Annotated in this window: 91 protein-coding genes, 1 pseudogene and 1 riboswitch (1 of these 93 running past the window's edge); of the genes and pseudogenes, 45 read left to right on the top strand and 47 right to left on the bottom strand. The window is 72.5% G+C overall.

The window, feature by feature from the left end:
* The 6 genes from dnaG to AVL61_RS06060 form a co-directional block, all read right to left on the bottom strand.
* A protein-coding gene (gene dnaG, locus AVL61_RS06085) for a DNA primase (RefSeq protein ID WP_058873468.1) crosses the window boundary here: on the bottom strand, positions 1–1,088 show its 5' portion. The gene continues 793 nt to the left of window position 1, outside the view; the window shows 1,088 of its 1,881 coding nt (coding positions 1–1,088); its start codon is at positions 1,086–1,088; its stop codon lies beyond the left edge, outside the window.
* 106 nt (positions 1,089–1,194) lie between these two features.
* A complete protein-coding gene (locus AVL61_RS06080; protein WP_197412650.1) occupies positions 1,195–2,523 on the bottom strand; it encodes an MFS transporter in 1,329 nt (442 codons plus the stop codon).
* A 115-nt stretch (positions 2,524–2,638) separates the two neighbouring features.
* Complete coding sequence (locus AVL61_RS06075) at positions 2,639–3,970, bottom strand: deoxyguanosinetriphosphate triphosphohydrolase (protein WP_058873467.1); 1,332 nt, start codon at positions 3,968–3,970, stop codon at positions 2,639–2,641.
* 31 nt (positions 3,971–4,001) lie between these two features.
* The gene (gene dusB / locus AVL61_RS06070) at positions 4,002–5,180 is read right to left on the bottom strand and encodes a tRNA dihydrouridine synthase DusB (RefSeq protein ID WP_058873466.1); all 1,179 of its coding nucleotides are present in this window, start codon (positions 5,178–5,180) and stop codon (positions 4,002–4,004) included.
* A gap of 106 nt (positions 5,181–5,286) precedes the next feature.
* Positions 5,287–6,267, bottom strand: a complete 981-nt coding sequence (locus tag AVL61_RS06065) for a GNAT family N-acetyltransferase (RefSeq protein WP_058873465.1) — start codon at positions 6,265–6,267, stop codon at positions 5,287–5,289.
* Entirely contained in the window at positions 6,267–7,649 is a 1,383-nt protein-coding gene (locus AVL61_RS06060; RefSeq protein ID WP_058873464.1) for a glycine--tRNA ligase, read from the bottom strand. Before AVL61_RS06060 ends, AVL61_RS06065 begins: the two co-directional genes overlap by 1 nt.
* Before the next feature lie 196 nt (positions 7,650–7,845).
* On the opposite strand from AVL61_RS06060, the gene AVL61_RS06055 reads away from it, so the two are divergent.
* Complete coding sequence (locus AVL61_RS06055; protein ID WP_058873463.1) at positions 7,846–8,088, top strand: RNA-binding S4 domain-containing protein; 243 nt, start codon at positions 7,846–7,848, stop codon at positions 8,086–8,088.
* Here AVL61_RS06055 and AVL61_RS06050 read toward each other — a convergent pair.
* On the bottom strand, positions 8,072–8,758 hold the full coding sequence (locus AVL61_RS06050; RefSeq protein ID WP_058873462.1) for an alpha/beta hydrolase: 687 nt from the start codon (positions 8,756–8,758) through the stop codon (positions 8,072–8,074). The genes AVL61_RS06055 and AVL61_RS06050 overlap by 17 nt on opposite strands.
* Positions 8,759–8,850: 92 nt before the next feature.
* Between AVL61_RS06050 and AVL61_RS06045 the strand changes: the two genes are divergently transcribed.
* A complete protein-coding gene (locus AVL61_RS06045) occupies positions 8,851–9,702 on the top strand; it encodes an SGNH/GDSL hydrolase family protein (protein ID WP_058873461.1) in 852 nt (283 codons plus the stop codon).
* Between the two features lie 32 nt (positions 9,703–9,734).
* Here AVL61_RS06045 and metX read toward each other — a convergent pair whose 3' ends face one another.
* A complete protein-coding gene (metX, locus tag AVL61_RS06040) occupies positions 9,735–10,919 on the bottom strand; it encodes a homoserine O-acetyltransferase MetX (protein ID WP_058873460.1) in 1,185 nt (394 codons plus the stop codon).
* Entirely contained in the window at positions 10,916–12,301 is a 1,386-nt protein-coding gene (locus tag AVL61_RS06035) for a bifunctional o-acetylhomoserine/o-acetylserine sulfhydrylase (RefSeq protein WP_231738290.1), read from the bottom strand. The genes metX and AVL61_RS06035 overlap by 4 nt, the downstream gene beginning before the upstream one ends.
* 76 nt (positions 12,302–12,377) lie before the next feature.
* A riboswitch (SAM riboswitch) is annotated at positions 12,378–12,493 on the bottom strand.
* A 142-nt stretch (positions 12,494–12,635) separates the two neighbouring features.
* On the opposite strand from AVL61_RS06035, the gene AVL61_RS06030 reads away from it, so the two are divergent.
* Positions 12,636–13,274: a VOC family protein gene (locus AVL61_RS06030; RefSeq protein ID WP_058873459.1), complete on the top strand. Its 639-nt coding sequence runs from the start codon at positions 12,636–12,638 to the stop codon at positions 13,272–13,274.
* Between the two features lie 36 nt (positions 13,275–13,310).
* On the opposite strand, the gene AVL61_RS06025 is transcribed toward AVL61_RS06030, so the two are convergent.
* Positions 13,311–14,090, bottom strand: coding sequence for a CPBP family intramembrane glutamic endopeptidase (locus AVL61_RS06025; RefSeq protein ID WP_058873458.1), 780 nt, complete (start codon positions 14,088–14,090; stop codon positions 13,311–13,313).
* 114 nt (positions 14,091–14,204) lie between these two features.
* Here AVL61_RS06025 and AVL61_RS06020 point away from each other — a divergent pair, with 114 nt between their 5' ends.
* The gene (locus AVL61_RS06020; protein WP_058873457.1) at positions 14,205–16,376 is read left to right on the top strand and encodes a S9 family peptidase; all 2,172 of its coding nucleotides are present in this window, start codon (positions 14,205–14,207) and stop codon (positions 16,374–16,376) included.
* A gap of 96 nt (positions 16,377–16,472) precedes the next feature.
* Positions 16,473–17,279 carry an alpha/beta fold hydrolase gene (locus tag AVL61_RS06015; RefSeq protein WP_058873456.1) on the top strand — a complete coding sequence of 269 codons (807 nt, stop codon included), beginning with the start codon at positions 16,473–16,475 and terminating at the stop codon, positions 17,277–17,279.
* 82 nt (positions 17,280–17,361) lie between these two features.
* On the opposite strand, the gene AVL61_RS06010 is transcribed toward AVL61_RS06015, so the two are convergent.
* From AVL61_RS06010 to gatC, 4 genes are all read right to left on the bottom strand, one after another.
* The gene (locus AVL61_RS06010) at positions 17,362–18,474 is read right to left on the bottom strand and encodes an NAD(P)/FAD-dependent oxidoreductase (protein WP_058873455.1); all 1,113 of its coding nucleotides are present in this window, start codon (positions 18,472–18,474) and stop codon (positions 17,362–17,364) included.
* Positions 18,475–18,577: 103 nt separating this feature from the next.
* The gene (gene gatB / locus AVL61_RS06005) at positions 18,578–20,092 is read right to left on the bottom strand and encodes an Asp-tRNA(Asn)/Glu-tRNA(Gln) amidotransferase subunit GatB (protein ID WP_058873454.1); all 1,515 of its coding nucleotides are present in this window, start codon (positions 20,090–20,092) and stop codon (positions 18,578–18,580) included.
* On the bottom strand, positions 20,092–21,738 hold the full coding sequence (gene gatA / locus AVL61_RS06000) for an Asp-tRNA(Asn)/Glu-tRNA(Gln) amidotransferase subunit GatA (RefSeq protein WP_058873453.1): 1,647 nt from the start codon (positions 21,736–21,738) through the stop codon (positions 20,092–20,094). Before gatA ends, gatB begins: the two co-directional genes overlap by 1 nt.
* Before the next feature lie 4 nt (positions 21,739–21,742).
* On the bottom strand, positions 21,743–22,039 hold the full coding sequence (gatC, locus tag AVL61_RS05995; RefSeq protein ID WP_058873452.1) for an Asp-tRNA(Asn)/Glu-tRNA(Gln) amidotransferase subunit GatC: 297 nt from the start codon (positions 22,037–22,039) through the stop codon (positions 21,743–21,745).
* A 136-nt stretch (positions 22,040–22,175) separates the two neighbouring features.
* Here gatC and AVL61_RS05990 point away from each other — a divergent pair, with 136 nt between their 5' ends.
* Entirely contained in the window at positions 22,176–22,724 is a 549-nt protein-coding gene (locus AVL61_RS05990) for a hypothetical protein (protein ID WP_197412649.1), read from the top strand.
* Between the two features lie 120 nt (positions 22,725–22,844).
* Here the strand turns inward: AVL61_RS05990 and AVL61_RS05985 are convergent, their stop codons facing one another.
* The 6 genes from AVL61_RS05985 to AVL61_RS05960 form a co-directional block, all read right to left on the bottom strand.
* Entirely contained in the window at positions 22,845–23,567 is a 723-nt protein-coding gene (locus tag AVL61_RS05985) for a LysM peptidoglycan-binding domain-containing protein (protein ID WP_058873451.1), read from the bottom strand.
* Positions 23,568–24,023: 456 nt separating this feature from the next.
* Positions 24,024–24,863 (bottom strand): inositol monophosphatase family protein, encoded by an 840-nt coding sequence (locus AVL61_RS05980; RefSeq protein ID WP_058873450.1) that lies wholly within the window; start codon positions 24,861–24,863, stop codon positions 24,024–24,026.
* A 2-nt stretch (positions 24,864–24,865) separates the two neighbouring features.
* On the bottom strand, positions 24,866–27,205 hold the full coding sequence (gene ligA, locus AVL61_RS05975) for an NAD-dependent DNA ligase LigA (protein ID WP_082697002.1): 2,340 nt from the start codon (positions 27,203–27,205) through the stop codon (positions 24,866–24,868).
* Positions 27,206–27,262: 57 nt separating this feature from the next.
* Positions 27,263–28,237: a MaoC/PaaZ C-terminal domain-containing protein gene (locus tag AVL61_RS05970; protein ID WP_058873449.1), complete on the bottom strand. Its 975-nt coding sequence runs from the start codon at positions 28,235–28,237 to the stop codon at positions 27,263–27,265.
* Positions 28,238–28,239: 2 nt separating this feature from the next.
* Complete coding sequence (locus AVL61_RS05965; RefSeq protein WP_058873448.1) at positions 28,240–29,622, bottom strand: 3-oxoacyl-ACP reductase; 1,383 nt, start codon at positions 29,620–29,622, stop codon at positions 28,240–28,242.
* Positions 29,623–29,672: 50 nt separating this feature from the next.
* Positions 29,673–31,046, bottom strand: a complete 1,374-nt coding sequence (locus AVL61_RS05960; RefSeq protein WP_058873447.1) for an acetyl-CoA C-acetyltransferase — start codon at positions 31,044–31,046, stop codon at positions 29,673–29,675.
* A 69-nt stretch (positions 31,047–31,115) separates the two neighbouring features.
* Between AVL61_RS05960 and AVL61_RS05955 the strand changes: the two genes are divergently transcribed.
* Both AVL61_RS05955 and AVL61_RS05950 read left to right on the top strand, forming a co-directional pair.
* A complete protein-coding gene (locus AVL61_RS05955; protein WP_058873446.1) occupies positions 31,116–31,889 on the top strand; it encodes a TetR/AcrR family transcriptional regulator in 774 nt (257 codons plus the stop codon).
* A gap of 89 nt (positions 31,890–31,978) precedes the next feature.
* Positions 31,979–34,360 (top strand): acyl-CoA dehydrogenase family protein, encoded by a 2,382-nt coding sequence (locus AVL61_RS05950; protein ID WP_058873445.1) that lies wholly within the window; start codon positions 31,979–31,981, stop codon positions 34,358–34,360.
* A 111-nt stretch (positions 34,361–34,471) separates the two neighbouring features.
* On the opposite strand, the gene AVL61_RS05945 is transcribed toward AVL61_RS05950, so the two are convergent.
* From AVL61_RS05945 to AVL61_RS05915, 7 genes are all read right to left on the bottom strand, one after another.
* Positions 34,472–34,969 (bottom strand): SRPBCC family protein, encoded by a 498-nt coding sequence (locus tag AVL61_RS05945; protein ID WP_058873444.1) that lies wholly within the window; start codon positions 34,967–34,969, stop codon positions 34,472–34,474.
* Positions 34,930–35,346 carry an ArsR/SmtB family transcription factor gene (locus AVL61_RS05940; protein ID WP_058873443.1) on the bottom strand — a complete coding sequence of 139 codons (417 nt, stop codon included), beginning with the start codon at positions 35,344–35,346 and terminating at the stop codon, positions 34,930–34,932. The genes AVL61_RS05945 and AVL61_RS05940 overlap by 40 nt, the downstream gene beginning before the upstream one ends.
* A gap of 88 nt (positions 35,347–35,434) precedes the next feature.
* Positions 35,435–36,409 (bottom strand): hypothetical protein, encoded by a 975-nt coding sequence (locus tag AVL61_RS05935; RefSeq protein WP_058873442.1) that lies wholly within the window; start codon positions 36,407–36,409, stop codon positions 35,435–35,437.
* A gap of 97 nt (positions 36,410–36,506) precedes the next feature.
* Complete coding sequence (locus AVL61_RS05930) at positions 36,507–37,397, bottom strand: PP2C family protein-serine/threonine phosphatase (RefSeq protein ID WP_058873441.1); 891 nt, start codon at positions 37,395–37,397, stop codon at positions 36,507–36,509.
* The gene (locus AVL61_RS05925) at positions 37,394–38,551 is read right to left on the bottom strand and encodes an adenylate/guanylate cyclase domain-containing protein (RefSeq protein WP_058873440.1); all 1,158 of its coding nucleotides are present in this window, start codon (positions 38,549–38,551) and stop codon (positions 37,394–37,396) included. The genes AVL61_RS05930 and AVL61_RS05925 overlap by 4 nt, the downstream gene beginning before the upstream one ends.
* Before the next feature lie 3 nt (positions 38,552–38,554).
* On the bottom strand, positions 38,555–39,211 hold the full coding sequence (locus tag AVL61_RS05920; RefSeq protein WP_058873439.1) for a hypothetical protein: 657 nt from the start codon (positions 39,209–39,211) through the stop codon (positions 38,555–38,557).
* A gap of 2 nt (positions 39,212–39,213) precedes the next feature.
* A complete protein-coding gene (locus AVL61_RS05915) occupies positions 39,214–40,098 on the bottom strand; it encodes a biotin--[acetyl-CoA-carboxylase] ligase (RefSeq protein WP_058873438.1) in 885 nt (294 codons plus the stop codon).
* Positions 40,099–40,273: 175 nt separating this feature from the next.
* On the opposite strand from AVL61_RS05915, the gene AVL61_RS05910 reads away from it, so the two are divergent.
* The 3 genes from AVL61_RS05910 to AVL61_RS05900 all read left to right on the top strand — a co-directional run bounded on the left by AVL61_RS05910 (position 40,274) and on the right by AVL61_RS05900 (position 42,545).
* Positions 40,274–40,576: a YciI family protein gene (locus tag AVL61_RS05910; RefSeq protein ID WP_058873437.1), complete on the top strand. Its 303-nt coding sequence runs from the start codon at positions 40,274–40,276 to the stop codon at positions 40,574–40,576.
* 158 nt (positions 40,577–40,734) lie between these two features.
* Positions 40,735–42,318 carry an acyl-CoA carboxylase subunit beta gene (locus tag AVL61_RS05905; RefSeq protein ID WP_058873436.1) on the top strand — a complete coding sequence of 528 codons (1,584 nt, stop codon included), beginning with the start codon at positions 40,735–40,737 and terminating at the stop codon, positions 42,316–42,318.
* Positions 42,315–42,545, top strand: a complete 231-nt coding sequence (locus AVL61_RS05900) for an acyl-CoA carboxylase subunit epsilon (RefSeq protein WP_058873435.1) — start codon at positions 42,315–42,317, stop codon at positions 42,543–42,545. The genes AVL61_RS05905 and AVL61_RS05900 overlap by 4 nt, the downstream gene beginning before the upstream one ends.
* 136 nt (positions 42,546–42,681) lie before the next feature.
* Here the strand turns inward: AVL61_RS05900 and AVL61_RS05895 are convergent, their stop codons facing one another.
* Entirely contained in the window at positions 42,682–43,935 is a 1,254-nt protein-coding gene (locus tag AVL61_RS05895) for an MFS transporter (RefSeq protein WP_082697000.1), read from the bottom strand.
* A 41-nt stretch (positions 43,936–43,976) separates the two neighbouring features.
* Here AVL61_RS05895 and AVL61_RS05890 point away from each other — a divergent pair, with 41 nt between their 5' ends.
* The 10 genes from AVL61_RS05890 (at position 43,977) to AVL61_RS05845 (ending at position 57,258) form a co-directional block, all read left to right on the top strand.
* Positions 43,977–45,719, top strand: coding sequence for a DUF885 domain-containing protein (locus tag AVL61_RS05890; RefSeq protein ID WP_082696999.1), 1,743 nt, complete (start codon positions 43,977–43,979; stop codon positions 45,717–45,719).
* Positions 45,720–45,792: 73 nt separating this feature from the next.
* The gene (locus AVL61_RS05885; RefSeq protein ID WP_082696998.1) at positions 45,793–47,271 is read left to right on the top strand and encodes a dicarboxylate/amino acid:cation symporter; all 1,479 of its coding nucleotides are present in this window, start codon (positions 45,793–45,795) and stop codon (positions 47,269–47,271) included.
* 167 nt (positions 47,272–47,438) lie between these two features.
* Entirely contained in the window at positions 47,439–48,647 is a 1,209-nt protein-coding gene (locus AVL61_RS05880) for a sigma-54-dependent transcriptional regulator family protein (RefSeq protein ID WP_058873434.1), read from the top strand.
* A 132-nt stretch (positions 48,648–48,779) separates the two neighbouring features.
* On the top strand, positions 48,780–50,327 hold the full coding sequence (gene exaC / locus AVL61_RS05875) for an acetaldehyde dehydrogenase ExaC (RefSeq protein ID WP_058873433.1): 1,548 nt from the start codon (positions 48,780–48,782) through the stop codon (positions 50,325–50,327).
* A gap of 48 nt (positions 50,328–50,375) precedes the next feature.
* Positions 50,376–51,449, top strand: coding sequence for an alcohol dehydrogenase AdhP (gene adhP / locus AVL61_RS05870; RefSeq protein ID WP_058873432.1), 1,074 nt, complete (start codon positions 50,376–50,378; stop codon positions 51,447–51,449).
* Positions 51,450–51,603: 154 nt separating this feature from the next.
* Positions 51,604–52,239 (top strand): Maf family protein, encoded by a 636-nt coding sequence (locus tag AVL61_RS05865; RefSeq protein WP_058873431.1) that lies wholly within the window; start codon positions 51,604–51,606, stop codon positions 52,237–52,239.
* A 143-nt stretch (positions 52,240–52,382) separates the two neighbouring features.
* The gene (locus AVL61_RS05860) at positions 52,383–54,176 is read left to right on the top strand and encodes an acetyl/propionyl/methylcrotonyl-CoA carboxylase subunit alpha (RefSeq protein ID WP_058873430.1); all 1,794 of its coding nucleotides are present in this window, start codon (positions 52,383–52,385) and stop codon (positions 54,174–54,176) included.
* A gap of 20 nt (positions 54,177–54,196) precedes the next feature.
* The gene (locus AVL61_RS05855) at positions 54,197–55,030 is read left to right on the top strand and encodes a thioesterase II family protein (protein WP_058873429.1); all 834 of its coding nucleotides are present in this window, start codon (positions 54,197–54,199) and stop codon (positions 55,028–55,030) included.
* A gap of 24 nt (positions 55,031–55,054) precedes the next feature.
* Positions 55,055–55,765, top strand: coding sequence for a 4'-phosphopantetheinyl transferase family protein (locus tag AVL61_RS05850; protein WP_082696997.1), 711 nt, complete (start codon positions 55,055–55,057; stop codon positions 55,763–55,765).
* 80 nt (positions 55,766–55,845) lie between these two features.
* Positions 55,846–57,258, top strand: a complete 1,413-nt coding sequence (locus tag AVL61_RS05845; RefSeq protein ID WP_058873427.1) for an MFS transporter — start codon at positions 55,846–55,848, stop codon at positions 57,256–57,258.
* A gap of 67 nt (positions 57,259–57,325) precedes the next feature.
* On the opposite strand, the gene AVL61_RS05840 is transcribed toward AVL61_RS05845, so the two are convergent.
* Complete coding sequence (locus AVL61_RS05840) at positions 57,326–58,750, bottom strand: NAD(P)H-quinone dehydrogenase (protein WP_058873426.1); 1,425 nt, start codon at positions 58,748–58,750, stop codon at positions 57,326–57,328.
* A gap of 87 nt (positions 58,751–58,837) precedes the next feature.
* On the opposite strand from AVL61_RS05840, the gene AVL61_RS05835 reads away from it, so the two are divergent.
* Together AVL61_RS05835 and AVL61_RS05830 are read left to right on the top strand one after the other, a co-directional pair.
* Positions 58,838–59,659: a purine-nucleoside phosphorylase gene (locus AVL61_RS05835; RefSeq protein ID WP_058873425.1), complete on the top strand. Its 822-nt coding sequence runs from the start codon at positions 58,838–58,840 to the stop codon at positions 59,657–59,659.
* Between the two features lie 62 nt (positions 59,660–59,721).
* Positions 59,722–61,473: a phospho-sugar mutase gene (locus AVL61_RS05830; RefSeq protein WP_058873424.1), complete on the top strand. Its 1,752-nt coding sequence runs from the start codon at positions 59,722–59,724 to the stop codon at positions 61,471–61,473.
* A gap of 73 nt (positions 61,474–61,546) precedes the next feature.
* Here the strand turns inward: AVL61_RS05830 and AVL61_RS05825 are convergent, their stop codons facing one another.
* The 3 genes from AVL61_RS05825 to nirD all read right to left on the bottom strand — a co-directional run bounded on the left by AVL61_RS05825 (position 61,547) and on the right by nirD (position 64,470).
* Complete coding sequence (locus AVL61_RS05825) at positions 61,547–62,839, bottom strand: heparan-alpha-glucosaminide N-acetyltransferase domain-containing protein (protein WP_058873423.1); 1,293 nt, start codon at positions 62,837–62,839, stop codon at positions 61,547–61,549.
* Positions 62,840–62,976: 137 nt separating this feature from the next.
* The gene (locus tag AVL61_RS05820) at positions 62,977–64,011 is read right to left on the bottom strand and encodes an alpha/beta hydrolase family protein (protein ID WP_058873422.1); all 1,035 of its coding nucleotides are present in this window, start codon (positions 64,009–64,011) and stop codon (positions 62,977–62,979) included.
* Positions 64,012–64,059: 48 nt separating this feature from the next.
* The gene (gene nirD / locus AVL61_RS05815; RefSeq protein ID WP_058873421.1) at positions 64,060–64,470 is read right to left on the bottom strand and encodes a nitrite reductase small subunit NirD; all 411 of its coding nucleotides are present in this window, start codon (positions 64,468–64,470) and stop codon (positions 64,060–64,062) included.
* 245 nt (positions 64,471–64,715) lie between these two features.
* On the opposite strand from nirD, the gene nirB reads away from it, so the two are divergent.
* From nirB to AVL61_RS05800, 3 genes are all read left to right on the top strand, one after another.
* Positions 64,716–67,334, top strand: coding sequence for a nitrite reductase large subunit NirB (gene nirB, locus AVL61_RS05810; RefSeq protein ID WP_058873420.1), 2,619 nt, complete (start codon positions 64,716–64,718; stop codon positions 67,332–67,334).
* 262 nt (positions 67,335–67,596) lie between these two features.
* Complete coding sequence (gnd, locus tag AVL61_RS05805; protein ID WP_058873419.1) at positions 67,597–68,535, top strand: phosphogluconate dehydrogenase (NAD(+)-dependent, decarboxylating); 939 nt, start codon at positions 67,597–67,599, stop codon at positions 68,533–68,535.
* Between the two features lie 94 nt (positions 68,536–68,629).
* Entirely contained in the window at positions 68,630–69,772 is a 1,143-nt protein-coding gene (locus AVL61_RS05800) for a uroporphyrinogen-III synthase (RefSeq protein WP_058873418.1), read from the top strand.
* On the opposite strand, the gene AVL61_RS05795 is transcribed toward AVL61_RS05800, so the two are convergent.
* The 7 genes from AVL61_RS05795 to AVL61_RS05765 form a co-directional block, all read right to left on the bottom strand.
* Positions 69,754–70,977, bottom strand: a complete 1,224-nt coding sequence (locus AVL61_RS05795; protein WP_058873417.1) for a heparan-alpha-glucosaminide N-acetyltransferase domain-containing protein — start codon at positions 70,975–70,977, stop codon at positions 69,754–69,756. The genes AVL61_RS05800 and AVL61_RS05795 overlap by 19 nt on opposite strands.
* A 313-nt stretch (positions 70,978–71,290) precedes the next feature.
* A complete protein-coding gene (locus AVL61_RS05790) occupies positions 71,291–72,892 on the bottom strand; it encodes an FAD-dependent oxidoreductase (protein WP_231738289.1) in 1,602 nt (533 codons plus the stop codon).
* Positions 72,889–75,039: a molybdopterin oxidoreductase family protein gene (locus AVL61_RS05785; protein ID WP_058873416.1), complete on the bottom strand. Its 2,151-nt coding sequence runs from the start codon at positions 75,037–75,039 to the stop codon at positions 72,889–72,891. The genes AVL61_RS05790 and AVL61_RS05785 overlap by 4 nt, the downstream gene beginning before the upstream one ends.
* Positions 75,040–75,079: 40 nt before the next feature.
* Positions 75,080–76,483 carry an MFS transporter gene (locus AVL61_RS05780; protein WP_058873415.1) on the bottom strand — a complete coding sequence of 468 codons (1,404 nt, stop codon included), beginning with the start codon at positions 76,481–76,483 and terminating at the stop codon, positions 75,080–75,082.
* Positions 76,484–76,878: 395 nt separating this feature from the next.
* The gene (locus AVL61_RS05775) at positions 76,879–78,099 is read right to left on the bottom strand and encodes a heparan-alpha-glucosaminide N-acetyltransferase domain-containing protein (RefSeq protein ID WP_058873414.1); all 1,221 of its coding nucleotides are present in this window, start codon (positions 78,097–78,099) and stop codon (positions 76,879–76,881) included.
* Positions 78,089–82,228, bottom strand: a complete 4,140-nt coding sequence (locus AVL61_RS05770) for a Pls/PosA family non-ribosomal peptide synthetase (protein ID WP_331457103.1) — start codon at positions 82,226–82,228, stop codon at positions 78,089–78,091. The genes AVL61_RS05775 and AVL61_RS05770 overlap by 11 nt, the downstream gene beginning before the upstream one ends.
* Before the next feature lie 339 nt (positions 82,229–82,567).
* Complete coding sequence (locus AVL61_RS05765) at positions 82,568–83,608, bottom strand: alpha/beta hydrolase family protein (protein WP_231738288.1); 1,041 nt, start codon at positions 83,606–83,608, stop codon at positions 82,568–82,570.
* A 200-nt stretch (positions 83,609–83,808) separates the two neighbouring features.
* Here AVL61_RS05765 and AVL61_RS05760 point away from each other — a divergent pair, with 200 nt between their 5' ends.
* Positions 83,809–85,263, top strand: a complete 1,455-nt coding sequence (locus AVL61_RS05760) for an amino acid permease (protein WP_058873548.1) — start codon at positions 83,809–83,811, stop codon at positions 85,261–85,263.
* 175 nt (positions 85,264–85,438) lie between these two features.
* Here AVL61_RS05760 and AVL61_RS05755 read toward each other — a convergent pair whose 3' ends face one another.
* Positions 85,439–86,161: a sirohydrochlorin chelatase gene (locus tag AVL61_RS05755; protein WP_058873412.1), complete on the bottom strand. Its 723-nt coding sequence runs from the start codon at positions 86,159–86,161 to the stop codon at positions 85,439–85,441.
* A gap of 134 nt (positions 86,162–86,295) precedes the next feature.
* Between AVL61_RS05755 and cobA the strand changes: the two genes are divergently transcribed.
* The 11 genes from cobA to AVL61_RS05700 all read left to right on the top strand — a co-directional run bounded on the left by cobA (position 86,296) and on the right by AVL61_RS05700 (position 98,237).
* The gene (cobA, locus tag AVL61_RS05750; protein WP_058873411.1) at positions 86,296–87,318 is read left to right on the top strand and encodes a uroporphyrinogen-III C-methyltransferase; all 1,023 of its coding nucleotides are present in this window, start codon (positions 86,296–86,298) and stop codon (positions 87,316–87,318) included.
* Positions 87,308–88,156: a uroporphyrinogen-III synthase gene (locus AVL61_RS05745; RefSeq protein ID WP_058873410.1), complete on the top strand. Its 849-nt coding sequence runs from the start codon at positions 87,308–87,310 to the stop codon at positions 88,154–88,156. Before cobA ends, AVL61_RS05745 begins: the two co-directional genes overlap by 11 nt.
* 1,238 nt (positions 88,157–89,394) lie before the next feature.
* Positions 89,395–89,682, top strand: coding sequence for a hypothetical protein (locus AVL61_RS05740; RefSeq protein ID WP_157571309.1), 288 nt, complete (start codon positions 89,395–89,397; stop codon positions 89,680–89,682).
* Positions 89,683–89,684: 2 nt separating this feature from the next.
* The gene (locus tag AVL61_RS05735) at positions 89,685–91,025 is read left to right on the top strand and encodes a glycosyltransferase family 2 protein (RefSeq protein ID WP_058873408.1); all 1,341 of its coding nucleotides are present in this window, start codon (positions 89,685–89,687) and stop codon (positions 91,023–91,025) included.
* Between the two features lie 19 nt (positions 91,026–91,044).
* On the top strand, positions 91,045–92,817 hold the full coding sequence (locus AVL61_RS05730) for a polysaccharide deacetylase family protein (protein WP_058873407.1): 1,773 nt from the start codon (positions 91,045–91,047) through the stop codon (positions 92,815–92,817).
* A gap of 62 nt (positions 92,818–92,879) precedes the next feature.
* Complete coding sequence (locus tag AVL61_RS05725) at positions 92,880–94,277, top strand: polysaccharide deacetylase family protein (protein ID WP_197412648.1); 1,398 nt, start codon at positions 92,880–92,882, stop codon at positions 94,275–94,277.
* Between the two features lie 5 nt (positions 94,278–94,282).
* Positions 94,283–94,480: a hypothetical protein gene (locus AVL61_RS05720; RefSeq protein WP_157571308.1), complete on the top strand. Its 198-nt coding sequence runs from the start codon at positions 94,283–94,285 to the stop codon at positions 94,478–94,480.
* A complete protein-coding gene (locus tag AVL61_RS05715) occupies positions 94,468–96,171 on the top strand; it encodes an endo-1,4-beta-xylanase (RefSeq protein WP_231738287.1) in 1,704 nt (567 codons plus the stop codon). Before AVL61_RS05720 ends, AVL61_RS05715 begins: the two co-directional genes overlap by 13 nt.
* A 209-nt stretch (positions 96,172–96,380) precedes the next feature.
* Entirely contained in the window at positions 96,381–97,034 is a 654-nt protein-coding gene (gene deoC / locus AVL61_RS05710; protein WP_058873404.1) for a deoxyribose-phosphate aldolase, read from the top strand.
* A 121-nt stretch (positions 97,035–97,155) separates the two neighbouring features.
* Complete coding sequence (locus AVL61_RS05705) at positions 97,156–97,596, top strand: hypothetical protein (protein WP_058873403.1); 441 nt, start codon at positions 97,156–97,158, stop codon at positions 97,594–97,596.
* A gap of 194 nt (positions 97,597–97,790) precedes the next feature.
* Positions 97,791–98,237 carry a hypothetical protein gene (locus AVL61_RS05700; RefSeq protein WP_058873402.1) on the top strand — a complete coding sequence of 149 codons (447 nt, stop codon included), beginning with the start codon at positions 97,791–97,793 and terminating at the stop codon, positions 98,235–98,237.
* Between the two features lie 109 nt (positions 98,238–98,346).
* On the opposite strand, the gene mfd is transcribed toward AVL61_RS05700, so the two are convergent.
* The 5 genes from mfd to AVL61_RS17335 all read right to left on the bottom strand — a co-directional run bounded on the left by mfd (position 98,347) and on the right by AVL61_RS17335 (position 106,081).
* The gene (gene mfd / locus AVL61_RS05695; protein WP_058873401.1) at positions 98,347–102,066 is read right to left on the bottom strand and encodes a transcription-repair coupling factor; all 3,720 of its coding nucleotides are present in this window, start codon (positions 102,064–102,066) and stop codon (positions 98,347–98,349) included.
* A 122-nt stretch (positions 102,067–102,188) separates the two neighbouring features.
* Positions 102,189–102,956, bottom strand: coding sequence for an SGNH/GDSL hydrolase family protein (locus tag AVL61_RS17345; RefSeq protein ID WP_082696994.1), 768 nt, complete (start codon positions 102,954–102,956; stop codon positions 102,189–102,191).
* Entirely contained in the window at positions 102,937–104,244 is a 1,308-nt protein-coding gene (locus AVL61_RS05685) for a lipopolysaccharide biosynthesis protein (protein ID WP_082696993.1), read from the bottom strand. Before AVL61_RS05685 ends, AVL61_RS17345 begins: the two co-directional genes overlap by 20 nt.
* Entirely contained in the window at positions 104,225–105,361 is a 1,137-nt protein-coding gene (locus AVL61_RS17340; RefSeq protein ID WP_269433309.1) for a glycosyltransferase, read from the bottom strand. The genes AVL61_RS05685 and AVL61_RS17340 overlap by 20 nt, the downstream gene beginning before the upstream one ends.
* Before the next feature lie 105 nt (positions 105,362–105,466).
* Positions 105,467–106,081 carry an LbetaH domain-containing protein gene (locus AVL61_RS17335; RefSeq protein ID WP_331457102.1) on the bottom strand — a complete coding sequence of 205 codons (615 nt, stop codon included), beginning with the start codon at positions 106,079–106,081 and terminating at the stop codon, positions 105,467–105,469.
* Between the two features lie 128 nt (positions 106,082–106,209).
* Between AVL61_RS17335 and AVL61_RS05675 the strand changes: the two genes are divergently transcribed.
* The 4 genes and pseudogenes from AVL61_RS05675 to AVL61_RS18765 all read left to right on the top strand — a co-directional run.
* The gene (locus tag AVL61_RS05675; protein WP_058873397.1) at positions 106,210–107,436 is read left to right on the top strand and encodes a glycosyltransferase family 4 protein; all 1,227 of its coding nucleotides are present in this window, start codon (positions 106,210–106,212) and stop codon (positions 107,434–107,436) included.
* A gap of 94 nt (positions 107,437–107,530) precedes the next feature.
* The gene (gene gmd, locus AVL61_RS05670; RefSeq protein ID WP_058873396.1) at positions 107,531–108,562 is read left to right on the top strand and encodes a GDP-mannose 4,6-dehydratase; all 1,032 of its coding nucleotides are present in this window, start codon (positions 107,531–107,533) and stop codon (positions 108,560–108,562) included.
* Positions 108,563–108,588: 26 nt separating this feature from the next.
* Positions 108,589–109,617 (top strand): GDP-L-fucose synthase family protein, encoded by a 1,029-nt coding sequence (locus tag AVL61_RS05665; RefSeq protein ID WP_082696991.1) that lies wholly within the window; start codon positions 108,589–108,591, stop codon positions 109,615–109,617.
* A 309-nt stretch (positions 109,618–109,926) separates the two neighbouring features.
* A pseudogene (locus AVL61_RS18765) lies at positions 109,927–110,139 on the top strand (IS1634 family transposase); the annotation flags it as partial.
* A gap of 148 nt (positions 110,140–110,287) precedes the next feature.
* Here AVL61_RS18765 and AVL61_RS17795 read toward each other — a convergent pair.
* Positions 110,288–111,784, bottom strand: coding sequence for an O-antigen polysaccharide polymerase Wzy (locus tag AVL61_RS17795; protein WP_157571307.1), 1,497 nt, complete (start codon positions 111,782–111,784; stop codon positions 110,288–110,290).
* On the bottom strand, positions 111,777–112,400 hold the full coding sequence (locus AVL61_RS05655) for a YveK family protein (protein WP_058873394.1): 624 nt from the start codon (positions 112,398–112,400) through the stop codon (positions 111,777–111,779). The genes AVL61_RS17795 and AVL61_RS05655 overlap by 8 nt, the downstream gene beginning before the upstream one ends.
* A gap of 403 nt (positions 112,401–112,803) precedes the next feature.
* Between AVL61_RS05655 and AVL61_RS05650 the strand changes: the two genes are divergently transcribed.
* From AVL61_RS05650 to AVL61_RS05640, 3 genes are all read left to right on the top strand, one after another.
* Positions 112,804–113,301 (top strand): DUF2505 domain-containing protein, encoded by a 498-nt coding sequence (locus tag AVL61_RS05650; protein ID WP_058873393.1) that lies wholly within the window; start codon positions 112,804–112,806, stop codon positions 113,299–113,301.
* Positions 113,302–113,415: 114 nt separating this feature from the next.
* Positions 113,416–114,708: a Na+/H+ antiporter NhaA gene (gene nhaA, locus AVL61_RS05645; protein WP_058873392.1), complete on the top strand. Its 1,293-nt coding sequence runs from the start codon at positions 113,416–113,418 to the stop codon at positions 114,706–114,708.
* Positions 114,709–115,067: 359 nt separating this feature from the next.
* The coding region (locus AVL61_RS05640; RefSeq protein WP_157571306.1) for a hypothetical protein at positions 115,068–115,343 on the top strand (276 nt) is incomplete at its 3' end.

The raw sequence follows: 115,343 nt of genomic DNA, 5'->3' as shown, positions 1-115,343 counted from the left end.
ACGGCGGCGTCCCCGCGGGCGAGCCGGAGGTCGCACGGGTCCATCCCGTGGGGCTCGACCGCCACGTAGGTCTGCGCCACGAACTTCTGGTCCTCCTCGAACGCGCGCAGGGCGGCCTTCTGCCCGGCGGCGTCGCCGTCGAAGGTGAAGACCACCTCTCCCCCGCCGCCGTCGTCGGAGAGGAATCGCCGGACGATCTTGATGTGCTCGGCCCCGAAGGCGGTCCCGCACGTGGCCACCGCCGTGGTCACGCCGGCGAGGTGGCAGGCCATGACGTCGGTGTAGCCCTCGACGACGACGAGGCGCCGCTGCTTGGCGATCTCCCGCTTCGCGAGGTCGATGCCGTAGAGCACCTGGGACTTCTTGTACAGGGCGGTCTCGGGGGTGTTGAGGTACTTGGGGCCCGGGTCGTCGTCGTGGAGCTTCCGGGCGCCGAAGCCGATGACCTCGCCGGCGACCGCCCGGATGGGCCACACGAGCCGGCCGCGGAACCGGTCGTAGAGGCCGCGGTTGCCCTCGGAGAACATGCCGGTGAGCTTGAGCTCCTGGTCCGTGAAGCCGCGGTCCCGCAGGTGCTTGAGCAGGTGGTCCCAGCCTCGGGGCGCGTAGCCCACGCCGTAGCGCCGGGCCGCCTCGCCGTCGAAGCCCCGCTCGCCCAGGAACTGCTGGGCGGGGGCCGCCTGGCGGGTGTAGAGGTTGCGCTGGAAGAACTCCGCGGCGACCTTGTGCGCGTCGAGCAGGCGCTGGCGGCGCCCGACCTCCTCCTTGTTCGGCCCGGAGCCCTGCTCGTAGTGCAGCTCGTAGCCCACCCGCGCCGCGAGCTTCTCCACGGTCTCCGAGAACGTGGTGTGGTCCATGGTCATGAGGAAGGAGATGACGTCCCCGGACTCGTCGCAGCCGAAGCAGTGGTAGGTGCCCATCTGGGGCCGCACGTGGAAGGACGGGGTGCGCTCGTCGTGGAACGGGCAGAGGCCCTTCCAGGAGCCGATGCCGGCGCTCTTGAGGGTGACGTAGCCGTCGACGATCTCCTTGATGTCGGTGCGCGCCCGCACCTCGTCGATGTCCTCGCGTCTGATCAGTCCTGCCACAGGGACAGTCTAGGGGCGCCGCCCGACGCCCGAGGGCCGGCCGGCCCGGGCGGTGGAGCACCGCGCGGACCGGCCGGCCCCCGGAGCGGGCACCGCGTGCGGGTGCTCAGCGGGAGCTCTCCCGCAGGTCCTGACGGGTCCTGCTGCCGGTCAGGGCGAGCCCGCCCAGGGCGCCCACCGCGGCGAAGGCGAAGAAGCCCCACGGATAGGCCAGGCCGGCCGTGAGCAGGGTGCCGCCGACGACCGGGCCCGAGATCGCCCCGAGCCGGCCCACCCCGGCGGACATGCCCAGCGCCGTGGCCCGCACCCGCGGCGGGTGGTTGGCGGCGGTGAACGCGTAGACGAGCACCTGGGAGGAGAACACGAAGCAGCCGGTGACGAGGATCAGCACGTAGATGCCGAGCAGCGGCAGCCTGATCGCCAGGGACGCGAGCAGCACGGCCGAGCCGAGGAACCAGATGATGCCCGCCACGCGCGGGGTGATCCGGTCGGCCACCCGCCCGGCGACGGCCAGCCCGGCGATGGCGCCCACGTTGAGGATCAGCAGGAAGCCGAGGGAGTTGCCGAGGTCGTAGTCGGCGGCGCGCATGATCTGCGGCAGCCACGTGTTGAGCCCGTACACCAGCAGCAGCCCCATGAAGGAGGCGACCCAGATCGCGATCGAGTTCCGGCGCCAGCCGGCGGAGAGCAGCATCGTGGCGCCGACCTGCTCGGCCTGCTCCTCGGCGGTGTGGTGCTCGAGGCGCACCCCGTAGTGCTCGGCCACGGCCCGGGCCTCCGCCAGGCGCCCCTTGGACGCGAGGAAGGAGGGGGACTCCGGGAGGAACACGAGCATGAGGGGCACGAGCACGAGGGCCGGCAGGGAGCCCAGGACGAACATCTCCTGCCAGCCGAACTGGCGGACGACGACGATGGCGATCGCCGCGGTGAGCACCGCGCCGACGTGGTAGCCGGTCATCACGAGCGTCGTGGCGTTGGAGCCCCGGCCGAGGCGGGCGAACTCGGTGACCATTGCGATGGCGGTGGGCAGGCACCCGCCCAGGCCCAGACCCGCGAGGAAGCGCAGGAGGCCGAAGACGAACACGCTCGGCGAGAACGCCGCGGCGAAGGTCAGCAGCGAGAACAGGACCACGGCCCCGATGAGCATCTTGCGGCGCCCGAGCCGGTCGGTCAGGTAGCCCATGGTCAGGGCGCCGATCATCATGCCCACGAGGCCGGCGGTGGCCACGGCCGTGCCCTGGGCGGTGGTCATGCCCAGCTCGTCGTTCTCGAGCATGGACGGCAGGACCGCCCCGAGCACCACGGCGTCGAAGCCGTCGAGCAGCACGGCGATCCAGCACAGCGGTGCCACCCACGCCCGGGAGCGCAGGATCGGCCGGGCGCCCGGGGTCGAGGCGGACGCCGGCGGCGGGGTGGATCCGGTGGAGTTTCCCATGGCAGTCATCCCTTGGTGAGGTGGAGCACAAACGCGCCGAGTCTAGGGAGCGGCACCGTGTGCGGCCCAGTTCACAGTCATTGAACGGGATCCGGTGCTGCTCCGGGCCGGCGGGTCACCAGAGCGGCTTGTCCCCCACGCGCCAGTGGGTGCCCCGGATCCGGTCGTGCAGGGACACCGCGGAGAGGTCGGTGAGGGACGCGATCTGGTCCACGACGAGCCGCAGCCGGGCGGCCTCGGTGCCGGGTCCCTCGCCGAGCTCGTGCCAGTCCGCAGCGAACGCGGGCGAGAGGTGCCGGCCGTCCGAGTCCATCAGCGCGCCCACCAGGATCGAGAGCACCTCCTGCTGGTTGTCGTAGATCGGCTGGGCGTCGCGCACCGTGATGACGTAGGTCGTGGCGATGCCCTTGAGCACGCCGATCTCCTCCGTGGTCTCCTCCGGCACCACGAGCTGGGCGTCGTAGCGGGTCAGCGGGTCCTCGCCGTAGATGTCCCGGGTGGCGCCCACCGCCGACATCGCGAAGCGGCCGATGAGCTGGCTGGTCATGTTCTTCAGCCGGGCGAGGTCCTTGCGGGACCCGTCCATCTCCCGGACCCACAGGGACGAGTCCTCGAGGCGGGTCAGCGCGGCGTCGAGGGACTCGGGCGCGGCCTCGGGCAGGTACCAGCGCCGGGTGAGCTCGAGCACCCGGTCCCGCTGAGTGGTGTCGGCGAGCCAGCCCAGCTGCACGAGCCCCGAGGCGATCGCGTCCTCGACGTCGTGCACGGAGTAGGAGATGTCGTCCGAGAGGTCCATGACCTGGGCCTCGAGGCACTTGGTGCGCGCCGGGGCGCCGTCGCGCAGCCACGCGAACACCGGCAGGTCGTCCGTGTAGACCCCGAACTTCGGGGACCGGGTCCCGTCAGCGCGCAGCGGCGCCTCGTGGGCCTCCCACGGGTACTTGCACACCGCGTCCAGCACGGCACGGGTGAGGTTCAGGCCGGCGGGCCCGCCGTCGTCGTCGAGCACCTTGGGCTCGAGCCGGGTCAGCAGGCGCAGGGTCTGCGCGTTGCCCTCGAAGCCGCCGATGTGCTGGGTCAGCCGGTGCAGGGCGGACTCCCCGTTGTGCCCGAACGGCGGGTGGCCGAGGTCGTGGGAGAGGCAGGCTGCGTCGACGACGTCGGGGTCGCAGCCGAGCATCCGGCCCAGCTCCCGGCCGATCTGGGCGACCTCGAGGGAGTGGGTCAGGCGGTTGCGCACGAAGTCGTCGGTGTCCGGGGAGACGACCTGCGTCTTGGCGGCCAGCCGGCGCAGCCCCGAGGAGTGCAGGATCCGGGCGCGGTCCCGCTCGAAGTCGGAGCGGTACTTGTTGTGGTGGTCCTCCGCCACCCAGCGCGCGACGTCGCGGGCCTCGTAGCCCGGGGCGGGTGCGCCGGTGCGGTCGATCTCGATGGACGTGTGGGACATGCCCGGTCCTTTCCGTGTCGTGGGGGCCGGCTCAGCCGCCGGAGACGTCGAGCTCCGCCGCGACCAGCCCGAGGCGCTCGGCGTCCCCCAGCTCGCGGGAGTCGAGCCAGCCGTGCGGGAGCTGGGCCCGCTTCGGCGTTCCGGCCCGGCCCCGGGGACCCTCGACGGCGTCCCCGGGGTAGCCCTGGTCGAGGTCGAGCTCGGCGAGCAGCTCACGCAGGGTCGCGAGGTCGGGCACCTGGGCCATCCGGGCGCGCAGGGCCCCGCCCACGGGGTAGCCCTTGAAGTACCAGGCGACGTGCTTGCGGATCTCGCGCAGGCCCTTGGCCTCGTCGCCGAAGGTCTCGACGAGCAGCTCCGCGTGGCGGTGGATCGTGCGGGCGACGTCGGCCACCCCGGGGCGGAAGCGGTCGGGGCGGCCCTCGAACGCGGCCTGCAGGTCCCCGAAGAGCCAGGGCCGGCCCTGGCAGCCGCGGCCGATCACGACGCCGTCCACACCGGTCTGCTCGACCATCCGCACGGCGTCCTCGGCGCTCCAGATGTCCCCGTTGCCGAGCACGGGCACGTCCGGCAGGGCCTCGCGCAGCTGCGCGATCGCGTCCCAGTCGGCGGTGCCGGAGTAGTGCTGCTCGAGGGTGCGCCCGTGCAGGGAGACCGCCGCCACGCCGCTGTCGCGGGCGATCCGGCCGGCCTCCAGGAAGGTCAGGTGCTCGTCGTCGATGCCCTTGCGCATCTTGATCGTCACGGGGACGTCCCCCCGGGAGGCCTCCTCGACGGCCGTGCGCACGATGGCGGTGAACAGATCGGTCTTCCAGGGCAGGGCGGAGCCGCCGCCGCGCTTGGTGACCTTGGGCACGGGGCAGCCGAAGTTCAGGTCGATGTGGTCGGCCCGGTCCTCCTCCACGACCATCCGCACGGCCTGGCCGACGTGCACGGCGTCGACGCCGTAGATCTGGATCGAGCGGGGCGTCTCGTCCGGGTCGTGGTCGATGATCCGCATCGACTCGGGCCGCCGCTCCACGAGGGCGCGGGCGGTGACCATCTCCGTGACGTAGAGGCCGCCGCCGTACTCGCGGCACAGCCGGCGGAAGGCCTTGTTGGTCACCCCGGCCATGGGGGCCAGCACCACGGGGACGTCGATCGTGAGGTCGCCCAGGTGCAGCGGCGGCAGGTCGAGCCGGGCGGGCTGGTTCTCGGTAGAGGTGTCCATCACCGGGGAATTCTCTCACGGACGGGGACAGGGACGGGGACGGGTCCCGGGGCGCACCCCGGGACCCTGCGCACGCCGGACGCCGTCCGGCACTCCGCCGGGCTGCTCAGTCCCCGGGCTCGGCGAGGACCACGGAGGTCTCCACGACCGAGGCGGCACCGGCCGCCAGGAGGTTCTCGACGACGGCGGTCAGCGGCTCCATGGACCCGTCCGCCTGGAACTGCACGGGGTGGTGGTGGGCCAGCAGCGCGAGCAGCTGCTCGAGCGCGGGACCCGCCGCGGCGTCCCCCGGCGTCCAGCCGAGCATGACGTGGGCGGGCTCGTCCGGGGCCTCCTCCGGGGCCCGGGCGCCGGGGGTCGCGTCGAGCTCGACGGGCCGGTAGCTCACGGCGAACGCGGAGATCCTCCCGCGCTCACCGGGGCCCACGCCGTTGCGCAGCACGAGCGCGCCGTAGGCGTGCGCGGCGTCGGAAAGGAACAGCTGGTTGACCCGCCCCACCGGCAGGTCCGCCGGCTCGTCCCAGGCGTGCACGGAGCGGTAGAACGCCCACAGGGCCCGGGTGAGCTCCACCGAGCCGGTGGCCAGGTCCTCGACGGCCTGCGCCGGCGTCCCGTCGGGCTGCTCCCGCAGGGGCTGGAGGGGCAGCGCCCCGGCCGCCACGCGGACCACCCGCGACTCCTGGACGGGCTCCAGCCCGGCGGCGCGGGCGAAGCCCTCGCCGGCCGAGCCCGGCGCCGCCTTCGTGCGCAGGGCCTGCACGCCCGAGGGCGCGCCCGCCGCCTCGGTGCGCAGCCGCTCCAGCAGCGCCCGCCCGAGTCCTTCGCCGCGGCGGTCGGGGGCGACCTCGACGTAGGCCCACAGCCGGGACGGGTGCAGCGCCGACTCGTAGACCGTGCCGGCGCCGATCGGCACGCCGGAGTCCTCGGCCACGACGGTGCGGGACCACGGGGCGTCGTCGTCGGGGCGCAGGGTCGCGCGGAAGGCCGCGGCCTGGGGCGTCTCCGGGTCGGGCCAGACCTCGAGCAGCCGCAGGTCGTCCCCGTCCCGCCAGGGCCGCAGCCCCGGACCGGTGAGTGCGCCGCTCATCAGCGGACGAGCTTCCCGGCGAGGTAGGACTTCACCTGGTCGAGGGCCACGCGCTCCTGGGTCATCGCGTCCCGCTCGCGGATGGTCACGGCCTGGTCCTCGAGGGTGTCGAAGTCCACCGTGATGCAGAACGGGGTGCCGATCTCGTCCTGGCGGCGGTAGCGGCGCCCGATCGCCCCGGAGTCGTCGAAGTCGATGTTCCAGCTCCGGCGCAGCTCCGCGGCCAGGTCCTTCGCCTTGGGCGAGAGGTCCTCGTTGCGGGACAGCGGCAGCACCGCCGCCTTGACCGGGGCCAGGCGCGGGTCCAGCTTCAGGACCGTGCGCTTGTCCACCCCGCCCTTGGAGTTGGGGGCCTCGTCCTCGGTGTAGGCATCCACGAGGAAGGCCATCATCGACCGGGTCAGGCCGAAGGACGGCTCGATCACGTACGGGACGTAGCGCTCGTTGGTCTGCTGGTCGAAGTAGCTGAGGTCCGTGTTCGAGTGCTCGTTGTGCACGCCGAGGTCGTAGTCGGTCCGGTTCGCCACGCCCATGAGCTCGCCCCACGGGTTGCCCTGGAAGCCGAACCGGTACTCGATGTCGATGGTGCCGGCGGAGTAGTGCGCCCGGTCCTCCTCGGGGACGTCGTAGCGGCGCATGTGGTCCGGGTCGATGCCCAGGTCGGTGAACCAGTTCCAGCAGGCCTCGACCCACTCGTCGAACCAGTGCCCGGCCTCGGACGGGTGGGTGAAGTACTCGATCTCCATCTGCTCGAACTCGCGCGTGCGGAAGATGAAGTTGCCGGGGGTGATCTCGTTGCGGAAGGCCTTGCCGATCTGGCCGATGCCGAACGGCGGCTTCTTGCGGGCCGCCGTGACCACGTTGTTGAAGTTCACGAAGATGCCCTGGGCGGTCTCGGGCCGCAGGTAGTGCAGGCCCTCCTGGTTGTCGACCGGGCCGAGGAAGGTCTTGAGCAGCCCGGAGAACTGCTGCGGGTCGGTCCACTGGCCCTTGGTGCCGCAGTTGGGGCACGGGATCTCGGCCATGCCGTTCTCGGGGGCGCGGCCCTTCTTCTCCTCGAAGGCCTCGATCAAGTGGTCCTGGCGGGCGCGCTTGTGGCAGGAGGTGCACTCCACGAGCGGGTCGGTGAAGGTCGCCACGTGCCCCGAGGCCTCCCACACGGCCTTCGGGAGGATGATGGAGGAGTCGAGGCCCACCATGTCCTCGCGCCCGCGCACGAAGGTCTGCCACCACTCGTGCTTGATGTTCTCCTTGAGCTCCGCGCCGAGGGGCCCGTAGTCCCAGGCCGAGCGGGAACCGCCGTAGATCTCACCCGCCTGGAACACGAATCCGCGGCGCTTGGCCAGCGAGATGACGTTGTCCAGCGTGGACTTGGGGGCCATGTGGGTCTCCTCCAGGGTCTCGCCCGACCGCCGGCTGCGGACGCGCGTGGTGGGTGGTCCGGCCCGGCGGCGCGCCGGGCGGGAACGGGCCGTCGACGGCCCGCACGAACGAGGACGCCGCAGGCGACGTCCTGCGACCAGCGTAGCCAATTCCCGCGGTGCCCGCCGACCGCCCGGGAACGGGGACAATGGGGCCATGACGACTTCCGAGCAGCCCAGCGGCCCCGACGAACTGCCCATCCGCAACGACATGATCCGGCTGGGCCAGGCGCTCAAGCTGGCGAACCTCGCCGAGGACGGGGCGCACGCCCGGGGCCTCGTGGAGGACGGTCAGGTCTCGGTCAACGGCGAGGTCGAGACGCGGCGCGGCCGGCAGCTGCACCCGGGGGACGTCGTCACCGCCGGCGGCGCCTCGGTGCGGATCACCGCGGGGGGCTGACCCGGCGGTCCGGTCCGCGCAGCACCACCTGGGTGAGGTACTCGCGCACGTGCCCGACCTCCTGCGGGCTGATCCCGTGGCCCACCCCGGTGTAGTGCACCTTCATGACGTCGGCGTGGTCCAGCGCCCACTCGGCCGTGGAGTCCACGAGCTCCTGCGGGATCACCGGGTCCTGCGGGTCCCGGCCCCAGAACATCCGCAGCGGCTGCTCCCGCAGGCGGTCGTCGGCGAAGAGGGGGTGCTCCCCGGGCACCACGAACCCGGAGAGCCCGACCACCGCGGCGATCTCTCCGGGCATGTGGCGGGCGAGGGACGTGGCCATGGCCATGCCCTGCGAGAACCCGAGCAGCGTGATGCTGGGGTGGTCGGCGGCCAGTGACCGCAGCCACGCCGCGACCGGCTCGACGGCCTCGGCCACGCGGTCGAGGGAGAAGCTGAGGTCCGCGGCGAGGGGGAACCACTGGTAGCCGAACTGGAGGGGCTGAGGGGCGCGCAGGGACGCCACGCTGAACTCGTCCGGCAGCGCCGGGACGAGGCCCATGAGGTCCTGCTCGTGCGAGCCGTAGCCGTGCAGGAGGACCAGCAGCGGGGTGCCGGGGCGGGCGTCGGCGTCCTTGCTCCAGACGGCGAAGGGGGTGTCGGTCCCGGTGGGGACGGTGGCGTCGGTCATGCCCCCAGTGTGCCATCCGTGCCCGGGCGGGACGGGCGCGGGCCCGGCGCGGTCCCGTGGACCCGCGCCGGGCCCGGTGGTAGACCGGGGGCATGACCGACACGACCGCAGGACCCCCGGACACCGGCGCGCGCGCCCACCCGTGGCGGCGCATGGTGGCGATCGGCGACTCCTTCACGGAGGGCATCGGGGACCCGGACCCCGGGTCCCCGGGCGGGCACCGCGGCTGGGCGGACCGTGTCGCGGAGGAGCTCGACCACCTCTCCCCCGGCCTGTCCTACGCCAACCTGGCGATCCGCGGCCGGCTCTTCCGCCAGATCGTCGACGAACAGGTGGCGCCCGCCCTGGAGCTGTCCCCGGACCTCGTGACGATCTGCGCGGGCGGCAACGACATGCTGCGCCCGGGCGGTGACCCGGACGCGATCGCCGAGGAGATGGACGACGTCGTCGGCCGGCTCGGGGCGGACGGGGCCACGGTCGTGCTGATCGACGGCCCGGACATCGGCGCCACGCCCGTGCTGCGGGGGATCCGGGGCCGGATCGCGGTCTACAACGAGAACGTGCGGGTAGTCGCGTCCCGGCACGACGCCGTGCTGGTGGACCTGTGGGGGCTGCGGGAGCTCGCGGACCCCGCGATGTGGGACCCGGACCGGCTGCACTTCTCGCCCCTGGGCCACCACCGGATCGCGGTCGAGGTCCTCGACACCCTGGGCCTCGAGCACGGCCTGGTGCCCGAGGTCGTGCCCGACCGCCCGCCCTCGTCCTGGCGGCAGGCCCGGGGCGAGGACCTCGTCTGGGCCCACCGCTACCTGCGGCCGTGGGTGGCCCGCCGCATCCGGCGCACGAGCTCCGGGGCCCAGGTCCGGCCCAAGCGCCCGCACTTCGGCACCGCCACCGTGCCCGGGGGCGGGCTCGCGCCCGGCGACGGGACCGCGGAGGGCTGAGGACCCGGTCCGGCCGAGGTCCCTGCCCCGGCTCAGGGCTCGCGCAGCACGGTCTCCAGGAGCAGCTTCCCCAGCTGGGGCGTCTCGATGAGGAAGCCGTCGTGGCCGGAGGGCGAGGTCAGGGTGTGCCGCCGGACGTCCCCGGGCAGCGCGGCGGCCAGGACGTCCGACTCGCGGGGCAGGTAGAGCCGGTCGGAGTCCACGGCCGCCACGAGCCACTCGCACGAGGTCACCGACAGCGCCTCCTCGAGCGTGCCGCGACCCCGGGCCACGTCGTGCGACATGAGCGTCTCGTTGACCGCCAGGTAGCTGTTGGCGTCGAAGCGCCCGGCGAGCTTGGACGCCTGGTGGTCGAGGTAGCTCTCCACCTGGTAGCGCCCCCGGCCTCCGGGGTGGGTGCCGATGACGTGCTCGTCGGCCTGCGGCGAGCGCCCGAACCGGTGGTGCAGCTCGTCGGCGGAGCGGTACGTGATGTGGGCGATCCGCCGGGCCAGGCCCAGGCCCGTGACGGGCAGCGGACCGTCGTAGTAGTCCCCGCCGCGGAAGTGGGGGTCCTGGCGGATCGCGAGGTTCTGCGCCTGGCCCCAGGCGAGCTGCTCGGCGCTGGACTGGGCGCACGCGGCGACCACCGCGCACGCCCGGACCCGGTCGGGGTAGGTCACGGCCCACTCCAGGGCCCGGGCACCGCCCATGGAGCCGCCGATGACCAGGCGCCAGGAGCCGATCCCGAGGGCGTCGGCCAGCGCCGCCTCGGCGTGCACGGAGTCCCGGACCGTGACGAGCGGGAAGCGGGAGCCCCACGGGCGGCCCTCCGGGTCCACGTCCGGCGGCGCGGGGGCCGCCGGACCCGTGGACCCGTAGCAGCCGCCCACGATGTTGGTGCAGACCACGAACCAGCGGTCCGTGTCGATGGCAGCGCCGGGGCCGACCAGGCCCTCCCACCAGCCGCCGCTCTGCGCGGCGCGCCGCTCCGCCTCGGAGGCGCCGGGGCGGGCCCGGCCGGCCGCCACGTGGGTGTCCCCGGTGAGCGCGTGCTCGACGAGCACCGCGTTGGACCCGTCCGGGGCCAGGGTCCCCCAGGTCTCGTAGGCGATCCGGACCTCGGGCAGCCGGAAGCCCGACTCGAGCTCCAGCTCGCCGATCGCGGCCACGCGCGGCACCCCGTCCTCGCGGACGGCGGTCCCGGCGCCGGCACCCCCCACGACGGTCACGGTCACTCCTGCCCTCCGTGCGCGGCCGCGGCGAAGCCCTGCTCCAGGTCCGCCAGGATGTCCTCGATGTGCTCCAGGCCCACGGACAGGCGCACGAAGCCGGGCTCCACCCCGGCGGCCAGCTGCTCCTCGGGCAGGAGCTGGCTGTGCGTGGTGGACGCCGGGTGGATGACGAGGGAGCGGACGTCGCCGATGTTCGCGACGTTCGAGTGCAGGGTCAGGGCGTCCACGAAGGCGGCCCCGGCCTCGCGGCCGCCCTCGAGCACGAAGCCCAGGATCGACCCGGCGCCCCGGGGCGCGTACTTCTGCGCCCGCCCGTGCCACGGGGAGGACTCCAGCCCGGCCCAGGACACCGAGCGCACGTCCTCGCGCGCCTCGAGCCAGCGGGCCACCTCCCCGGCGTTGGCCACGTGCCGCTCCATCCGCAGGGACAGCGTCTCGATGCCCTGCTCGATGAGGAACGCGTTGAACGGGGAGATCGCGGAGCCGAGGTCGCGCAGCAGCTGCACCCGAGCCTTGAGGATGTAGGACAGGTTGACGCCGAAGGGTCCCTCCGCCCCCAGGTCCCGGGCGTAGACGAGCCCCGCGTAGGACTCGTCCGGCTGGTTGAAGCCGGGGAAGCGCTCCGGGTAGCGGCCGAAGTCGAAGGCCCCGGAGTCCACGATCACCCCGCCGATCGCCGTGCCGTGCCCTCCGAGGAACTTCGTGGCCGAGTGCACCACGACGTCCGCGCCCCAGCGGAAGGGCTGGACCAGGTACGGGGTCGCCACGGTGTTGTCCACGATGAGCGGCACCTCGGAGTCGTGCGCGATCCCGGAGACCGTCTCGATGTCGAGGACGTCGTTGCGCGGGTTCGGGATGGTCTCCGCGAAGAAGGCCTTGGTGTTCGGCCGCACCGCCCGCCGCCACTCCTCGGGGTCGTCCGGGTCGGTCACGAAGGTGGTCTCGACGCCGAGCTTGGGCAGCGTGTACTTGAACAGGTTGTAGGTCCCGCCGTAGAGGCTGGGGCTGGCCACGATGTGGTCGCCGGCGCCGGCCACGTTGAGCACCGCGAACGTCGTGGCCGACTGCCCCGCGCTGAGCATCAGGGCGCCCACGCCGCCCTCCAGGGCGGCGATCCGGTTCTCCACGACCTCCGTGGTCGGGTTGCCGATCCGCGTGTAGATCGGCCCGAGCTCGGCGAGGGCGAAGCGGTCGGCCGCGGCCTGGGCGTCCGGGAAGACGAAGGACGTGGTCTGGTGGATGGGCAGGGCCCGGGAGCCGGTGACCGGGTCGGGGCTCTGCCCCGCGTGGATCTGCCGGGTCTCGAACGCCCAGCCCCCCGGGTTCTCGGGAGTGGGCCGCTCGGCGATGGAGCGGTCGGTGCTGGAAGCGGTGGTCTCGGACATGCCGTGGGACTCCTTGCGGGTGTCAGGGGTCCCGTCCCGGCCGAGGCGGTGCGGCCGGGAGCGGCCGGGCACCGGGGACCCGCGCTTGCTCGCTCGCCGGTCGCGAGGAGCCTGGTCTTCACCCAGGGCACCCCACCGCGGTGGAGGGTTGCCGGCCAGCTAGCTGGGGCTTGGACGCTGGCGCTCATGACCTGGACAGCATTCTCCGGATCCGGACGACACGGCGTCAAGCCGGGCCCGGGCGTGACACCCGGCGGCGGGCGCCGGGCGCACCGCACCGGGTGCCCCGCGGACCGATTTGGAGACGAAACTCACACGGTGCCACGATGAGCCCATGAGAGTCGACCACGTGTCCTACGCCTGCCGCCCGGAGGGCCTGGCGGCCACCACCGAGCGCATCGCCGACCAGCTCGGGATCGAGCCGGTCAAGGGCGGGGTGCACCCCCGTTTCGGCACCCGCAACATGATCCTCCCCCTCACGAACCACCAGTACGTCGAGGTCGTCGAGGTCCTCGAGCACCCGGCCGCGGTGAAGGCGCCGTTCGGCCAGGCCGTGCGCGCCCGCTCCGAGGCGGGCGGGGGCTGGCTGGGCTGGGTCGTGGAGGTCGACGACCTCGCCCCCTTCGAGCAGCGCCTGGGCCGGTCCTCCGTCCCCGGCTGCCGGGTGTTCCCGGACGGCCGGTGCCTCGAGTGGCGTCAGATCGGCGTGAAGGGCCTCATCGCCGACCCCCAGCTGCCGTTCATGGTGCACTTCGAGTCCGACCCCGAGATGCACCCCTCGCAGGCGCGGATCACGGACGTCGGGCTCGCGGGGATGTGCATCGCCGGGGCCCCGGACCGGGTCACCGAGTGGCTGGGCGCCCCCGTGGAGACCGCGCTCGAGGACCTGGAGGTCGACTGGCGCTATCCGGAGGGCACCCCCGGGGTGCTCTCCGTCACCTTCAGCACCCCGGACGGCCCCGTCACCATCTGAGCCCCGGGGCCACCGGACGGGCCCGGCCCCCGGGCGTCAGCCCAGCAGCCGGGCGGCGCCGAGGAAGCCCACGGCGTCCAGCAGGAAGTGCGCGACGACGAGGGGCATCACCCGGCCGGTGCGCCGGTAGAGCTCCGCGAAGACCAGGCCCATGACCACGTTGCCGAGGAACGGCCCGATCCCCTGGTAGAGGTGGTAGCTGCCGCGGAACAGGGCCGTGACCACCAGCACCACCGGCCAGTTCCACCCGATGCGGGTGAGCCGGTCGGTCAGGAACGCGACCACCACGACCTCCTCGACCAGGGCGTGGCGCACGGCCGAGAGCAGCAGCACGGGAACCGTCCACCAGTGCTCAGCGAGCCCGGACGTGCTGACCTGCGCCGTGACGCCCAGGGCCCGGCCCGCGCCGTAGAGCACCAGCGTCCCCAGCCCCATGAGCACGAAGAGCACGGTGCCCAGGCCGAGGTCCGGGACGGGCATGCGGGCGTCGAGGCCGATCCGCCGGCGGACCGTGCCCAGCGCTCCGGCGGAGCCGGCCAGCAGGTACAGGGCCAGCAGCACCGGCACCAGGTCCAGGCCGATGCCGGTGAGCTGGCGCAGCAGGTCGAAGAGAGGCTGCCGGCTCAGCGGCGGGTTCATCGTGGCCTGCGCCTCGGACAGCGGTCCGCGGGCGAGGTCCTCGGCGAGGGAGAGCACCGCGTAGAGGGCCGAGGCGCCCAGGGACACCCCGAGCACGAGGAGCACCTGCAGCCACAGGTCGGCGCGGGTGGACCCGAAGGCCGGCGGGCGGGGGTGCAGGTGGGCGGGGGTGCTCATCCGGCCATTGTGGCACCGGGCCGGGCGGGCACCCGGGACGGGCGGCTCCCGAGCCGCGCGGCCCGCACCACCCGCCCCGTCCGCTGCCGGGACGTCTTCCCTAGGATGGGGACCATGACTGTCCTTCCCCCGCAGATCCGTCAGCAGCCCGTCGAGCGAGCCTTCCACGGCCACGTGTTCTCCGACCCGTACGAGTGGATGCGGGACAAGGACTCCCCCGAGGTGCTGACCCACCTCGCCGCGGAGAACGAGTACGCGGAGTCCGCCACCGCCCACCTCACGGGGCTGCGGGAGACGATCTTCGGGGAGATCAGGGACCGCACCCAGGAGACCGACCTGTCCGTGCCCAGCCGGCGCGGCGCCTGGTGGTACTTCGCCCGCACGGTGGAGGGCGGCGCGCACCAGGTGTTCTGCCGGGTCCCGGCGGTGAGCACCGGGGACGTGATCGCCGACTGGACCCCGCCCGTCGTCGAGCCCGGCACCCCCATGACCGGGGAGCAGATCCTCCTCGACGCCAACGCGGAGGCCGCCGAGCACGAGTTCTACTCCCTCGGCAGCTTCGACGTCTCCGAGGACGGGGAGCTGCTGGCCTGGGCCGAGGACGTCACCGGCGACGAGCGCTTCACCCTGCGGGTCCGGGACCTCACCACGGGCGCGCTGCTCGCCGACGAGATCCCCGGGACCTTCTACGGCTCCTTCCTCACCCCGGACGCCCGCGCCGTGTACTACACGGTGGTGGACGAGTCCTGGCGCCCGCACCAGCTGCGCCGGCACGAGCTGGGCACCCCGGTGGCCGAGGACGTCGTCGTCCACGAGGAGGCCGACCCCGGTCTGTGGCTCGGGGCGGGCCTGTCCGCGGACCGCCGCTGGATCGTGGTCGAGGCGATGTGCTCCGAGTTCTCCGAGCAGCTCGTCCAGCCGGTCGCGGACCCGGCGGCGCCGCTGCAGGTGGTGCTGCCCCGCACCGACCGCGTGCTCTACGAGGCGGAGCCCCTGCTGCTGGACGGGCGGGAGCAGATCCTGCTGACCCACGACCACGACGCCCCGAACTCCCGGATCTCCCTCATGGACCCGGCCGACCTCGGCCGCCCGATCGCGGAGATCGCCCTGCGCGACGTCGTGCCGGCCTCGGAGACCGTCCGGGTCAACGGCTGCGCCGTGACGGCCACCCACCTGGTGGTCTCCGTCCGGGCGGACACCACGCTGCGGGTCCGGCTGCTCCCGCTCGCCGGCCTGGGCACGGCCGCCCAGGCCGACCCCGTGGAGCCGGCCTTCGCCGAGGAGCTCTACACCGCGAGCGTCTCCGCCGCCGAGCACGACGCCCCCGTGGTGCGACTCTCCTACACGTCCTTCACGACGCCCCCGCGCGTCTACGACGTCTTCGTGGCGGGCGCCACGGGGGACGACGACGCCCTGCCCGCCGAGCCGCTGCTGCGCCGCGAGGCCACGGTGCTCGGCGGCTACGACCCCGCCGACTACACGGTCGAGCGGGACTGGGCCGCCGCGGCGGACGGCACCCGCATCCCCGTCTCCCTGATCCGCCGGGCGGACCTCGACCGCGACGTGCCGGCGCCGGTGCTGCAGTACGCCTACGGCTCCTACGAGCACAGCACCGACCCCGCGTTCTCGGTCTCTCGGCTGTCCCTGCTGGACCGCGGCGTGGTGTGGGCCGTGGCGCACGTGCGCGGCGGCGGGGAGCTCGGCCGGACCTGGTACGAGCACGGCAAGAAGCTGCACAAGACGAACACGTTCACCGACTACGTGGCGGTCACCGACCACCTCGCCGCCCGCCCGGACATCGACGAGCGGCGGATCCTGGTGATGGGGGGCTCCGCCGGCGGCCTGCTGGTGGGCGCGGTGCTCAACCTCGCCCCCGAGAAGTACTGCGGCGCCCTGGCCGCGGTGCCGTTCGTGGACCCGCTGACGTCCATCCTCGACCCGAGCCTGCCGCTCACGGCGCTCGAGTGGGAGGAGTGGGGCAACCCCATCGAGGACGCGCACGTCTACCGCTACATGCGCGACTACTCCCCCTACGAGAACGTCCGCGCCCTGCCCTATCCCCCGATCCTCGCCGTGACGAGCCTCAACGACACCCGGGTGCTCTACGTGGAGCCCGCCAAGTGGGTGGCCGCGCTGCGCGGTGCCTCGACCTCCGGCGAACCGGTGCTGCTGCGCTGCGAGATGGCCGGGGGCCACGGCGGAGCCTCCGGCCGGTACTCCCAGTGGAAGGACACGGCCTGGGAGTACGCCTGGGTGCTGGACCGGATGGGGCTCGCCGGGGTCTGACCGCGCCGTTCCGCCCCGCCCGCGGGAGCGGCGGCCGGGGCACGGACCGCCCGCTCCGCCGGGAGGGATGGCTCGTGGCGGCATAGACTGCGGGGCATGGGGAACGACCTGCCCGTCCAGCACTCCCTCCTCGCCACGGGCGTGACCGTGTCCTGGGTCGCCACGGGCCCGGCCGGAGCGACACCGGTCGTCCTGCTCCACGGCTGGGGCGAGTCCCACCGGGAGTTCTCCCGGCTGCTCCCCCTGCTGCCCGCCACCGTGCGTGCCGTCGCCCCGGACCAGCGCGGCCACGGGGAGGCCGACCGGCCGCAGGACGGCTACGGGCTGCCGGACCTCGCCGCGGACGTGGTGGCGCTGCTGGACGCCCTGGGCCTGACGTCGGCCGTCCTGCTGGGCTCGTCCAGCGGCGGGTACGTCGCCCAGCAGGTCGCTCTCCACCATCCGCACCGGGTGCTCGGCCTCGTCCTGGTGGGCTCGCCCCGCTCCCTGCAGGGCCCTGCGCCGTTCGCCGACGAGGTGGAGGGGCTCAGCGACCCCGTCGACCCCGCCTGGGTCCGGGAGTTCCTGGGCTGGTTCCCGACCGTCCAGCCGGTTCCGCAGTGGTACGTCGAGGAGAGCATCAGGCACGGCGCGGCCGTCCCCGCCCGCGTGCGGCAGCGCTCCCTCGAGGGCCTGACCACCGCCCGTCCTCCGACCGACGCCGGGACGATCGCCGTCCCCACCCTGGTCCTCTGGGGAGCGTGCGACGGTCTGCTCTCCCGGGAGCACACGGATGCGCTGGTCACGGCGATCCCGGGCGCTCGGCTGGTCGTCTACGAGGACACCGGTCACCTGGTGATGTGGGAGCGGCCGGAGCGGGTCGCCGCCGACCTCGTGGCGTTCCTGGACGACCTCGGCCGCTGACGGAGACGCCCGGCAGAACCGTGCCCGGCGTGCACGTGCAGCTGCGGTTCCCGCGCCGCTGCCGGAGGGACCCCCGCTCGGCTCAGCGACGAAGTCGGAGCGGGTCCAGGGCGGCGGCGGTCTCCCTGGAGCACCACGGGCCCACCGTCCCGTCGAGGAGCAGGTCCGCGGCGGCCCGGGCCATGGCGTCGCTGGTCTGGAAGCCGTAGCCGCCCTGGCCCGCGAGCCACAGCAGCCCGGGCACGGCGACGTCGAAGCCGCACACGGGCACGCCGTCCGGGGCCTCGGTGCGCAGCCCGGTCCAGGCCCGCTCGATCCCGGTGACGCCCAGGGAGGTCGTGGCGTTGAGCCGCGCCACGAGGTCCTCGACGTCCTCGAGCACCGGCTGGGCGTCGCAGGGCTCGCTGGGCACGGCCTCGGACGGGGAGACGAGCGCGCCCTCCCCCGCCCGCCGGTAGTACCAGCCGTGGTCCGCGGCCACGACCATGGGGTGGTCCGCGGGGAGCGGCTTCGCCAGCCGCACGAGGGCCGCGGTGCGCCGCAGCGGGCGCAGGCCCAGCGGGGCGGCGCCGAACAGGCCCGCCACCTCGTCCGCCCAGGCGCCCGCCGCGACCACGACCTGCCGGGCCCGCAGCCGGTGGGCACCGGCCGTGACCTGCCAGCCGGTGCCGTCGGGCTCCGCCGCGGTCATCGGGGCGCCGGTGAGCAGCCGCGCGCCCGCCGCCGCGGCGCGGTCGCGGTGCCACGCAACGAGGGCCCAGGCGTCGGTGCGCACGGAGGTGCTGTCGAGGCGCCCGGCCTCGACCGCGTCCGCCGGGGAGCAGGCCAGCTCAGGGCACAGCTCCACGAGCTCCGCGCGGGACAGCGCCCGGGTCCCCGGGGCCGCCTCGGCCTGCAGCCGCTCCTCGGTGCCCACGAGGACCATCCGGCTGGGCCAGGCCAGGGGCCGGGGCGGGGTGGGGTGCGGGTCGAGCAGCCGGGCCACGGTGGCCCCGGTCAGCTCCCGGACGGGCGCCGGTCCGTAGCTGGGGATCAGCTGCTCGGCCGAGCGCCCGGAGGTGTGGTGGGCCAGGTCGGGCTCGGCCTCCACGAGGGCGATCCCCTCCCCGCTCCCCCGCCGGTCCGCCAGCTCCGAGGCCAGGGACAGTCCGGCGATGCCGCCGCCGATGATGAGCACGTCGCATGCACGGTCCATGTGCCCATGCTCGCACGCCGTGCGGCGGGGCCGCCTCCGCGGCCCCGGCCGCACGGCGAGAGGCGGCCCCTGGCGGTGTGCGGGCGCGCGGGCCCGCCGCGGGTCAGCCCTGCACGCCGAGCTTCTCCAGGATCAGCTCCCGCACCCGGCCGGCGTCGGCCTGGCCGCGGGTGGCCTTCATGACCGGGCCGATGAGGGCCCCGACGGCCTGGACCTTGCCGGCCCGGACCTTCGCCACGACGTCGGGCATCTGCGCCATGGCGTCGTCGATCGCCGCGGTCAGCACGGAGTCGTCGGAGACCACCGCCAGCCCGCGCTGCTCGACGACCTCCGCGGGCGATCCCTCGCCGTCCAGGACGTGGCCGAGGACCTTCTTGGCGAGCTTGTCGTTGATCTTCCCGGCCTCGATGAGCCCGTTGAGCTCGACGACGTGCTGCGGGGTGACCCCGAGCTCGGCGATCTCCACCTCCCGCTGCTTGGCCAGGCGGGCGATCTCGCCCATCCACCACTTGCGGGCCGCGGCCGGAGCGGCGCCGGCGGCGACGGTCTGCTCGATCTCGTCGAGGACCCCGGCGTTAACGACGTCCCGGAACTCCTCGTCGGAGAACCCCCAGTCGGTCTTCAGCCGCTTCCGGCGCTCGGCCGGGGGCTCCGGCAGCTCCGCCCGCAGCCGCTCGATCCACTCGTGGTCGGTCACGACCGGCACGAGGTCGGGCTCCGGGAAGTAGCGGTAGTCGTCGGCGTCGGACTTCGGGCGCCCGCTGGTGGTGGAGCGGGTGTCCTCGTGCCAGTGCCGGGTCTCCTGCACGATCGTGCCGCCGGAGTCGAGGACCGTCGCGTGGCGCTGGATCTCGAAGCGCACCGCGCGCTCCACGGCGCGCAGGGAGTTCACGTTCTTGGTCTCCGAACGGGTGCCGAACGTGGCCCCGCCCTTGGGCATGAGGGACACGTTGGCGTCGCAGCGGACGTTGCCGCGCTCCATCCTCGCGTCCGAGATGCCGAGGTTCTTCACGATCTCCCGGATCAGGGTCACGTACACCCGGGCCAGCTCGGGTGCCCGGGAGCCGGCGCCCACGATGGGCTTCGTGACGATCTCGATGAGCGGGACCCCGGCGCGGTTGTAGTCGACCAGGGAGAAGTCGGCGCCCTGGATGCGCCCGGCGGCGCCGCCCATGTGCGTGAGCTTGCCGGCGTCCTCCTCCATGTGGGCGCGCTCGATCTCGACCGTGAACACGGTCCCGTCCTCCAGCTCGACGTCGACGGAGCCGTTCTCGGCGATCGGCTCGTCGTACTGGGAGGTCTGGAAGTTCTTGGGGGTGTCCGGGTAGAAGTAGTTCTTCCGGGCGAAGTGCGAGACCGGGCGGATCTCGCAGCCCAGGGCGAGGCCGAGCTTGATCGCCGACTCCACGGCCACCCGGTTCACCACGGGGAGCACGCCGGGCAGGCCGAGCGAGACCGGGGTGACGTTGGTGTTGGGCTCGTCCCCGAAGACGTTGGGGGCGGCGTCGAACATCTTGGTCCGGGTGTTGAGCTCCACGTGGACCTCGAAGCCCAGGACGGGGTCGTACTTCTCCATGGCCTCGTCGAAGGACAGGACCTCTTCGGTGCTCCGGTTCATCAGCGGGCTCCTCCCCGGACGGGTGCGGACAGATCGGACGCGGCGGGGGCGCCGGCCAGGTCCCGGACCAGGGCGGCGGTGTCCGGCAGGTCCTGCCAGAGCGGCCCGCCCCAGCGCTGCTCGAGCAGGGCCTCCAGGCCGGCGCCGGCGCGGTAGAGCCGGGCGTCCTGGCGGGCGGGGGCCATGAACTGGATGCCCACCGGCAGCCCGTCCTCGGGCGCGAGGCCGCCGGGGACGGAGATGGCGGGGACCCCCGCCAGGTTGGTGGGGATGGTGGCGATGTCGTTGAGGTACATCTGCATGGGGTCGGCGGACTCGTCCACGGCGCCGCGCTCGAACGCGGTGGTCGGGGCCGTCGGGGAGACGAGCACGTCCACCTGCTCGAACGCGGCCGCGAAGTCCCGCTGCACGAGGGTGCGGACCTTCTGCGCCGAGCCGTAGTAGGCGTCGTAGTAGCCCGCGGACAGGGCGTAGGTGCCCAGGATGATGCGGCGCTTGACCTCCGCGCCGAAGCCCGCGGCCCGCGTGGTGCCCATCACGCGCTCGATGGTCAGGGGCCCGTCCTCGGGCAGCACGCGGTGGCCGAAGCGCACGCCGTCGTACTTGGCGAGGTTCGAGGAGACCTCCGAGGACATGATGAGGTAGTAGGCGCCCAGGGCGTACTTGAAGTGGGGGGTCTCGACCTCCACGACCTCGGCGCCCGCGGAGCGCAGCAGCTCCACGGCCTCCTGGAAGCGCTGCTGGACGCCGGGCTGGAAGCCCTCGCCCGTGAGCTCCTTGACGACGCCCACGCGCAGGCCGGCCAGCCCGCCCTCGGCGGCGCCGGCCCGTGCCTGGGCGGCGAGGTCGCCGACCGGGCCGGGCAGGGACGTCGAGTCCCGCGGGTCGTGCCCGCCGATCACCTCGTGCAGCAGCGCGGCGTCCAGCACCGTGCGCGCCACGGGGCCCACCTGGTCGAGCGAGGAGGCCATGGCGATCACGCCGTAGCGCGAGACCCCTCCGTAGGTCGGCTTGACCCCGACCGAACCGGTCAGGGCCGCCGGCTGGCGGATGGACCCGCCGGTGTCGGTGCCCAGGGCCAGCGGCGCCTGGAACGCGGTCACGGCCGCGGCGGACCCGCCGCCGGAGCCGCCCGGGATCCGGGACAGGTCCCACGGGTTGGCCGTGTCGCCGAAGGCGGAGTGCTCGTTGGAGGAGCCCATGGCGAACTCGTCGAGGTTCGTCTTGCCCAGCATCGGCATCCGGGCGGCGCGCAGCTTTCGGGTCACGGTGGCGTCGTACGGGCTCATCCAGCCCTCGAGCATCCGCGAGGCGGCGGTGGTGGGCTGGCCCTCGGTGACGATGAGGTCCTTGACCGCGATCGGCACGCCGGCGAGCTCGGGCAGCTCCTCGCCGCGGGCCCGGGCGGCGTCCACCTCGGCGGCCACGGACAGGGCCTCCTCGGCGTTGACGTGCAGGAAGGCGTTGAGCCCGGTCTTCCCGCGGCTGCGGTCGGCGGGGTCGGCGGGGGCGCCGTCGGTCTCCCGGATGCGGTCCAGGTGGGCCCGGACGGCGTCCACGGAGGTGATCTCCCCGGCGGCGAGCTGCCGGGCGAGCTCGGCGGCCGAGAGGCCGACGACGCCCTGGGGGGTTCCAGTGCTGGTCATGCGACTACTCCTCGTCCAGGATGGCGGGCACCTTGAACTTGCCCTCGGCGGCGTCGGGCGCGTTGCGCAGCGACTCCTCGGCGGTGAGGGTCTCCCCCACGACGTCCTCGCGGAAGACGTTCTGCAGCGGGATGGGGTGGCTCGTGGCCGGGACGTCCGGTCCGGCGGCCTCGCTGACGGACGCCACCGAGTCGACGACGAGGTCCAGCTCCGTCGCCATGGACCGCAGCTCCTCCTCGGTCATCTCGATGTGCGCGAGCTTCGCCAGGTGGGCGACCTGCTCGCGGGTGATCGCAGACATGCGCGCTCCTGCTCGTGATCGGGGGTGGTTTCCGGTCCAGTCTAGCCGCGCGGCGCCGCCCGCCCGTGCGGGTGGGAGCCTCCTCGAGGGGCATACCCTGGAAGCACGCACGCCCACCACACAGGAGCACCCGGACATGGCCAAGAGCACCCCCGCCCGCACGAAGAAGGACCGCGGCGCCAAGACCCGGCGCCCCGGCGCCCGGCCCGGCCGGGCCGCGCGCGCGACGTCCGCCACGGACGCCGCCAACGCGTGGCGCCAGCGGGTCAGCAAGGACGCCGCCGCGACGATCGACACGGTCGTGGCCCACGTCCAGGCCGTGGCCGAGCAGCAGCTGGGCCGGCACGGGGCGTTCCCCGCCTTCCTCGTGACCGCCCGCAAGGACGGCGAGTACGAGCTCGACAGCCTGCCGGCCGAGCAGGCCGAGGAGCTGAGCCCCGAGGCCGCCCTCGAGGCCCTGCGGGCGAGGGCGGTGGAGCTGCGCGACGACGTCCTCTGCGCCGCGGTCGCCTTCCCGGTAACCCTGCCGGACCGGTCCGGGCAGACCGCCGTGGCCATGGAGACGCAGCACCGGGAGGGCGAGTCCCTGCTGGTCATCCAGCCCTACCGGGTCAAGGGCGCGGAGCGCTCCGTGAGCTTCGGCGACGCCGCGGTCGAGCCCGCCGACCCGTGGCTGTGGACCTGAGCGCACCCGCCGCGCCTCCCCCGGCGCTCGCCGGGCACGCGAAAGGGCCCCTCCGGTCGGAGGGGCCCTTTCGGGTGCCCGCTGCGCGGCACGGCCGCGCGGGAGAGATCCGGGTGGGGATCAGACGGCGGGGACGGTGAGCACCTGGCCCGGGAAGATCAGGTTCGGGTCGGCGATGACGTCCGCGTTGGCCTCGTAGAGGTCCTCCCAGTTCTCGATGCCGAGCTTGTCGGCGATCGAGCCGAGGGTGTCGCCGGCGACGACGGTGTAGGTCTCCCCGGACACGGCGGCCGGGGCCACGGGGGCGGCCGGGGCCACGTACTCGACGACGGGGGCCTGGGCGGCGGCCGGGGCGGGAGCCGGAGCCGGAGCGGCGGCCGGCGCGGGGGCGGCCACCGCAGCGGGGGCCGGGGCCGGAGCCTCGATCGGGGCCGGGGCCTCGACGGACTGCGGGGTCACGGAGGCGGTGCCCATCGGGTTGGCGGACGGGTTGGCCGAGCCGGTGAGGCCCAGCTTCGCGGAGCAGGCGGGCCACGCGCCCCAGCCCTGGCCGTCGAGGACGTTCTCGGCCACGGCGATCTGCTGCTCACGGGAGGCGTCCTGCGGGGCGCCCTGGCCGCCGAAGGCGGCCCAGGTGGAGGGGGTGAACTGCAGGCCACCGGAGAAGCCGTTGCCGGTGCTGGTGCTCCAGTCGCCACCGGACTCGCACTGGGCGAGGGCGTCCCAGGTGGAGGCGGGGGCGGCGTTGACCGGGAGGGCCATGGCACCCACGGCGGTTCCGCCGAGGATCAGGGCGGCGGCACCGCGACGGACGTTGCGACGAACAGCGAAAGCGTTGGTCATGATGCTCCCTGAGGCCACCTGCGCTCGTTTCCGTCCCCGGATGTCTTCGCGCCGTCGTCTACCCGTGAAGGTGTTGTGGGTAAGTGCTTACAGGTGTCTGCCCTATAGACGACGTGCGGTGTTACGGCAGCACCTAGCATGATCTGGTGGCGTGCCGGACATCGGAGCCCAGGCACACCGGATCCCCGGAGGAATCCTCGGGGAAGCTGTTTATCACGATAGCGTAACGATTTTCGTTGCGCTACCCCTTCCGGGCCGCCGTGAGGTATCACACACGATCGGCCGGTACGGGGTGCCGGTCCGTGATCGGGACCGGCGAACGGAACTCGCGTTCCGGAAGCGGAGGACATGCCTCGGGAAGAACGCTTCGAATATCACGCTATGGCAACTTTTTGATCTCGGTCAAGTTACGAGAGGCATCTCACACCGGGGCGGGGCCGCGCCCGGTCCCCGGTCTCAACCGGGGATGCCGCGCTCGCGGGCCGTGATCCAGGCCGCGAGCCGCTCGGCCGCCGGCACCTCGCCCGCCGCCGGGGAGGGCAGCTCCGGCCGGCCCACCAGCGCCCCGGCCTCCTCGGCGATGAGCGCACCGGCGGCCCAGTCGTGCTCGTGCAGGCCCTGCTCGCCGTACCCGTCCAGCGTCCCGTCCGCGACCATGCACAGGTCCAGGGCCGCCGAGCCCAGGCGCCGCAGGTCCGCGTACTGCCGCATGGTGGTCAGGAACCCCGGGATCTGGCGCTCGCGCCGATCGGCGTCGAAGGAGAAGCCCGTGCCGTAGATCCGGCCCGCCCGGCCCGGCACGGGCCCCTCCAGCCGGCGGGACGTCCCGTCCGCCTCCACCCAGGCCCCGGCGCCGCGCACCGCGAAGTAGGTCCGACCCAGGGCCGGGGCGTTGACGGCGCCCACGAGCCAGTTGCCCTCGGCGTCGGCGGCGGCCACGGACGTGCAGTAGTAGACGATGCCGCGGATGAAGTTGGTGGTGCCGTCGAGCGGGTCCACCGACCAGCGGATCCCGGAGGGGTGCTCCGGCCGGTGCGTGCCGGACTCCTCCCCGGTGACCGTGTCGTGCGGACGCCGGTCCAGGATCGTGCGCAGCACGGCCTGCTCGGCGGCCACGTCGAAGCGGGTGACCCAGTCGCCCTCGCCGGACTTGCCGGTGACGCCCAGCCGCTCGGCGTCGCGGCCCCGCAGGACCTCCGCCCCGGCCTCGGCCGCCGCCAGGGCCAGCTCGAGCAGCTCCTCCAGGTGGGCGCCGGTGGGGCCGAGGCCCTCCAGCGCGTCGTCGTGCCGTCCCATGCTCAGGCCCCGTCCTCGTCGTCCGTGCTGTTTCCCGTGCTGTCGGCGGTGCTGTTCACCGTGCCGCCGGCAGTGCTGTCCACCGCGCCGCCGTCGCCCGCCGCGGCGCTCTCCGGCGTGCCCCCGGCCGCGCCGGCGAACGCCTCCGGCCCCTCGGCGAGGAGCCGTTCGAAGCCGGCCTCGTCGAGCACGGGCACGCCGAGCTGCTCGGCCTTGTCCAGCTTGGTGCCGGCGCTCTCGCCCGCCACCAGGAAGTGCGTCTTCTTCGACACGGAGCCCGAGGCCTTCCCCCCGCGCACCAGCACCGCCTCCTTCGCGGAGTCGCGGCTGAAGCGCTCGAGGGTGCCGGTGATGACCACGGTGGTGCCCTCGAGGGTCCGGGGCACGGACTCGTCCACCTCGTCCTCCATGCGCACGCCCGCTACCGCCCAGCGCTCCACGATCTCGCAGCGCCACGGCTCGGCGAACCACTCGGTCAGGGCCGCGGCGATGACGGGTCCCACGCCGTCGGCCTGGGCCAGCGTCTCCTCGTCGGCGTCGCGGATGGCCGGCAGCGAGCCGAACGCGGTGGCCAGGGACCGGGCCGCGGTCGGGCCCACGTGCCGGACGGACAGGGCCACGAGCACGCGCCACAGCGGCTGCGCCTTGGCCTTCTCGAGCTCCTCGAACAGCTTGCGGGTGGTGGCCGTGGGCTCGGACGGCTTCTTGGCCGTGCCCTTCGTCCAGAAGTACGGCACCAGCTCGGTCTCGCCCGTGGGCGTGCCGCGCGACCGCTTCTCCCGCCGGATCCGGACCTCGCGCAGGTCCTCGGGCGTGAGGTCGAAGAGGAACGCCTCGCTGGTCAGCGGCGGGTCCTCCGGCTCGTCGGGCCGGGTCAGGGCGAGGGCGGCCTCGTAGCCGAGCGCCTCGATGTCGAACGCGCCGCGGCCGGCGGCGTGGAAGACCCGCTCCCGCAGCTGGGACGGGCAGCTGCGGGCGTTGGGGCAGCGGATGTCGACGTCGCCCTCCTTCGCCGGGCGCAGCTCCGTGCCGCAGGACGGGCAGCGGGTGGGCATCACGAACTCCCGCTCCGTGCCGTCCCGCAGCGCCACCACGGGGCCCACGATCTCGGGGATCACGTCCCCGGCCTTGCGCAGCACCACGGTGTCGCCGATGAGCACGCCCTTGGCCTTCACCACGTCCTGGTTGTGCAGCGTGGCCATCTCCACCGTGGACCCGGCGACCCGCACCGGCTCCATGAGCCCGTACGGGGTGACCCGACCGGTGCGGCCCACGTTGACCAGGATGTCCTTGAGCTTCGCGTGCACCTCCTCCGGCGGGTACTTGTAGGCCACGGACCAGCGGGGCACCCGGGAGGTGTGCCCCAGCCGGAACTGGGTGCGGCGGTCGTCGACCTTGACCACGATGCCGTCGATCTCGTGGATGAGGTCGTGGCGGCGGCGGCCGAACTCCTCGATGAACGCGAGGACGTCCTCCGTGGACGGCAGCACCTTGTAGTACGGGCTGACCGGCAGGCCCCAGCGCTCGAGCAGCCCGTAGACCTCGGACTGGGTGTCGGCGTGCAGGCCCGTGGCGGCGCCCACCCCGTGCACGTACATGGACAGCCGGCGCCGGGCCGTGACCTCCGGGTCCTTCTGCCGCAGCGAGCCCGCCGCGGCGTTGCGGGGGTTGGCGAAGGGCGCGCGCCCCTCGGCCACGATCGCCTCGTTGAGCGAGCGGAAGTCGCTGGAGGAGATGAACACCTCGCCGCGGATCTCGACCTCCTCGGGGACGTCCTCGCCGGTGAGCGTGCCGGGGATGCTCGCGATGGTGCGCACGTTGTGCGTGACGTCCTCGCCCGTGGTGCCGTCGCCCCGGGTCGCGGCGCGCACGAGCTCGCCGTCGCGGTAGAGCAGGTTCACGGCCAGGCCGTCGATCTTCAGCTCGGTGAGCCACGCCGAGCCGGGGGCGTCCGGCAGCGCCTCGATCGAGGCGGTGGTCTTCTCCAGCCAGGCGGTCAGCTCGTCGATCGAGAAGACGTCCTCGAGGGAGTACATCCGCGCGAGGTGGGTCACCGGCGTGAACGCCGCGGAGACCTCGCCGCCGACCTCCTGCGTGGGCGAGTCGTTGGCCACGAGCTCCGGGTTCAGCGCCTCGATCTCCTCGAGCCGCCGGTAGAGCTCGTCGTACTCGGCGTCCGAGACGGTCGGCGCGTCCTCGACGTAGTAGGCGGTCCGGGCCGCGCGCACCCGGTCCACGAGCTCCGCGTACTGCTCCTTGAGGTCCTCGCTGGGCGGGGCGGGGTTGAGGTCCTGGCCGGTGGCGTCGACGGGTCGGGCGTCTGTCCTCTGCTGTGGGCTCACCCGACCATTGTGGCCCACGCGCCGGACGTGGTCCGCGCTCCGCCCCGCCGCGGCGGGTCAGCCGTCCAGCCGGGCCACCGTGCCCGTGAAGTGCGGGCGCCGGCGCCGCGGGTCCCAGCCGGCGCAGCGCGAGCCCCGCCAGCCGGCGCCCCGCCCGTCGTCGGCGATCGCGACCGCGACCGTGCCGGGGAGCAGGACCGGGGCCGCGAACTCCACCGTCCAGCGGAAGGGCGTCCCGGGCGGCACCCCGACCTCCGCCAGGGCGCGCGAGGCCGAGTACATGCCGTGGGCGATGGCCCCCTTCAGGCCCAGCGCCCGGGCGGTGGGCCCGGAGAGGTGGATCGGGTTCCAGTCCCCGCTGACCGCGGCGTAGTCCCGCCCGGTGCCGGCCGTCAGCCGCCAGTGCCCGGTCGGGGCCGGCGGCACGAACTCCTCGCGCGCAGCGTCGTCGGCCGTCCCGGGCACGTGCACGCCCTTGGCGAGGTAGCTCGAGCGGCCCGTCCACACGGGCTCGCCGTCCGCCCGCGCCAGACGGGCGACGACGTCGACCTGCGCGCCGGAGCGGTGCGGGCGCAGCCGCTCGGCGGAGGCGGTGATCGTGAGGTCCTCCCCCACCGTCACGGCCCCGCGGTGCTCGACCTCGTTGGCCAGGTGCACCATGCCGAGGACCGGCAGCGGGAAGTCGGGGCGGGTCAGCACGCTCATCGCCACGGGGAACGCCAGGGCGTGCAGGTACCCGGAGAAGGCCTGCGTCCCGCCGGGGCCCTCGCGCGGCGGCGCGCCGACCGTGCGGCAGAACGCCTCGTGCCCGGCCGCGTCCACCACCACGGCCTCGACCACGTGCGCCACCGCGGGCAGGGCACCCGGGGCGGCGCCGGCGCCGCCGGGGCGTGCGGGCCGTCGGCCCGGCAGCCGGCCGGTGAGCCCGCGCGGCAACAGGCCGCCGGCCGCGGCCGCCGCGGCGCGGGCGTAGAGCCCGCCGAGGGAGGGGACCTCGTCCAGGACCACGGTCTCGTACCGGTCGCCGGCCATGCTCACGCCCCCACCAGGTTCTGGCCGCACACGCGCAGCGTCTGCCCGTTGATGCCGCCGGCGGCGTCCGAGGCCAGGAAGAGCACGGCGTGGGCCACGTCCTCCGGCAGCCCGCCCTGCTGCAGGGAGTTCAGCCGGCGGGCGACCTGGCGGCGGGCCGCCGGGATCCGGGCGGTCATCTCCGTCTCGATGAACCCGGGGGCCACCGCGTTGATGCTGCCGCCGCGCCGCGCCAGCAGGGGCGCGGCGGCGGCGACCATCCCGATCACCCCGGCCTTGGAGGCGGCGTAGTTGGTCTGCCCGCGGTTGCCGGCCACGCCGCTCGTGGAGGCCAGGGAGACGATCCGAGGCGCCGGGCCCAGGCCCTCCCCGGCCAGGAGCTGCTCGTTCATCCGCAGCTGCGACTCGAGGTTCACGGCGAGCACCGAGGACCAGCGGGACTCGTCCATGTTGGCCAGCAGCTTGTCCCGGGTGATCCCGGCGTTGTGCACCACCACGTCCAGGCGGCCGAAGCGCTCCCGGGCGAGCCCGAGGATCCGCTCCCCGGCGTGCTCGTCCGTGACGTCGAGCTGCAGGGCCACGGCGTGGATCCCGTTGGCGAGCGCGGCCAGCGGCTCGCCCGCGGCGGGGACGTCGACGACGACGACGTGGGCGCCGGCGTCGGCGAGCGTGCGGGCGATCTGCGCGCCGATGCCGCGGGCCGCGCCGGTGACGGCGGCGACCCGGCCCCGCAGGGGGGCCTCCCAGTCGGCGGGCAGGGCCCCGGCGTCGTCGCCGACCGTCACGAACTGTCCCGAGACGAAGGCGCTGCGCCCGGAGAGCAGGAACCGCAGGGCGCCCAGCACGCTCGGGGCCCCGGGGTCGACGCCCTCGGCGAGCAGGACGCCGTTGGCGGTGGCCCCGCCGCGCATCTCCTGGGCGGTGGAGCGCAGGAGGCCGACGACCGCCTGGCGGGCCGCGGCGACGGCCGGGTCGAGCGGCTCCGCGGCCGCGGGCGTCGCCGAGGCCGCGCCCGTGCCGATGCCGGGCGCGGGCCGGGACACGGTGACCACCCGGCCGCCGGGAGCCAGCGAGCGCAGCACCGCGCCCAGGCCGAGCGCGGGCTCGGCCAGGTCCGCGGGCCGGGTGAGCTCGGTCAGGGCGAGCACCACGGCCCCGAACCGGTGGACGTCGTCGGGGTGGCGCCGGACGTCCAGGTCCCAGCCGAGCAGGGCCGTGGCGATCCGGTCGGCCTCCTCCCCCCGTCCCAGCACGAGGACGGGGCCGGGCACGAGCGGGTCCCCGGGACGGTGGCGGCGCAGCCGGGCGGGGGCTGGCAGCCCGAGCTGCCGGGCGAGCCTGCCGCCGGGGCCGGAGCTGACGAGGTCGAGATAGGTGTCTGCCATGGAAGAGGTCCTTGCTGTGGGGGTCGGCGGGGACGTCGGCGGGCGGGGGCTCAGCGGGCCTCGAGGACGGCGGTGACGCCCAGGCCGCCGGCGGCGCAGACCGAGATGAGCCCGCGGGCCGGGCGCCCGGTCTCGTCGGCGCGCTCGCGCAGCAGCTTGGCGAGGGTGCCGACGATGCGCCCGCCGGTCGCGGCGAAGGGGTGCCCGGCCGCGAGCGAGGAGCCCGTGACGTTGAGCCGGCTCCGGTCCACGGTGCCGAAGGCGCCGTCCAGGCCCAGCCGCTCGCGGCCGAACTGCTCGTCCTCCCACGCGGCGAGGGTCGAGAGCACGGTCGCGGCGAAGGCCTCGTGGATCTCGACGAAGTCGAAGTCGTCGAGGGCCAGGCCCTGGCGCGCCAGCAGGCGGGGCACGGCGTAGGCGCCGGCCATCAGCAGGCCCTCGTCGCCGTGCACGAAGTCCACGGCGGCCGCCTCGACGTCCACGACGTCGGCGAGCACGGGCAGGGAGTGCTCCGCGGCCCAGTCCTCGGAGGCGAGCAGCACGGTCGAGGCGCCGTCGGTGAGGGGCGTGGAGTTGCCCGCCGTCATCGTGGCCTCGGCGTCGAGGGACTTCCCGAACACCGGCTTGAGCCCGGCGAGCTTCTCCACGGAGCTGTCCGGGCGGAGGTTGTTGTCCCGGGACAGCCCGCGGAAGGGGGTGACGAGGTCGTCGAAGAACCCGCGCTCGTAGGCGGCGGCCAGGTTCTGGTGGCTCACGGCGGCGAACTCGTCCTGGGCCTCGCGGGGAATGCCCCAGCGGGCGGTGGTGAGGGCCTGGTGCTCGCCCATGGACAGCCCCGTGCGCGGTTCCCCCGTGCCGGGTGCCACCGGCTTGAGGTCGGCCGGGCGCAGGCGCGCGAGGGCCTTGAGCTTCTGCGGGGTGCTCTTGGCCCGGTTGAGCTCGAGCAGGCCGCGGCGCAGCCGCTCGCTCACCACCACGGGCGCGTCCGAGGCGGAGTCGACGCCGCCGGCCACGGCCGAGTCGATCTGGCCGAGCCGGATCTTGTTGACCAGCGTGGAGACGGCCTCCATGCCCGTGGCGCAGGCCTGCTGCACGTCGAAGGCGGGGGTGCGGGGGTCGAGGACCGAGCCGAGCACGGACTCGCGCGTGAGATTGAAGTCCTTGGGGTGCTTGAGCACGGCGCCGGCGGCGACCTCGCCGATCCGCTCCCCGGCGAGGCCGTAGCGGGCGGCCAGGCCGTCGAGGGCGGCGGTCAGCATGTCCTGGTTGCCGGCGTTGGCGTAGGCGCCGTGCGCGCGGGCGAAGGGGATGCGGTTGGCGCCGACCACGACGGCGCGGCGGGCCACGCCGGTGCGCCCGGCGCCGCTGGGGGTCGTGTGCTCCGCGGTGGGCTCGACGGTCTGCTCGGGGGTGGACTCGCTCACAGGAAACTCCTCGGTGGTGTTGTGATGCTGCTCACGTCACGAACGACAATACCTGATACCGTGGGTATCGTGAAACAGGTCGACGACACAGACTCCGCCGCCCCGGACGGCCCGTCCGCCCCGGACGGCCGCTCCTCCCGCTGGGCCCGGCACCGCGCCCAGCGGCGGACCGAGCTCATCCGCACGGCGCGCAGCGCCGTGGACGAGCTCGGCGCGCAGGCTTCCATGGAGGAGATCGCCACCGCGTGCCGGACGTCCAAGTCCGTCTACTACCGGTACTTCGGGGACAAGGCGGGACTGCAGCGCGCGGTCGGCGAGTACACCGTGACGCGGATGCGCGACCGGCTCGAGGAGGCGGCCCGCGCGGCCGGCTCCTTCGAGGACTCGGTCGAGGCAATGGTCGCGGAGTACCTGCTCAGCATCGAGCGCTCGGCGTCGGTGTACCGCTTCGTCGTGGCCCTCTCCCCCGACCCCGGGCGCTCCCGGCACGAGCGGCACCGGGCCGAGCGCACCCGCGGGGAGCGCTCCGGCAAGGAGGACGCCCCGGCCCCGGACGGCGGCGAGCGCTGGCTGATCCAGGAGTTCACCGAGTCCGTCAGCGGGCTGCTCGCGGAGGCGCACGTGCGCCACACCCCCGCCGAGCGCCGGCTGGAGGAGCCGGTGCTCAGCTACTGGGCCGCGTCCACGATCGGCATGGTCCGCGGTGCCGGCGAGGCCTGGATGAACACCCCGGACGGCACCCGGCGACCGTCCCGCGCGCGGATGACGGAGCTGATCGTGGGCTGGGCCGTCGACGGCCTGCGCCCGCCCGGCGCGCCCGTGCCGGACCAGCCGTCCACCTGACCACCACCCGGGCCGGCGCGGACCGCGGCCGGCCCCGACCACCCCGTGACCGCACCGGCCACCGCCGGTCACCCACGACAGGAGCGAACATGACCACCACCGTCGACCGACCGACCACCGCCCGGACCACCGGCGGATCCACCGCCGCGGACGACGCCGCGATCCCGGCGCCCGCCGTGGACGTCGCCGCCCTCGGCGAGGTGCTGCTCGGGCGCTGGGCCGAGGTCCGGCGCGAGACCCGCCGGATGCTGCTCGACGAGCGGCTGCACCAGCAGCCGGAGCTCGGCCACCACGAGCACCGCGAGCGCGTGCTGGGCCAGCTGCACCTGCTGGTGGAGCACGGCGCGATGAGCCGGGGACTGCCCGGGGAGTACGGCGGACACGACGACCCGGGCGGCAACGTCTCCGGGTTCGAGGAGCTGCTGCTCGGGGACCCGTCGATGCAGATCAAGGCCGGCGTGCAGTGGGGCCTGTTCGGCTCGGCCGTGCTCAACCTCGGCACCGAGGAGCACCACCGCCGCTGGCTCGCCGACATCCGGGACCTGCGGATCCCGGGCGTGTTCGCGATGACCGAGATCGGCCACGGCTCCGACGTCGCCTCGATCGGCACCACCGCGACCTACGACCCCGCCGCGGAGGAGTTCGAGATCCACACCCCCTTCAAGGCCGCGTGGAAGGACTACCTCGGCAACGCCGCCGTGCACGGGCGCGCGGCGGTGGTCTTCGCCCAGCTCGTCACCCTCGGCGTGAACCACGGGGTGCACGCCTTCTGGGTGGACCTGCGGGACGAGGACGGGAACTTCCTGCCCGGCGTGGGCGGGGAGGACGACGGCCACAAGGGCGGGCTCAACGGCATCGACAACGGGCGCCTGCACTTCACCCGGGTGCGGGTCCCGCGCACGCACCTGCTGGACAAGTACGGGTCCGTGGCCGCGGACGGCGCCTACAGCTCGCCCATCGCGAGCCCGGGCCGCCGCTTCTTCACGATGATCGGCACCCTGGTGCAGGGCCGGGTCTCCCTCGACGGCGCGGCCGTCCTGGCGAACAAGGCCGCCCTGACCATCGCGATCCGCTACGGCAGCGAGCGCCGCCAGTTCAACGCGTCCTCCGACATCCAGGAGGAGGTGCTGATGGACTACCAGCAGCACCAGCGGCGGCTGCTGCCCCGGCTGGCCGAGACCTACGCCATGCACTTCGCCCACCAGGAGCTGCTGCACAAGTACGACGACGTCTTCTCGGGCCGCGAGGACACCGACGAGAACCGGCAGGACCTCGAGACCCTCGCCGCCGCGCTCAAGGCGCTGTCCACCTGGAGCGCCCTCGACACGGTCCAGGAGTGCCGCGAGTCCTGCGGCGGCGCGGGCTTCCTGACGAAGAACCGGCTCACGTCCCTGCGCCACGACCTGGACGTCTACGCGACCTTCGAGGGCGACAACACGGTGCTGCTGCAGCTCGTGGCCAAGCGGCTGCTGTCCGACTGGGCGGAGGAGTTCAAGCAGGTCGACATGGGGGTGATGGCCCGCTACGTGGCGGGCCGGGCCACCGAGGCCACGTACCACCGGTCCGGGCTGCGCAAGCTCGGCCAGGCGTTCCGGGACACCGGGGACGTGCGCCGCTCCGTCAACGCCCTGCGCGAGGAGTCCGCGCAGCGCTCGCTGCTCACGGACCGGGTGCAGACCATGGTCGCCGAGGTCGCGGAGAACCTGCGGCCCAGCGCCAAGCTCCCGCGCGCGGAGGCCGCCGCGCTGTTCAACGAGAACCAGCACAAGCTCATCGCCGCGGCCCGCGCCCACGCGGAGCTGCTGCAGTGGGAGGCCTTCACCCGGGGCCTGGAGCAGGTCGAGGACCCGGGGACCCGCCGGGTGCTCACCTGGCTGCGCGACGTGTTCGGGCTGCGGCTCATCGAGAAGAACCTCGCGTGGTACCTCTCCTACGGCCGGCTGTCGATGCGGCGCGGGCGCAGCCTCGACGAGTACATCGACCGGCTGCTCGCCCGCCTGCGCCCGCACGCGCTCGACCTCGTGGCCGCGTTCGAGCTCGAGCCGGAGCACCTGCGGGCCGAGATCGCCACGGGGATCGAGGCGCGGCGCCAGGAGGAGGCCGCCGAGCACTACCGGCGGCTGCGCGCCTCGGGCGGCGCCCCGGTCAAGGAGAAGGCCCCCCGCCGGGAGTCCGCCACCCGTGCCGCCGGCGCCCCGGGCGAGAAGGCCGCGGAGGAGAAGAAGGAGGAGAAGCGCAAGGAGCGCCGGGCCGAGAAGCAGGCGGAGCAGCGCACGGAGCGCCGGGCGGAGCGCAAGCACGAGCGCCGGCTCGAGCTCAAGCCGCGGAAGCTCGCGGCGCAGCGGGCTGCGGCGTCCGGGGAGCCGGCCGCGGACACCGCAGCGGAGCCGGCCGAGGGCGGTGCGGGGACCGCGGCCCGGCCGGCGGGCACCGGGCCCGGCACGGACACCGCCGTGCGCCAGGACGCCTGACCCGCGCACCCCGTCCGGACCGCACCGGCCGGGCGCACCGGCGACGCCGCCCCGGGAGTCCCGGGGCGGCGTCGTCGTCCGTCCCGCGTCCGCGGACGGGAGCGGACGCGGTCAGCGGGAGACGGCCCCGGCCAGGACGTCGTCGATCTGGCCCATGGCCTGGCGCATGCCCTCCTCCATGCCCATCGCGGACATCTGCTCGAGCTGCTCCGCGCTCTCGAAGGTCGAGACCGTGGTCATCCGCGTCCGGCCGTCGACGGCCTCGAAGGTGACCACGCCGTGGGTGGCGCCCAGGGCCGGGTCCGGCTCGCCGTCCTCCCCCGCGAAGCCGTCGTCGAACTCCAGCCGGTGCGGCGGGTCCACCGCGGTGACCGTCCACCAGCCCCGGGCCTTCTCCCCGTCCGGGCCGGTCATGTGGTAGCGGCACCGCCCGCCCTCGGCGAGCTCGTGCTCCTCGAAGGTGGCGGGCCAGCCGGGAGGGCCCCACCAGCGCTCGAGCTGGCGCGGGTCCGCCCAGACCTGCCAGACCCGTTCGACGTCCGCGGCGAACTCCGCGACGAACGTCAGGGTCAGCGCCTCCGTGTCCTTGTGCACGTCGATGACCGGCATGTCTCGCTCCCTTCCTGCTGGTCCCCCCGGCCCCCGGGGGGCGTCTCCTCGGCGAGGAGGTCCTCGATGGCGCGGGACCGCCCGCGCCAGATCTGCTCGTAGTCCGCCAGCAGCCCGGCCGCCCGGCGCAGCGTGGCCGCGTTGCCGTGCACCACCTGCTCCCGGCCGCGCCGCCGCTTGGTGACCAGCGCGGCCCGCTCGAGCACGGCCACGTGCTTCTGCACGGCCGCGAAGCTCATCCGGTAGTGCCCCGCCAGCGCGGAGACCGACTGCTCCTGCCGCAGCACCCGAGTCACGATGTCCCGTCGGGTCATGTCCGCCAGGGCCCGGAAGATGCGGTCGACCTCGTCGTCCGTCAGCTCATTTTCTACAACCATTTGGTTGTATGTTAGGCCGTCCCGGCGCCCGGCACAAGAGGTCCGCGCCCCGGGGCCGCGGGGTGCGCCGGGGCCCCCGGCGAGCCGCTCAGTAGAGCCCGGCCGGGCCGGTCAGGTGGCGGTGCAGGCCGTGGGCCACGATCGTGTTGCCCAGGGCGTTGAGGTGCCGGCGGTCGCCGGCGACGACCGATCGCGGCGGCAGTCCCAGGCCCAGCCAGCGGCGGTCCGCGGCCGAGGCGCCGATCCGGTGGGGCCGCAGGCCCGGCAGGGACCACAGCCCGGGATCGCGCAGGTCGGCCATCGTGTCGTAGAACCGCTCGCCGTACTCCTGGCGGTGGACCGCGTTCACGCCGCGCACCTGCTCCCACCCCGCCGTGCCGCGCCGGTCGGCCACGGTGTGCCACTGGCCCATCACCACGGACGTGCCGGGCTCGACCTGCCAGGCCGCGCGGGTGTCGGCGAGGACCTGGTCCGGGTCCTCGATGTTGTTCTTGCCCGTCCACAGCAGGTGCACGTGGCCACGGTGGCGCTCCTCCAGCGCGGTGCGCCACCGCGCCGCCGACGCGGGCGCCACGTCGACCTCGGCCCCGGGCACCTCGCGGCGCAGCACCACGGTGTCCCCGTCCCGCGCCACGGCCCGGATCGTGCACGGGACCCCCGAGACGGTGCCCGGGACCGGCACGAGCACGCTCGGCACCCGGCCGTCCACGGTGGGCACCACCAGCTCCCCGTGGGCGGGGAGCCGGCCGACCCCGTAGCCGGAGCCCAGCCGGGGCAGGTAGGGGTGGGCGCCGCTGCGCATCGCCAGGGTCTGCCAGGACCGGTCGCCGCTGACCGCGCGCGAGGCCCCCGGCGCCTCCAGCAGCTGCGACAGCAGGTCCTCGATGCGCACCGCGGGGAAGCCCCGCGGGCGGTCCCGGTGGAGCGCGCTGGCCGCCGAGGAGGAGCCCCACAGCACGAACGGGCGCCGGCCGCCGGACGGCTCCGGCAGCGTGCCCCCGAGGGCCCCCGACACGGCGAGCACCAGGCCGGAGAGGACGAAGGAGCGGCGCGAGACGACCATGTTTTCAAAGGTAAACAGCGTCGCCGGGGGCGGTCCCGATGTGACGGCCGATGATGTCCCCCACTTCTGGGGACGCCGTGCCCCGCGGGGCCCGGGCTCAGAAGCCGGGGGCGTACTCCCCCGGCCGCACGGCGTCGGCCACGATCACGGTGACGTTGTCCCGCCCCCCGGTGCGCAGCGCGGCCTGCAGCAGCACGTCGGCCGCCTCCTTGGGGTGGGGCACCGAGGCGAGCACCCGGGCCATGTGGGCGGGGCTCAGCTCGTTGGTCAGCCCGTCCGAGCACAGCATCAGCCGGTCCCCGTGCCGGGCCGGGAGCACCCACACGTCCGGCTCCCAGACCTGGCCGGTGCCCAGGGCCCGGGTGATCACGTTGCGGCGCGGGTGCACGAGCGCCTGCGCCGAGGTGAGCTGCCCGATCGACACGAGGTACTGCACCTCGGAGTGGTCCACCGTCAGCTGCTCGATCACCGGCCCGCCGCCGTCCGCGCCCGCCCCGGCCTCGGGACCGGCCAGCCGGTAGGTCCGGGAGTCGCCCGTGTTGAACACGATCCACAGCATGCGCCCGTCGATCCGGTGCAGCCACACGCCCGTGACGGTGGTGCCCGCCCGGCCCTCGACGGCGTCCTGGATGTGCTGGTCCGCCTGCCACAGCACCGAGCGGACCCGGCGGACCGCCTCGATCGCGTCGTCGGGGATCTCCGGGTCCAGGCGCAGCTCGCGCTCCACGGTGGCGCGGAACCGGGCGATGTCCCGGGGCGGCTCCGGCTCGAGGACCTCGAAGGACCGGGAGTCCTCCAGCTGGAACAGGGGGGACGCCCCGAGCGTGCGCACGCACAGGGCGCTGGCCACCTCGCCGGCCTCGTGCCCGCCCATGCCGTCCGCCACGGCGCACATCGTGGCCGTGACCACCAGGGCGTCCTCGTTGGACTCCCGGCGCAGGCCGCGGTCCGTGGCCGCACCGGCGCGGATGACGAGGGGTGCGCTCATTCGAAGTCGACCTCCAGCCCGGGACCGGCGCCCTGGGAGAGCGCGACGGGCTGGACGTCGCCGAAGCCCCGCACGTTGCGGGTGGGCTGCGGCAGGAGGATGAAGCGGTCGTCGCCGGAGAGCACCGCCGCGGTCGAGGCGTCCACGAGCACGGAGCCCGGGTCGGTCAGCGACACGAGCCGGGAGGCGAGGTTCACCGTGGGCCCGTAGATGTCCCCGAGCCGCGGCAGCACCCGTCCCCACACGAAGGCCACGCGGGCCTGCGGGAGCTCGGGGTCGTCGCGGATCGCGCGGGCCAGGGCCAGGGAGATCTGCGCCCCGCCCTCGGGGGTCTCGGCGAGGAACATGACCTCGTCCCCGATGGTCTTGATGAGCCGGCCGCCGCCCACGGCGATCACCTCGGCGCAGCGGTTCTCGAAGCGCTGCACGAGGTTGGCCAGGGTCCGCTCGTTCATCTGCCGGGAGAGCGAGGTGTAGGAGACCAGGTCGGCGAAGCCCACCCCGCGCGCGAGCGGGAGGATGGAGGACGCCCCGTCGTCGGCCGTGGGGCCGGTGGCGGTCGAGCCGTCCGGGCGCTCCACGCGCATCGCCAGGCGCTGCACGGCGGCGTTCATCTGGCGCCGCCACGAGTAGACCAGGAGGTTCTCGATCGCGTCGATGAGGTCCGGCAGCAGGTGCAGCAGCTGCCGGCGCGCGGCGGCGTCGGTCATCCCCCGGTGGACGACCATGTCCTCGACGAGCGCCTCGACCTGCCACACCACCATGCGGTCGGTCATCTGCCCGATCGAGCGCACCAGGGACAGGGCCGCCTCCTCGGTGACCTTCTCCTCGAGGACCATCGTGGACAGCACCCGCAGGGCCTCGGAGTCCTGCTCGGTGAACCACAGGTCGTCGTCGGTGAGGTTCGGGAAGCCCAGGGCGCGCCAGACCTTGCGCGCGGACAGCAGGGACAGCCCGCCCCGGCGCGCGGCCTCCCGGCGGCGCAGGACGCGCTCCGAGCCCAGGAGGGTCTGCTCGAGGGCCTGCACGGCGGCCTTGGACTCGTCCGAGCGGTAGAGGTTCGCCTGGACGGGGTTGTGCAGGTTCAGGTTCAGCTGTGCCGTCTGGGGGCCGAGCGCGGGCTCGCCCTGGGTCTCCGAGTCCTCACTCGCCACACGTCACTCCTCTTCCTGGTGGACGGCCCGCCGGCTCCACGCTCGGCGCGGGGCGACGGACGGGCCCGGGCGTGGTGCCACGACCGCGTCGCGGTCCACTCTAGTGGTCGGGAGCCCCGGCGCACCCCCGCGGGAGCCGTCGTCCGCGGCCCACAGGTCCTCGGCGGCCCGGCGGATCAGCCCGGCCAGGCGCTGCGCCTCCGGGGCGTGCTCGAGCCGCAGCCCGCCGAGCGGCCCGAAGTCGGCCACCACGCGCCCGTCGCGCCGGCCGAGGGCGGGGCTGCGCCGGCGCTCCACGGAGACCCGGCGCAGCTGGTGCAGGGGAAGCGACACGGTCCGCCGGGCCCCGCCGGGGCGCAGCAGCACGAGGTGCCGGGTGGTGAGCACGTAGCGGGTGCGCCACCAGCGCAGGAGCGGGCGCAGGCAGCTGCGGAGCACCACCCAGCCGGCAGCCACGAGCAGGGTGAGCTCCACCCCGGCGTGCACCGTGGTCCACGGCTCCGCCACGGGGCGCCAGCGCAGCTCGAGGGCCCGCTGGGCGGTGGAGAGCGCGAACACCGTGAGCAGCAGCACCAGGAAGGGCCGGGTCAGCCGCGCGCCGTGCGCGCGGGTGGACACGAGCACGCGCTCCCCCGGCTGCAGGGCGGGACGGGCGGGCACGCTCAGTCCGTCCCGAGGGCGTCCGGGGCCGGGCGCAGGTGCACCACGTCGCCGGCCGTCACCTCGCGCAGGGCACCGCCGGCCTCGCGCACCAGCAGCCCCCCGTGCTCGCCGAGGCCCGTCGCGGTGCCTGTGACGGGGGCGGCGCCGCCGGGCAGCTCGGCGCGCACCGTGCGGCCGAGGGTCTCCATCCGCTCGCCGATCCGGGCGCGCAGCGGTCCACCGGGCCGCACGGCAGCGGCCGGGTCCGCGCAGAACTGCCGGTAGAGGGGGACGAACGCGCCCAGCACGGCCGGCAGGACGGCGGCGCGCCCGACCTCGCGGCCGGTGGCACGACGGACGGACGTGGCCGTGGCCACGGGCAGCTCCTCCTGGGCCACGTTGACGCCCGTGCCCAGCACCACCGCCGGCGGGCGCTGCTCGTCCAGGACGAGGCCCGCGAGCAGGCCGGCGACCTTGCGCCCGTCCACCAGGACGTCGTTGGGCCACTTGATCCGGGCGCCCGCCGCCGCGAGCTCCTCCAGGGCGTCCACGACCGCTGAGGCCATCAGCAGGGTCAGCCACGGGAAGTGCTGGGTGGGCAGCGGCCGGCCGCCGCCGTCGGCCGGGCGCAGCAGGACGCTGAACGTCAGGGCGGTGCCGGGCTCGGTGGTCCACACCCGGTCCAGCCGGCCGCGCCCCGCGCTCTGGTGCCCGGTGAGCACGAGGGACAGGTCGGTCCACGGACGGTCCGGGCGGGGCCCGCGCGCCTGCCGGGTGACGGCGGCCGTGAGGTGCTCGTTCGTGGAGCCGACCTCGTCGAGGACGTCGATCCGTCCCAGGCCGAGGTCCGCCAGGGCGGCGAGCACGGCGGGGGCGCGCAGGTCGGCGGCGCGGGGGTCGGGCACGGTTCTCCTCGGGGCGGTGGGCGGCGGCCGGTCGGCACGGCGCAGGCGTCGCGGTGCCGGGGGCCGTCCGCGTAGTCTTCGGACCACATCCACAGTAGTAGCCCGGTTCCCCGGGAACGGGCTGGACGGTCCCGTCCGGCCGCCGGGACCGCGGCTCGAGACCGAAGGAGCCATCGTGAGCGCAGCCGAGCACCCCACGACGTTCGCCGTCACCTACGTCTACGGGGGGCCCGCCGACGTCCTGGCCGCCCGCCGCCCCGAGCACCGGGAGTACCTCGGCGGCCTCGTGGCGCAGGGCCGCCTGCTCGCGTCCGGGCCGTTCGACGACGACGGCGCACCGGGCGCGCTGCTGGTCTTCGCCGCCGAGGACGCCGCGGCGGTCGAGCGGCTCACCGACGAGGACCCGCTGGTGCGCCACGGGGTGGTCACCGAGCGGACCGTCCGGCCCTGGAAGGTGGTCCTCGGCCGCGTCGGCTGAGCGCCGTCCGGGCGCCCCCGGCCCCGGCCCCGGAATTTGTAGGAGTTCTACAACGGAGGCCCCCGCGGCCGCGGACTAGAGTGGGCAGGTCCCCAGACCACCCCGGACCGGACCGCTCGGCCCGCCGGGCCGGCCGCGTACCAGACCACGAGGTGCTTGTGACCCACGACCTGACGACCACCGCCGGCAAGATCGCCGACTTCCACGACCGCAGGGCCCGCTCCGAGGCGCCCGCGGGGCAGGCCGCGATCGAGAAGCAGCACGCCCGCGGGAAGAACACCGCCCGCGAGCGCGTGGAGATGCTCCTGGACGAGGACTCGTTCGTGGAGTTCGACGCGCTCGCGACCCACCGCTCGACCGCCTTCGGGATGGCCGCGAAGAAGCTGCCCGGCGACGGCGTGGTCAGCGGCTACGGCACGGTGGACGGGCGCCTGGTGGCGGTCTACTCCCAGGACTTCGCGGTGTTCGGCGGGTCCCTGTCCCAGGTCAACGGCGAGAAGATCGTCAAGGTGCAGAAGTTCGCCCTGCGCAACGGCTGCCCGGTGGTCGGGATCAACGACGGCGGCGGGGCGCGGATCCAGGAGGGCGTGGCCTCCCTGGCCATGTTCGCGGACATCTTCAACATGAACGTGCGCTCCTCCGGGGTGGTCCCGCAGATCTCGCTGATCATGGGCCCGTGCGCGGGCGGGGCGGCCTACTCCCCGGCCCTGACCGACTACATCGTGATGGTCGACAAGACCTCGCACATGTTCATCACCGGCCCCGACGTCATCAAGACGGTCACGGGCGAGTCGGTGGACATGGAGACCCTGGGCGGGGCGCGCCAGCACAACGCGACCACGGGCACGGCCACGTACCTCGCCGAGGACGAGCAGGACGCGTTCGACTTCGTGCACGAGCTGCTCGAGTTCCTCCCGGCCAACAACCTGCAGGAGGCGCCCCTGCTGGACCACGACCAGGAGGACGAGGTCACGGACGTGGACCTCGCCCTCGACACGCTGGTCCCGGACTCCGCCAACCAGCCCTACGACATGCGCGCGGTGGTCGAGGCGGTCGTCGACGACGGGCACTTCCTGGAGATGCAGGCCCTCTACGCCCCCAACGTGATGATCGGCTACGCCCGGGTCGAGGGGCACACCGTGGGCATCGTGGCGAACCAGCCCCTGCAGTTCGCCGGCACGCTGGACATCGCGGCCTCCGAGAAGGCGGCCCGGTTCGTGCGCCACTGCGACGCGTTCAACGTCCCGATCCTGACCCTCGTGGACGTGCCCGGGTTCCTGCCCGGCACCGACCAGGAGTTCAACGGCATCATCCGGCGCGGCGCCAAGCTGCTCTACGCCTACGCCGAGGCGACCGTCCCGCTGGTCACCCTGATCACCCGCAAGGCCTACGGCGGGGCCTACATCGTGATGGGCTCGAAGAAGCTCGGCGCGGACATCAACCTGGCCTGGCCCACCGCGCAGATCGGCGTGATGGGCGCCCAGGGCGCCGTGGAGATCCTCTACCGCCGGGACCTCAAGGCCGCCGCCGACAACGACGAGGACGTGGACGCGCTGCGCGCCGAGCTGGTGCGCAAGTACGAGGAGAGCCTGCTCAACCCGTACCAGGCCGCCGAGCTGGGCTACGTGGACGCGGTGATCTCCCCGTCCGAGACCCGGGTGCAGGTGCTCAAGGCCCTGCGGGCCCTGCGCGACAAGCGCGCCACGACGCCCGCCAAGAAGCACGGGAACATCCCGCTGTGACGGCCCGCGAGCCCGTCGAGGGCGTCCCGTCCCTGCGCTTCACGGCCGGCAGTCCCACGCCGGAGGAGATCGCCGCCGTCACCGCCGTCCTGCTCGCGCGCCCGGGCGGGGGCGACGCCGACGCGCAGGCCACCCCGGGGCGCCGCGACCAGTTCCGCAGGATGCGGCTGGGCCTGCGGCTGCGCCCGGGCCGCGGCGCGTGGCGGCGGAGCCGGCCGGAGGAGTGAGCCCACGGCGGTGAGCCCGCGGCGGTGGTCCGCGGGCTCGGCCCGCACGGACAGGCGCCACGGTCCGGTGCCGAGGGCCGGTGCCGGGGCGACCGGCGCGTGCCGGCCGGCCCGGGGCCGGCCGACGGGCCGGTGCTCACGGCCCCCGGGGGATCCAGCGGGACACGACGAGCGCCACCGCGATGCCCGTGAGCGCGAGCACCGCCGTCACGGCCCACGTCAGGTCCCAGGTGCCCGCGGCCTGTGCGACCGACGCGACCGCGGGCGGGCCGGCGAACTGGCCCAGGGCGTTGAACTGCTGGCCCAGCCCCAGTGAGGTGGCCACCGTGGTCGGCGTGGGGGCCAGCCGCATGAGGCTCGCGATCGCCGTGGTCGGCACCACTCCCCCCACGGCGGAGAAGACCAGGACCGCGCCGTACCGGGCTCCGAAGCGCGCACCCTCGTCCAGCAGCGGGGCGAGCCCGAACGCGACCACGGCGGCCAGGCCCAGCACGGTGAAGCCCGTGCACCACAGCACCACGGGACGCACCCCGCGGTGCAGGGCCCGGCCCGCGCCGAGGTTGCCCAGCACGTTGACGCCCGCGGCGAGCGCGCTGAGCCCCGCCGCGGCGCCCGCCGCGATCCCGGCCTCGGCGTACATGGAGGGCAGGAACTGCACCACCCCGTTCCACTGGGCGGTGTAGAGCCCGAAGATCGCGGCGACCAGCCACGGCCCGGGGGCGCGCAGGGTCAGTCCGAGGCGCTGCCGCACCCCGTGCACCACCACGTGGGCCGGGTCCGGCGGGAGCACGGCGAGCACCAGCAGGCCCAGCAGGGCGGAGCCGGCCGCGGCGGCCGCCCACCAGGTGCGCCAGCCGAGGGCCTCGCTGAGCAGCCCGCCGAGCAGCAGGGACAGCGCCGCGGCCACCGGGATGTGGCAGCCCCACAGCCCCACCAGCAGCGACACCCGGGCCGGGGCCACGGTGCGCCGGATCAGGGCCGGGGCGCAGATCGACACGAGCATGAACCCCACGCCCTCCAGCACGCGGGAGCCCAGCAGCGGGGCGTACCCCGTGGAGAGCAGCCCGGTCAGGGAGCCCGCGGTGAGCAGGCCCAGCCCGAGCAGCAGGCCCCGGCGCAACCCGATCCGGTCCCCGAAGAAACCCACCACCACGCCGAGCAGCATCCCCGCCACCTGGACGGTGGAGAGCAGGAACCCGCCCTGCACCAGGCTCAGGCCGAGCTCGGCGGAGAGCACGGGCAGGGCCGGGGCGAGCTTCCAGACGTGCAGGGCGCCCACCACGCCCGCGAGCACCACGAGCAGGGCGGGCCCGGTCCCGGCGGTGCCCGAGGGACCGTCCGGAACGGTGGCGGAAGGCGCGGAGCTCGCGCGCGGCGCAGGGGCTGGCATGCTCCGCATTCTAGGGAGCGCCCGGCGCTAGGGTGACGTGCATGACCGATGAACGGCCCGACCATCCGTCCACCGCCGGTCCCGGGCCGGCGCCCCTCGGCACCGGGCGGCGCGAGCCCACCGCCGTCGACGCCGTGGCCGAGCGCTGGTTCGAGCGCACCCTGGAGCTGGACCCGGCCCAGGCGACCGTGCACGGCTTCCCCGGGCACGAGAGCGGGTACCGCGACTTCGGGCCCGAGGGCCTCGAGGCGCGGGCCGAGGCCGCCCGCCGGACGCTCGCGGAGCTCGGGCGCGCGGCCCCGGCCGACGACGTCGACCGGATCACCGGCCACGCCCTGCGCGAGCGCCTCGGCCTGGAGCTGCTGCTGCACGAGGAGGGGCTGCGGGGCTGGGAGGTCAACAACATCTCCTCCCCGGTGCAGGAGATCCGGGAGGTCTTCGACCACCTGCCGCGGCGCACCGCCGAGGACTGGGCGCACCTCGCCGGGCAGCTGCGCGCCGTGCCCGCCGCCGTGGACTCCTGGGTCCTGGGCCTGCGGCACGCCCGCTCCCTCGGCCGCTCGGCCTCGGCGGCGCAGCTGCGCAACGCGGCCCGCCAGTGCACCGGCTACGCGGCACGGCACGGTTTCTTCGACCGGCTGGCGCGCAGCCCGCACGTCCCGGACGGGCTGCGGCAGGAGGTCGCGGAGGCCGCCGGGACGGCGCGGCGCGCCTACCGGGGCCTCGCCGCCGTGCTGGGCCAGGAGCTCGCCGCGGACGCGCCCCGCCGGGACGCGGTGGGCCCGGACGTGTATCCGCTGCGCCTGCAGGAGTTCCTGGGCGCCGTCCTGGACCCGGCCACGGTCTACGCCTGGGGCGTGGAGCAGCTGCGCACCATCGTGGCGGAGCAGGAGCAGCTCGCCCACCGCATCGCCCCCGGCGCCACGGTCGCCCAGGCCATGGCGGCCCTGGACGCGGACCCGGCGCGGCAGCTGCACGGCACCGACGCGCTGCAGGCGTGGATGCAGGACCTCTCCGACGCCGCCGTGGACGCCCTGGCGGACACGCACTTCGAGCTGACGGAGCCCATGCGCCGGCTCGAGTGCCGCATCGCCCCGACCCACGACGGCGGGATCTGGTACTCGATGCCCAGCGCCGACTTCTCCCGCCCCGGGCGGATGTGGTGGTCCGTGCCCGAGGGCACCGCGACCTTCACCACCTGGGAGGAGACCACCACCGTCTACCACGAGGGCGTTCCCGGCCACCACCTGCAGTTCTCCACGGCGCTCGCCAACTCGGGCGAGCTCAACCGGTGGCGGCGGATGGGCGTGTGGGTCTCGGGCCACGGGGAGGGCTGGGCGCTGTACGCCGAGCGGCTCATGGACGAGCTGGGCCACCTGCAGGACCCCGGGGACCGGATGGGGATGCTGGACTCCCAGCGGCTGCGGGCGGCACGGGTGGTCTTCGACGTCGGCTTCCACTGCGGCTACCGCATCCCGGCGGAGCTCGGGGACGCCCTGGGCGGGGCCCGCCCCGGCGAGGTCTGGACGCCCGAGGACGGGTGGCGGTTCCTGCGCTCGAACATCGTGATGTCGGACCCGATGCTGCGCTTCGAGTGGATGCGCTACATGGGCTGGCCCGGGCAGGCGCCCTCCTACAAGGTGGGCCAGCAGCTGTGGGAGCAGGCGCGGGAGGCCGCCCGCGCCGCGGCGGGCCCGGACTTCCTGCTCCGGGACTTCCACACGCGCGCCCTGCGCCTGGGCTCGGTGGGCCTGGACACCCTGAAGTACGCACTGGCCCTGTGACCTGCGTCATTCGGGCGTCACATTTCGTCACCGTCATTCGGTGATGTATATTCTCGCGCCCTATCGTGGGCACATGATTTCCGCAGAAAGCAACCGACGTCTGCCCCGGTGGATGACCTCCTTCGGTCCGCAGATCGTGCTCGCCCTCCTCCTGGGCGTGGCCCTGGGCACCGTCGCCGACGCCCTCGGCGGCGACCCCGACACGGACCCCAACTGGCTGATGACGGCGCTGGACACCATCGGCACCAGCTACGTCAGCCTGCTCAAGGCCGCCGTGGTCCCGCTCGTCGTGACCGCGGTGATCTCCTCGATCGCCAACCTGCGGGAGGTCTCCGACGCCGCCCGGCTGGCGTGGAAGACGCTGCTGTGGTTCGGGATCACCGCCCTGATCGCGGTGACGGTCGGGCTCGTGCTCGGGCTGGTCGTCCAGCCCGGGGCGGGCAGCGGCGCCGCCGCGCCCGCCGAGGCGTACACCGGCACGCAGGGCTCGTGGCTGGGCTTCCTCACCGGCATCGTCCCCGCCAACTTCCTGGGCCTGCAGGTCTCCTCCTCGGTGGTGGACCCGGAGACCGTGCAGACCTCCCTCGGCTTCAACGTGCTGCAGGTGCTCGTGGTCTCGGCCGCCGTCGGCATCGCGGCGCTCAAGGTCGGCGCCCCGGCCGAACCCTTCCTGGCCGTGGTGCGCTCCGCGCTGGCCGTGGTGCAGAAGGTCGTCTGGTGGATCATCCGCCTCGCCCCGCTGGGCACGCTCGGGCTCATCGGCCGGGCCGTGTTCGAGTACGGCTGGACCTCGATGGGCGGGCTCGTGGCGTTCGTCGCGACCGTCTACGCCGGCCTGCTGGCCGTGGCCCTCGTGGTCTACCCGGTGCTCGTGAAGGCGCACGGGCTCTCCGTCAAACAGTACTTCTCCGGGGTGTGGCCGGCCGTGCAGCTGGGCTTCGTCTCCCGGTCCTCGGTGGGCACCATGCCCCTGACCCAGCGCGTCGCCGAGCGCAGCCTGGGCGTGCCCCGCGCCTACGCGTCCTTCGCCGTGCCGCTCGGCGCGACCACCAAGATGGACGGCTGCGCCGCGGTCTACCCCGCGGTCGCCGCCCTGTTCGTCGCGCAGTTCTACGGGATCGACCTGGACGTCACCCACTACGTGCTCATCGCGCTCGTGTCCGTGCTGGGCTCCGCGGCGACCGCCGGCACCACCGGCGCCACCGTGATGCTCACCCTGACGCTGTCCACGCTGGGCCTGCCGCTCGACGGCGTGGGGCTCCTGCTGGCCGTGGACCCGATCATCGACATGGGCCGCACCGCGCTCAACGTGGCCGGCCAGGCCCTGGTGCCCACCATCGTCGCCCACCGCGAGGGACTGCTGGACCGCGGGCTCTACGACGCCCCGCGCTCCGGCGACCCGTTCGTGCCCGAGGACGCCGAGCCCCGGGACGCCGGCGCCCAGCATGGCGGGCCCGCGCAGCCCGGCCCCGGCAGCACCGCGGCCGGCACCGCCCCCGCGGCGGGGGCCACGGAGCCGCGTCCCGAGGAGGCCCCGGCCGCCGCCCGCTGACGCCCGGCACCGCAGGCGTCCCCACGGCGCGGGGCGGGGAACCCGAGGAGTGCCCGACGCATTCCGGCGGTTCCCCGCCCCGCGCCGTTCCCGGGCGCGTCCCGGGCTATCCTGAGGAGCGGCGTGAGAGCTGCGTCACAGGAGCGAGCAGGGGAGGGCGCGAGGGCGTGACGACGGACGGACCGACGACGGCGGACCCGCAGCTGCGCCTGTCCTGGGCCCGCTCGCTGAGCCATCTCGCGGCGCCCGAGCGCTGCACCCCGCAGGTGGTGCTGGACCGCACCGACGTCCGGGAGGCCCGGGCCCCGCTGCGGATGCTGATGCCCGTGCTCGACGAGCTGCTCACCCCCCTGGCCGAGGACACCGGGCTGGTCGTGGCCGTGACGGACCCCCGGGGGGTGCTCCTGCAGGTCCGCGGCAGCGCCGCGACACGGCGGCGCGCCGAGGCGATGGGCTTCGTCGAGGGCGCCGACTGGTCCGAGCCGGCGGTGGGCACCAACGCCCCCGGCACGGCCCTGGTCCTGCGCCGACCGGTGACCGTGCACCGCGACCAGCACTTCTACCCCGAGGCCCGGCCGTGGTCCTGCACGGCGGCCCCGCTGCTGCACCCCGGGACAGGGGCGCTGCTCGGGGCGGTGGACCTCACCGGCGGGGACGCCGCCGCGGACCCGGCCACGCGGGCGCTGGTCGGCGCGGCGGTGCGCGCCGCCCGGGCCGAGCTGGCCCTGGCCCTGCGCTCCGCAGCCCCGGACCGGGGGCCGTCCCCCGCGGCGGGCCGCGCCGCCGCCCCGGCCGCCGGAGCGTTCCTGCGCGTGCTGGGCGACGCCCCGCCCGCGCTGCTCCTGGACGGGCGGGCCCTGGAGCTGACCGAGCGCCACGCCGAGATCCTCCTCGCGCTCTCCTGTGCCGCGGCCGGGCTGAGCACCGCGGAGCTGTCGGTGCAGCTGTGGGCCGGCCGGGCGCAGGAGACCACGGTCCGGGCCGAGGTGCTGCGGCTGCGCCGCCTGCTGGAGCCCCGGGGCGGCCCGGCGATCGCCTCGCGGCCCTACCGGCTCGAGTCGCCGCTGGTCTCGGACGCGGGCCGGGTGCTCGAGCTGCTGGCCCGGGGCTCCCACCGGCGGGCGCTGCGGGAGTACACCGGGGCGCTGCTGCCGCGCTCCGAGGCGCCGTCCGTCGTGGCGCTGCGCCACCGCGTCACCGGGCTGCTGCGCGAGGCCGTCCTGGCCGACGGCTCGGCCGAGGCCGTGCGCGAGTACCTGACGCTGCCGGAGGCCGCCGACGACGCCGAGGCGTGGGCGCTGCTGCTGCGCCTCCTGCCGGCCCGCTCCCCCGCCCGCGCCCGGGCGGTGCTCGAGCTGGAGCGGCTGCGCCGCTGACCTGCCCCGGTACCCGGTGCAACGTGCGTGCAACGTGGCCCTGCGTAGCGTGAGCTGCATCACAGGCCGGTCCGGACCCGAGGGGTCCGCGCCCGTGCCGGCAGCACCGTCCCGCACAAGGAGCAGGTCACCATGAGCGTCGAAACCCAGTCCCTCACCACCGTCTACGCCCAGCCCGGCACCGAGGGCTCCAAGGTCAGCTTCAAGCCCCGCTACGAGCACTGGATCGGCGGGCAGTGGGTGCCGCCCGTGCAGGGCCGGTACTTCGAGAACATCTCCCCGGTCAACGGCAAGCCCTTCACCGAGGTGGCCCGGGGCACCGCCGAGGACATCGACGCCGCGCTGGACGCCGCGTGGGCCGCCGCCCCGGCCTGGGGCAAGACCCCCGTGGCGGAGCGGGCGCTCGTGCTGCACCGGATCGCGGACCGGATGGAGCAGAACCTCGAGATGCTCGCCGTGGCCGAGACCTGGGACAACGGCAAGCCCGTGCGCGAGACCATCAACGCGGACATCGCCCTGGCCATCGACCACTTCCGCTACTTCGCCGGGGCCATCCGCGCCCAGGAGGGCACCCTCTCCCAGCTCGACGACAACACGACGTCCTACCACTTCCACGAGCCCCTGGGCGTGGTCGGCCAGATCATTCCCTGGAACTTCCCGATCCTCATGGGCGTGTGGAAGCTGGCCCCGGCCCTCGCCGCGGGCAACGCCGTCGTCCTCAAGCCGGCCGAGCAGACCCCGGCCTCGATCATGGTGCTCATGGAGCTGCTCGCGGACATCCTGCCGCCGGGCGTGGTCAACGTGGTCAACGGCTTCGGCGTGGAGGCCGGCAAGCCGCTGGCCTCGAGCCCGCGGATCCGCAAGATCGCCTTCACCGGCGAGACCACCACCGGCCGGCTCATCATGCAGTACGCCTCGCAGAACATCATCCCGGTGACCCTGGAGCTGGGCGGGAAGTCCCCGAACATCTTCTTCGAGGACGTCGCCGCCGCGCAGGACTCCTTCTACGACAAGGCGCTGGAGGGCTTCGCGTTCTTCGCCCTCAACCAGGGCGAGGTCTGCACCTGCCCCTCGCGCGCCCTGATCCAGGGCTCGATCTACGACCGGCTGCTCGCCGACGGCGTGGAGCGCGTCAAGGGCATGGTCCAGGGCAACCCGCTGGACCTCGACACCCAGGTCGGGGCGCAGGCCTCCAACGACCAGCTGCAGAAGATCCTCTCCTACATCGACATCGGCCGGCAGGAGGGCGCGAAGGTCCTCGTGGGCGGCGAGCGCAACGTCCTGGACGGGGACCTCGCCGAGGGCTTCTACGTCTCCCCCACGGTGTTCGAGGGCGAGAACTCGATGCGCATCTTCCAGGAGGAGATCTTCGGGCCCGTCCTGTCGGTCACCCGCTTCGCCGACTACGCCGACGCCATGGCCACCGCCAACGACACCCTCTACGGCCTCGGCGCCGGGGTCTGGGCCCGCAACGGAAACCTGGCCTACCGCGCCGGCCGCGACATCCAGGCCGGGCGCGTGTGGGTGAACCAGTACCACAACTACCCCGCCCACTCCGCGTTCGGCGGCTACAAGTCCTCGGGCATCGGCCGCGAGAACCACCTCATGATGCTGGACCACTACCAGCAGACCAAGAACCTGCTGGTCTCCTACTCCGAGGATGCCCAGGGCTTCTTCTAAACCGCCCTCACCCGTCCCGACCGTCCGTCCCGTTCCAGGAGGAGCACAATGAACGCCCAGCAAGCCCCGACCGTCCAGGAGTCCGCGGCCACCGCGGTCCCCCGCACCATGACCGCCGCCGTCGTCACCGCCTTCGGGCAGCCCCTCGAGGTCCAGGACCTCCCGGTCCCCGAGCCCGGCCCCGGCCAGGTCCTCGTCAAGCTGATCTCGACCGGTGTGTGCCACACCGACCTGCACGCCGCCCACGGCGACTGGCCGGTCCAGCCCACCCCGCCCTTCGTCCCGGGCCACGAGGGCGTGGGCACGGTCGTGGCCCTCGGCCCGGGCGTCACGGAGGTGCAGGAGGGCGACCTCGTGGGCAACGCCTGGCTGGCCTCGGCGTGCGGGCACTGCCGCAACTGCCGCACCGGCTGGGAGACGCTGTGCGAGGAGCAGGTCAACGGCGGCTACAGCATCGACGGGTCCTTCGGCCAGTACATGCTGGTGGACGCCCGCTTCGCCGCGCAGATCCCCGCGGGCGCCGACCCGTACGAGGTGGCGCCGGTGCTGTGCGCCGGGGTCACCGTCTACAAGGGCCTGAAGATGACCGAGGCGCGGCCCGGGGAGTGGGTGGTGATCTCCGGCATCGGCGGCCTGGGGCATCTGGCCGTGCAGTACGCGGTGGCCATGGGCCTGCGGGTCGCGGCGGTCGACGTCGCCGACGACAAGCTGGCCCTCGCCCGCAAGCACGGCGCGGAGATCACCGTCAACGCGTTCGCGGAGGACCCGGCCGAGGCCGTGCTCGCGCAGATCCCGGGCGGCGCGGACGCCGTGCTGGTGACCGCCGTGCACCCGGCCGCGTTCGGCCAGGCGATCGGCATGGTCCGCCGCGGCGGGACGATCGTGTTCAACGGCCTGCCGCCCGGGGACTTCCCGGCGCCGATCTTCGACATCGTGCTCAAGGGCCTGACCATCCGCGGGTCGATCGTGGGCACGCGCCAGGACATGGTCGAGGCCCTCGACTTCTACGCGCGCGGTCTGATCCACCCGACCTACAGCACCCGTCCGCTCGAGGACGTCAACGCGATCCTCGACGAGATGGAGAAGGGCAAGATCGAGGGCCGCGTGGTCGTCGAGTACTGAGCCGGGCGGACGCGAGGTGTCGCGTCCTGTCCCGGGCGATCGCGAGGGGTCGCGTCCTGTCGGTGAGAGAACGTCTCACCAGCAGGACGCGGCCCCTCGCGCGCGGTCAGAGCCGATCGCGACCTCGCGCGTACGCCCTGCGTATCCTGGGACGGTGACTCCCCGCCTCGTCCTCGCCTCCCGCTCCCCCGCCCGCACCAAGCTGCTGGCCGACGCCGGGATCGGCCACGACCGGCTCGTCTCCGACGTGGACGAGGACGCCGTGGTCCGGGAGCGCGGGGTGACCGGCGCCGAGGAGACCGCGATGGTCCTGGCCCGGGCCAAGGCGGAGGCCGTGGCGGCGCTGCCCGAGGCCGCCGGCGCCCTCGTGGTGGGCTGCGACTCGGTCTTCGAGCTCGACGGCGAGGTGCACGGCAAGCCCCTGGACGCCGCGACGGCGACCGCCCGGATCCGGGCCATGCGCGGGCGCTCGGGGGTGCTCCACACGGGCCACTGGCTCGTGGACACGCGCAGCCCGGCGGACGGCGGGACCGGCTGGAGCGGCGGCGCCCCCGCCAGCGCCGAGGTCTTCTTCGCGCAGATGTCCGACGACGAGGTCGCGGCCTACGTGGCCACCGGCGAGCCCCTCGAGGTGGCCGGGTCCTTCACCATCGACTCGCTCGGCGCGGCGTTCGTGGAGCGGGTGGAGGGCGACGTGCACGCCGTCGTCGGCCTGAGCCTCAGCACCCTGCGCACGCTGCTCGGCCGGGCGGGCGTCGGCGTGCCCGAGCTGTGGACCACCGCCCGCTGAGGACCGCTCCCCGCCGGGACCGCCCTGCGCTTTGTAGGACTCCTACAGAAACGGCGTCGCATTTCCGGTCCGCCGCCGGGTGGTTGGGCGATTGCTCACGACGGGGAATACAGTGCATCGGAGGATTCGACAAGGAGTGAGACGTGACCGGTAAGAACCCCGCGGACGGCGCCATCCGCCCCATCACCAAGGTGCTCGTCGCCAACCGCGGCGAGATCGCGGTGCGCGTGATCCGCGCCGCCCGCGACGAGGGCATCGCCTCCGTGGCCGTGTACGCCGACCCGGACCGGGACGCCCTGCACGCCCGCACGGCGGACGAGGCGTACGGGCTGGGCGGATCCACCGCCGCGGACTCGTACCTCGTGATCGACAAGATCCTAGACGTCGCCGCCCGCTCGGGCGCCGACGCCGTGCACCCCGGCTACGGCTTCCTGTCCGAGAACGCCGAGTTCGCCCTGGCCGTGCTCGAGGCCGGGCTGACCTGGATCGGGCCCCCGCCCGCGGCCATCGCCAAGCTCGGCGACAAGGTGGCCGCCCGCCACATCGCGGAGAAGGTCGGCGCCCCGCAGGTTCCCGGCACCACCGACCCGGTCGGCTCCGCCGAGGAGGTCCTCGCGTTCGGCGACGAGCACGGGCTGCCCCTGGCCATCAAGGCCGCGTTCGGCGGCGGCGGCCGCGGCATCAAGGTGGTCCGCAGCCGCGACGACATCCCGGAGCTCTACGAGTCCGCCGTGCGCGAGGCCACCGCGGCGTTCGGCCGCGGCGACTGCTTCGTGGAGCGCTTCCTGGACGCCCCGCGGCACGTCGAGACCCAGTGCCTGGCCGACGCCCACGGCAACGTGGTGGTCGTCTCCACCCGCGACTGCTCCCTGCAGCGGCGCAACCAGAAGCTCGTGGAGGAGGCGCCGGCGCCGTTCCTGTCCGAGGAGCAGAACCGCCTGCTCTACGCCTCCTCGAAGGCGATCCTGCGCGAGGCCGGCTACCAGGGCGCGGGCACGTGCGAGTTCCTGGTGGGCCAGGACGGCACGATCACGTTCCTGGAGGTCAACACCCGCCTGCAGGTGGAGCACCCCGTGTCCGAGGAGGTCACGGGCATCGACCTGGTGCGGGAGCAGTTCCGGCTGGCCCGCGGCGAGGCCCTCGGCTACGACGACCCCGAGGTCCGCGGCCACTCGATCGAGTTCCGCATCAACGGCGAGGACCCGGGACGGCACTTCATGCCCTCCCCCGGCACCATCGCCGCCCTCGACCTGCCCGGCGGTCCCGGCGTGCGCGTGGACTCCGGCGTGCAGGCCGGCGAGACCGTGGGCGGGAACTTCGACTCCATGCTCGCCAAGCTCATCGTCACCGGGACCACCCGGCAGCAGGCGCTCGAGCGCTCCCGCCGGGCGCTGGCGGAGCTGCGCATCGAGGGCATGCCCACCGTGGTCCCCTTCCACCGCGCCGTCGTCGCCGACCCGGCGTTCGCCCCCGCGGACGGCGCCCCGTTCTCCGTGCACACGCGGTGGATCGAGACGGAGTTCGACAACACCATCCCGCCCTTCGAGGGCGTCCCGCAGGCCGGGCCCGAGGCCGAGGAGCGCCAGGCGATCGTCGTCGAGGTCTCCGGCAAGCGCCTCGAGGTGGTCCTGCCCGCCCTGCCCGGCACGGCCAAGCCCAACGGGACCGCCGCCAAGCCCCGCAAGTCCCGCTCCGCGCGCGGCGGCGGCACCGCCGCGGCGAGCGGCGACAGCCTGAGCTCCCCGATGCAGGGGACCATCGTGAAGATCGCGGTGGACAACGGGGACGAGGTGGCCGAGGGCGATCTCGTGCTGGTGCTCGAGGCCATGAAGATGGAGCAGCCGCTGACCGCCCACAAGTCGGGCACGGTCTCGGGGCTCTCCGTGAGCCCCGGCGACACCGTCTCCGCCGGCGCCGTCCTGGCCACCATCTCCTGACGCGCCCGAGCCCGGCCCCGATGAGCACCCGACCGACCGGCTCCCCCGTGCGCTGCCTCGTGGACCTCTCCGCGCAGGACCGGCTGCGCAGCGGCGCCCCCGCCCGGGCCCCCCGGCTGCGGGTGCTCTGCTGCCCGCCCTCCGGCGCGGCCGCCGGCTACTGGCGCTTCCTGGTCCGCGAGGACGTGCACGTGCTGGGCGTCCAGTACCCCGGCCGGGAGAACCGCTTCCGGGAGCCGCCGGCCAGCTCGGTGGCCGGCCTCGCCGCGGAGGCGGCCGAGGCCGTGGCCGCCGCCCCCTGGGCCTCCACGGCGGCGTCCCCGGACGTCCCGCTCGTGGTGCTGGGCCACAGCATGGGTGCTTCCGTGGCGGTCGAGCTCGCCTCGCGGCTCGAGCACCGGGAGGGCGTCCGGGTGGCGCTGCTCGCGCTGTCCGCCAAGACCGCCCCCGGTGCCGTGGACGTCGAGGACGAGGACCTGCGGGCCGGGCTCGACCCCGGCGACCCGGGCGCGGACGACGCGCTCGCCCGGTGGCTGCGGCGGCTGGGCGGCACTCCCGAGGCGGTGCTGGCGAACCCCGAGCTGCTGGCCCTGCAGCTGCCGGCCCTGCGCGCGGACCTGCGGCTCTCGACGGCTCACGACCGGCTCCCCGCCCCGGTCCGGGCGCCCCTGCTGCTGCTGCGCGGCACGGAGGACGACACCGTGGACGCGGCCGGCATGGACGCCTGGCTGCCGGTCACCACCGGGCCCGTGCAGCGGCGGGCGTACCCCGGGGGCCACCACCCGCTCGCGGGAAACCGGGACCGGCTGCTCGCGGACCTCGAGGCGTGCGCCGCGCCCGGCCGGTCCCGGTGAGGACCGGCCCGTGAGCGCCCTGCCGTGACGGCTCCCCCGGGACCGCCCTGGGTGCCGGTCCCCGCGCCACGCCGGGCGGGCGACGTGGTCCTGGTCCGGGCGAGCGTGCCCGACCTCGTGCCGTGGGCGCGCACCGTGCAGGCCTCCTGGCTGGATCCGGCGGAGCGGGCCCGCCGGGACGGGTACCTGCGCGAGGAGGACCGCGAGGCGTTCCTCGCCCGGCGCTGCCTGCTGCGGGCCGTGCTGGCCGAGCGGCTCGGGACCGCCCCGGCCGCGGTGCCCCTGGGGCCCGCGCCCGGGGCCGCCGGGCGCAACGGCAAGCCCGCCGTGCCCGGACTGCACTTCTCCCTGTCCTCCAGCGGCGGGCACGTGCTGCTGGCCACGGGCCCGCGGGAGCTCGGGGTGGACGTGGAGCGCGTCCCCGACCCCGCCGGGGCCGAGCAGATGTCCCTGGTGCTGCACCCGGCCGAGCGGCGCCGCCTCGCCCGGACCCGGCGGCGGCGCCGGCCCGCCGCCGTCGCGCGGGTGTGGGCCCGCAAGGAGTCCCTGCTCAAGGCCCTGGGCGCCGGTCTCTCCCGCGACCCCTCCGTGGACCGGGTGGGTGCCGGCCGGTTCCCCGGCCACCCGCTGCCCGGCTGGCGGATCCTCGACCTCCCGCTGGCGCCCGGCGGCGAGGAGGCCCGGGCGGCCCTCACCGTCCGCGAGCCGTGGACCGACCGGCGTTCCAGGATGTGAGACGGAGTCTCCGGCATGCGGACGCCCCCGCGTACCATCGTGGTCTTGTCCCCGCCCACCGCTACGACCGAGGTTTCCCCATGTCCTCTTCGGTGACCGGGCAGGACGCCACCGGCGCGTCCGCCCCCTCGCTCCCCCTGTCCGACCGCGTGCCCCGCAGCCGGGTGATCCTGGCCTCCCTCGTGGGCACGACGATCGAGTTCTACGACTTCTACGTCTACGCCACCGCGGCCGTGGCCGTGTTCCCCGCCCTGTTCTTCGCGGGCGAGGACGAGACGGCCAAGCTGCTCGCCTCCATGGCCACCTTCGCCGCGGCCTTCGTCGCCCGCCCGATCGGCTCCGTGATCTTCGGGCACTTCGGCGACCGGATCGGCCGCAAGGCCACCCTGATCGGCGCCCTGCTCACCATGGGCATCGCGACGTTCCTCATCGGCCTCCTGCCCACCTACTACTCGATCGGCATCTGGGCCCCGCTCATCCTGACGATCCTGCGCTTCTGCCAGGGCCTGGGCCTGGGCGGCGAGTGGTCCGGTGCGGCCCTGCTGGCCACCGAGTACGCCGAGGAGGGCAAGCGGGCGCGCGCCGCCATGTGGCCGCAGCTCGGCGCCCCGTTCGGCTTCATCCTGGCCAACGGCTTCTTCCTGGTGCTGACCCTCGTGATGGGCTTCGTCTCGGTCGCCGACCAGGGCACGGACCACCCGTTCCTCACCTGGGGCTGGCGCATCCCGTTCCTGGCCTCCGTGGTCATGGTGGTGCTCGGCCTGTGGGTGCGGTTCAAGCTCGAGGAGACCCCGGTCTTCCAGAAGGCCCTGGACCAGGGCGAGAAGGTGCAGGCCCCGATCGTCGAGGCCTTCCGCAGCTCCTGGCTGCAGATCGTGCAGGGCACGTTCATCATGCTGGCCACCTACATGCTCTTCTACCTGATGACCGCCTGGATCCTCTCCTACGGCATCGGCAGCCCCGACAACGGCGGCCTGGGCATCCCCTACCGGGACTTCCTCGTGCTGCAGCTGCTCTCCGTGCTCCTGTTCGCCGCGATGGTGCCCGTCTCCGGGTGGGTGGCCGACCGCTTCGGCCGGCGCAGCTCGCAGCTGGTCATCACCTCGGCGATCCTGCTCTTCGGGCTCAGCTTCGGGATGCTCATGAACCCGGCCGTGGTCGGCACCGGCGAGGACGTCAGCATGCTCCGCGTGCTGTTCTTCCTCACGGTCGGCATGACCCTGATGGGCCTGACCTTCGGCTCGATGTCCGCGATCCTCCCCGAGCTGTTCCCCACGAACGTGCGCTACACCGGCTCCGGCGTCGCGTACAACGTGGCCTCCATCCTCGGCGCGGCCATCACCCCGTACGTCGCCGTCTCGCTCAACGCCGGCTACGGCGTGGGCTCCGTCGGCCTCTACCTCGCGTTCGGTGCCGTGCTGACCCTCGTGGCGCTCTGGTTCTCCCCCGAGACCAAGGACGTCGACATGGCGCACGTCGTCACCCGCCGCTGACCCGCGGGCAGCACGAGAACGGCCGCATCCCCGTCGGGGATGCGGCCGTTCTCGTGCGGCGCGGAACTCAGACGTGCACGTGCAGGCGCCGGGCGGCCTCCGAGATCGAGCCCGTGAGGGACGGGTAGATCGTGAAGGTGTCGGCGAGGTCGTCGACGTGCAGCTTGTGGGTGACGGCCAGCGAGATCGGGAAGATCAGCTCGGAGGCGCGGGGGCCCACCACCACGCCACCGATCACCGTGCCGGAGCCCTTGCGGGAGAAGATCTTCACGAAGCCGTCCTCGACCGCCATCATCTTGGCGCGGGGGTTGGTGGACAGCTTCAGCATGATGGTGTCCGCCTGGTAGGTGCCGTCCTCGATGGACTTCTCGCTCACGCCCACGGAGGCGATCTCGGGCGAGGTGAAGATGTTGGAGGCCACCAGGTGAGTGCGCAGCGGCTTCACGGCGTCGCCCATGAGGTGCGCCACGGCGATCCGGCCCTGCATGGCCGCCACGGAGGCGAGCGGGAGCACGCCCGTGCAGTCGCCCACGGCGTAGACGCCCGGCACGGTGGTGCGGGAGACGCCGTCCACCTTGATGTGCCCGGAGTCGGCGCGGGCCACGCCGACCTCCTCCAGGCCGAGGTCATCGGTCGCGGGGATCGCGCCGACCGCGAGCAGGCAGTGCGAGCCGGCGATCTTGCGCCCGTCGGAGAGGGTCGCGACCACCCCGTTCTCGGTGCGCTCCACGGAGTCGGCGCGGGTGCGGCTCAGCACGTTCATGCCGCGGCGCTCGAACACGTTCTCGAGCACGGCCGCCGCGTCCTGGTCCTCCCCCGGCAGCACCTGGTCCCGGGAGGACACGAGGGTGACCTCGGCCCCGAGACCCCGGTAGGCCGAGGCGAACTCCGCGCCGGTCACGCCGGAGCCGACCACGATCATGTGCTCGGGGACCTCGGTGAGGTGGTAGACCTGCTTCCAGTTGAAGATCCGCTCCCCGTCCGGCATCGCCGAGGGCAGCTCGCGCGGCAGGGACCCGACGGCCAGCAGCACGGCCTGCGCGTCGAGGGCGTACTCCAGCCCGTCCTCGGTGGTGACCTGCACGCTCGTGGGGCTGAGCAGCCGGCCGGTGCCCGCGATCACCTTCACCCCCACCCGCTCGAGCCCGCGCTTGATGTCCCGGGACTGGGACGCCGCCAGGCGCAGCAGGCGGGTGTTGACCTTCTCCAGGTCCACGCCGAGGTGGTTGATCTCGTCGCCGTCCATGCTGCCCCCGCGCACGTGCACCCCCAGGTCCGCGGCCTCGGCGAAGCGGGTCATCGCGTCGGCGGAGGCGATGAGCGTCTTGGAGGGCACCACGTCCGTCAGCACCGCGGAGCCGCCCAGGCCCTGCTGCTCGACGATGGTCACGTCCGCGCCGAGGCTGGCCGCGACGAGAGCGGCCTCGTAGCCGCCGGGACCGCCCCCGATGATGACGAGCTTCTGGATGGAGAATTCGCTGTGTGCAGTCACCCGGCCATTCTTGCAGGTGCTGCTCTCCCGCGGGAACCGGCCCCGCCGCGCCTGGGCGGCCCGCGACCATGCGGTAGTTTGGGCCGCGTGGACACCAAGCACAGCGCCGACCCGGCCGACCCCTTCGAGCTCGCCCAGGAGGCCGCGGAGGCTCTCCGCCGGGCCACCGGGGTCCGCACGCACGAGATCGCCCTGACCCTCGGCTCCGGCTGGGGGCAGGCCGCCGAGCTGATCGGCGAGACCGTCGCCGAGGTCCCGGCCGCGGAGATCCCCGGGTTCACCCCGCCCGCCCTCGAGGGCCACGTGGGCACGCTGCGCTCCGTGCGCACCGCGGCCGGCCGGCACGCGCTGGTGATCGGCGCCCGCACCCACTTCTACGAGGGCCGGGGCGTGCGCCCGGTGGTCCACGGCGTGCGCACCGCGGCCGCCGCCGGGGCGCGCACCATGATCCTGACCAACGGCTGCGGCGGGCTGAACCCGTCCTGGGGCCCCGGCACCCCGGTGCTCATCAGCGACCACCTCAACCTCACCGGCCGGTCCCCGCTCGAGGGCGCCACGTTCGTGGACCTCACCGACCTGTACTCCCCGCGGCTGCGGGAGCTGGCCCGCGGGGTCGACCCCACCCTCGACGAAGGGGTCTACGCGCAGTTCCCCGGCCCGCACTACGAGACCCCGGCCGAGGTCCGGATGGCCGGGGTGCTGGGCGCCGACCTCGTCGGGATGTCCACCGCCCTGGAGGCCATCGCCGCCCGGCACGCGGGGATGGAGGTCTTCGGCATCTCGCTGGTGACCAACCAGGCCGCCGGGATCTCCGCGTCCCCGCTCTCCCACGAGGAGGTCCTCGAGTCCGGGCGGGCCGCGGGCGCCCGGATCTCCGGGCTGCTCGCCCGCATCGTCGCCCAGCTCTGAACCGGCCCGGGCCGGGGCGGGATCCCGGTCCGGCGCACCGGACGTCCCCAGGAGGCCGCGCCATGACCACCGATCCCCGCCCCGAGCCGCAGCTCCTCGACGCCGCGCGCGCGTGGGCCGCCGCCGACCCGGACCCCGTCACCCGCGCTGAGCTGGCTGGCCTCGTCGAGGCCGCCGCGACGGGTGACGCCGCGGCGCGGGCGGAGCTCGCGGACCGCTTCTCGGGCACCCTCCAGTTCGGCACCGCGGGCCTGCGGGCGGCCATGGGCGCCGGGCCGATGCGGATGAACCGGGTGGTGGTGCTGCGCGCCGCCGCGGGGCTGGCCGCCCATGTGCTGGCTGCGGACGCCGCGGCGGGCTCCGCCCGGCGCCCCCGCGCGGTGGTCGGCTACGACGCCCGGCACTCCTCCGACGTCTTCGCCCGGGACACCGCCGCGGTGTTCACGGCCGCCGGGATCGAGACGCTGCTGATGCCCTCGGCGCTGCCCACCCCCGTGCTCGCGTGGGCGGTGCGGGCCCTCGAGGCCGAGGTCGGCGTGATGGTCACGGCCAGCCACAACCCGCCGGCCGACAACGGCTACAAGGTCTACCTCGGCGGCCGGGCCGTGGAGCCCGAGGCGCGCGGCTGCCAGATCGTGGCCCCGCACGACCGGATGATCGCCCAGCGGATCGAGTCCGTGGGCCCCGTCGAGGGAATCGCCCGGGCGCAGGACGGCTGGACCGTCCTGCCGGACGCCGTCGAGCGGGACTACCTCGACGCCGTGCTCCCCGCCGTCGTCCCCTCCGCCGTCCCCGGGGACCCGGGCGCCGGGCGGCCGCTGCGGATCGTCCTGACCCCGATGCACGGGGTGGGCGGGCGCACGACGACGGAGGCCCTGCGGCGGGCCGGTCTCGCCGACGTCCACCTGGTCCCCGAGCAGGCGGAGCCGGACCCGGACTTCCCCACCGTCGCCTTCCCCAACCCCGAGGAGCCCGGCGCCCTCGACCTGGCCCTGGCCACCGCCCGTTCCGTGGGGGCGGACCTAGTGCTCGCCAACGACCCCGACGCGGACCGGGTGGCCGTGGCCGTCCCGGTGCCCGGCGACCCGGGGCAGGACTGGCGGATGCTGCGCGGCGACGAGGTCGGCGTGCTGCTCGGCCAGGCCGCCGCGGCGCGGTGCGCGGACCGCGCCGGCGCCGTGCTCGCCAACTCGATCGTGTCCTCCCGGCTGCTGGGCCGGATCGCGGCGGCGGCCGGGATCGAGCACCGGGAGACGCTCACCGGGTTCAAGTGGATCGCCCGCGTCCCGGGGCTGGTGTACGGCTACGAGGAGGCGCTCGGCTACTGCGTGGCCCCGGACGTGGTCCGGGACAAGGACGGGATCAGCGCGGCCGTGGCCGTGGCGGTGCTCGCCGACGAGCTGCGCGAGCAGGGCCGGACCCTGCTGGACGTGCTGGACGACCTCGCCCTGGCCCACGGGGTGCACGCGACCGACCAGCTGAGCATCCGGGTCGCGGACCTGGCCCGCATCCCGGCCATGACGGCCGCCCTGCGGGACGCCCCGCCGGCCGCGCTGGGCGGCTCGGACGTCGTGGAGGTCGTGGACCTCGCCTCCCCGGGCACCGGGCTGCCACCCACCGAGGGGCTGCGCCTGCTCACCGCGGACGGCGCCCGGGTCGTCGTGCGCCCGTCCGGCACGGAGCCCAAGCTCAAGTGCTACCTCGAGGTGGTCTCCCCGGTGGTCGGCCGGTCCGGGCTGCCCGCGGCCCGGGCGGAGGCGCAGGAGCGGCTCGGCCGGATCCGCGGCGAGCTCGAGGCCGCGCTGGGGCTCTGACCGAGCGGCCGTCCCGGCCGTGCCGCCCTCCGCACGGATCCCGGCGGTGCGCAGCCTCCGGCGTCGTCGGTTTCTAGGGCCGGTCCGCGCCTCCGGTCGCGGACCAGGGGGCCGGGTTCCTTGCCGCGACCTCGCCGCGGGCCAGGACCCGGCGCGAGATGGCGCGGGTGGAGCGGGTGACCACCTTCTCCAGCGGCCCCTGGCCCAGACGGCGCTGCCAGAGGATTGCCACGACCGCGAAGGCGAGGATCTGTCCCCAGAACCACAGGTAGGGGGCGTCCCAGAACAGTTCCAGCCACATGACGAGCAGGTGGGACACGTAGAGGGTGAAGGTCATGGCCCCCATCGCCGTCAGAGGAGTGAGCACCCGGTCCACCGCCCGGGGCAGCAGCAGGAACACGCCCAGGGTGAGCAGCGCGACGCCCAGGCTCAGGAGCAGGGAGAACGGGGTGTTCGAGTGCGCGCCGGGCACGAGCAGCCACCACAGCGTGGTGGTCGGCAGCTCCGGGTCGGCACCGAAGACGATGACCTCGTCGATCTGGGACTCGGTCATCCACGGGGTCGCGCCGGCGATGGCGTCATAGCCGCCCAGCCGCAGCGCGAGCGCGGAGCCGGCCCAGGTGACGGCGGCGAGTGCGGCCCCCACGGCGGCCAGAGCGGCCTGGACCCGGCGGTTCCCCAGGTCCATCCGGCCCAGGGCGATCCCGGTGCACACGAACGTCATCCACGGCAGCGCGGGGTAGGAACCCGTGAGGAAGAGGTGGGCCACGACGCCACCGGGGTCCTGGACGAGGTCCAGCAGGCTGGGGTTGTCGTAGACGTGGGCGGGGAGGTGGTCGAGGGACAGCTGCATCAGGAACGGCGAGATCAGCGCGAACAGACCGGCGCTGAGGAGCAGGTAGCGGATCCGCAGGCCGAGGAACGGAATGGCCAGCAGGAAGAAGATCCCGTAGTAGACGAGGATGTTGTCCCACGGCAGCACCAGGAACCCGAGGAGGAAGCCGACCAGGCCGATGATCGCGGCGCGGCCGACCTGGGCCCATCGGGAGGCCGTGCGCCGGCGGCCGGTGTGCGGGGTGCGGCCGCCCGTGGTGAAGGCCAGGCTCACGCCCGCCAGAGTGGCGAACAGGGCGGACGAGTGGCCCGCGAACAGGGTCCAGGTGAGCGTGGGATCCCCGGTCTCCTCGCTGTACAGGGGCAGCGTGTGCACGGCGACCATGCCGAAGAGGGCGAACCCGCGGGCGGCGTCGACACCGGTGAGACGCCGGGACCTTCCGCGTGCCTCGGGGGCGCCCGGCCCGGGCCCGCCGGGCAGGACCCCGGTGGCGGCGGACGCCCCGGACGGCGGCGTGCGTTCTGCGGACATGTCGGTTCCCCCGTGGATCGGTCGGCCCGTGCCCCCCGGCACGGCGCCCGGTGCCCGTCCGGGCGTCGTGATCGACGGCTCGCGGTGCACCGGTGCACCGCCCAGCTTACAAGAGCAAACGCCGGATGGGACGCGTTCTAGGCATCGTCCTGGGCCTCCGTGCGCTCCTCGGCGGCACTGAGCATGCGCTCGAGGATGCGGGCGTACGGCAGCCCGAAGTGGTCCACGCCCTCCCGGGTCCGGATCCGGGCGTGCTCGAAGCCCTGGTCCTCGTACCAGTGGTGGCCGTCCCACGCCGCGGACAGGGCGTCGAAATCCGCCTGCGGATCGGTGCCGTCGTCCTCCGTGCCCACGTCCCAGCGCAGGCGCAGCTCCTCGAGCTGCTCGCGGGCGGGCTCCGCGGAGGGCGAGTCCGGGGCCTGCCCGCCGCCCATCATGATCGCGCCGCCGCCGGGCACGAGGTCGATGTGGTCCGCCAGCAGCTCCTGGCTGATGAACTGGGCCCCGCCGGAGTACCCGGTCAGCCAGGTCCGGGAGCGGTCGATGTCGTACTCCGGCTCGATGCGCTCGTCGACGAGCGCCCGGAACCACCGCCCGTTGTGGTCCCGCTCCTCCCACCAGGTGGTGTCCCCCGAGCGGTCGGGGGTCCGCGGGACCACCAGCAGCATGTTGTGCTCCCGGGCGACCTCGGCCAGGCAGGAGGAGGTGTACTCGGGGCTCTCGTACTCGAAGGCTCCGTCCCCGTGGAAGTGGTACACGACGCCCACCGGCCGGTCCCAGTCGAGGCCCTCGGCGAAGACGTGGTAGGAGCTCGTGATGCCCTCGTGCTCGAACTCGAGCTGGAAGCGGTCCTGCCGCTCCTGCCCGGGGCCGAACACGCGGGCGTCCAGCACGGCACCGTCCGTGGGCCCGCCGGGCCCGCGGGCCGTCACCCGGACGCCGTCGAGGCCGTAGCGGGCGCACGAGACGGTCTCGGGGGCCTCGGCCTCCGGGGGCTCCTCGGCGCCCCGGTCGACCAGGAGGGCCACCGTCGCGACGAGCAGGACCACCAGCGCCAGGGCGCCCGCCACGAGCAGGCGCAGCCGGCGCCGGGCGCGCCGGGACCGTTCGCCGCGGTGGCGGTGCTGGTGCCGCGGCCACCGGAGGCCGCGCCAGGGGTGTTGTCGTGTCACTCGGTCATCTTACGGAGGAGCGCCTGGGAGAACGCCGACGACCTGCCGTCAGCCGGGCAGGCCGATGTGCACCCGGCCGTCCCGCACCTCGACCGGGTGCACCGGCAGGTCGGGGCCGTCGCCGGTGAGACACCGGCCCGTCGCGAGGTCGTAGACCTCCTTGTGCAGCGGCGAGGCGACCGTGACGGCCGGACCGCGGGAGCCGAGGATGCCGCGGGCCATCACGCAGGCACCGGTGCGCGGATCGCGGTGGTCGGCCGCCAGCACCGTCGTGGCGTCCAGCCGGTACAGGGCCACCTGGCGGCCCACCACCCGGGCGGCCTCCCCCCACAGGGGTTCGAGGTCGTCCAGAGCGCACACGTCGTGCCAGACGGTCCCGGCGGTCCGGGCGGGCGCCTCGAGCAGGGCCGGGGCCGGAGCCGAAGTCCGGGCCTGGGTCGGGATCAGGGTCGTGGTCATGGGGGCCTCCTGCGGCTCGGCGGATCGTCTGCGGCTCGGTGGGTCGTCGTGCTCGACGCTAGGCGCGGCGGATGACGCGCACGCGCCGGGGCCGTTTCACTCGGGTCAAAGCCCGCTCACACAGGGCGGGCGGCCCGGTGAGGAAGCCGTAAGGCGACCGGAACGGCGGGGCAACGGCGGGGCAATCCCCCGCTCCTAGGGTCGAGTCCGACGCCCCAGCCGCTCACCGATCCCCGGAGGTCCCCGTGCCGCGCTCCCCCTTCTCGCCGCAGTCCCCGCAGCACGTCGTCGTGGTCGGCGGCGGGCCCGCCGCCCACCGCTTCGCGGAGGCGGTGCTCTCCGCGCAGGACCACCACGTGCGCCTGACCGTGTTCGCCGACGAGCCGTGGACCCCCTACGACCGCGTCCAGCTGTCCAGGGCGCTGACCGGCCCCGACGGCGCGGTGGACCTGACCCTGGGTGGCGGCACCGTGTGGCAGGACCCGCGGGTGGACCTCCGCCAGGGCGTGAAGGCCCGCGAGATCGACCCCGCGGCGCGCACGGTCACCGCGGCCGACGGCACCGTGACCGGCTACGACGAGCTCGTCCTGGCCACCGGCTCCGACGCCGCCCGCCTGGACGTCCCCGGCGCCCACCACGCGTTCGTCTTCCGCACCCTCGACGACGTCGCGGGGATCCGCGCCGAGGTCGAGCGGCTGCGCGCCCGCTACGGGCGCACCCCGCACGGCGTGGTCATCGGCGGCGGCCTCCTCGGCCTGGAGGCCGCGGGCGGGCTGCAGGAGCTCGGCGCGGAGGCCACGGTGGTGCACTCCCGCAAGTGGCTCATGAACGCGCAGCTCGACGAGGGCGCCGGCCGCTCCCTCAACGCCCTCATCTCCGCGCGCGGCGTGCGCCTGCACCTCGGCGAGCGGCCCTCCGGCGTGGGGCTGCGCAAGTCCGACGGCGAGGTGTGCGCCGTCGAGTTCCGGGACTCCCCCGCCCTCGAGGCGGACCTCGTGATCGTGGCCACCGGCATCCGGGCCCGCGACCGGCTGGCGTTCAACGCCGGCCTGGAGACCGCCCCGCGCGGCGGCGTGGTGATCGACGAGGCGTGCCGCACCTCCGCGGAGCACGTGTGGGCGATCGGCGAGGTCGCCTCCTGGAACGGCGAGCGCCTCGGGCTCGTGGCCCCCGCGAACACCATGGCCGAGATCGTCGCGGACCGGCTCGCGGGCGGGCGCTCCAGCTTCGACGGCTTCGACACCGCGACCAAGCTCAAGCTCTCCGGCGTGGACGTCGCGTCCTTCGGCGACGCCTACGGCGAGACCGAGGACTGCCTCGAGGTCGTCTACGCGGACCCCGCCCGCGGGATGTACCAGAAGATCGTGACCACCCAGGACGCGAGGACCCTGCTGGGCGGGGTGTTCGTGGGCGACGCCGAGCCGTACAACGCCCTGCGCCCGCTGCTGGGCCGGGAGCTGCCAGGCGAGCCCGGCGCCTACCTCTCCGCCTCCGGCGGGGACGCCCCGGCCGGGGACCTGCCCGACGACGCCGTCATCTGCTCCTGCAACAACGTCACGACCGGGGCGGTGCGGGAGCAGATCTCCTGCGGCGTGCACGAGATCGGTGAGCTGAAGACGTGCTCGCGGGCCGGCACGCAGTGCGGGTCCTGCCTGCCGATGCTCAAGAAGACCCTGGACCGGGAGCTGGCCAAGGCCGGCGTGGAGATCTCGAAGGCGCTGTGCGAGCACTTCGCGCTCTCCCGCGCCGAGCTCTTCGAGGCCGTGCGCGCCCTCGACCTCGGCTCCTGGGACGAGGTCGTCGCCCGCTTCGGCACCGGCCTGGGCTGCGACATCTGCAAGCCCGTGGTCGCCTCCGTGCTCGCCTCCCAGCGGGACGAGTACGTGCTCGACTCCGGCCGGGGCGCCCTGCAGGACACCAACGACCGGGCGCTGGCCAACATGCAGAAGGACGGCACGTACTCCGTGGTCCCGCGCGTCCCGGCCGGGGAGATCACCCCGGAGAAGCTCATCGTGCTCGGCGAGGTCGCCCGGAAGTACGGCCTCTACACGAAGATCACCGGGGCCCTGCGGGTGGACATGTTCGGGGCCCGGCTCGAGCAGCTGCCCGAGATCTGGCGGGAGCTCGTGGACGCCGGCTTCGAGTCCGGCCAGGCCTACGGCAAGGCGCTGCGCAACGTGAAGTCCTGCGTGGGCTCCACCTGGTGCCGCTACGGGGTGCAGGACTCCGTGGGCATGGCCGTGCGGCTGGAGCTGCGCTACCGGGGGCTGCGCTCCCCCCACAAGTTCAAGATGGGCGTCTCCGGCTGCGCCCGCGAGTGCGCCGAGGCCCGCGGCAAGGACGTGGGCATCATCTCCACGACCGACGGCTGGAACCTCTACACCGGCGGCAACGGCGGGGCGAACCCCGCCCACGCCCAGCTGCTGGCCCAGGGCCTGGACGACGAGACCCTGGTCCGGTACATCGACCGGTACCTGATGTACTACATCCGCACCGCGGACCGGATGCAGCGCACGGCCCGGTGGCAGGAGGAGCTCGACGGCGGGATCGACCACGCGCGCGCCGTCGTCGTCGAGGACTCCCTGGGCATCGGCGGGGAGCTCGAGGCCGCGATGGCCCAGCACGTGGACCGCTACGAGGACGAGTGGGCCGCCACGCTGAGAGACCCCGAGCGGCTGCGCCGCTTCCGCTCCTTCGTCAACGACGCCGCCCCGGACGACTCCCAGGACTACGTGCTCGAACGCGGCCAGCGCCGGCCCGCGACCGACGCCGAGCGCGCCGCCGCCGAGGCCGGCGAGGGCCCCGTGCTGCTGACCGGCCCGCGCATCCCCGTGCGCGAGGGCGCCGCGGCCGCCGGCGCCTGAGCCCGAGCGCTCCGTCGAGAGCCGCTCGGGGCCGGACAGGATCCCCGGCCGCGCAGGGCACCGCACCGGCCCCGCATCGTCCGTCCACGGTCCGCTCCAGCGCGTCCGCCGCTGCTCCCCTCCTCCTCCCCCCATTGCCGTGACCTGCCGTCGTCGGGCACGATGACGACCCCGGCGGGTCACAGCCGGTGCTCCCGGGACCGGTGCCGCCGCGCAGCGGCGGACGGCCGACGGCAGCGTTCGATCGACGAGGGAGCGGATCATGCAGATGGGACTGGTAGGGCTGGGCAAGATGGGCGGCAACATGCGCGAGCGGCTGCGCGAGGCCGGGCACACCGTCGTGGGCTACGACACCGATCCGGAGCTCTCCGACACCGAGAGCCTCGAGGCGATGGTGGAGCGGATCGACCATGAGCCGCAGGTCGTGTGGGTCATGGTCCCGGACCGGGTGGTGGACCCGGTGATCGACGAGCTGTCCGGGCTGCTCGGGGCGGGGGACGTGATCATCGACGGCGGGAACTCCCGGTGGACCCACGACGCCCCCCGGGCGCGGAAGCTGGCCGAGAAGGGCATCGAGTACCTGGACTGCGGGGTCTCCGGCGGCGTGTGGGGCATCACCCAGGGCTATGCCCTCATGGTCGGCGGGGACGAGAGCACCGTGGCCAAGGCGCAGCCGATCTTCGACTCGCTCAAGCCCGCGGGCGAGTTCGGCTTCGTGCACGCCGGTGAGCACGGTGCGGGCCACTTCGCGAAGATGGTCCACAACGGCATCGAGTACGCGATCATGCAGGCCTACGCCGAGGGCTGGGAGCTGCTCGAGGCCGCCGGCCACGTCCGCTCGGTGCGGGAGACGTTCAACTCCTGGCGCGAGGGGTCGGTGATCAAGTCCTGGCTGCTGGACCTGGCCGTGAACGCGCTGAACGAGGACGAGCACCTGGACCGGCTCGCCGGCTACGCCGAGGACTCCGGCGAGGGCCGCTGGACGGTGGAGGCCGCCCTGGACCTCGCGGTGCCGGTGCCCAACATCTCCAACGCCCTCTTCGCCCGCTTCACCTCCCGGCAGGACGAGTCGCCGGCGATGAGGATGATCGCGGCGATGCGCAACCAGTTCGGCGGCCACACGGTCCGGGACGTGGCCGCGGGTCCCGAGCACGTCGAGGCCGCACCCGGCGAGGAGCCGGCCCACCCCGGGGAGCAGTGAGCGCCCCTCCCTCCGTCCCGTGTGCGGAACGGGTGGTGCGGAACCGGAAACCTGGCGAAACACCCCGGTCACAGGACCGACCTACGCTCGGGGCATGACCGCTGCCCCCTCCTGCCCCGCGACCGGTGAGCCCGGCGGACCCGGCGCGCTCGGGGAGCTGACCGGCTTCCGCGTCGGCGTGACGGCCCACCGCCGCGCCACGGACTTCATCGCCGCCCTGGAGCGCCGCGGTGCGCAGGTGGTGCACGCGCCCGCCCTGCGGATATCCCCCGTGGCCGAGGACACCCGGGTGGTCGAGGACACCCGCGCCCTGCTCGCCCACCGGCCGGAGATCGTCGTGGTGACCACGGCCTACGGGCTGCGCCGGTGGTTCGAGGCCGCCGACGCCGCGGGCCTCGGCGAGGACCTGCGGGACGCCTTCCGGGCCGCCCGGGTCCTCACCCGCGGGGCGAAGGCCCGGGGCCAGGTGCTCGCCCTCGAGCTCGAGGACGCGGAGGTCTCCGAGGACGAGCGGACCTCCTCGGTGGTCGACCGGCTCGTGGCCGACGGCGTGGCCGGCGCCCGCGTGGCCGTCCAGCTGCACGGGATGGCCGACGAGCTCCAGCTGGAACGCCTCGTGGCCGCCGGGGCGCGGGTGGACACGGTGGCCCCGTACCGGTGGCTCTCCGCCGACGACGGCGAGCGTCTGCCCGCCCTGATCCGCGACGTGTGCGAGCGGCGCCTGGACGTGCTGACCTTCACGGCCGCCCCCGCGGTGGACTCCCTGTTCAGCACCGCCCAGGAGCTGGGCCGCTGGGCGGACCTCGTGGACGCCCTGCGCACCGACGTCACGGCCGCCGCGGTGGGGCCCGTGTGCGCCGGGCCGCTGCGCGAGGCCGGGGTGGAGCCGCTCGTGCCGGAGCGCTACCGGCTGGGAGCCCTGGTCCGGGCGGTGTGCACCCACGCGGTCGAGGAGCGCACCCTGGTGGTGCCCACCCGGCACGGGACGCTGCGGCTGATGAGCACGGGCGCCGCCCTGGAGGACGTGTTCGTCCCGCTCTCCGACGCCCAGGTCGCGGTGCTGCGCGCGCTCGCGGCGCACCCCGGGGCGGTCGTCCCGCGGGGGCTGCTGCTGTCCGCGGTGCCGGGTCTGGAGACCGAGCACGCCCTGGAGATGGTGATCTCCCGGCTGCGGAAGGTCCTGCCCGCGCCCCTGGTCGGGACCGTGATCAAGCGCGGCTACCGGCTGGACCGCTGAGCCACGGCCCTCCGGACCGGCCGGACCGCGGCGCTCATCGCCCGCTCGACCGGGCCCGCCCCGAAGGCCCGCTGCCAGGCGAGGGCGAACAGCACGGAGAGCACCAGGCTCGCGATCAGCCAGAGCACGGGAGCGGTGTAGAACAGCTCGAAGGTCAGGAAGACGAGGTGCGCCGTGTACAGGGTGAGCGTCATCGCCCCGAGGGCGGCCACCGGCTGCAGCCACGCCCCGTGCCGGCGGGCGAGCAGCAGGCACGTCCCGACGACCGCCAGGCTCACCCCGAGGCTCCAGGCCACGGAGAACGGCGTGTTGACGTCCGGGGTGGTGAGCACGAGCCACCACGGCGTGCTGGTCGGCAACGTCCCCGTGGGGCCGTAGACGAGCAGGCTCTCGAGCTGCACCGCGGTGAGGTCCGGGTCGCTGAAGAGCAGGCGCGTGTAGACGTCCCCGGCGTAGAGCAGCTGCCGTGAGACGAGCTTCGCGGTCACCGCGAGCGCCGCGCCCACCACGAGCAGCCGGACCTGGACCTCGCGCCGGCGCAGGTTGAGCCGTCCGATGGCCATCCCCGTCAGCACGTAGGCCAGGTACGGCAGCGCCGGGTAGGTGCCCGTGAGGAGCAGCTGCCCGAGCACCGCGAGCGGTTCGGCGGCCAGGGTGGCGAAGGTCGGGTTGTAGGAGGACCACTCCGGCAGCACGTCGGCCAGGAGGTGCAGCAGCAGCGGACCGGTCACCAGGAAGACCGCCGCACCGATGAACAGGGCCCGCGGCCCGAGCCCCAGGAAGGGCAGGGCCAGCAGGAAGTAGGCGGCGAAGTAGATCAGGATGTTGTAGGCGGGGGGCTCCGGCGGCATGAGCAGGCCGATGAGCAGCCCGAGGAGCAGGAGCAGCAGCGCGCGCACCACGATGCCCGCCCGGGCGGCCGTCATCTCGCGGCCCCGGTAGGGCCGGCGGCCGCCGGAGGTGAACGCCAACCCCGTGCCGGCCAGGAGGGCGAACAGGGCCGGGGAGTCGCCGGGGAACAGGATCCAGCTGACGGTGGGCCGGCCCGTGGCGGCGTAGGACATGGGCAGGATGTGCACGCACATGATGGCGATCAGCGCCAGCCCGCGGGCGGCGTCGATGCCCACCGAGCGCCTGGTCCTCCGCCGCGCGGCACCGCCGGTGCCGGTCGCCGCGGGCAGGTTCTCGGTGGGGCGCTCCCTCATGGATGGTCGTCCTCTTCGTCGGGTCCGGCCCTCGGGATCGGGCGGTGCGGTCGGGCGGTGCGGTGCGGTCGGGTGGTGCTGCGGTGCGGTGCCGTCGGGCTGCACGGTCGTGCTGCATGGCCGGGCAGTGCCGTCGGGCGGTGCCGTCGGGCTGTTCGCTCATGCTGCGGAGCCGGACGGTGCCGTCGGGCCACGGGCGCGACCATCTTCGCACCCCGTGCCGTGCCGGCCAACCGGAACGGGCCGGCGCCGTGTCCACCCTTGTGCGCGCGGGCACACCGGCGCCCCGCCGGTCCCGGCGGCCCCGGGCCCGTCACACGGCCGCGGCGTGCTCCTCGACGAGCCGGCGCACGGCGTCCCCGCAGCCCCCGCACCCGGTCGCGGCGCGGGTGGCGCAGCGGACCTCCTCGAGGGTGGCGGCACCCTGCTCCACGGCCTCGGCGATCCGGCCCCGCGTGACGCCGGCGCAGTGGCAGACCGTGGTCCCCGGCGTCGGCCGGGCCTCCTGCTGCGACCCGGCGTCCGGGCCGTCGGGGCGCAGCAGGACGCTCGGGTCCTCGGGCACGGGCTCGCCGCGGTCGTGGAGCAGCCCGATCCCGGCGGCGGAGCGGGGCAGGCCGAGCACGACGTAGCCGGCCAGGGTGCGGTCGGGCCGCAGCACGAGCTGGGCGTAGCTGCCGGCGGCGCCGTCCGCCCACTGCACCACGCTCCCGCCGTCCGGGCGGGGCTCCCAGGGCGGCCCCCCGACCTCCCCCGCGCAGGCGAGCTCCACCTGACGGGCCTTGAGCCGCACCGCGCCGGCGGGACCGGTGGTCAGGGGCGCGAGCACCGCGGTCCCGCCCTCGGCCACGGCGGCCAGCTCCGCGCGGAAGCGGGCGGCCAGCCACTCCGCCTGCCGCCAGCCCGGACCCACGAGCCCGGACGGGCCCGCGCCCTCCCGGCCGGGGCACTCCCGGCAGGACGGGTCCTGGCACAGCACCTCGGCGCAGTCCCCGATCGCGAACACCCGCTGCTCCACGTCCGCCCCGAGCTCGTGGTCGACCACGATGCCCCGGGCCGTGCGCAGCCCGGCGCCCTCGGCGAGCTCCGTGCGCGCCGTGACCCCGATCGAGAGCAGCAGCAGCTCGCCGGGCACGGTCCGGCCGTCCTCGAGGACGAGCCCGCGGAACGCCCGGTCCCCGTCCAGGAGGACCTCGCGCGCCGGGGTCCCAGAGCGCACCTCCACGCCGGCGTCCGCGAGGGCCCGGCCCAGCAGCGCCCCGCCGGGGGCGTCGAGGGAGCGGGTCAGCACCCAGGGGGCGTGGTGCACCACGGTCACCGGGCAGCCGGCCTCGCTCGCCGCGAGGGCGGCCTCGAGCCCGAGCACGCCCCCGCCCAGCACCACCACGCGGCCGCGGCGCTCGACGACGGTGCGCACGGTCCGGGCGTCGCACAGGTCCCGCAGCGCCGTGACCCCGGCGGGCAGGTGCTCGTAGGCGCCCGGGTCCGGGTTGATCCCGCGCAGCACGGGCAGGTTGGGGCGGGCCCCGGTGGCGAGGACCACGCGGTCGTAGCCGAGCTCCCGGGCGGCACCGCTCCGCCCGTCCGTGAGGCGCAGGACGCGGCGGGAGCGGTCGATCCGGGTCACCCGGGTGCCCAGCAGCACGTCGACGCCCGCCCGGGCGAGGGCCTCCGGGTCGGCCAGGGCCATCGTGGCGAGCTCGGCGCGGCCCACCGCGTGCTCGCCCACGAGCACCCGGTTGTAGGCCGGATCCTGCTCCCCGCCGATCACGGTGAGGCGGATCGTGCCCTCGGCGGCGAGGTCGGTGACGTCGTCGACGAAGCGCGCGGCCACGGGACCGAAGCCGATCACCACCACGTGCTCGTTGGGCCGCATCGGGGCGGCGGCCGAGCGGGAGGAGCGGCGCGGGGTCATCGGACAGCCTCCTCGGGGGCGAGCGCCCGGACGGTGACGGCGGCCGCCTTGAACTCGGGCATGGCCGAGACCGGGTCCACGGCCGCGGCGGACACGAGCCGGTTGGCGGTCTGCTCCCCGGCGTAGTGGAAGGGCAGGAACACCGTGTCGGGGCGGATGTCGCCGCTGAGCGCGGCGCGGGCCACGGCGCGGCCGCGGTCGCTGGTCAGCTCCACCGCGGCGCCGTCGCCGATGCCGAGGGCGGCCGCGGTCGCGGGGTGGATCTGCAGCAGCGCCCCGGGCCGCGCCGCCTGCAGCGAGGGCACGCGGCGGGTCTGGTTCCCGGACTGGTACTGCTCCAGATAACGCCCGGTGACCAGGGTCAGGGTCCCGGGCCGGTGCAGCGGCTCCCGGCGGTGGGCCGGCGGGCTCGGGTCCACAGCCCGGCCGGCGGCGCGCGTCCGCACCGGCACCAGCACGGCGCGCCCGTCCGGGTGGCCGAAGCGGTCGAGGAAGACCCGGGGCGTGCCCGTGGAGCCGGCGGGCTGCGGCCACCAGCATGCCTCGCCGGCGTCCAGGGCGGCCCAGCCGATCCCCGAGTAGTCGGCCCTGCCCCCGGCCGAGGCCCGGCGCAGCTCCTCGAAGACCTCCTCCGGCTCGGGGCTGAACGTCCCCGGGGCGCCGAGCCGGCGGGCCAGCTCGGCCATGATCCACAGCTCGTCCCGGGCCCCGGGCGGCGGGTCGAGCGCGCGGCGGCGGCGCAGCACCCGGCCCTCGAGGTTCGTCATGGTGCCCTCCTCCTCGGCCCACTGCAGCACCGGCAGCACGAGGTCGGCGAGCTCCGCGGTCTCGGAGAAGAAGAAGTCGCAGACCACCAGGAAGTCCAGGGCCTGCAGCCCCCGGACCACGGCGGCCGTGTCCGGGGCCCCGATCACCACGTTGGAGCCGTTGACCCACAGGCAGCGGACGCCGCCCTCGGTGCCGAGGGTGGTCAGCAGCTCCACGGCCGGGATCCCGGGACCGGGCAGGTCGGCCGGGTCCACGCCCCAGACCCCGGCCACGTGGGCGCGGGCGGCGGGGTCCGTGATGCTGCGGTAGCCGGGCAGCTGGTCGGCCTTCTGGCCGTGCTCGCGCCCGCCCTGCCCGTTGCCCTGCCCGGTCAGGGTGCCCCAGCCGGAGCCCGGCCGGCCGGGCAGCCCGAGGAGCAGGGCGAGGTTGATCGCGGCGGTCGCGGTGTCCGTGCCGTCCACGTGCTGCTCCACGCCGCGCCCGGTCAGCACGTAGGTCCCCCGCCGCTCGCGGGCCAGCAGGTGGGCGGCCGCCCGGAGCCGCTGCGCCGGGACCCCGGTGACCTGCTCGACCCGCTCGGGCCACCACGCGCTCACGCTCGGCAGGAAGGCCTCGAGCCCGGTGGTGCGCCGCCGCAGGTACTCCCGGTCAGCCAGGCCCTCGTGCAGCACCACGTGGGCCAGGCCCAGCAGCAGCACGAGGTCGGAGCCGGGGGTGGGCTGCAGGTGCACCCCGCCGTCGTCGTCCGTCATCCGGGCCGTGGCCGAACGGCGGGGGTCGACGACGACGAGGCCGCCGTGCTCCTGCGCGTGCCGCAGGTGCTGGACGAACGGGGGCATGGTCTCGGCGGGGTTCGAGCCCAGCAGCAGCACGGTGTGGGCGTCGTCGAGGTCCGTCACGGGGAACGGCAGGCCCCGGTCCATCCCGAGCGAGCGGTTGGCCGCGGCCGCCGCGGAGGACATGCAGAACCGGCCGTTGTAGTCGATCCGCGAGGTCCCCAGGGCCACCCGCGCGAACTTCCCCAGCTGGTAGGCCTTCTCGTTGGTCAGCGATCCGCCGCCGAACACGCCGGCGCCGTCGGGGCCGTACCGCTCCCGGGCGGCGCGGAACTCCGTGGCCATCCGGTCCAGCGCGGCGTCCCAGGACACCTGCCGGAACACCCCGTCCGCCCCGCGCAGCAGCGGCGCGGTGAGCCGCGCCGGGTCGGCGAGCAGCTCCGCCGACGTCCACCCCTTCCGGCACATCCCGCCCCGGTTGGTGGGGAACTGCCGGGCGGCGACCTCGGGGAAGCCCTGCGCCGCGGCGGTCTCCGACCCCGGGTCCAGGGTCATGGCGCACTGCAGGGCGCAGTACGGGCAGTGGGTGGCCGTGGTGCTCATGCGGGGGCTCCTGGTGTCGTCCGGGCGGGTCGGTGCGGGCTCAGACGTGGCTGTCGCCCATCTCGGTCCCGGGGCGCAGGTAGCAGAACCAGGTCACCACGAGGGCCACCAGGTAGAACGCCACGAAGCCGTAGAACGCCGCGCTGTAGGCGCCCGTGGTGGTGTTGGAGAGGTTCAGGGCCTGCGGGATCAGGAAGCCGCCGTACGCGCCGACCGCCCCGATCAGGCCCAGCGCCGCCGAGGCCTTGCGCTCGGTGGACACCGCGGCGTCCTGCTGCTGCCGCCGCCCCAGCACCCGGTAGATCGAGGGGATCATCCGGTACGTGGAGCCGTTGCCCATGCCGGCCGCGGTGAACAGCAGCAGGAACAGGCCGAGGAACAGCCAGAAGCCGGCCAGGGGCAGGGTGACCACCACGGCGAGCGCGAGCAGCGCCATCACGGCGAACACCGCGACCGTCATCGGCGCGCCGCCGAAGCGGTCCGCGAGCCGCCCGCCCCACGGACGGGAGACCGAGCCCACCAGCGGGCCGAGGAACGCCAGGGACAGCGACGCGGCGCCCACGCCGAGGGACGAGAACTCCGGGAAGGTGTCCGCGATGAGCTTGGGGAACACGCTGGAGAAGCCGATGAAGGACCCGAACGTGCCCACGTAGAGGAAGGACACGACCCAGAAGTGCGGCTCCCGCACCGTGGCCAGGGACCCGGTGACGTCCCCCTTGGCGTGGGAGAGGTTGTGCATGTGCTTCCGGGCGCCCCACGCGGCGAGCAGGATGAACGGCACCCAGATCCACCCGGCGAGCGGGAGGTCCAGGGCCCCGGCGGCGAGGACGGTCACGGCGATCGGGACGAGCAGCTGGGCCACGGCCGTGCCGAGGTTGCCGCCGGCCGCGTTGAGCCCCAGCGCGTACCCCTTCTCCCGCACGGGGTAGAAGTAGGTGATGTTGGCCATCGAGGAGGCGAAGTTGCCGCCGCCGAAGCCGGCGGTGGCCGCCAGCAGCAGCATGACCGCGAACGGGGTGCCCGGGTCGGCGACCGCCAGGGCCAGGCCCACCGTGGGGACCAGCAGCAGCAGGGCGGAGACGACCGTCCAGTTCCGGCCGCCGAACCGTCCCACCATGAACGTGTAGGGGATGCGCAGCGTGGCGCCCACGAGGGACGGGATGGAGATCAGCCAGAAGATCTGCGAGTCGCTGAAGGTGAAGCCCGCCGCCGGCAGGTAGATCACGGTGATGGCCCACAGCTGCCAGACCGCGAAGCCGAGGAACTCCGCGAAGATCGACCACGTGAGGTTGGTGCGCGCGATGGGCCGGCCGGTGGACTCCCAGAACGCGGGGTCCTCGGGGCGGTAGCCGTCCAGCCAGCGGCCGGGCCGCTCGCGCAGGGCCAGGGGCGCCGGTGTGCGGGCCGCGGTGGTGGCCGGGTCGGGATGCAGTTCTGAGCTCACGGGGGACCTCCTGGGCGAGCGGGGCGGAGCACGGCGACTGCGGCGTGCGGTGCTCCCACGCTAGGAACCCCGTGTTTCCGTCCCCGACGGACGGGGTAACGCCCCGGTGCACTTCCCCTCACGCCCCCGCACGGCGGACGTGAGCCCGCCACGCCCCACTCCCCCAGCCGCGCGCCGAGTCCCCCGTCCCCGGTGTCCTCGTGCGCCGAGTCCCCCATCAGCCGCGCCCCCGCGCGCCGAATCCCCAACCACCTGCGGCCCCGCGCGGCGAGTCCCCAAGCCGGTGGCAATCCCCCACGAATCCGCGTGGGGAAACGCCACCAGGTTGGGGACTCGGCGGCAAGGGGCAGGGAGGGGCAGAGAGGGGCAGCACAGGCCAGGGCCCTGTCAGGGCCTCAGCGCTCGGCCACCTTCCGGGCGACGGCCTTCGAGGTGCGGGCCACCAGCTTCTCGAGCGGGCCCTGGCCCACGGCGCGCTGCCAGGCCACGGCGAGCAGCCCGAACACGGCCACCTGCATCCAGAACCAGAAGCCCGGGTGGAGCTCGTAGACCATCGTGGCCAGGAACAGCAGGTGCAGGGTGTAGAGCGTGAACGTCATGGACCCGGCGGCCGCCAGCGGGGTGAGCGCCTTGCCGATCAGCCGGGCCAGGAGCAGGAACGCCCCCAGCGCGAACGCGGCCATGCCGAGGCTCAGCAGCAGCGCCACGGGCGTGTTGCTGTGCGGGGCGGGCACCATGAGCCACCACAGCGTGGTGGTCGGCAGGGACGGGTCCGGGCCGAAGACGAGGATCTCGTCGATCTGCTCCTCGGACAGCCACGGGGTGGCCGCCCAGATCCGGTCGTAGACCCCGAAAGCCAGCAGCGCCGCCATGGACACCGTCCAGGAGAGCAGGGCCAGGGCCGCGCCGGCGCCCACGAGCCACAGCTGCACCCGCCGGCTCGTGAGGTTCATCCGTCCCAGGGCGATGCCCGCGCACAGGTAGGCCATGTACGGCAGGGCCGGGTAGGTGCCGGTCAGCAGCAGCTGGGAGAGCACGGTGACCGGCTCCGTGACGAGGTTCCACAGGGTGGGGTTGTCGTGCACGTGGGCGGGCAGGACGTCCAGGGACCACTGCATCAGGAACGGGGCCAGCACGGTGAACGCCGCCGCGCTGATCAGCAGGTGCCGGATGCGCAGGCCCAGGAACGGGATGGCGAGCAGGAAGAACATCCCGTAGTAGATGAGGATGTTGTTCACCGGCGGGGCGACGAAGCCCACGAGGAACCCGACGAGGGCGATCACCGCGGCGCGGCCCACCAGCCCCGCCCGGTCCCCGGCCAGGCGCCGGCCCGTGTGCGGGGTGCGGCCGCCGGAGAGGAACGCGAGGCTCACCCCGGCGAGGGTCGCGAAGAGAGCGGCCGAGTGCCCCGCGAACAGGGACCAGCTCAGGGAGGCGCGCTCGTTCTCCGCGTCCCAGTAGGGCAGGGTGTGCACGGCGACCATCCCGAGCAGGGCGAAGCCCCGGGCGGCGTCCACGCCGACCAGACGACGCCGGGTGCGCTTGCCGGAGGCGCCGGGAACGTTGAGCACCGCGGTGCCCCCGCCACGCGTGGCGGCCGCGTGCTCAGCGCTCACGGGTCGTCCCTCCGGCGGACTCGGCCCCGACGTCGGACGCGAGCCCCGCGGCGGACGCGGTCGCGGGTACGGTCCCGGCGCCGGGAGTGGTGCCGGCGGCGTCGGTGTGCAGCGGGCGGATCGGGTTGCCGCCCCAGGTGCTGCCGGCGGGCACGGTCTCCTGGGCCATGACCAGGGAGCCGGGGCCCACCGTGGCGCCGGCCTCCACGGTGCTGCCGGGCAGGACGAAGCTGTTGGGACCCAGGGTGGAGCCCGCCTCCATCGACACCGGCTGCAGCCGCATGATCCGGTCGTGGAACAGGTGGGTCTGGAGCACGGTCCCGCGGTTGACGGACACGCCCCGGCCCAGGTGCACGAGGTCGAACTCGGGCAGCCACCAGGTCTCGCACCACACGCCGCGCTCGATCTTCGCGCCCATGAGCCGGGCCCAGGCGTTGAACACCGGGGAGCCGACGGCCAGCCGGATCAGGCCGGGCACGGCCAGGGACTCCGCGAAGGTGTCGGCGAGCTCGTTGCGCCACACGAAGGAGCTGAACAGCGGGCGCTCGCCCTCGCGGAAGCGGCCCATCAGGGCCCACTTGACCAGCACGGGGACCAGCGCGGCCAGCACGCCGGCGGCGAGCACCACGGGCGTGGCCCACAGCAGCGCCGCGACGATCCCGTCGAGGCCTCCCCCGGACTCCATGTAGATCGTGGTGAGGACGAAGACGATCGCGAGGTCCAGCCAGGCGGTGACCATGAACGGCACGGCGCGCAGCGACTCGACGAGCGTGCGGGCCACGACCAGCCGGCGGCGCGGCCGGTAGGTGACGGCCTCGTCGGCGGCGTCGGTGACCCGGCTGATCGGCTCGGGCATCCGGCCCAGCCAGGAGGTGCCGCGCCCGGCGTCGGCCGGGGCGGAGGAGAGCACGGCGACCAGGGAGTCCTCGGGGACGTCCCGATCCGGTCCCACGATCGCGGAGTTGCCCACGAAGGAGCGCTCCCCCACGGTCGAGGGGCCCACGTGGATCCAGCCGAAGCCGACCCGGGCGGAGCTGACCATCGAGTGGTCGGCCATGAAGGAGCCGGACTCGAAGGTGGTCAGGTGCGGGAGGGTCTCCACGGTGGAGATCTCCACCTGGTCGCCCACGCGGGCGCCGAGCAGCCGCAGGAAGAACGGCGTGGCGATGGAGGCGTAGACCGGGTAGGTGGAGACGAGGCTCTTCTGCAGCAGCACGCCGGTGAGCCACACGGCCCAGCCCACGGTCCCGTCGGCGGGGTGGTGGCCCGGACGGATCAGCAGGGCGAGCGCGCGCACGATCAGCACGAGCAGGGCCAGGTAGACGAGGACGGTGAGCACGGCGAAGACGGGCACCCACAGGGCCATGACGGGGAAGACGAGCTCGTAGAGCTCGATCCCCCGGACCTGGGTGTAGACGATCAGCGCGCCGGGGACCACGGCCAGCACGGGCAGGATCCCCACCGTGCCGAGGCCCAGCGCGTACAGCAGCCCGGTCAGGAAGCGGTTGCCGCGGACCGGGGCCCACTCGAGCCAGGACTCCCCGGCGGGGCCGAGGTCCACGAGCGGGGAGCCGCCCTGCAGCCGGCCGGCGGGGACGGTGCCGGTGACGTGGGAGCCGGGGTCGACCTCCGCGCCGGCCTCGACCACGGCGCCCGGGCTCAGGAGCGTGCGGGTGCCGATCCGGGTGTTCTCGCCGACGGTCACGCCGCCGAGGTGGAGGACGTCGCCCTCGAGCCAGTAGCCGGAGAGGTCCACCTCGTGCTCCACGGCCGCGCCGTCGCCGATGCGGGCCATGCCGCTCACGGGAGGCATCGTGTCGAGGTGGGTGTGGCGTCCCACCTGGTTGCCGAGCAGCCGGAAGAACAGCACCATCACGGGGGTGCCCATGAGGGGCTCGAACTTGTTGAAGATCAGGACCCGCTCGGCCATCCAGACCCGCAGGTGGGTCCAGGAGCCGCGGGCGTGCGCGCCGGGGCGCAGCCGGAAGGTCAGCAGCCGGATGAACAGCGCGGTGAGCACGAGCCGGCCGGGCAGGGCGAAGAGCACGAGCCAGCCGGCCACCAGCGGCAGCAGCGGCGGGTTCGGGACCCAGGCCGCGCCCAGCAGGTTGGCGAGCAGCCAGACGACGATCGCCGCGCCCACCACGTAGCGCAGCCCGGAGACGGCGTAGAGGGCGGTGAGGAAGGGGATCTGCACCAGGCCGTTCCAGCGCGGGACGTCGGTCACCGTGCGGGCGCGCGCGGCGTCCTGGGCGACGACGTCGACGCGGGCCAGCGTGGTCAGGTACTCGTGCATCCCGGCGAGCGTGGGGTTGCGGTAGATCTCGGCGATCTCGGCGTCCGGGTAGCTGCGCCGGAGCTCGGAGACGAGCTTGGCCACCGCCACGGAGGTGCCGCCGAGGACGAAGAAGTCGCTGTCCTCGTCGATGGGCAGGGGGCCGAGCTGGTCCGCCCACAGGGCGGCGAGCCACTCGAGCTCGGCGTCGACCCGCGAGGCCTCCGCGGCGGCGCCGGCGGAGGGCAGCGGCCAGGGCAGGGCCTTGCGGTCCACCTTGCCGGAGGTCTTCAGGGGCAGCTCGTCCATCAGCGTCAGCGCGGGCACCATCTGGCCCGGCAGGCGGTCGGCGAGCAGCCGGCGGGCCTCGGCGAGGTCCACGGAGCCCGGGCCCTCGGCCACGAGGTAGCCCACGAGGACCTGGTTGCCGGCCGGGGTGGTGTGCACGGCGGCGGCGCCGGCCTGCACGCCGGGCAGCCGGGTCATCTGCTCGTCGATCTCGCCCATCTCCACGCGCCGGCCGGAGATCTTGACCTGGTCGTCGGCGCGGCCCACGAAGACGATGCCCTCGGGGTCGGCGCGCACGAGGTCGCCGGAGCGGTAGGCCCGCTCCCAGCCGAGGGAGTCCATGGGGGCGAACTTCTCGGCGTCCTTGGCGGGGTCCAGGTAGCGGCCCAGTCCCACGCCGCCGATGATCAGCTCGCCCTCCTCGCCCCAGCGCACGGGATTGCCGGCGGTGTCGACGATCGCCAGCTCCCACCCGGGCAGCGGCAGGCCGATGCGCACGGGCGGCTCGCCGGTGAGCACGGCCCCGGTCGCGATGACCGTGGCCTCGGTGGGGCCGTAGGTGTTCCAGACCTCGCGGCCGGGGTGCACCAGGCGGGCGGCGAGCTCGTTGGGGCACGCCTCCCCGCCGAAGATGAGCAGGCGGATGCGGCTCAGCGCCTCGGCCGGCCACATCGACGCGAGCGTCGGCACCGTGGAGACGGCGGTGATGTCCCGCTCGACGAGCCACGGGCCGAGGTCGGTGCCCGAGCGCACGACCGCGCGCGGGGCGGGGACCAGGGCGGCGCCGGAGCGCCAGGCCAGCCACATCTCCTCGCACGAGGCGTCGAAGGCCACCGAGAGCCCCGCCATCACGCGGTCGCCGGGGCCCAGCGGGCGCCGGGGCAGGTAGAGCTCGGCCTCGGCGTCCACGAGGGCGGCCGCCGAGCGGTGGCTGATGGCCACGCCCTTGGGCTTGCCGGTGGACCCGGAGGTGAAGATGATCCAGGCGTCGTCGCCCGTGCCGGGCTGCCGGCAGTCCGCGCCGGCGCGGACCTCGGCGCGCGGCCGGAGGGTCAGGCCCGCGCCGAAGACGGCGCACACCCCGGCCTCCTCCCAGACCGTGCTCGCGCGCTCGTCGGGGTCGTCGTAGTCGACGGGGACGTAGGCGGCGCCGGCGAAGATGGTGCCGAGGACGGCCACGTAGAGGTCCACGGTCCCGGAGGGCACGCGGATGCCCACGCGGTCCCCGCGGCCGATGTCGAGGTCCCACAGGCGCTGGGCCTGGGCCTCGACGCGCTCGAGGAACTCGGCGTAGCTGAGCACGGTGGTCCCGTCGTCGACGGCCACGGCATCCGGGTGGCGCGAGACGGTGTCCATGACGATGTCCACGAGCGTGCGCGGCGCCGGCGCGGAGGAGACGGGGAAGACGGCGCGGCCCGGGACCTGCGGCATGGGCTGCGTGTGCAGGGCGCGGTCGAGGACGTCACCGTCCTCCGGCCGGTCCTGCTCCGGGTACCGGTCCTCGAGCAGGTGCCGCCCGCCTCCCTGGCGGGTCGAGCCGCTGCGCGTGCTTGGGCGCACTGTCATTGAATCCCCCATCGACTTCGCTGCCGCTGCGGATCTGCACAGCGGCCGGTGCCGACAGGAAGGACGAGCCCAGGGACCGGACGGACCGGACGGAAGGCACCCCGGGGGCACGCGCGCCGGATCAGCGCGGTGCCGAGAGTGAGTGTTCGGCCGTGATGCCCCCGCATCGGCCTTCCCCCTGAGCCGGCTCCCCTGCCGACTTCTTTACTGCACCGTACGGCCGGTTATGTGCGTTCGCAAGCTGAAACGGGTGTGGCGGGCCGGTTCCGGGCCCGCGCCTCCCCCGCTGTTCCGCGTCATTCCGCGGATGGGGCGCTGACCAGGGACGACGACGAGAGATCAGTCACGTCCGCGTGCCGCGGCCCCGCTCCGGGGCTCGGCCGAGGGGCCGGACGAGAGCACTGCCGAGCGCTCTCCCGGGGACTCCCCGGCGGTCATCGCGGCGTCCAGCACCCGGGCCTCGGGCAGCTCGAAGTGGTCCACGCCCTCGCGGTAGCGCACGCTGGTGCGCTCGTAGCCGGCGTCCTCGTACCAGGCGTGCCCGGCGGCCGCCGCGGAGAGCGCGTCGAACGGCGCCCACGGGTCGGTGCCGTCGTCCTCGAGGCCCACGTCCCAGTGCAGGACCAGCTGCTCGAGCTGCTCCTCCGTCGGCTCCGAGTCCCCGGAGGACGGCGCCCCGCCGCCGCCGGAGAGCACCGCGCCGCCGCCCCGCAGGAAGTCCGCGCGGTCGGCCAGCAGCTCGTAGCTGATGAACTCGGCGCCCCCGGAGTAGCCGTGCAGCCACGTGCGGGAGCGGTCGAGGTCGTACTCGGCGAAGATCTCCTGCTCGGCCAGGGCCAGGAACCACTCGGCGTTGCCGTCGAGGTCCTCCCACCAGGTGGGCTCGCCCTGCCGGTCCGGGGTGCGGGGCGCCACGAGCACCGCGTTGTGCGAGCGTGCGACCTCCGCGAGGCAGGAGACCTTGTGCTGGGGGTGGTGGAACTCGTAGGCCCCGTCCCCGTGCAGCCGGAAGACCACGCCGACCGGCTCGCTCCAGTCGATGCCGTCGGCGAAGACGTGGTAGCTGCTGGTCGTGCCGTCGTGCTCGAAGGCGACGTCCATCCGGTCCGAGGGGCCCTCGCGCCAGCGCAGACCGCCGGAGCGCACCGGGCCGTCGTTCAGGGGGGCGATCCCGCCGCGCGGGGCGACGCGCACGTCCTCCAGGCCGTAGGGGGCGCAGGAGACGCGGTCCGGGGGCGCCGGGGCGGGCTGCCACGCCCAGCGGCCGGCGAGCGTCGCGGCGACCAGGAGCACCAGGGCGCCGGTGAGAATGGCCACATCGACGGCCCGGCCGGAACCGCGGCGCGGCGCGGCCCCGCCCGGTCCCGTCCGTGTTTTCACCCGTCCATCCTAGGGCGCGCGCCCGGAGGCGTCCCCCGCCCGATTTCTGGGTGCGCAACGTCTCCCCCATAATCGGCCAGGACCGTTCGGGGGGACGGCGCCCCCCACTTCCTCCTTCCGTGGTCCGTCCACCACACCAGAGGAGAAGATTCCGCGTGAGCATCACCGCACGCCCTCGGGCCGAGCAGAGCGCACCTGAGATCCAGGAGCAGCCGCCGGCCCAGGACAGGCTGCGCCGCAGCCTCAAGCCCCGCCACCTGACCATGATCGCGATGGGCGGGGCCATCGGCACCGGCCTGTTCGTGGCCTCGGGCAACACCATCGCCACCGCCGGCCCCGGCGGGGCGCTGCTGGCCTACGTGGTCATCGGCTTCATGGTCTTCCTGCTCATGCAGTCCCTGGGCGAGATGGCCACCTACCTGCCGGTCTCGGGCGCGTTCGAGGAGTACTCGACCCGCTTCGTGAGCCCCTCCTTCGGCTTCGCCATCGGCTGGAACTACTGGTACAACTGGGCGATCACCGTGGCCGCCGAGCTCGTCGCCGCAGCGCTGATCATGCGCTACTGGTTCCCGGACGTGCCCTCGTGGATCTGGTCCGGGTCCTTCCTGGCGATCCTGTTCGCGCTCAACGCGCTGAGCGCCCGGGCCTACGGCGAGAGCGAGTTCTGGTTCTCCCTCGTGAAGGTCGTCACGGTGGTGCTCTTCCTGGGCCTCGGCATCCTGATGATCGTCGGGATCCTGGGCGGGGAGTCGCCCGGCTTCGAGAACTGGACCACCGGGGAGGCGCCCTTCGTGGGCGGCGGCCTCGGCATCCTCGCCATCTTCATGGTGGCGGGCTTCTCCTTCCAGGGCACCGAGCTTGTCGGCGTGGCCGCCGGTGAGGCGGAGGACCCCGAGAAGAACGTGCCCAGGGCCATCCGCACCGTGTTCGTGCGGATCCTGCTCTTCTACGTGGGTGCCATCACCGTGATCGGCTTCCTCATCCCCTACACCAGCCCGAACCTGCTCACGAGCGGGGTCGAGGACATCTCCATCTCCCCCTTCACCCTGGTGTTCCAGAACGCCGGGGTGCTGGCGGCGGCCTCGGTGATGAACGCGGTGATCCTCACCGCGATCCTCTCCGCCGGCAACTCCGGGCTCTACGCCTCCACCCGCATGCTCTGGGCGCTGGCCGAGGGCGGCAAGGCCCCGAGGTTCCTGGCGAAGGTCAACCGCCGCGGCGTGCCCATGAACGCGCTGATCGCCACCACCCTGGTGGGCGGGGCGTCCTTCCTCACCACCTTCATCGGGGACGGGGACGCCTACGTGTGGCTGGTCAGCGCCTCGGGGCTGGCGGGGTTCATCGTGTGGATGGGCATCGCCTGGAGCCACTACCGCTTCCGCAAGGCCTACACCGCCCAGGGCAAGGACCTCGCCGACCTCCCCTACCGGGCGCGGTTCTTCCCGCTCGGCCCGGTGGTGGCGCTCGTGCTGTGCGCCGTGGTGATCCTCGGGCAGAACTACCAGGCGTTCATCGGCGACATGGACCTGATGGCCGCGCTGACCGCCTACATCGGCCTGCCGCTGTTCCTGGCCCTGTGGCTGGGCCACCGCCTGGTGACGGGCTCGAGGATGGTCCGCTACGAGGACGCCGACCTCACCCGCGTCCGAGACTGACGCCCCCGCGCCGAGCCCCCAGGCTCCGGGCCGACACTCCCGCCGAGTCCCCAGCGACCGGGCGACCCTTTCGTCGAGTCCCCAGTCCTGTCGCGCATCCCCAGGTTTGATCGTGGGGAAACGCGACAGGACTGGGGACTCGCCGCACCAGGTGAGTGGGGCGTGGGCGCGGAGCTCAGGCCACCGAGCGGTAGCGGGAGACCACCACGTCCACGAGCTCGGGCGGGACCTCTCCCTCGGGCACGGCCAGGGGCTCGGTGTGCACGTCCGCGCCGGCCTTCCGCGAGAGGTCCAGGAAGTAGCCGGGGGCCAGCAGGTAGTTGGCGACGACGACGCGGCCCTCCTCCGCCAGGCCGGTCCTGGCGTCGGCCACCGCCTCGGCCACGCGGGGGCGCGCGGCGGCCAGGTAGGACACGGTCACGGGCCGGGACAGCTCCTCGGCCAGCTGCCCCGCCACCGTGGCGCAGTCGGCCACCGCGCGGCGGTCCGAGGACCCGGCGGTGGCCAGCACCACGGCGTCGTGCTCCCCCAGCGGCGCCCCGGCGGCCGCGCACGCCTCGTGCACCCGGCGGGCGAGCAGTTGGGCGAGCGCCCGGTCCGGGCCCAGGGCGGCCGAGACGCGGTGCAGGTCGTCGGCGGCGACCGCCTCGGCCACGTCCACGTAGACGTGGTAGCCGGCGGAGAGCAGCAGCGGGACCACCACGGCCGGGCGCCCGGCGTGCTGCTCGGTGCGCTCGGCGAGGTCCGGGGTCTGCACGTCCACCCAGGTGGGCACGACCTCGACGTTCGGCAGCTCGGCGGCCACGGCGTCCACGAGCCGCTGCACGGCGGTGCGCCCGGCCGGGGAGCGGGTGCCGTGGGCGCAGGCGAGCAGGACGGGGGGCTCGGTTCTCGTCATGGCTCCCACCCTACGAGCGGTACCCGGGGAAGGGCGCCCGCGTCATGCGGCGTCACGGGGGCAACCGTGCTGTAACACGCGTGCCGCATCCTGGTAGGGACGCACGACCCCCCGCTCGCCCCCTGGAGGACCGCATGCTGCTGACCGCCGACCTCACCGACGTCCCGGTGCTCGTCCTCGGCGACCCGCACGACGCCCGGCGCGCCCGGCACCGCTACGAGGCGGCCGGCGCGGCCGTCCGCTCCGTGGCCGAGCCGGCGCTGCTCGGCCCGGCGGACCTGGTGGGCGTCGCGCTCGCCGTGGTCGTCGGCCCGGCGGCGCAGCGCTGGCGCGAGGCGCTGCGCGCCGCCGGTGCCCGGGTGCCCGTGGTGCAGGAGCCCGCGGCCCCCACCGGGGGCCGCGTGACCCTGGTCGGCGGCGGCCCCGGCGCGGACGACCTGCTCACCGTGCGCGCGGTCGCCGCCCTGCAGGACGCCGACGTGGTTTTCGTGGACCGGCTCGCGCCCTCCGGTGCGGTGGCGGCCGCGGCCCCCGGCGCCGAGATCGTCCCGGTGGGCAAGACCCCCGGCCACCACCCGGTCCCCCAGGCACGGATCCAGGACCTCATGGTGGAGCACGCCCTGGCCGGCCGCTCGGTGGTCCGGCTCAAGGGCGGGGACCCCTACGTCTTCGGCCGCGGCGCCGAGGAGCTGGCCGCGTGCGCCGCCCACGGCATCCCGGTGGACGTGGTCCCGGGGATCACCAGCGCGGTCTCGGTGCCGGGCGCGGCGGGCATCCCGGTGACGTTCCGCGAGGTGTCCCGGATGTTCACGGTCGCCTCCGGGCACGTGCCGTTCTCCGAGGCGGAGCTCGCCCACTTCGCCGGCCTCGGCGCGGGCGGGGGCACGCTCGTGGTGCTCATGGGCGTGGCCACCCTCCCCCACCTCGTGGCCGGGCTGGTCCGCAACGGCGCCGATCCCCGCACCCCGCTGGCCGTGGTGGAGCGCGGCTTCACCGACCGGCAGCGTTCCACGATCACCACCCTCACGAACGCGGTCGCGGACACCGCGGCGGCGGGCTGCGGCTCGCCCGCCGTCGTCGTCGTGGGCCCCGTGGTCCGCCTGGCGACCGCCGAGCGGGACGCGTTCCTCGCGGAGGTCACCGCCCATGGCTGCTGAGGACCTGCCGCTGGCCGGGCGGGTGGTGGGCGTGACCGCGCACCGCCGCTCCGAGGACCAGATCGCGGCGCTCGAGCGCCGCGGCGCCCGCGTGCTGCACGCCCCCGCGCTGCGCGTGGAGCCGGTCGGCGAGGACGCCGGACTCGCGGCCGCGTCCCGGGCGATGTTCGACGCCCGCCCGGACCTGGTGCTGCTCACCACGGGCTACGGGCTGCGGCGCTGGCACGACGCCGCGGTGGCCCAGGGCTTCGACGCCGACCTGCTGCTGTGCCTGCGCGAGGCCGCCGTCTACGTGCGCGGGCCCAAGGGCCGCGGCGCGGTGCGCGGCCTGGGCCTCGAGGACGCCGGGATGTCCGCGGACGAGACCACCGCCGGGCTCGTGGACCTGGTGCTGGCCGAGCACGGCGGCGACCTCAGCGGTCGCACCGTCGGCCTGCAGCTGCACGGGATCGCGGACGCGGTCCAGCGCCGCCGGCTCACCGACGCCGGGGCCCGGGTGCTCACCGTGACCCCCTACCGGTGGGCCCCCGCCGACGACGCCGGGCAGGTGCCGGTGCTCGTGCGCGAGGCCGCCGCCGGGCGGGTGGACGCCGTGACGTTCACCGCCGCCCCGGCCGTGGACGCCCTGTTCAGCACGGCGGAGGAGCTGGGGCTGCACAAGGAGCTGCTGGCGGCATTCCGCGGCGGGATGCTCGCCGCGACCGTGGGGCCGGTGACGGCCGCGCCGCTGCTGGAGCTCGGGATCGAGCCGCTCGTGCCCGAGCGGTTCCGGATGGGCGCGATGCTCAAGCAGCTCACGGAGGCCTTGGCCGGCACGGACGCCGACGACGGCCGGTAGCCGCTCCGGCCGCCGCTGGACGCGGCGGGTGCCCGGTGCTGGAGGCCTCACGGATTGCCAGGCGCCGGATGTCGGCACGGCGACCCTGGCACGGGGCTCGAGCCACCGGCGCGCAGTCGTTCGCCGGCTCGCCACGGGTCAGGACGATTGCGGGGGCGCGCCGGGGCGGGGGTCAGGGGAACCGGGGGTACCCCGACGCACCCCTGCGACCGCTCGGCCACCGCCGTCGTCGCAGGTCAGGCGAGCCTTGGTTCGCCGTGCACTGAATGTAGCACTCCCCGCCGGATTAGCGAACACTTTCCTGATGTAATGGTGACGGAACGGTCACGGCGCCGCATGGTACGAACACCGATCCGCCGAGGTTCCACGGACGCCGCCGCAGCGTTGAGCATCAAGAAGCACGCCAGGATCCCCACCACGCTGACATGGGCAACCCGTGGCATCACGGCGAGCCACCAGCCCTCCACGACCACGGGTCGCAGACATGATCCTGCCTCGTGCTCGCAACCGCTGCGCGGATCCACGGCGGCATGACGCACGTGCTGATGGCCACAAGAGTCGCCCACCCGGAGTGCAACACCTCGTCATCTACCGGCGCACGTCGATGTAACAGTCGGCCGAGTTTACCTTTGCAACGCAGGGGTGTATGTCCCCATCTTCACCCACAGAAAACTCCGAACCACCCACAGAACGCTGTGAACTAAAGCCTTTGCATTGATATCGCCCCGTACACCTCGTGGCTGCCCCCGTTGCGGAGAAATGTATGGGCCAGCGCGTTTTGCGGAAGCATCGACCGCCTGGAATGCTCGGACCCGTCGGTTGGCCTTGGGGAAGGACACCGATCGACTCGTCGGGGGACGGGTCGGCCATCCATTGGGGGTTTTGTTGATTCAGTTTGTCATGCCCGTTGACGCTGCCTATGCGGCGGAATCCGCGCAGGAAATACTTCAGAGCGCCAGCGGCCTGTTGATCATGATCAACACGGTTCCGTTCTTGGCCTTTCTGCTGCTGTTGCTGGTTGCTGTGACGATTGTCCGCCCAGCCCGCTGCCTTCCGTTCCCTCCACGTGGAATTCCGAGCGCGCTTCGTACAACACGAGGTCCGGCGGAATGGTGCGGCCCGATCCAGGGCCGCTCCGCAGCCAATTGCACGCACGCACTAGGGGAGGTAATCCAATGATTCAGGTCGGGAGCGTTGTCACGGTGACCGGGCAGGTGACCTTCGGGCGGAACGCAGCAATGTTCGAGAGTCTGCTCGGTTTCGTGGCCCAGCTGAGTGTTGTGCTGTGGGCCCTGGTGCTCTTCACCCTGATCTTCCGCTTCATCGGCATCTTCATGTATCGGCGTGGTGGCGCTCGCTCGGCTCTCGTCCGCGCCGTGGTGCCCAACGAGACCCTTCCGGCCACGGCCACGACCGCCTCGTTCGACGAGATCCGGCAGCCCGCCGGCGCCTCGGCCGCGGTCGCCGTGTCCGCGAGGATGCCGCGCCACGCCCCCGAGTTCGCCACCAGCTCCTCGGGATGGTGAGCATGGACATCGCACTGATGGTCTTCTGGCTGTTCGCGGGCGTCAGCATCCTCTACGTCGTGCACTTCGGTCTGTACCTGGTGGGCGCCAACGTCTATGACGTCTGGCAGCAGCGGCGGAAGAGCATGAGGGGTGGTGTCCGGCATCCGCACGAGGACGAGCCGGAGTGCGCGGCGACGGCCGCCTGGGGCGGCTCGGACGCGCCCGAGGTGTCCGGACTCGTCTCCATCGTCATCGCCGCCCACAACGAGGAGGCCGTGATCGTCCGGACGCTCGACTCCCTTCGGCGCAGCACCTATCCCTTCTACGAGGTCATCGTCGCCGACGACGCCTCCAAGGACCGCACCGGTCAGCTGGTCCTCGACTACCAGATGCGGCACCCCGACATGGACCTGCACATCGTGCGGATGCCCCAGAACGTCGGCAAGGGCGGAGCCCTCAACGCGGCACTTCGCCAATATGCTTCCGGCCAGTTCGTCATGACACTCGACGCCGACTCGATCATCGAACCGGACGCCGTGACGAACGCCCTGTCCTACTTCGACGACCCGTACGTGGCCGGTGTCGCCGCCAACGTGCAGATCCTGGAAGAACCGACAGCGCTGGGCATCCTGCAGCGTTTCGAGCACATGATCGGCTACCGCTCGAAAAAGCTCTACTCGATGCTGAACTGCGAGTTCGTGGTCGGTGGAGTGGCCTCCACCTACCGGATGAGCGTGCTGCGCAAGGTCGACTTCTACGACACGGACACCCTCACCGAGGACATCGGGCTGAGCGCCAAGATCACCAACCTGGGCAACCGGCGCTTCCGCATGATCTACGGCGCGGACGTGGTCGCCAAGACCGAGGGCGTCCTCACGTTCCGTGCGCTGGCCAAGCAGCGCTACCGCTGGAAGTACGGAAGCCTCCAGAACCTCATCAAGTACCGCCGTCTGGTGCTCAACCCGAGCCGCCGGTACACCGGCACGTTGACCTACTACCGGATGCCGATGGCACTGCTCAGCGAGTTCACGCTGCTCGTCTCGCCTCTCGCCTGGACGTACGCCGTCTACTGGTCGCTGGCCGCGCAAACGCCGGGCCTGATGATCGGTGCGTACGCGACCATCACCGCCTACACACTCCTGACGGTCTGGATGGACGAGAACCTGACGGGACGTGAACGTGCCCGCTTGTCCGCCTATGCACCGACGGCGTACTTCCTGTTCTACATCATGGATCTGATCCAGCTGACGGCGGCCCTTCGCTGCATTGCGAACGGGCACGGACTGTTCAAGCGCCCTGAGATCAACACGTGGAAGTCCCCGGAACGGGCCGGCAGTGTGGAGGTGCCCAGTGGGGCGTGAACGTGGACGAATTCGCCGGGTGCTGCTGAATCCGCTCGTCGTCGTCTCGCTGGTGGTGGCCGTCCTCACCAGCGGGTGGGTGCTGTACACCGAGGGGACGGACGACATCGCTCAGGCGCGGCCCGACTCGAACCTGCTCCCCCCGCTCGATGAGAGTGCGGCGGGCCCTCCGGCGCCGGCGGGACTGTCGGCATCCGCCGACTCCGTGGGCGGCTGGAAGGCCGGCCACAGCGGTGACGCCCGAGCCTCGCTGCAGCTCGTCGAAGGAAAGGTGAGCGACCGAGCACTGAAGCTCGACATCACCAGGTACGCCTCGGGGGATGTCACGCTGACGAGCCCGCGGGTGGAGGTCGAGCCCGACACGACCTACCTGTTCAAGGCGTTCACCTCCTACGACGCCGAATTCGCGCTGCTGGCCCGCCAATACCACGCCGATGGCAGCACCACTCTGGAGCAGCTGCCGGACCCGCTCGAGCTGGCGGGCGATTCCGCGTTCACCGTGAGCGACGCGTTCGACAGCGCGGACACGGTGACGGCGGTGGAGTACGTCTTCCGGGTCGCCTCGGAGGGCAGCGTCACTGTCGAGGGCGCGTACCTCGAGGCGACCGACGACGTCCGGTTGCCGTCCGTCGCGGCGACGGGTCCCAACCTCGTTCCCAACCCCGAGCTCACCGGTCCCCAGCCGGGCGCACCCGTCTCGTGGTCCACGTACATCTCCGGAACGTCGACGGTCGAGTCCGGACGCGGCCAGGACGAGGACGGCAATTTCCTCTGGACCCGCACCGCGAACCACCGGAGCGGCGATGCGAAGTGGGAGTACCAGCCGGTCCCGGTGACTCCCGACCAATACTTCGAGTTCGGCGCGACCTACCGGTCCGAGCGCGAAGTGGAGGTCGTGGCGGAGTTCGTGCTCGCGAACGGTGAGCGCGAGTTCCACCTCCTGGCGACGGTGCCGCCTGCAGGAGAGTGGACGGCGATCAAGGAAGCCTTCCAGGTCCCGGAGGGCGCGAGGACGGCCGTGGTCACCCTGGTGTCGAGCGGAAACGGCACCACCGGGGTCCGCGACTACTCGCTGGTCGACGTCACCAAGGCGGGCCCCCTCCGCTGGGACCAGCCCATGGTGTCGATCACGTTCGACGACGGCTGGCAGTCGGTGTACGACCGTGCCCTTCCTCTGCTGGACAAGCACGGCTTCCCGTCCACCCAGTACATCAATGCCAGCGCCATCGAGACGCCGAACTTCATGACGGCCGACGAGCTGAGGCAGATGCACGGGTCCGGACACGAGATCGCTTCACACAGCTACGAGCACGTCGATCTCTCCGCGATCAGCGCCGACCGGCTGGACGAGCAGATGCGGAAGAGCGATGAAATGCTGGAGGACGCCGGCCTCGGCACCAGCAACCTGGCGCCCCCGTACGGACGGTCGGATCCCCAGGTCGACTGGTACGCGAGCAAGTACTTCGACACCGTGCGCGGGACGAAGATCGGTATCAACACCCGGCAGAACCTGGAATCGCACAATCTGAAGGTCTACTACGTGACCAACGAGACGACGCCGGACCATCTGGCCGCAGCACTCGCCGAGACGTCCAAGGCGAACGGCTGGCTGATCCTCGTCTACCACCAGGTGGCGGAACCTGAGTCGACCGGCACTCAGGAGAACAGCATCCCGGCGGACCGGAACACCGTCACCAGCGACGTCTTCGCCGATCATCTGCGGGTCATCGATGAGAGCGGCATCGACGTCCAGCCGGTCGCACGGGCGTTCGAGCAGCTGCAGGGCTCGTGATGACCGTTCAGCGATCGGGCCCAGCGCTGCCGCCCGCCCGAGAGAGAACCCCGGAGAAACCGATGAGCAGGAGCAGGTTCCGCAACTCGAGGGCACGCACCGAGCTCGCTGCAGTGGCAGGGGCGGTGCTGGCGTTGATCGCGGGGTTCCTGGCGCCGACGGCGGCGAACGCCGCCGTCGGCCATCCCGCCCCCTCGGCGCTGGTGTCGTTCACCTTCGACGACGGCAACCTCAGCGCTCTCACCCAGGCCGCTCCGACCCTTCAGCAGCACGGTCTCACCGGCACGAACTACGTCACCACCGGCTGCGTCGGCATGACCACCGCCCCGAACGCGTGCCGCGCGAATCCCGGCGTCCCCTACATGACCTGGGACCAGATCCTGCAGCTGCAGAACACCTACGGTTGGGAGATCGGGTCGCACACCGTCAGCCACCGGTGCCTGGTGAGCGCCGGCAACGGTTGTCAGGCCGACAAGCTGACGGGCCCCGAGGTCGATGCGGAACTGTCCAACAGCAAGTCCGCCCTCGCCGCGCACGGCATCAACGCGACCGCGTTCGCCCCGCCGTACGGCGACTACGACCCGACGGTCATGGCCGAGGTGGCCAAGCACTACAGCTCGATGCGGGGCTTCGCCGACACGGGCAACAACACCTGGCCGCTCAGCGACTACCTGCTGCGGAACATCCCGGTCCAGGAGGGGGTCACCCCCGTCGACACCCTGAAGGCGAAGGTCGACGAAGCGATCGCCGACAAGACCTGGGTCGTGTTCACCTTCCACGAGATCGCAGCGAACCCGAGCCAGAATCCGGACGACTTCGAGTACGGCACCGCGGAGCTGGACGAGCTCGCCGCCTACGTGCAGACCAAGGTGGCGGCCGGGCAGATCGAGAACGTCAACGTGTCCGAGGGCCTCGTGACCGGCTCCCCCAACAAGATGCCCAACGCCGGCTTCGACTCGGGCATCGGCGAGGGCTGGCGGACCGACGCCCCCACGACCGTCACGGCAGACGCCGGCGGCAACGGCAGCCACCCCGACCCCACGCGGTCGGTGAAGCTCGTGTCGGGTTCGGCCCCGTCGCACCTGTTCTCACCACAGGTCGCCGTCACCCCGGGGACGAACTACTTGTACAAGTCCTTTCTCAACGTCTCCGCGCTGACCTCGGGCGAGGTGGCGTTCTACGTCGACGAGTACAACGCTGCCGGAGAATGGGTCTCCGGGCAGTACCGCACGAGGGAGAACTCCCGGTGGGCGGAGGAGCTCAACTTCACCTACACGCCGAGCTCGACGGACGTCGCCAGGGCCAGTCTCCAGGTGATCGTCACGGGGACCGGGATCACGGCCTTTCTGGACAACGTGGAGATGCTGGCGCTCGGCGCGGAGGCCCCGTCGCCGCAGCCCGCCAACCTGGTGGCCAACGGCACCTTCGACGCCGGCAACGGCCCCCGGCCGACCCGGTGAACTCGGTGAAGCTGCAGGGGACCACGGCCGACGGCCACCTGTTCCCACCGCCGGTCGACGTGGCGCCGGGCAACGACAGCATCTCGGCGCACCTCGCCATCAGGAACCGCACCACCGGAGAGGTCGCCGGTCTGCAGGTGAACGTCAGCGGAGACCCCGAAGTGCTGGCCTGCCTGGACGACGTCCGCTGGTGGCGGTCCTGAGGGCCGGGCCCGCGCGCGCACTGGTCGTGCTGGCGTCCGGCCTGCTGCTCGCCGTCGCGGGGTGCTCCTCGAACAATCCGGCGCCCGGGCCCGGTGTGCCCGTCGACCTGCTCCAGCAGGACTGGCGGCACATGCCGGGGGTGACGTCCGACGACGACGGGCTGCAGGTCACAGCCACCGCACGGCACATCGTCGAGAAGGACGGCGAGGGTGGCCAGGCGAATCCGCCGCTCAACCTGGCCGGCACGCACCTGGTGGCCGAGGGGGACTTCTCCCTCAGCGCGTCGTTCACCGACGTGGTCGCCGACGCGTCCTGGGCCGTCTACGACAGCCCGCCGGTGATTGCCGACGAGTTCCGGCTCGAACCGGCGGGCCTTCGGCTCACGCTCCGCGGCGACGACCTCGAGATCGCGGTCTTCGACGGCTCGCCCCGGAAGAACGTGTCCGGCCCCCAGTCGGCGTACGTCGAGCACGTCACGGTCTCGGATCCGGAGCCCACGCTGACGGTGCGACGGTCTGGGGACACGATCGAGATCGCCGACGGCGAGAACACCGTGTCCTCCCTGCCCTTCGGCGGGGTGTTCGAGTCGGGGAAGCTCTGGCTGGGGCTGTCGAGCGCCGGCGGCTCCTTCCAGGTCAGCTCCCTCACCGCCACCGCGCCGGAGGGCACTGGGCTGGCCACCGCGGACCCGGTGGTGGCGCAGGCCGAACAGTCGGCGGACGGACTGCAGGCCATGGCCGCCCGGGCCCGGCCGGGCTTCTCGATCGGAGCGGCAGTGGCGCTCGGACCGCTCGTCTCGGACGCGGACTACGCGCAGGAGCTCGTGGGCAACTTCGGCGCCGTCACACCGGAGAACGCGATGAAGCCGCAGCACCTCTCCCCGCGGCAGGGCGAGTACACCTTCGAAGAGGCCGACGCGATCCTCGCGATCGCCGAGAGCAAGGGCATGACCGTGCACGGGCACACCATCGCTTTCAGCGAGGCCATGCCCCGCTGGATGCAGGAACTCCCGACCGGCTCCGAGCGTGAGCGCCGTGCCAGCGCCGAGGCCCTCCTCGACTACGTCACCACCGTGGTGACGCACTTCAAGGGGCGGCTGGTCTCGCTCGACGTCGTCAACGAGCCGTTCGACCGCAACCAGGGAACCCGCCTCCAGCGGAACGTCTGGTACCGCGTCTTCGGGCCCGGCTACCCGGCGGTCGTCTCCCAGGCCGTCCACGACGCCGACCCCGACGTCAAGCAGTACATCAACGAGAACGGGGCCGATGTGCCGGGCGATCGACAGGACGCCCTGCTCGAGCTCGCACTCGACACCAACGCACAGGGCGGCCACATCTACGGCGTCGGCCTCCAGGCCCACGTCTACAACCTCGGGACCGACGCCATCTCCGCCGACGACCTCACCGATACGCTCGACCTCTTCGAGGAGGCCGGTCTGCGCGTCCGCATTTCCGAGAACGACGTCACGGACGGCCGGGGAAAGAAAGCCCAGGCGAAGCAGTACGCCGCAGTGCTGGCCACCTGTCTGCGCTCACGTACCTGCGTCTCCTACACCACGTGGGGCGTGGACGACCGCTACAACTGGTGGATCGACGGCCACGACAGACTGCGCCAGGGCAACGACTTCCTGTTCGACGACGGGCGCCCGACCCGGGCCTACAAGGCCATGCGGAAAGCACTGGGCGGCTGAGCGCAGGGTCCCCAGAAGGCCGGCCGTTCAGGCACTGCTGCGAAGGCACAAGGCCCCCGCGCAGCTACGTCTCACACCACCTGGTTCCCATGGAACGCACACCGTGGTGCAGCTTTCCCAGGGCACTGTCCGGCGGCGTGAGAGCCACGGATCCGAGGAGTCGATGGGTAGGCTGGGCGCGACCCGCCCGACCCGTCGAAAGGCCGCCCGTGACCACCCCTCAGCTCGCCTCGTACGTCGACCACACGCTGCTCAAGCCGGAGGCATCCCGCGAGCAGATCGCCACCCTGTGCGCGGAGGCCAAGCAGTACGGCTTCGCCTCGGTGTGCACCAACCCGGTGTGGACCTCCTTCGTGCGGGAGCAGCTGGCGGGCAGCGACGTGCTGACCTGCTCGGTGGTCGGCTTCCCGCTGGGCGCCTCCGCCACGGAGGTCAAGGCGTTCGAGACCGCCACGGCCGTGGCCGCCGGGGCGGACGAGATCGACATGGTCATCGACATCGCCGCCGCCCGCGCCGGCGAGCGCGAGCGGGTCGAGGCGGACGTCCGCGCCGTCGCCGAGGCCGCCCACCGGGGCGGGGCCCGACTCAAGGTGATCATCGAGACGTGCCTGCTGAACGACGAGCAGAAGGTCCTGGCCTGCGAGGCCGCCGTGGCCGCCGGCGCGGACTTCGTGAAGACCTCCACGGGCTTCTCGACCGCCGGGGCCACCGTGGCGGACGTCCGGCTGATGCGGGAGACCGTGGGCCCGGACATCGGCGTCAAGGCCTCCGGCGGGATCCGCACCCGCGAGGACGCCCTCGCGATGATCGAGGCCGGCGCCTCCCGGATCGGCGCCAGCAGCGGGCCCGCGCTGCTCGGCTGAGACCGCCGCGCCCCCCGCGGGCCGCACCCCGACGGGCCGCGCCCGAACGACTAGACTGACCGCGAACGCCTCCGCGGCCGCCCGTGACCGGCCGCCTCCCACCGCCAGAAGGATTGGAACCATGGCCAACCGAGCCCAGTCGTCCACCAGCGTCTCGGAGGACGCCTCGCCCCGCGCTCGCAGCGGCGGCGCCGCCGTCCGCTCCCACTCCGGCCAGGGCCGCACCGTCAACAACCTCGTCTTCCTCGTGCTGTGCATGGCCATCATGATCGGCAGCTTCATCGCCTTCGCGAGCTACCCCAACAGCCCCCTGGTCTGGATCATCGGCCTGGGCCTCTACGCCCTGGCGCTGCTCGTGCCGGTGGGCATCCTGCAGACGAGCACCGCGAAGAGGGCCGAGGGCGGGCGCACCCTCGCCATGGACGTTCCCCCGACCACGGAGGTCGCCGGCACCCCCACCACCGCCGAGAGCTTCCCGGACCGCCCGCGGGACATCGGCGCCCGGGATGCCGAGGTCCGCTCGGAGCACAAGGACGACACCCTGGGCAAGGCGACCCAGTAAGCCCGCCCCGCACGACGACGCCGTACGGCCCCCTCCCAGCATCTACGGGAGGGGGCCGTACGCGTTCCCGGCAGGAGCCGCCGGTGCGCACGAGGAGGGTCCGGGGGTGTCGGCCGGAACGACTAGACTGGACGCGAATGCATCGCGGCCCGCCCGTGGCCGGCCGCCCCCAGATCGCCAGAAGGATGGGAACCATGGCCAACAGAGCTCCGTCGTCCACCAGCACGTCCGCGACCGGAGCGTCGACCGGCCGGAGCGTCGGCAGCGGCGCCACCGTGCGCTCGCACTCCGGCCAGGGACGCACGGTCAACAACCTGGTCTTCCTGGTGGCCTGCATGGCCATCATGATCGGCAGCTTCATCGCCTTCGCCAGCTACCCCAACAGCCCCCTGGTCTGGATCATCGGCCTGGGCCTCTACGCCCTGGCCCTGCTCGTGCCGGTGGGCATCCTGCAGTCCAGCACGGCGAAGAGGGCCGAGGGCGGGCGCACCGTCGCCATGGACGTCCCCTCGACCACCGAGGTGCCCGGCGTGGACCGCACCGCCGCCGCGTTCGACGACGGCCCGCGGGACGCCCGCGAGCGCGACGCCCGCACCGCGGCCGTCCACCACCACGACAAGTACGGCAAGGCCACCGAGTAGCCACCTCGCCGGCAGCGACACCTGTCGCCTCGAAGGCCCTCTCCCGCACCGGGAGGGGGCCTTCGCACGTTCCGTGATCCGCACCGGCCGCTGCTGTGCGGGTGACGGCTCAGGCCGTGGCCGGCTCCTTCGCGAAGACCGACTCGACCACGCCGCGCGCCCACGCGAGCACCGCGCCGTCCACGAGGTCCTTGCCGCCGATCCGCTCGGTCTTGGGCTTGGGGATCAGCACCTGGGAGGTGTCGGTGCCGGGCACCGTCTTGAGCTGCGCGCCCGGGTAGAGTCGGGTGAGCCGCATCTGCCGGGACTCGGGCAGGTCCGCCGGGGCGAAGCGGACCATGTTGCCCTGGGCCGCGACGTCGGTGAGGCCGGCGGCGCGGGCGGTCACCCGGAACCGGGCGACCTCCAGCAGGTTCTGCACGGGCTCGGGCACCTCGCCGTAGCGGTCCACGAGCTCGGCGGCGACCTCCTGGATCGCCTCCTCCGTGGCGGCGTTGGCGAGGTTGCGGTAGGCCTCCAGGCGCAGCCGCTCCCCCGGGACGTAGTCGTGCGGCAGATAGGCGTTGACCGGCAGCTCGATCTTCATCTCGGTGGGCCGCTCGTCCTCCTCGCCGCGGTACTCGGCGACGGCCTCCCCCACCAGGCGCAGGTACATGTCGAAGCCCACCCCGGCGATGTGCCCGGACTGCTCCCCGCCCAGCAGGTTGCCGGCGCCGCGGATCTCGAGGTCCTTGACGGCCAGCTGCATGCCGGCACCGAGCTCGTTGTGGGCGGCGACGGCCTTGAGCCGCTCCAGCGCCGTCTCGGAGAGCGGCTTCTCCGCTTGGTACAGGAAGTAGGCGTAGGCCCGCTCCCTGCCGCGGCCCACGCGCCCGCGCAGCTGGTGGAGCTGCGAGAGCCCGTAGCGGTCCGCGCCGTCGACGATCAGGGTGTTGGCGTTGGCGATGTCCAGTCCGGTCTCCACGATGGTGGTGCACACCAGGACGTCGAACTTCTTCTCCCAGAAGTCCACGATGATCTGCTCCAGCCGGGACTCGGACATCTGCCCGTGCGCCACGGCGATCCGCGCCTCGGGCACGAGCTCGGCGATCTCCTTGGCCTTGCGCTCGATCGAGGACACCCGGTTGTGGATGTAGAACACCTGGCCCTCGCGCATGAGCTCGCGCCGCACGGCGGCGGAGACCTGCTTGTCGGTGTAGGCGCCCACGTAGGTGAGCACGGGGTGGCGCTCCTCCGGCGGGGTGGCGAGGGTGGAGGTCTCCCGGATCCCGGTCAGCGACATCTCGAGGGTGCGCGGGATCGGGGTCGCGGACATCGCCAGGACGTCCACGTTGGTGCGCATCGCCTTGAGCTTCTCCTTGTGCTCCACGCCGAAGCGCTGCTCCTCGTCGATGACCACGAGGCCGAGGTCCTTGAACTGGACCTCCTTGGACAGCAGCCGGTGGGTGCCGATCACCACGTCGATCGTCCCGTCCTTGAGCCCGGCGAGCGTCTCCTTGGTCTCCTTGGCGGTCTGGAACCGGGAAAGCGCGGCCAGGCGCACGGGGAAGCCGGAGAACCGCTCGGTGAACGTCTCGGCGTGCTGCTGGGCCAGCAGCGTGGTGGGCACGAGCACGGCGACCTGCTTGCCGTCCTGGACAGCCTTGAACGCCGCGCGCACGGCCACCTCGGTCTTGCCGTAGCCCACGTCCCCGGAGATCAGCCGGTCCATGGGGACCTCCCGCTCCATGTCCGCCTTGACCTCGTCGATGGTGGTCAGCTGGTCCGGGGTCTCGATGTAGGGGAACGCCTCCTCGAGCTCGCGCTGCCACGGGGTGTCCCCGCCGAAGGCGTGGCCGCGGGAGGCCATCCGCGCCGAGTACAGCCGGATCAGCTCGTTGGCGATGTCCCGGACGGCCTTCTTGGCGGCGCGCTTGGTCTTGTTCCAGTCCGTCCCGCCCATCTTGGACAGGGTCGGGGTCTCACCGCCCACGTAGTTGGTGACCTGGTCGAGCTGGTCCGTGGGCACGAACAGCCGGTCCCGCGGGCCGTTGCGCTTGGACGGCGCGTACTCGAGCACCAGGTACTCGCGCACCGGCTTCGGCTGCCCGGGCTTGATCATCGCCCCGGCGATGGGCCGCTGGATGAGCTCCACGAACTGGCCGATGCCGTGCTGCTCGTGCACCACGAAGTCGCCCTGGCTCAGCGCCAGCGGGTCCACGGCGTTGCGCTTGCGCCGCACGGGGAGCTTGCGCATGTCCTTGGTGGTGTACGGACTGGCCTTGCCGAGCAGGTCCGCCTCGGTGAGCAGCACGATCCGCGGGCCGTCCAGGGCGAAGCCCTTGCCGGCCACCGCGGTGGTGAGCTCCACGATCCCCGGCTGCGGCTCCTCGGCGAGGGACTCGCGGCGGGCGGCCGGGATCCCGGCCTCGTGCAGCAGCTCCGCGATCCGGGCCAGCGGGCCGGGGCCTTCGGTGACGGCGACGACGCGCCAGCCGTCGGCCACCCGTCCCTGCAGGAACTCGAGCATCGCCTCGACGTCGCCGTGGAAGCCCAGCGGGTCCCGGGCGGCCACGGTGAGGGTGTCGGCGTCCGAGTCGATCAGCGCGATGTCCTCCGCGGCGGTGTCCGCGTCCACGTCCTGGCCGGCCACCGCGTTGACGTTGAGCGCGGTCACGGCCCACCAGCCGAGACCGGTGCCCAGCGCGGTGGCCCGGGCCTCGGCGAGGGTCTGGAAGGACCCGGAGGCCAGGGTGCGCCCTTCGCCGTCGTCGGCCCGGACGGCCTGCTCGGCGGAGCTGATGTCGATGGGCGCGGACTGCCCGTCCGAGGCGGAGTCCCAGGCGGCGAGGAGGAACTCCTCGTTGGTGGCCACGAGGTCGTGGGCGCGGGTGCGGACCTTCTCGGGCTCCATGACCACCACGAGCGAGCCGGGCGGGAGCAGGGAGAGCATCGGCACCATCCCGTCCACGAGCAGGGGCGCCAGGGACTCCATGCCCTCCACGTAGATGCCGCCGGCGATCCGCTCGAGCATCGACTCGGCCCCGGGCAGGGAGTCCTTGAGCTTCGCGGCCCGGGACATCACGGACGGGGTGATCAGCACCTCGCGGCACGGCGGGGCCACGAGCCGGTCCGGGTGGTCCCCGGTGGTCAGGGTGCGCTGGTCGGCGACGGTGAACCAGCGCAGCTCGTCGACCTCGTCGCCGAAGAACTCGATCCGCACCGGGTGGTCCTCGACCGGCGAGAAGACGTCGATGATCCCGCCGCGCACGGCGAACTCCCCGCGCCGGGTGACCATGTCCACCCGGGCATAGGCGGCCTCGGCGAGCGCGCTCACGGCGGCGTCGAAGTCGAGCTCCTCCCCGCGGGCGAAGCGCACCGGGTCCATGTCCCCGAGGCCTTCGACGACGGGCTGGAGCACGGAGCGGACCGGAGCCGTGACCACCCGCAGCGGGCGCTCGGCGTCCCGGCCGGCCAGCCGGCGCAGCACGTCGAGGCGGCGGCCCACGGTGTCGGAGCGCGGCGAGAGCCGCTCGTGCGGCAGGGTCTCCCAGGCGGGGAACTCCGCGACCTCCTCGGCCGGCAGGTACGCGCCCAGGGCCGCGGCGAGGTCCTCGGACTCGCGGCCGGTCGCGGTCACGGCCAGCAGCACCGGGGCGCGGTCGTCGGCCGGCGCCGGGGCGTCGTCGAGGGCGCCGCGCAGCTGGGCGGTGAGCACCGCGCGCATCCCGTCCGGGGCGCTGATCACGGTCTCGGCGCTGCGCTCCCCCGGTGGCAGGCCGGCCTGGGTGCGGAGATTGGCGAAGGAGCGCTCCGCCCCGAGGGCGGCGAGCAGTCCGGACAAGGTCATGGGGAAGCAGTCTCCTGGGACGCTGAGTGGGGTGCTGGTGGAGCACAGAGGCTGTTGGAGCCAACGTTCGCGGGTCCCAGCTTACTCCCGGGCCAGGACACCGGTTCATGCGGACCTGCGGCTTACACGCCCTCCGCTCGCCGGAGTCCGGACACGACTCGTTCGGCAATGGCGGCATGGCCGTCCTCCCCGACGTGCCCTCGGTCCTCGAGCACCATGTGCGATTTGACGACGGGGGGATCGATCAAACTGATGTACGTTGCGTCTACGGCAGCGGCGGCGCGCTGAACCGCCGCATCCATCTGCACGGCCGTCTCAGGCACCGAGCCCGTGACAGAAGGCCCAACCGCAATGATCTGCGCCTCCGGGTATAGACGTTCTGCTGTGACATAGGTGTTCTGGACTGCCCGATCGACAGATTCTGAAATCTCGTGGTACCGGCCCAGATCATTCAGCCCCCCTGAGACCACCACTACATCCGGATGGACTTCGTCGGCTAACTCGGCAAGGTGATCCTCATACCGTGGGCACGTTTCTTGGCCGCATGCCTCCGGATGACCGGTCGAGTAGTAACCGGTCCCGCCCAGCCCGCGATTGGACTCGTTCCATCCCATCTCTCGGGAGACAATGCTGGTCCATCTGTCGGAGGGATTCTCGGCTCCGGTGCCGGCGACATAAGAGTCCCCGATGAAAAGGGCGGTCTTAGGTGGTGGTGCCCATGTGTAGGTGGGAGCCGACGACGGGGGCAAAGTCGGAGCCTCGCCCAGGGACCGACCCCAATCCGCGAACGCGTACATGGCGCCCAACACTCCTGCGATCATGATGCACAGCACGAGAAGGCCGGGTGCGGCTTCGCGCCATGGTGCACGGTCAGCGCCGGTGCTCGCCATATGTCGTTCCACGTCGCGCCAACGACCTCGCTGACGTATTGTCGTCGATGTGTGAACCCGTGCCTCGGAATCGGAAGAGATACAGATAAACCAGTCCCGATACCTGCCCAATGGTACCTATGACGTATCCCCATGCTGCTGCCTCAAGTCCATAGAAGTAGCCACCCGCGCAAAGTAGACCGATGGACAGCACAGAGAAGAAGACCGAATTTCTCCCCACGGCCGAGTATAGCCCGACGCCCTGCAATACGGCACCCAGCATGTACAGCAGGGAGAGCCCGATGAACCCAATGAAATAGATCCTGGTCACTTCCACTGCGGGTAGATAATCGCCCCCCAACAACACGAGCACGATTTCGTCGAGAAATGGCGTCACTGCAGCGAGAAGCAATGCGATCAGAGTCGTCACGCCGCCGGCAAGGACGAGTCCCTGCCGAGCTGTGTGCCCCCGCCCTGCACTGACACGGGGAAGGATCAGAGTCGCGAAGGACGAAGGCAACATCATCAGCGGAGAAGCGATACGGGAGGGAACTGCCACGAACCCCGAAGCCAACGGCCCGAGGACCAGGCCGACAGCAGCGACATCCAACAATCGGAGATGCCCACTCATGGCATCGACCCAGAAGTGCCTCGACTCCTTGAAAACTGGCCGCATGTCAGCACGTGCTGCAGTCACCGGGGTGAAGACGCAAACCCTTTTCATGCGGAGGTTGTAAGCAATCTCTGAGATGAACACGGCTGTGCAATATGCAAGAGCCACATCGACGTCGGCAAGATGCAAAGAGAAGAAGCACAACAGGGCGATAACCCGCCGTATGACGAGATTGCTGCTGAAAAGTGCCACCTGGCCATCGGCAACGGCGATGCTGTCCCATACCGCACTGTGGCGTTGCAGCCCCAGCGCCAGAGCCAGTGGGCTGAAGACGAGGAACGCGGAATCGAAGAAGCCTAGTATGACAAACACGATCAGGCACGAGGCGGCTGCGATGACGCTGGTTAATCGGCTCCAGTTAAACATTGCGTCCACTGTGGCGGACGCAGGATCCCTGGCGCGCAGCACACCGATGTACTGGGGCATTCCAACGCTCAGGACGACTGTTAGCGCGACGAGCACAGTTTGAACCGCAATGACAAGGCCGAAGTCCTCTGGAGCCGACCACCGCGCCAGCAGGACGATGGTCACCGCCTGCGCCAGTGCAGCGAACAACCGGCCAGCCACCACCACAGAGAACTGCATGATTACGCGGCGAAACACGGTGTTACCTGCATCAACGTGGTCTTGCTGCATGCCGCCCTCTGCGTCTCAAACTGGCCACGGCACTGGGATCCCCGGGTTTTCCTGGAGTAAACGACTTTGCATAGATTTGACTCAATTTTTTCGCTACAACGCGAATGTCGAACTCTTGCCGCACAAGGTTCCTGGCGCGTGTGCCCATAGCCTGCCGCGCATCCGGGCTGAGAACGAGTTTGTCCATGGCTTCCGTGAGCGCCTCTCGGGAGGCGTCGACGACCAGCCCCGCACCGGCTGCTTTGATATATGGAGCCAAACCACATGAATCCGTGATGATTACTGGCTTCCCGCGCTCCATGGCTTCCAATACCGACATGCCGAATGGTTCATCCACCGACGGAAGGACATAGACGTCACATTGGGCGATGCGGGCACTGGTCCTATCAGGAGGTAGTGCACCCTCATACAGGAGAGCGTTCCCGAGTTTGGCTGAATCGATTTCATGGTTGACGGCATCGACCTCGTTCTCGTCAGGCCCCACCAATCGAAAGGTGGCTTCCCTTCCCTTGTTGAGAACATCCACGGCGGATCGCACGAATGCCTGAGGTCGCTTCCGTGCCGCCATGCGAGCAAGAAAGAGGACTTCGCAAATCTCATTCGCCGGCGCGTCGGGCGGCCCCGGCGTCATGTGTATGCCATTCGCAAGCACCGGCAAATCGTCGAGCCGGTTGTCCATTTCGCGCAGCTGGGACTGCTCGAGCGCGGTGAGGCAGAGGACGCTCTTGGCGCCACGCAGAGCAGGTCGGGTCAAGAGCGCGTCGAATACCACGGCGATCGGGTTGGTCTTGCGCACGATCATGCCGTGCGTCTGCACGATGTACGGGATACCGAGTATTTTGGCCAACAGGACCGCTGGCAGGGTCACAAAATCTCGCGCCAGGTGAATGTGCAGCCCATCGATGCGGTGACGCTCTGCGTAGATCGCCCGGAGGTGGCCCAGTGCCACAGTCGTGGCGAATCCCAGCGCGGGAACAGTGACGCGCGCGGGAAAGAGGCGCACGCGAGCTCCATCCAGTAACGCCGTGTCCAACGGATAGTCCCTGGAACCGGACCACAACTGGACATCGTGCCCCTGCGCACAAAGCTCTTTGGTCAGGTTTGTCGCCACTCGCACGGGCCCCCCATAGGCACCGTCCGGCGAGACCAGAGTCGCTACGTGAACGATCCTCAATTCTTCTTTCCCCCTTGCTCAGACGGCCTCAGAACCGCGCTCACATGGTCAAGCGCTGTTCTTCGAATTTGAGGTCCGAAAGCGCTCTCCCTTCACTGTGGGCGACTCGGCACCGAAAATGGCGTTCGCAGGAACATCCACACTGACCCGTGTCAGCGGTTGCACCAGCGCCGACCGACCGACCGTGACCCCGCCTGTCACTACGCACCGTGAAGTAATCCATGCGCCGTTGTCTATGATGACAGGACTCGTAATGAGGCCCATATCGGTGCGGTGAGCGTGGCTGCCCGTGGTAATGAAGGTGTCCTGCGAAACCACTGCATCATCGCCAATGGTGACCTGGTCCTGGTTGTGGATCCAGACACCCTCGCCGATCCAGGCTCGATCCCCGATGCTCAGCTTCCAGGGAAATCGGACTCGAGTTCGGGGACGGATCAGAACTCCCTCTCCAATGCGTGCACCGAACATCCGAAGCACTCGGGCACGCAGTGAGGAGCTGATCTGCCAAGGGTTGGTCACGAAGACAAGTTCGGCGGCAGACCACAGGTAGACGACCCATGTCGGACGGTCCCAGGTCTCCCTGGAGCCGGGTGCCTTGGACAGGTCGATCACGGGGGTGTCTTGAGAGTCGGAAGCTGGTTCGAGAGGCAGGGTCATCGTCATGAATCCTTCAGAAGTCGCGGCCCCGGTGACTAGTCACACGGGACGCTCCACCGCGTAGCACGGGGGTGTCGTGCTACACACTAACCAGACCAATTGGCCGTGCAGCGTTCGAAGAGAAGAGTTACGCCATGTCATCGCGGTTGACCATCATCGGCTTGAATCTCGCGCCGGAGCCCACGGGGAACGCTCCCTACACCTCCTCATTGGCCACCGAACTTGCTGACAGGGGGTGGACCGTGAAGGTCATCGCAGGCTTTCCGCACTATCCGCAATGGCAGGTGTTCGATGGGTACACGGGGACGTACCGGAGGGAGTCGCTCGGCAAGGCGGAAGTTCTACGGTTGCGTCACTACGTCCCGCGGCGGCCCAGGTTTCTGAACAGATTGTTGATGGAACTGCACTTCGGGTTCCAGGTCGCCCGGACGGACTGGGGCGAACCCGATGTCGTACTGTTCGTCTCGCAAGCGCTATTCTCGTCCGGGATCGCGCGGCTGACCATGCCCTGGCGACGTCCACGGACTCGCACTGCCATCTGGGTCCAAGACATCTATACCCGGACCTTCGAGGAAGCACATGCTTCCGCGTCCGGGTTTGCAGTACCCATGCGTTGGCTCGAGGGTCGGATCCTCGCACGTATGGACAAGACCATCGTCATTCATGAGCGGTTTCAGCGGTATGTATGTGACCGTTTCAAGCTCCCCCTGGACAACGTCGAGGTGATCCGCAACTGGTCACACATCATTCCTTCGCATGATCTCGATCGTGCGACCATCCGTCAACAGTTTGGCTGGAGGGATGACGAAATCGTTGTACTGCATGCCGGCAACATGGGGGTGAAGCAGTACCTCGACAATGTCGTGGAAGCAGCGCGTCTTGCGGTGCAGAACGCGCCGAACGTCCGTTTCGTCCTCCTCGGTGGGGGCAATCAACGGCACCATCTCGAGGACTTGGGGAAGGAAGTGGCGAACCTTCAGTTCATCGACCCCCTTCCTGACGACCAGTACGCCTCCGCGCTGGCAGCGGCCGACATCCTGCTGGTCAACGAAAAACCAGGAATGCGCGAGATGTCCGTGCCAAGCAAGCTGACCTCCTATTTTGTCACCGGGCGCCCTGTACTGGCCGCTGTGGAAAGCGACGGTGCTACTGCGGACGAGGTACAAGCGTCCAAAGCCGGAGTAGTCGTGCCGTCGGGGGATCCGATGGGCCTACTGCGATCCGCCGAGATCATGGGGGCGGATTGTCGTGCGGCTTCCGAACTGGGCGCCAAGGGACCCCTGTATGCGATCGAGAGACTTTCGACCGAAGCGGCTGTGCGGCACTGGGACTCTGTGCTGAGGGACCTGCTCGCGGATTGAGCCTTCGTGGACCGTCACGTTGGGTGTTGATGTTTGACCGTCCGGCCCGGACTTGTACATTGACGGGCACATGCTGGAAGACCCGGGGGAAACCATGACCACATCGCGCAAGAAGGCTTTCATCACCGGAATCACCGGTCAGGACGGTTCCTATCTGGCGGAGCTGCTGCTGGCCAAGGGCTACGAGGTCCACGGCCTGATCCGTCGCGCCTCGACCTTCAACACCCACCGGATCGACCACCTCTACTCCGACCCGCACGAGACCGATCCGCGACTGTTCCTGCACTACGGCGATCTCTCCGACGGGTCCCGGCTGGTGACTTTGATGGCGCAGATCCGCCCGGACGAGGTCTACAACCTCGCCGCCCAGTCCCACGTGAAGGTCTCCTTCGAAGAACCCGAGCACACCGGGGACACCACCGGGCTGGGCACTGTGCGCCTGCTCGAGGCGATGCGCCTGGCCAACGTAGACGCCCGCTACTACCAGGCCTCCACCTCCGAGCTCTACGGCGCCACCCCGCCCCCGCAGTCCGAGGACACCCCCTTCTACCCCCGCTCCCCCTACGGCGCGGCGAAGATCTACTCCTACTGGATCACCAAGAACTACCGCGAGGCCTACGACATGTACGCCGTCAACGGGATCCTGTTCAACCACGAGTCCCCCCGGCGCGGGGAGACCTTCGTGACCCGCAAGATCACCCGCGCGGTGGCCGCGATCAAGGCCGGCACCCAGGAGAAGCTCTACATGGGCAACCTCCAGGCCATCCGCGACTGGGGCTACGCCGCCGAGTACGTCGAGGGCATGTGGCGGATGCTCCAGGCCGACGAGCCCGAGGACTTCGTCCTGGCCACCGGCCACCCGTGCACGGTCCGGGAGTTCCTGGAGATCTCCTTCGACCACGCCGGACTGGACTGGCGCGAGCACGTCGAGTTCGACGAGCGCTACCTGCGCCCCACCGAGGTCGACGCCCTGATCGGTGACCCCGCCAAGGCCAAGGACAAGCTCGGCTGGGAGGCCACCGTCAAGGCCCCCGAACTGGCCCGCCTGATGGTCGACGCCGACATCGCCATGCTGGAGAACGACGCCTGGGTCGACTCCGTCGAGCTCGCCTCCTGGGCCAAGTGAACCGGGAAGCGACAGGAAAAGCACCCATGACACAGACACCCACCACCGAGTCCCCCACCGCTGCCGGCGACACTGAAGCAGCCGGCCGGCCGACCGGGTTCGTGCCGGGTCCGCTGGATCGCACGGCCCCGTTCTACGTGGCCGGCCACCGCGGCCTAGTCGGCTCCGCGATCTGGCGCCGGCTCCAGGCCGAGGGCTTCACCGACCTCATCGGGCGCACCTCGTCCGAGCTGGACCTCAAGGACCGCGACGCGGTGTTCGCCTTCTTCGCCCAGGCCAAGCCGCGCTATGTGGTGCTGGCCGCGGCGAAGGTGGGCGGGATCCTGGCCAACAACACCTACCCGGTGGACTTCCTCTCGGAGAACCTGCGGATCCAGGTCAACGTCCTCGACGCCGCCCTGGAGCACGGGGTTCAGCGGGTGCTGTTCCTGGGCTCCTCCTGCATCTACCCGAAGCTGGCTCCGCAGCCGCTGAAGGAGGAGTACCTGCTCACCGGGCACCTGGAGCCCACCAACGACGCCTACGCGATCGCCAAGATCGCCGGGATCCTGCAGATCCAGGCCGTCCGGCGCCAGTACGGGCTGCCCTGGATCTCCGCGATGCCCACCAACCTCTACGGGCCCGGGGACAACTTCTCCCCCACCGGCTCCCACGTACTGCCGGCCATGATCCGCCGCTACGAGGAAGCCCGCCTGGCCGGGGCGGAGTCGGTGACGAACTGGGGCACCGGCACCCCGCTGCGGGAGTTCCTGCACGTCGACGACATGGCCGCCGCCTGCCTGCACCTGCTCGAGCGCTACGACGGACCCGAGCACGTCAACGTGGGCACCGGCACCGACCTCACCGTCAAGGACCTCGCCGGGCTCGTGGCCGAAGCCGTGGGCTACGAGGGCCGCATCGAATGGGACACCACCAAGCCCGACGGCACCCCCCGCAAGCTCATGGACGTCACCAAACTCACCGCCGCCGGCTGGACCGCCCGCATCCCCCTGCAAGAGGGGCTCCGGACCACCGTCGAGTGGTACCGCGAACACCAGGACGGCATCCGTACATAAGCCGCTGCGGCGTTGTCAGCGTGGCAGCGCGGGTCCCGGAGCAGAACCGAGCGGTGTGGTAGGGGCCCGAGCCGTTTCTCGCCGTGAACGCCGACATCCAACTACTGGTGGGGGAACTTTTCCTGACCGGCTGAATCTACTCGCGTACCTGCGAAGTATTGCCGCGTCGTGGGGCGGCCATAGACATCGACCGCCGCGCGTGTTGATGGTCGAGCATCTCGACACTCTGTTGGTCTCTGACCGAGGGCAGGGCTCTTAAGCATAGGCCTGCGCTAAACCTAAGTCGACTCATGATCTGGGTCTCTGCGACGCGACGCAATCGAGGAGCACCTGGCCATTGCGTTCACCGCCCTGACGATCACGCGCACCGGGCTGGCGATCCACATCGTTGTCCGGCAGCTGCGGTCCCTGCGCTCAGCGACCATCGCCATCAACGGCACGACTAAAACCTCTGCCCCGGCCATCCCCACCGAGCGGCAGGCCATCCTCGACGCCATCTGTGGCGCGGAAGTCACGCACTAGGCAAATGAGCCAACTCGGGCGACACCCTGTTGGTTATTAACCGAGGGCAGGCCTCTTGATCATAGGCCCGCGCTAGAAAGAGATACTCGTCTACTTACTTCAGGCTCCTGCAACTGTCGCAGGCTGTGAGCTCGCCCAGGGCAGGAGCTCAGCGCCATCCACCCTGCGAGGGAGCTTGTGCCTCAAGAACAGGGGGCCAGCCGTCGCGGGACGGAACGGAAGAGGGGGCGGCATCACCTTGGTCTCTCGCGGTCACCAGCATGGTGCTGACAACAAGCACGAGAAGACCTGCAATGGTAACCATGAGGGACCCCCGCCATACCAACAGCAGGAAGAAGGGTGTAATACAGCCGAGCACACTGGGCATCCGATGCACCCGAAGTCTTATTTCCGTCCTTCGGTCGACAAAACGGAAAAAATATCCAAGAAAAAACATGCCCAGGACCAATAACACCCAACCGCCGTCAATAAAGAACTCGGCCCATATCGGAGCAGAAAGATTGTCGAACCAGTATCCCTTGTAGTGTGCAAGCACGATACCCGTGGCTTCGGGTTTTTGCGCCCATATGGACCTGGGCACCCAGAAAAGCAGGGCCCCTAACAACTGGTGACCTGATCGAGTTCCGAGTTCGTCCACATATTCCGTTGCGTTCATAATTTGCGCAAAGGAATCAAAATCTCCGGTGAGCATGGCGCGCACCGGGTCAAACGACAAGGTTTCGTCCCCGCTGAGTCGACGAAACATGTCGGCCACAGGAAAGAGGAATATGAGCGAGAGAACTGTTCCGAACGTTACCGCGCGGAAGCGCGCTAAAGTCGCATAGGCTCCGGCCGTTGCCACGACCGCCAACAAGACTGTACCGAACACATATCGAGGGCTGCTGATCGGGTTGACGACGACAAACATCACCACAACATTGAGAAAGACGAGCGCCTTGCTCCCTGGAGTTGACCGTGTTGCGGGCTGTGCTATTGCTTGGACCTGTGCTACGTATGCCACCGCCAAGGCCATGGGCACAGCCGTCGTGATCAGATTAGCGAGTGCAGGATTTGTCCATGCCGTGAACTGAGCCAGCTCCAGCGCCTCCCTGCTCTGGAACAGGACGGCAGGTCCGACCGAAAGGACATAGTAAATAGTGACCACCAAGGTTCCGGCAAAAAATGCTTGCGACCGTGCCGGTGAAATTCGGGAAACGAACGAGGAAGCCGTAGACAGTGGCCGCCTCGCAGCCAAGGTACTGCCCACAATCCAAGCTATGCACCCAACCACGACGACAAGTAGTGCGTCGTCAAAATGCGCCCCGCTGAGGTGATCAGTTGTGTCAGGCTCTAGACCGAGCCTCGCTTGCACAAACGGTGCCACGCCAAGGAACACATAGACGAACAGCCAGAAAACCATTTCGTACAAGTGCCGCTCGGAACTGCCGAGTATCCAGACCAACCTGACCCCGGCCACGAATATGACCGCCATCAAAGGCGCCCCTGGTTGGGCATCCCCCTCAGGGGTCATCGTGTACAAGAACAACCAGAAAGGAATAAGCACTAAAAACACAATAATACCGGCGAACATCGCCAATCGTTTGTCAGGTGCCTCCGCGCTTTTCCTCTCAGTATCCGCCATGTGATGGGTCACGACGTCAGCCACGGCTCGTGCCGAAATCCTTCTGCGAGGGCCGTTGCGGCAGCACAAGAGTTACCGCAGCGCCGAGGAGGAGTCCCACCGTGAGACCGACGACAGCGAACATGGCAGAGGACGGCCGTTCCGACGTGGCACCCATGGCTTGTGCGCTGACGTCCATGCGCACGACGGGTTGACCGTCCAGTTGCGGTTCCGTCTCGTTCACATATTCGGAAAGGACAGCGGCCGTGGTGTTTGCTGTGTCGACGCTCTCCTGCCGGTCGGGCGAATAAGCGATGATGTTGATGGAGTAGGTCTTCTCCGGAATTTCGGTCGACACTCGGTCAATCATCGATGCAGGGAAGATGTCCACTCCCAATCGATCTACCACCCTGGTTTGCAGCAGAGGCTTGTCCGCGAGCTCCGCGTAGGTCGAGGTCTGGAACTCCATGTAGCCAGCGACCATGGAGAGGTCTGACGGAGTGTCCACCCGGGCCATATGCAAGTACACGGAACTCACGGCACGGTACTGCGGCGCCGTCCTCGATGAGATGACCAGTCCGACGATAGTGCCCAGCACTCCGAAGGCGAGGATGAGCCACCACCCCTTCCGCATCAATCTGGCGTAATCGTCAATTTTCATAGCGCATTCCCTCTGCTGTACGAGCTGTTAAGTCCTGATGGTCGTCCGCAGGGAGGGGCAACGGCATAGTCACCCAGGGACCTCGACTCGACGTGCTCATGTCCTGCCTGGGGTCACGAATCCGTGTTCTCCGCCGCTCTCAGCGCCGCGCGAGACACGAGACTCGACGTCCCCGGTTCCTTCCCCGTCTCCCTACGGTGGCCCAAATCTCGGTCAGTGTATCCTCGGCGACTCCACGCCCCTCGGTCGGCAACACTGCGACGGATTTGTGACGCACCGGCCAAGACCGCCGCTCACAGAGCTCTTCGTTCAGTGCCCGCGCCACTCACATACCATGATGCGTGCGCCCCGCGCGGGCCCATCTCTGTTGGGACGGGCTCTCCGCACGAACGAAGGAAGTTTCATGGCCGTCACCGCCTCCACCACCGTCCCCGCGCCCGTCGGCCAGGTCGTGGTGACCTTCTCCGACGAAGAGTTCATCCGGCACGTGACCCACCGGGCCGGGGCCACCCTGGAGTCGGTGGAGGTCGTCGGGGACGTCGAGGCCCAGTTCGCCGTGACCACGGTGCGGAACATGGCCGCGGACCGGCTGCCCGAGATGGCCCGGAAGTTCGTGGGCTCTTCGGTGCAGCTCACCCAGGTGGACACCTACTCCACCGCCGACGCGGACGGGATCCGCGTGGTGCGCACCGAGATCTCCGTGGCCGCCCTGCCGGTCTCCGGCTCCGCCACCCAGACCCTCACCCCGCAGGGCGAGGCCACCGACGTGCACGTGCACTGCGTGGTCAAGGCCAACATCCCGTTCGTGGGCAAGATGGTCGCCGAGGCCGCCGAGCCGTTCATCGGCAAGGCCCTGTCCCTGCAGTCCCAGGAGGCCGAGGCCTGGCTCGCGAACCGCTGAGCCCCGGCACCGTTCCGCTCCCGCACACCGCTCGCGGCCGGGCGGTAACCCCGCTCACAGGGCGGTCGTAGACTGACCCCTGATCTTCCTCCGACGACGAACAGGAGTCCGGCTGTGAGCGCAGTTGAGACGGACGAGCACGGGCCCGGGCTGGGCAACTTCCTCCGCAAGGACCTGGTGGGCGGTGTGCTGCTGCTGGTCGCGATGCTCTCGGCGCTCGTGATCGCCAACTCCCCGCTGGCGGAGGGCTACTTCAGTCTGCGGGACACGCATATCGGGATCGACTTCCCGGGCCTGGACCACACCGTGGGCGAGTGGGCCTCGGAGGGCCTGCTCGCGATCTTCTTCTTCCTGGTGGGCCTGGAGCTCAAGACCGAGTTCGTGGACGGCGAGCTGCGCAACGTCAAGAAGGCGATGCTGCCCATCGTGGCGGCCTTCGGCGGGGTGATCGTCCCGGCGCTGATCTACGTGGCCGTGAACCGGATCAGCAACGCGGACCCGACCACCATCGACGGCTGGGCGATCCCCACGGCCACCGACATCGCCTTCGCGGTCTCGGTGCTCGCCGTGGTCGGGGCGTCGCTGCCCACGGCCATGCGCACCTTCCTGCTCACCCTCGCGGTGGTGGACGATCTCATCGCGATCGTCATCATCGCCTTCGTCTACACCGACGGCGTGCAGACCGAGTTCCTGCTGCTCGCCCTGGTCCCCCTGGCGCTGTTCTACGTCCTGACCCAGCGCTTCATGATCTTCTTCCTGACCCGGCCCTGGGCCGCGTGGGTGATCCTGATGCCCATCGGCGTCCTCACCTGGCTCTTCGTGCTCGAGGCCGGCGTGCACGCCACCATCGCCGGCGTGCTGCTGGGCTTCATGGTCCCGGTGCTGCACGTGAAGCCCCGCGTGATCCGCGGCGACGTCCCCGAGCTGGGCCTCGCCCCCACGCTCGAGCACCGCTTCCGTCCGCTGTCCAACGGGCTGGCCATCCCGGTGTTCGCGTTCTTCGCCGCCGGCGTGGCCGTGGGCGGTGCGAACGGCGTGGTGACCTCCCTGACCGACCCCGTGGCGATCGGCATCGTGCTGGGACTGGTGGTCGGCAAGCTGATCGGCATCTTCGGCGCCGCCTGGCTCATGGACCGGTTCACCCCGGCCACGAAGGACGACGACTACACCTGGCTGGACCTGGGCGGCCTGGCCATGGTGGCCGGCATCGGCTTCACCGTCTCGCTGCTCGTGGCGGAGCTGAGCTTCGGCATCGGCAATCCGCACAACGACCACGCGAAGGTCGGCATCCTCACCGGCTCGGCGATCGCCGCCGTCATCGGCGGCACGCTGCTGGCCGTGCGCAACGCCCACTACAAGAAGCTGCGCGAGCAGGGCGTGGTGGTAGACAAGCTGGACGCTCCGTAAACCAACCTCGCATGGAACCGTACGAGCCTTTGCCTCGTGCCTGCCGCCCTGAACTCAATATCGACCCGACGCAAAAATTCCTCATCACTATCTGCTGGTCGGACTCCCGTAGACCTGCGCGAAGCACAGGTCCACGGGAGTCCGACGTGTACCTGCGCGAAGCACAGGTCGGTGCTACACCGCTTTGTTACTCGATGCACCCTTCGTTACTAGCGGAAAGTCCCTTGACTGACGATGATGGGTCCAGACTTCGATCCGAAGGCACCGCATCGGGGGATAGCAGTGTCGAAGGAGTGGAGCGAGGATGCTGTCGCTCCAGCCGCAGCAGGTCCGGGGGGAAACCAATGTTGCCATCTGTCGTGGGCGCTCTGCTGAGCGCTGTTGTTCTCGTCTACGTACTGTCGAAGGGCACCTATCTCCGTCACGCCCGCGGCATCCGAAACATGAAAACGGTGAGAAACTGGATCGTAGCTGTCTACTCGATCCTCCTGGCGCTGAACGTCTGGTGCGCGATGCAAATGACACACGCTCTGCTGTGCGACGCTGTCGCCGGCACAACGCTGGTCGCCACCGCAACGTTGGCGGCTGTGGTCGCCGAGCGGCGGATCCCCGCCACCACCGTGGTCGAGCGCCGG

Source organism: Kocuria rosea subsp. polaris (genome assembly GCF_001483755.1).
Taxonomy (GTDB): Bacteria; Actinomycetota; Actinomycetes; order Actinomycetales; family Micrococcaceae; genus Kocuria; species Kocuria cellulosilytica.
The sequence above is the reverse complement of the archived record's forward strand: the minus strand, read 5'-3'. Positions and strand labels throughout refer to the sequence as shown.

Coding starts and splice junctions, on each gene's coding strand:
- AVL61_RS06080 (WP_197412650.1), bottom strand. CDS start 2,523: ATGGGAAACTCCACCGGATCCACCCCGCCGCCGGCGTCCGCCTCGACC.
- AVL61_RS06075 (WP_058873467.1), bottom strand. CDS start 3,970: ATGTCCCACACGTCCATCGAGATCGACCGCACCGGCGCACCCGCCCCG.
- dusB (WP_058873466.1), bottom strand. CDS start 5,180: ATGGACACCTCTACCGAGAACCAGCCCGCCCGGCTCGACCTGCCGCCG.
- AVL61_RS06065 (WP_058873465.1), bottom strand. CDS start 6,267: ATGAGCGGCGCACTCACCGGTCCGGGGCTGCGGCCCTGGCGGGACGGG.
- AVL61_RS06060 (WP_058873464.1), bottom strand. CDS start 7,649: ATGGCCCCCAAGTCCACGCTGGACAACGTCATCTCGCTGGCCAAGCGC.
- AVL61_RS06055 (WP_058873463.1), top strand. CDS start 7,846: ATGACGACTTCCGAGCAGCCCAGCGGCCCCGACGAACTGCCCATCCGC.
- AVL61_RS06050 (WP_058873462.1), bottom strand. CDS start 8,758: ATGACCGACGCCACCGTCCCCACCGGGACCGACACCCCCTTCGCCGTC.
- AVL61_RS06045 (WP_058873461.1), top strand. CDS start 8,851: ATGACCGACACGACCGCAGGACCCCCGGACACCGGCGCGCGCGCCCAC.
- AVL61_RS06035 (WP_231738290.1), bottom strand. CDS start 12,301: ATGTCCGAGACCACCGCTTCCAGCACCGACCGCTCCATCGCCGAGCGG.
- AVL61_RS06030 (WP_058873459.1), top strand. CDS start 12,636: ATGAGAGTCGACCACGTGTCCTACGCCTGCCGCCCGGAGGGCCTGGCG.
- AVL61_RS06025 (WP_058873458.1), bottom strand. CDS start 14,090: ATGAGCACCCCCGCCCACCTGCACCCCCGCCCGCCGGCCTTCGGGTCC.
- AVL61_RS06020 (WP_058873457.1), top strand. CDS start 14,205: ATGACTGTCCTTCCCCCGCAGATCCGTCAGCAGCCCGTCGAGCGAGCC.
- AVL61_RS06015 (WP_058873456.1), top strand. CDS start 16,473: ATGGGGAACGACCTGCCCGTCCAGCACTCCCTCCTCGCCACGGGCGTG.
- AVL61_RS06010 (WP_058873455.1), bottom strand. CDS start 18,474: ATGGACCGTGCATGCGACGTGCTCATCATCGGCGGCGGCATCGCCGGA.
- gatB (WP_058873454.1), bottom strand. CDS start 20,092: ATGAACCGGAGCACCGAAGAGGTCCTGTCCTTCGACGAGGCCATGGAG.
- gatA (WP_058873453.1), bottom strand. CDS start 21,738: ATGACCAGCACTGGAACCCCCCAGGGCGTCGTCGGCCTCTCGGCCGCC.
- gatC (WP_058873452.1), bottom strand. CDS start 22,039: ATGTCTGCGATCACCCGCGAGCAGGTCGCCCACCTGGCGAAGCTCGCG.
- AVL61_RS05990 (WP_197412649.1), top strand. CDS start 22,176: ATGGCCAAGAGCACCCCCGCCCGCACGAAGAAGGACCGCGGCGCCAAG.
- AVL61_RS05985 (WP_058873451.1), bottom strand. CDS start 23,567: ATGACCAACGCTTTCGCTGTTCGTCGCAACGTCCGTCGCGGTGCCGCC.
- AVL61_RS05980 (WP_058873450.1), bottom strand. CDS start 24,863: ATGGGACGGCACGACGACGCGCTGGAGGGCCTCGGCCCCACCGGCGCC.
- AVL61_RS05970 (WP_058873449.1), bottom strand. CDS start 28,237: ATGGCCGGCGACCGGTACGAGACCGTGGTCCTGGACGAGGTCCCCTCC.
- AVL61_RS05965 (WP_058873448.1), bottom strand. CDS start 29,622: ATGGCAGACACCTATCTCGACCTCGTCAGCTCCGGCCCCGGCGGCAGG.
- AVL61_RS05950 (WP_058873445.1), top strand. CDS start 31,979: ATGACCACCACCGTCGACCGACCGACCACCGCCCGGACCACCGGCGGA.
- AVL61_RS05945 (WP_058873444.1), bottom strand. CDS start 34,969: ATGCCGGTCATCGACGTGCACAAGGACACGGAGGCGCTGACCCTGACG.
- AVL61_RS05940 (WP_058873443.1), bottom strand. CDS start 35,346: ATGGTTGTAGAAAATGAGCTGACGGACGACGAGGTCGACCGCATCTTC.
- AVL61_RS05935 (WP_058873442.1), bottom strand. CDS start 36,409: ATGGTCGTCTCGCGCCGCTCCTTCGTCCTCTCCGGCCTGGTGCTCGCC.
- AVL61_RS05930 (WP_058873441.1), bottom strand. CDS start 37,397: ATGAGCGCACCCCTCGTCATCCGCGCCGGTGCGGCCACGGACCGCGGC.
- AVL61_RS05895 (WP_082697000.1), bottom strand. CDS start 43,935: ATGCCAGCCCCTGCGCCGCGCGCGAGCTCCGCGCCTTCCGCCACCGTT.
- AVL61_RS05890 (WP_082696999.1), top strand. CDS start 43,977: ATGACCGATGAACGGCCCGACCATCCGTCCACCGCCGGTCCCGGGCCG.
- AVL61_RS05885 (WP_082696998.1), top strand. CDS start 45,793: ATGATTTCCGCAGAAAGCAACCGACGTCTGCCCCGGTGGATGACCTCC.
- exaC (WP_058873433.1), top strand. CDS start 48,780: ATGAGCGTCGAAACCCAGTCCCTCACCACCGTCTACGCCCAGCCCGGC.
- adhP (WP_058873432.1), top strand. CDS start 50,376: ATGAACGCCCAGCAAGCCCCGACCGTCCAGGAGTCCGCGGCCACCGCG.
- AVL61_RS05855 (WP_058873429.1), top strand. CDS start 54,197: ATGAGCACCCGACCGACCGGCTCCCCCGTGCGCTGCCTCGTGGACCTC.
- AVL61_RS05845 (WP_058873427.1), top strand. CDS start 55,846: ATGTCCTCTTCGGTGACCGGGCAGGACGCCACCGGCGCGTCCGCCCCC.
- AVL61_RS05830 (WP_058873424.1), top strand. CDS start 59,722: ATGACCACCGATCCCCGCCCCGAGCCGCAGCTCCTCGACGCCGCGCGC.
- AVL61_RS05825 (WP_058873423.1), bottom strand. CDS start 62,839: ATGTCCGCAGAACGCACGCCGCCGTCCGGGGCGTCCGCCGCCACCGGG.
- nirD (WP_058873421.1), bottom strand. CDS start 64,470: ATGACCACGACCCTGATCCCGACCCAGGCCCGGACTTCGGCTCCGGCC.
- gnd (WP_058873419.1), top strand. CDS start 67,597: ATGCAGATGGGACTGGTAGGGCTGGGCAAGATGGGCGGCAACATGCGC.
- AVL61_RS05800 (WP_058873418.1), top strand. CDS start 68,630: ATGACCGCTGCCCCCTCCTGCCCCGCGACCGGTGAGCCCGGCGGACCC.
- AVL61_RS05795 (WP_058873417.1), bottom strand. CDS start 70,977: ATGAGGGAGCGCCCCACCGAGAACCTGCCCGCGGCGACCGGCACCGGC.
- AVL61_RS05790 (WP_231738289.1), bottom strand. CDS start 72,892: ATGACCCCGCGCCGCTCCTCCCGCTCGGCCGCCGCCCCGATGCGGCCC.
- AVL61_RS05785 (WP_058873416.1), bottom strand. CDS start 75,039: ATGAGCACCACGGCCACCCACTGCCCGTACTGCGCCCTGCAGTGCGCC.
- AVL61_RS05770 (WP_331457103.1), bottom strand. CDS start 82,228: ATGACAGTGCGCCCAAGCACGCGCAGCGGCTCGACCCGCCAGGGAGGC.
- AVL61_RS05755 (WP_058873412.1), bottom strand. CDS start 86,161: ATGACGAGAACCGAGCCCCCCGTCCTGCTCGCCTGCGCCCACGGCACC.
- cobA (WP_058873411.1), top strand. CDS start 86,296: ATGCTGCTGACCGCCGACCTCACCGACGTCCCGGTGCTCGTCCTCGGC.
- AVL61_RS05745 (WP_058873410.1), top strand. CDS start 87,308: ATGGCTGCTGAGGACCTGCCGCTGGCCGGGCGGGTGGTGGGCGTGACC.
- AVL61_RS05740 (WP_157571309.1), top strand. CDS start 89,395: ATGTTCGAGAGTCTGCTCGGTTTCGTGGCCCAGCTGAGTGTTGTGCTG.
- AVL61_RS05735 (WP_058873408.1), top strand. CDS start 89,685: ATGGACATCGCACTGATGGTCTTCTGGCTGTTCGCGGGCGTCAGCATC.
- AVL61_RS05725 (WP_197412648.1), top strand. CDS start 92,880: ATGAGCAGGAGCAGGTTCCGCAACTCGAGGGCACGCACCGAGCTCGCT.
- AVL61_RS05705 (WP_058873403.1), top strand. CDS start 97,156: ATGGCCAACCGAGCCCAGTCGTCCACCAGCGTCTCGGAGGACGCCTCG.
- AVL61_RS05700 (WP_058873402.1), top strand. CDS start 97,791: ATGGCCAACAGAGCTCCGTCGTCCACCAGCACGTCCGCGACCGGAGCG.
- mfd (WP_058873401.1), bottom strand. CDS start 102,066: ATGACCTTGTCCGGACTGCTCGCCGCCCTCGGGGCGGAGCGCTCCTTC.
- AVL61_RS17345 (WP_082696994.1), bottom strand. CDS start 102,956: ATGGCGAGCACCGGCGCTGACCGTGCACCATGGCGCGAAGCCGCACCC.
- AVL61_RS05685 (WP_082696993.1), bottom strand. CDS start 104,244: ATGCAGCAAGACCACGTTGATGCAGGTAACACCGTGTTTCGCCGCGTA.
- AVL61_RS17335 (WP_331457102.1), bottom strand. CDS start 106,081: ATGACGATGACCCTGCCTCTCGAACCAGCTTCCGACTCTCAAGACACC.
- AVL61_RS05675 (WP_058873397.1), top strand. CDS start 106,210: ATGTCATCGCGGTTGACCATCATCGGCTTGAATCTCGCGCCGGAGCCC.
- gmd (WP_058873396.1), top strand. CDS start 107,531: ATGACCACATCGCGCAAGAAGGCTTTCATCACCGGAATCACCGGTCAG.
- AVL61_RS05665 (WP_082696991.1), top strand. CDS start 108,589: ATGACACAGACACCCACCACCGAGTCCCCCACCGCTGCCGGCGACACT.
- AVL61_RS05655 (WP_058873394.1), bottom strand. CDS start 112,400: ATGAAAATTGACGATTACGCCAGATTGATGCGGAAGGGGTGGTGGCTC.
- AVL61_RS05650 (WP_058873393.1), top strand. CDS start 112,804: ATGGCCGTCACCGCCTCCACCACCGTCCCCGCGCCCGTCGGCCAGGTC.